The organism is Pseudomonas sp. LA5, from assembly GCF_028640825.1.
Lineage (GTDB): Bacteria > Pseudomonadota > Gammaproteobacteria > Pseudomonadales > Pseudomonadaceae > Chryseomonas > Chryseomonas aestiva.
In genome coordinates this window covers 1-110,408 of sequence record NZ_JAQYZY010000019.1, presented here as the reverse complement: position 1 = coordinate 110,408, position 110,408 = coordinate 1, and the positions used below count along the sequence as shown (strand labels likewise).

Genomic DNA, 110,408 nt, shown 5'->3' with positions numbered 1-110,408 from the left:
TCCCAGAAGTATGACCGACGGCCCGTTTCAGCCGCTCACCTGAAGTTCGCGCTCGCTCCAGCACTGGGCGAAAGCCGCTTGCCAGTCGGGTAGCGGCTCACCCAGCACCGCCGCCAGCTTTTCAGTGGACAGGCGGGAATTGATGGGGCGATGGGCCGGGGTGGGATAGGAACTGCTGGGGATGGGATTGAGGCGGGCCTTCAGCTGGCCGGTCTCGCGCAGGCGCCGGGCGATCTGCTCGGCGAACCCGAACCAGGAGGTGGTGCCGTTGGCGGTCAGGTGATAGGTACCCCAGAGTTCGTCCTGGTCGCTGTGGGCGAGCAGCCGGTCGGTGGCGGCGGCGATGGTGCGGGTCCAGGTGGGCGCGCCGATCTGGTCGTCGACGATGTTCAGTTCGTCGCGCTCGCTGAGCAGCCGCACCATGGTGCGCAGGAAATTGTTGCCCTGCCAGGAATAGACCCAGCTGGTGCGCAGGATGAGGTGGCGCTCGGCGTGTTCACGCACGGCGTTCTCGCCGGCCAGCTTGGTCCGACCATAGACATTGAGTGGGCAGGTCGGATCTTCTTCCCGGTAACGGCCTTCCTTGCTGCCATCGAAAACATAGTCGGTGGAGTAGTGGACCATCGGAATGCCGAGCTGCTGTGCGGCCCGGGCGAAGACCTCGGGCACCCGTTCGTTGATCAGGGCAGCGGTCTGGGGATCGCTCTCGGCGGCGTCCACGGCGGTGTAGGCGGCGGCATTGATGATGACGTCGGGCTTTGCGGCCAGGACGCGTTCATGGAGTGCCTCCAGCTGGGTGAAATCCACCTGGGCCCGGCCGATGACGGTTATCCGGGCCTTGGCGGCCAGCAGTTGTTGCAGCGCCTGAGAAAGTTGGCCGTGTTGACCCGCGATGAAGACGTTCATGTGACTGAGCTATTCCAGAAGGGCTGGCGCGTCCATGCCTGATTGACAGGTTGGGCGTCGCCACGACAGCCCTGAGCAAAAGCAGGCAGTCTACCCGATGACCGGCAGAGGACAAGGCTAGCCTTTGGCCTGCGTGCGGCCGCAGCTGTCGGCTCTAGCCTGCGGCCCGCCTCCCCATACGGCCTCCCGGGAGGCTCGAAAAAATTTGTTTCACGAATACTTGACAATTGTGCGACAGCTGCGGGGTGTCCGTTGGTCTTTTTTACCTAGAGTTGTGCACAAGTTGTGCTAGCGCATGTCAAGCCCTGTCTGGCCTGGAGTTTTCCCTGCCGAAAATCCTGCTTTTGAATTAAGTTGTTGATTATGTTGAACTTATTAAACTGATTAAAAAATGACCAACTTGTTTGGGGAGCCCGCAGAGCAAGGCTCCGGGTTCTTTTCCACCATGTTTTCAACAAAGTTATCAACAGAAGCTGTGGATTGTTCTGTCTCTCAGGCTTCTGACAACCTTAATCGACGCTGAACGAAAGGCCGTTCGGCGTCGTGACGTGCCGTCTGCGTGTTCCCTCAACCGGAGAGCGCCAGTTGCCGACTCAGCAAGGCGCGTAGCGAAGCCGGCTTGACCGGCTTGGGCAGGAAATCCAGTCGCGCCTGACGCACCCGGTCCAGGCATTCCGGTCGGCCATCGGCACTGATGACGATGCCGGGGATGTCCTGGCCCAGGGCCTGGCGAATCCATTCGGCGACATCCGGACCGGTGTCGGCATCGCTCAGGTGATAGTCGACGATGAGCAGTCGCGGTACCACGCCCTGGGCGAGCAGGGCAGCGCATTCCTCGCGACTGCGTGCGGTCCAGACCTGGCAGCCCCAGCGGCCCAGCAGGCTGCGCAACCCAAGCAGGATGCTGTCTTCGTTGTCGATGCACAGCACCGGATCGCCGGCCAGGGGCTGGGCGGTTTCGCTGGCGGTCGCCGCCTGGATGGCCAGCGCGGGTGCCAGGGGCACCTTGACGCTGAAGACGCTGCCATGACCCGGCCAGGAGCGCACCGAGAGTTCGTGACCCAGCACCCGGCAAAGGCGATCGGCGATCGCCAGGCCGAGCCCCAGGCCCTTTTCCGCGCGGGTCTGGTGGCTGTCCAGGCGCTTGAATTCCTCGAAGATCAGCTCCAGCTTGTCCGACGGGATGCCGGGGCCGCTGTCCCAGACCTCCAGGCTCACGCTCTGGCCCTGGCGGCGGACCCCGAGCAGCACCCGGCCATGGGCATATCTCAGGGCATTGGTGAGGAAATTCTGCAGCACCCGCCGCAGCAACTTGCTGTCGCTGTTGACCACCAGCCGACTGCTGCGGATGCGCAGGTTGGTGCCCTGGTTCTGCGCCAGAGCCTTGAATTCCACACCCAGGGCCTCGAACAGGGTGGCCAGGGAAAAGGGTGCCGGCGTGGCCAGGATGCGACCGTTCTCCAGTCGCGAGATGTCCAGCAGATCGGCGATCAGGTCTTCGCTGGATCTCAGGGCGCTGTCCATGTTGCGCACCAGTTCCTGGGCTTCCTGGGCCAGGCCGTCCTGGTGGGCGAGGGCGGCGGTGAACAGGCGGGCGGCGCTCAGCGGCTGCATGAGGTCGTGGCTGACCGCGGTGAGGAAGCGGCTCTTCGACTGGTTGGCCGCTTCCGCATGAGCCTTGGCTTCCTCCAGCGCCTGGTTGAGCTGGGACAGTTCGCGGGTGCGTTCCTCGACGCGCTGCTCCAGGCCCTCGTTGGCTTCGCGCAGAGCGCGCTCGGCCTCGCGGAAGGCGGTGATGTCGGTAAAGCTCATCACGAAGCCGCGCCCGGGCATGGGACTGCCGATCAGCTCGATCACCCGGCCATTGGGAAAGGTGCGTTCCGAGGTGTGGGGGATGCCCTGGCGCATCCGCTCCACCCGCCGGGCCACGTGCTCGTCGGGATCGCCCGGTCCGCAGAGGCCGCGCAGGGCGTTGTAGCGGATGATCTCGGCGATGGGCCGGCCGACCTGGATCATGCCGTCGGGATAGTCGAACAGCTCCAGGTAGCGCTGGTTCCAGGCCACCAGCCGCAGCGACTGGTCGACCACGCTGAGGCCCTGGGAGATGTTCTCGATGGCGCCCTGCAAGAGCGCCCGGTTGAATTCCAGCACCTCCGAGGCCTCGTCGGCGATGCGCACCACGTCGTCGACCTGCATGTCGCGGCCTTCGATGGCGGCCTTGACCACGGCGCGTGCCGAGGAGGCGCCGATCACCCCGGCCAGCAGGCGCTCGGTCTGGGCGATCCATTCGCTGTTGGCATTCATCGCGGGGTGATAGGTCAGGCCGCTTTGCTCGGCGAAGCGACTGAAGCTCAGGCGGGCGCGCTCGTCGCCGACGAAGCGGGCGGCGAGCAGCCGCAGGTCCTCCAGCTTGACCGCCAGCAGGGCGCGATTGCGCGGTCGGGGCAGGGCGTACTGGGCGATGAAGCGCCCGGCTTGCCAGTATTCCGATACCCGGGTCCGCGAGAGCAGCGACACCAGGGCGAACAGCAGGAAGTTGCCGGCCAGGGAGACCAGGGCACCGACCGTAGTTGGTTGCAGCGTCCGCTCCCCCGCGGGTTGCTCGAACCAGGCGAGGCCGGGAAAGGCGTGCAACGGCCACTGCAGACTGGTGGCCACCACCGGCAGCACCATCAGGTAGCCCCAGAGCAGGGCCCCGGCGGTGAGGCCGGCAAAGACGCCGCGGCGATTGGCGGCCTTCCAGAACAGCGCCCCGACCATGGCCGGTCCGAGCTGGGCGATGGCGGCGAAGGCGATCTGGCCGATGGTGGCCAGGCTGGCATTGGAGCCCAGCAGGCGATAGCTGCAGTAGGCCAGGACCAGGATGACCACGATGCTGGCGCGGCGCACCGTGAGCATCCAGTGGCTGAACACCGCATGGGGACTCTCCACCTGGCCCCGGCGCTTGAGTAGCCAGGGCAGGACGATGTCGTTGGAGATCATGGTGGAGAGGGCCACGCAGGCGACGATCACCATGCCGGTGGCGGCCGAGGCGCCGCCCAGGAAGGCCAGCAAGGCCAGCCAGGGACGCTCCTGGGCCAGCGGCAGGCTGATGACGAAGGAGTCGGGCAGTACGCCGCCGGGCAGGTGCAGCTGGCCGGCCAGGGCGATGGGGATGACGAACAGGGCAGCCAGCGCCAGATAGAGCGGAAACACCCAGCGCGCCAGGTTGACGTCCCGGGTATCGGTGTTTTCCACCACCGTGACATGGAACTGGCGCGGCAGGCACATCACGGCGATGAAGGCCACGCCGGTCTGGATCAGCAGGCCCGGCCAGTCCAGCGTCTCGCGCCAGTATTCCTGCAGTTGCGGCGCCTGCTGCGACCGGGTCAGCAGATCGGCGAAGCCGTCGTGCAGGCCATAGGTGACCCAGAGGCCGACGGCGATGAAGGCGGCGAGCTTGACCAGGGATTCGAAGGCGATCGCCAGCATCATGCCGCGATGGTGCTCGGTGACGTCCAGGTTGCGGGTGCCGAAGAGAATGGCGAAGACCGCCAGCACCAGGGAGACGAACAGCGCGGTGTCTTGGGCGCGGGTGCTCAGGGACTCGGCATTGATGCCGGTCAGCAGGTTGACGCCGATGACGATGCCCTTGAGCTGCAGCGCCAGGTAGGGCAGGACGCCGACCAGGCAGATGAGCGCGACGACGATGGCCAGGGTCTGCGACTTGCCGTAGCGGGAGGCGATGAAGTCGGCGATGGAGGTGATGTTTTCCTTCTTGCTGATCAGCACCATCTTCTTGACCAGTTGCGGCGCCAGCAGCAGGAACAGGATGGGCCCCAGGTAGATGGGCAGAAAGGACCAGAGCTGATCGGCGGCCTGGCCGACCGCACCGAAGAAGGTCCAGCTGGTGCAGTAGACGGCCAGCGACAGGCTGTAGACCCAGGCCCGCAGGCGCGGCTTGAGCGGTGGTCGGCGATCGCCATAGAAGGCGATGGCGAACAGCAGGGCCAGGTAGCCGAGGGTAACGGTGATGATCAGCCCGCTGGGCAGGGACATGGCGACTCCAGACATTCCAGGCGCCCATCGCGCCCGGACAAAGTGTCGCACCTTGGGCTGCCAGACGTCAGTTCCGGCACGTGGAGAGACGCCGTGGGTTGAGCCGGACGGCTGGCCCTGTTAGGTTTGCGGGCTGATTCAAGCGAGAGAGACCGCCATGTTCCAAGCGCAGCCCATTTCCCTGCAACGTGGTGCGCTGCGCCTGGACCCCCTGGCGGAAGGTGACGTGCTGGAGCTGGTCAGCCTGGCCGAGCGCAATCGCGAAGCGCTGCACTACCTGAGCGGTCCTCTGCGTCCGGACTGGTATCGCCAGGCGCTGGCCGAGCAGCGCGAGGGGCGCGCCTTGCCCTTCGCCGTGCGCATCGCCGACCGGCTGGTAGGCACTACCCGCTTCGCCGACTTCCTGCCAGCACTGCCCGCCGCCGAGATCGGCTGGACCTGGCTCGACAGCGAGCAGCATGGCAGCGGGCTCAACGGCAACATCAAGTACCTGATGCTGCGCCATGCCTTCGAGCAGTGGCAGCTGGTGCGCGTGCAGCTCAAGACGGCCGCGACCAATCTCAGATCCCAGGCGGCCATCGAGAAGTTGGGCGCGGTTCGCGAAGGCCTGCTGCGTCATCATCGCCGGCTGGCGGATGGCCGGCTCGACGACACCGTGATGTACAGCATCACCGATCGCGAATGGCCCGAGGTGAAGGCCCGGCTGGAGGCGTCCTTCAACTAGCGGTGGCGTCTGACCTACCGTTCGTCGGCAACCTCTGGCAGCAGCATGGCCAGAGGCCGTCTATGTCGCTTGTTTGGCGCCGGTAATCCAGCGCAGCAGTTTTTCATGCCAACAGTTTTCCGCGAAACGGCCGACATGCCTGCTCAATGGCAAGAATTCGCCTGTCTCCTTTTGCGGATCGCTGTATGTCTTCACTGTCGCCTTCCTCTGCGCTGCGTACGCTGCGGGTCGTCTGGCCCTTCGTCATCATCCTGTCCTGCCAGGCACTGGTCGCCATCGTCAGCCTGCAACTGCTGTCGACGGTGCGTGCCTACGTTTCCGCGGAAAGTCTGTGGAGCAAGAGCCTCGGCAACGCCATGCTGTCGCTTGGCGCCTATCTGGATGAGGGGCGCTCGGAGTCCTATCGGGATTATCTGGCGTCCATCAGCGTCAACGATCTCGACCGGGCGGCGCGGCAGGAGCTGGATACCGACGGCAATCCTGCCGAGGCAGCGCGCCTGCTGCGCCTGGCGGGCAACCACCCTGACGATATCGACGGCCTTATCGCCCTCTTTCAAATGGCTCGCCATGTGGAGCCCTTCGAAGGGGTGATCGCCCGCTGGCAGATCACCGATCCCTACATGGACGAATTCCAGGCCCTGGCACGCACCGGCTTCGAATTGATCAAGCTGCAGGGACCGGGACCGGCGCTGATTCCGCTGAAACGCCAGCTGCTGGATCTGCATGACCGGATGATGCCGGAAACGGTGGCCTTCTCGGAGCGCCTCGGGTCGGCCTCGCGCCAGTTGGTCGAGGCCTTGTTCATCGCCAACGTCCTGGTCGGCGCCCTGCTGGTGCTCCTGGCGCTCTGGCGCATGCACAGCCTGGTACAGCAGCGCTGGCGCTCCGAGCAGGCGCTGCAGGCCGAGAAGGAACATATCCAGGTCATCCTGGCTTCCCTCGGCGATGCGGTACTGGCGCTGAATGCCCAGGGGCGGCTGCTCTATCACAACCCGGCGGCAGAGCGCCTGCTGGCGCGGCCGGGGCTGGCCGCGGGCACGCCCGTCACCCACCTGTTCGACATCCAGACCGAGGATCAGCCGGCGTCGACCCGACCGCTGGCCGAGCGCTTGCGCAGCCAGGACTGGCTGGTGGGCGACGAGCCCCTGGCGCACCAGCTGGTGCGCGTCGACGGCACCCGGGTGCCGGTGGCCCTGACGGTGACCACGCTGCCGCGGGACGAATCCGGCACCGGGGTGGTGCTGGTCATGCACGACCAGACCCGCGAGCGCGCCTTCCTGCATGATCTGGCCTGGCAGGCCAGTCACGATGCCCTTACCGGGCTGCTCAATCGCCGCGAATTCGAGACCCGTCTGGAGCGCCTGCTGGCAAGCGAGGACCTGGCCTGTGCCTCGCTGCTGTTCATCGATCTGGATCAGTTCAAGATCGTTAACGACACCTCCGGCCATTTCCATGGCGATCGCCTGCTGCGCCAGCTGTGCGAATTGCTCGGCCAGCAGCTGGGCGAGGACGACTGCCTGGCGCGCCTGGGTGGCGACGAATTCGGCGTGCTGCTGGAAAATCGTACGCCGGCCCAGGCCGAGGCGGTTGCCGAGCGACTGCGCTGCTGCGTGGGTACCCTGCAATTCGAAGCGGCCGGACAGGGCTTTAGGGTCGGTCTGAGCATCGGCGTGGTGCACCTGGGGGGACAGGCCCTGGCGCCCGAGGAGGCGCTGCGCCTGGCGGACCTGGCCTGCTACGCGGCCAAGGACAAGGGCCGCAATCGCATCCAGGTGTTCGCCCCGGGCGATGTGGAGCTGGACCAGCGCCATGGCGAGATGGCCTGGGTGCAGCGGCTGCACCGGGCGCTGGCCGAGGACAGCTTCAGGCTGTATGTCCAGCCGATCCTGGGGCTGGGCCAGGAGACCGCCGCGGATCGCCACGTGGAGGTGCTGATGCGGCTGGAAGAGGGCGAGCGGCTGATCGCGCCGGGCGCCTTCATTCCGGCCGCCGAGCGCTATGGGCTGATGCCCGACCTGGATCGCTGGGTGATCGCCGCGGCGCTGGCCCGTTTCGCCGAGCTGCCCGCCGGGCTGCTCGACACCCTGGCCATCAATCTGTCCGGGCATTCCTTGGGCGAGGCGGGTCTCGCGGATTTCGTCAGGCAGCAACTGCAGCGCTGGCAGATCGCGCCGGCGCGGATCTGCTTCGAGATCACCGAGACCAGCGCCGTGGCCAATCTGGATGCGGCGCGGCTGTTCATGGACGAATTGCGCGGTCTGGGGGTGAGATTCTCTCTGGACGACTTCGGCGCCGGGATGTCGTCCTTCACCTATCTCAAGCACCTGCCGGTGGACTACCTGAAGATCGACGGCAGCTTTGTCCGCCATCTCCTGGAGGACGCCGTGGACAGCGCCATGGTCGAGGCGATCAACCAGCTCGGCCATCTCACCGGCAAGAAGACCATCGCCGAATTCGCCGAAAATGCAGCGGTGGTAGCGGCGCTGGCCACCCTGGGGGTCGACTATGCCCAGGGCTATGGCATCGCCCGGCCGCAGCCCTTCACCGAGGACACCTGCCAGGCGCTGGTCCGGCAGGTGTGGCGCGAGGCCTCAGGGACGGGCGTCATCGTCCTTGAAACGGCGGAAGAGGGTCGCCAGTAGCGCGCCGGAGATGTTGTGCCAGACGCTGAAAAGGGCGCTGGGAACCGCGGCCAGCGGCGAGAAATGCGCCGTGGCCAGGGCGGCGCCGAGTCCGGAATTCTGCATGCCCACTTCCAGCGCCAGGGACTTGCGCTGGGCCACCGGCAGCTTGCAGAACTTGCCGGTGAGATAGCCGAGCAGGAAGCCGAAGCCGTTGTGCAGGATCACCACTGCCATGATCAGCAACCCGGATTCGGCGATGCGCGCCTGGCTGGCGGCCACCACCGCGGCGACGATCACTACGATGCTCACCACCGAGGCCAGCGGCAGCACCTCGACCAGGGCGCCGACGCGCTGGCCGAGCAGGCGCTGGGCGACCAGGCCTAGGGCGATGGGCAGCAGCACCACCTGCAGGATCGACCAGAACAGCCCGCCAAAGGAGATCGGCAGCCAGGTGGAGGCCAGCAGCCAGATCAGCGCCGGGGTCAGCAAGGGGGCGAGCAGGGTGGTCACCGCGGCGATGGCGACCGACAGGGCCAGGTCGCCCTTGGCCAGCCAGGTCATGACGTTGGACGCCGTGCCGCTGGGGCAGCAGCCGACCAGGATGACGCCGACGGCGATTTCCGGCGGCAGGTGGAACAGCTGGCAGAGCGCCCAGGCCACGCCCGGCATGATGACGAAGTGGGCTACCACACCCAGCAGCACCCGCCAGGGGTGACGGCCGACCGCGGCGAAATCCTCGACCTTGAGGGTCAGGCCCATGCCGAACATGATCACCCCCAGCAGCGGCACGATGGCCACGCTCAGCGGCTTGAACACCGCGGGGGCGAAGAACGCCAGCAGGGCGGCGAGCAGCACCCAGAAGGCGAAGGTATTGCCGACGAAGCGGCTGAAGGCGGCCAGGGCACGCATGGCAAACTCCTTTTCAAAAGGGCAGAAAAAAGGCCGGTCTGCGCCGGCCTTGAAACGAGCTTAGAGCCCCTGGGGCAATTCTTCACCCCCCAGAGCCTCGATCAGCTGAGGCAGGAATTCCGCCAGGGTCATCATCATCAGCACGAAGCTGGCGTCCTGCTGGCCGAGGGCGTCTTCGCCGCCATCCTGTTCGGCCTGGTCCTGCAGCAGGTCCTCGAACTTCAGCCGCTTGATGGTGACCTTGTCGTCCAGCAGCAGGGCGAGCTTGTCCTGCCAGGCCAGGGCCAGCTTGGTGACCAGCTTGCCGGCGCCCAGGTGGTTCTGGATCTCTTCGCTGGTCAGGTCCTGACCCTTGCAGCGCACCACGCCGCCGTCTTCACCGGCATCGCGCAATTCGCACTCGTCGAGGATGTAGAGGCCATGGGTGGCGTCACCGGCCTTGACCCAGTCGGTGAAGGTGGCCATCGGCGCCTGCTTGACGCCCAGCGGCCGGACCGGCAGCGAGCCCAGGGCATCGCGCAGGGTGGAGAGCAGGTCCTCGGCGCGCTTGGCGCTGGAGGCGTCCACCAGGATCCAGCCCTGCTTGGGATCGATGGCGGCATAGGTGGTCTGGCGACGGATGAAGGCGCGCGGCAGGAAGGCCTGGACGATCTCGTCCTTGATCTGCTCCTTCTCCTTCTTGTAGACCTTGCGCATCTGCTGGCTTTCGATCTCGTCGACCTTTTCCTGCACGGCTTCCTTGACCACGCTGCTGGGCAGGATGCGTTCTTCCTTGCGCGCGGCGATCAGGAAGAAGCCCTGGCTTTCGTGCACCAGCGGCAGGTCCGGGCCCTTGCCGAAGGGCGCGACGAAGCCGTAGGTGGACAATTCCTGGCTGGCGCAGGGGCGAGCCGGCTTGGCGGCGAGCGCGGCTTCGAGGGCTTCGGTCTCGAAGGCGACTTCCTGGGTGAGACGGTAGACGAGCAGATTACGGAACCACATGGTGTCACTCCCAAAAACGAAGCGCGCATTATCCGCGTCGCCCGCCCCGGAGGCCAACCCCGGATCGCGGTGGTCGTCGGGAATGCGCGCTTTCTCCGGTTGCGCCGGGGGGCGGCGCTAAGCCTTTGGAAGTGCTGGAAAATTTTTTTTCAAAAAGGGGTTGTCAGGTCGGGAACCCCTCCGTAGAATGCGCCCCACTTCGAGAGCAAACGGGTGATTAGCTCAGCTGGGAGAGCATCTGCCTTACAAGCAGAGGGTCGGCGGTTCGATCCCGTCATCACCCACCACTCGAGGTAATGCGCAGCGGTAGTTCAGTCGGTTAGAATACCGGCCTGTCACGCCGGGGGTCGCGGGTTCGAGTCCCGTCCGCTGCGCCATTTAAGGGTTGTCTGGTCCTGAACGCCAGCAGCCATCGAGAAGCGGCCCTAGTGGCCGCTTTTTCGTTTGGGCGCGATTTTTCTGGTCGAGCTTTCTCAGGGTTTTTCCTTCTCTATGTAGCTTGCCTGGGGCGAGAGTTTTGCCTGTCGGCCTGTTCGCATGCCTGTGGAAAACGCTACTAATTAATCATGGCCGCGGTGCTCCGCCGATAGGGCTGCTTCTGCATTAGGGTTCTGATCGCGGCCATGGGCAGCTCCTACAGGCACGGGTGCCTCTGTAGGAGCGGCCGCATCGGCGGACCGCCATGGCCGCGATAGCGTGGCAGAACGCGAGGCGAGTTCAGCCCCTTACCGCATCCAACACCGCTTCCAGCGGGTGGCGCAGGCGGCGGTCGTCGATGCGCTTGACCTGGCTGCGGCAGGAGTAGCCGGTGGCCAGGGCTTCGCCCGGTACCGCCAGGGCGCGGGCCCATGACTGGTCGTAGATCACCCTGGAGGTCGCCAGGTTGCGCGCCTCGTGGCCATAGGTTCCGGACATGCCGCAGCAGCCGGTGCTTTCCGGCTTGAGGCCCAGGCCCAGGCGTTCGAACACCTGCTGCCACTGACTGACGCTGGCCGGGGCGTTGGTCTTTTCGGTGCAGTGGCCGAGCAGGCGATAGACCTTGTCACCGACTACGTGCTGCTCTTTCGGCAACACCTGCAGCAGCCACTCCTGGGGCAGCAGGACCTCGGGCATCCGGGCGATACCGGGGATCTTGGGGTATTCCTGGCGATAGACCAGGGTCATGGCCGGATCGAGACCGACCAGCGTGACGCCGAAGCCGGCCAGGCTGGCGAGCTGGGCCGCGTTGCGCCGCGCCGTGCGTTCGAAGGCGCCGAGGAAACCCTGCACCTGCAACGGCTTGCCGTTGGCGCGATAGGGCGCGAGGAACACTCGCTGGCCGAGCCGCGCGGCCAGTTCGAGGAAGGCGGCGGTGAGCGGGGTCTCGAAATAGCGGGTGAAGGCGTCCTGCACCACCACGATAGTCCTGGCGCGTTCTTCATCGCTCAGGGCCAGCAGCCGCTCGGGGGTGGCGATCTGTACCTGCCATTGATGCATGACCGGCACCAGGTCGAAACGGCTGAGCAGGGGGCTGTCGACCATGCCGATGCGCTCGGCGAACAGCCGCTGAATGGGTGTGGCGCCCATGACGGCGTTGTAGAGACCGGGGGCGCGGGCGAACAGCGGCAGGCTGAATTCCAGGGAGCCGATCAGGTAATCGCGCAGCGGGCGCAGGTAGCGACGGTGATAGAGCTCGAGGAAGCGCGAGCGAAATTCCGGCACATTGACCTTGATCGGGCACTGGCCCGCGCAGGACTTGCACGCCAGGCAGCCGGCCATGGCGTCATAGACCTCGTGGGAGAAGTCCGCCTCGGCCTGGCGGCCATTGCGCCAGCGTTGCGGCAGGGCCTTGAGCCAGTTCCGGGCACCACGCGGCGCGGGGGCCAGGACATCGATGCCGGCCTGGCCCTGCAGGCGCAGCCATTCACGGATCAGGGCGGCGCGCCCCTTGGGTGAGTGGATGCGCTGGCGGGTGGCCTTCCAGGACGGGCACATGGCGTCGTCGGGATCGTAGTTGTAGCAGGCGCCATTGCCGTTGCAGTGCATGGCGGTGCCGTAGCTCTGCCAGACGCGCTCGTCGAGGGTGCGGTCCAACTCGCCCCTGAGGGTCACGCCATCGACCTTGAGCAACTCGGCGCCGCTGGCGAGCGGGGTGGCGATCTTGCCCGGATTGAGCTGGTTGTGCGGATCGAAGGCACCCTTGAGCGCCTGTAACGATGGGTAGAGGTCGCCGAAGAAGGCCGGCGCATATTCCGAGCGCACGCCCTTGCCGTGTTCGCCCCAGAGCAGGCCACCGTATTTCTGTGTCAGCGCGGCCACCTGGTCGGAGATCGGCCGCACCAGCGCCGCCTGGCGTGGGTCCTTGAGATCCAGCGCCGGACGCACGTGCAGCACCCCGGCGTCGACATGGCCGAACATGCCGTATTGCAGGTTGTGGCCATCGAGCAGGGCGCGGAATTCGGCGATGAAGTCGGCCAGGCGCTCGGGCGGGACCGCGGTGTCTTCGACGAAGGGCTGCGGACGGATCTCGCCCTGGACGTTGCCCAGCAGGCCCACGGCGCGCTTGCGCATGGTGTAGACGCGGGTCACGGCGTTGCGGCCGATGGCCAGGGTGTGGCCGAGGCGCTCGACGGTAGTGTCCTGGCGCAGGTGGTCGAGGAAGCCCTGGACGCGGGCATCCACTTCCTCGGGATCGTCGCCGCTGAATTCCACCAGGTTGATGCCCAGGGTGGGGCGCTCCACATCTTCGGGGAAATACTCCGCCACGCTGTGCCAGACGATGTCCTGCATGGCCAGCAGGAGCACCTTGGAATCCACCGTCTCGATGGACAACGGCTTGAGTTCGATCAGGGCGCGGGCGTCGTGCAGGGCGTCCATGAAGCTGGCGTAGCGGACGTTGACCAGCACCGAATACTTGGGAATCGGCAGGACGTTGAGCTTGGCCTCGGCGATGAAGGCCAGGGAGCCTTCGGCGCCGCAGAGCACGCTGTTGAGGTTGAAGCGGCCGTCCGCCTCGATCAGGTGCGCCAGGTCATAACCGGTCAGGCAGCGATTGAGCTTGGGAAAGCGTGCCTCGATCAGTTCGGCCTGCTGCTCGGCGATGTCCCGCGCGCAGCGGTAGACGGCCCCGGTGCGATCGTCGCGGGCGCAGAGGGCGTCCAGTTCGGCGCTGTCCACCGGGCGACTTTCCAGGCGTTCACCGCCGATCAGGTAGGCGTCCAGTTCCAGCACGTGGTTGCGGGTCTTGCCGTAGGTCACGCTGCCCTGGCCGCTGGCGTCGGTGTTGATCATGCCGCCGATGGTGGCGCGGTTGGAGGTGGACAGCTCCGGGGCGAAGAACAGGCCGTGGGGGCGGAGCGCGGCATTGAGCTGGTCCTTGACCACGCCGGCCTGGACCCGCACCCAGCCCTCCGCGGCGTTGATCTCCAGGATCCTGTTCAGGTGGCGGGAGAGGTCGACCACGATGCCGTCGGTGAGGGACTGGCCGTTGGTGCCGGTGCCGCCGCCGCGCGGGGTCAGGACCACGCCCTGGAAGCGCGCCTCGCCCATCAGTCGGGCCAGGCACTGGACGTCGGCGCTGTCCTTGGGAAAGACCGCTGCCTGGGGCAGGCGCTGGTAGATGGAGTTGTCGGTGGCCATGACCGTGCGGCTGGCATGGTCCAGCGCGATCTCGCCCTGGAAGCCGCTGGCGGCGAGGGTGGTCAGGAAGTCGGTGTAGGCGGCGGCGAGGGGCGCCGAGGCCGGCAGGCGGGCGATCATGTTCATCAGGCGGGCTCTCTGGCGGCGGACGGCCGTCTCCTTCAGCGAGCGAAGGAATGGCGTCGACCTTTTCTGGCTATAGTAGGCATTCTCACCACAGCGCGGCGGCGCCACAACCGAAGATTCCGCCGCCTATGCCGGAAGATCCTGAATGAATCACCGCCGCCTGACGCCCTCCATGTCGCTGCTGCTGGCCTTCGAGGCGGCGGCGCGGCATGAGAGCTACACCCGGGCGGCCGAGGAGCTGTCGCTGACCCAGAGCGCCGTAGGGCGCCAGGTGCAGGCGCTGGAACAGTTGCTGGGGCTGACGCTGTTTCGTCGCGAGGGCCGGCAGATCGTGCTCACCGATGTGGGGCGCGCCTATAGCCGTGAGCTGGGCCTGGCCCTGGGGCAGATCCGCAGCGCCACCCTGCAGGCCATGGCCTTCGCCTCCGGGCAGGGCACGCTGCGCCTGGCGGTGCTGCCGACCTTTGGTTCCAAGTGGCTGTTGCCACGCCTAGGTGACTTCTACGCTGCCCATCCCGGCATGCTGGTGCACCTGCATTCGCGCATCCAGGCGGTGGACTTCGCCGCCAGCGAGATCGATGCGGCTATCAGCGTCGGCAGCGGTAACTGGCCTGGGCTTTGTGCTCATCCGCTGCAGGCCGAGCAGCTTGTGGTGATTGCCAGCCCGACGACGCTGGCCGAGTTGCCGGATGCGACGCCGGCGACCCTGGCTGGCCAGCTGCTGCTGGGCGTGGCCAATAATCCCCAGGCCTGGGGTGAATGGTTCCGCCACTATGAGCTGCCCCATCGGGCCATGCGCCCGGGACCGAGTTTCGAGCTGACCTCGCACCTGATCCAGGCGGTACGCGCCGGCATCGGCATCGGGCTGGTACCGCGGGTACTGGTGGAGGACGAGCTGGCCCAGGGCGAGCTGCGGGCCTGCGGTCCGGCATTGGTCAGTCGGCGCAGCTATTACCTGGTCTATCCGCCGCGCAACGAAGGGCTGCCGTCGCTACAGGCCTTTCGCCAGTGGCTGCTGGCCGAGATCAACGAAGGAGAGGGGCAGCCATGAGCAAGCCGGGACAGCGGGTGCTGGCCGCGCTGCGGCAGATGATCCTGTCCGGCGAACTGGGCGCGGGCGAACGCCTGGCGGAGCTTCCCACCGCCGAGCGCTTCGCCGTGTCGCGCATGCCGGTGCGCCTGGCCCTGCGCACCCTGGCCGAGGAAGGTCTGCTGGAGCGCAGCGGTGCCCGCGGCTATCAGGTGCGCGCGCTGACGGGCGCCGATCTGGAGGGCGCGGTGGAGGTGCGCGGGGTGCTGGAAGGCCTGGCCGCGCGCCAGGCCGCCGAACGTGGCCTGGACGCTGCCACCCGCGCCACGCTGGAAGACTGCCTGCGCCGTGGCGATCGACTGTTCGCCAAAGGGCATGTGCGGCTGGAGGACCTGGAGGACTATCACGATCTCAATCGGGCCTTTCACCAGGCCATCGTCGCGGCCAGCGGTAATCCGGCCATCGCCGTGGCCCTGGGGCGTCACGAGCACCTGCCCTTCGCCTCGGTGAGCGCCCTGGCGGTGGATGCCGAGGATCTCGACCGCGAGTACCGTCGCTTCAATTTCGCCCACCTGCAGCACCACGCGGTGTTCGACGCCCTGGTGCGCGGCCAGGGTGCCCGCGCCGAGGGCATCATGCGCGAGCACGCCCAGGCGACCCTGGGGTATGCGCGGTGGTTTGGTGGGGAAGAGGGCGAGGCGGTGGGGATGAAGGTGCTGGTGTAGAGCGGACCCTCACCCGGCCCTCTCCCAAGGGGAGAGGGGGAGGTAGGGCGGGCTCGGTTTGTCAGAGATCCAGCACCAACCGCTCGCCCTTGGCGCGCGAGCAGCAGGGGGTGAAGCGGTCGTTGGCGGCGTGCTCGGCCGCGGAGAGAAAGAGGTCGCGGTGCTCGGGTTCGCCGGCCAGCACTGGGGTCAGGCAGGTGCCGCAGAGGCCCTGGCCACAGGAGACCGGCAGGACGATTCCGAGGTCGGCCAGCACCTCGACCACGCTGCGCTCGGCCGGTACCTCGACTCGGCGTCCGCTGCGCGCCAGCTCCACCTCGAAGGGCCTTTGCTCGCCGTGGGTGGCGGGGTCGGCGGCGAAGTATTCGCGGTGGATCTGCCCGGGTTGCCAGCCCTGGGCCTGGGCGGCGTCTACCACCGCGGCCATGAAGCCGGCCGGGCCGCAGACATAGAGGTGATCGTCCGGTGCCGCCGGACCGAGCAGGTGCTGGAAGTTGGGCCGCAGCGCCGGATCGTGCTGGTCGAAGTGCACCCTGACCTGCTCGGCATAGGGCCGCGCCTTGAGCCAGGGGATGAAGGCGGCGTGTTCGCGGTCGCGTACCAGGTATCTCAGGGTGAAGTGCGCCCCCTGCTGATAGAGCTGTTCGGCCATGGCCAGGAGCGGAGTGATACCGATACCTCCGGCCAGCAGCTGGGTGCGGCGCGCGCTGGGGACCAAGGCGAACAGGTTGCGCGGCTCGCTGGCCAGCAGGCGATCGCCCACCTCCAGTTTATGCATGGCCTGGGAGCCGCCGTGGGAGTCGGGGACGAGCAGCACGGCGATGCGATAGCGGGTCGGTACCGGTTCCGGCGCGGTACAGAGCGAATAGTGGCGCACCAGGCCGTCGCCCAGGGTGATTTCCAGATGGGCGCCGGCGGCGAAGCCGGGCAGGGGGCCGCCGTCGGCGCGGGCCAGGTCGAAGGCCAGGATGGTGGGGGCCTCGCGCTGTACGGCGGTGACGATCAGATCGAGCATGAGAGGTCTCCTAGGCGATCTGCCGGACCGGGATGCCGGTGGCGGCCTGTTCGGCGGCCAGCAGGCGGTCGATGATCTGCCGCGACTGCACGCCGCCGGCATCGATGTTGAGCTTGAGCAGGCCGCGCTCCGGATAGCGCAGCAGGTTCTGCTGCTGGCGTTCGAGCATCTCCAAGTCTTCGCCGAAGATCTTGCCCTGGCCTTCGCGGATGCTGGCGGTGAGCTCGGCATCGTCCGGCTTGAAGTTGCGCGCCATGCCCCAGAAGTACCAGATGGAGGTCTCGGTCTCGGGGGTGATGAAGTCCACCACCACGCTGGCGGCCTTGACCGCCGCCGGGGCCTCGTAGCCGCCATGGCCGGCATGGGCCACGCCCACCTCGATCATCACGTGGCTGGGCGGGGTGAAGCGGCAAATCTGCCAGCGATCCACCGGGACGTCGTCGGCCAGGCCATTGCCGCGCAGGGCCATGCGCCAGAAGGGCGGGGCGGAGATGTTTTCCATGTGCCGGCTGGTGATGACCTCGTCACCGTCGACGCGGGTGGCCGGCGGCGCCTCGTCGATCTCCTTCTGGCCGATGCTGGAGGCGTGGACATAGGTCTCGTGGGTGAGATCCATGAGGTTGTCGATCATCAGCCGGTAGTCGCACTGGATGTGATAGAGGCCGCCGCCATAGGCCCAGTCGGGACTCTCGGCCCACTCCAGGTGGGGAATCAGCGCCGCATCGGCCTTGGCCTGGTCGCCCGGCCAGACCCAGATGAAGCCGTGCCGCTCGACGGCGGCATAGGGGCGCACCGCGGGAAAGACGCCGACCCGCTGCCCCGGCATGCCCAGGGTCTTGCCACCGCAGCCCATCTCCAGGCCGTGATAGCCGCAGACCAGGGTGCCGTCGCGGACGAAGCCCAGGGACAGCGGCGCACCGCGGTGCGGGCAGAAGTCTTCCAGGGCCACCACCTGGCCATTGGCGTCACGGTAGAAGACCAAGGGTTCGCCACAGATCTGGCGACCCAGGGGCTTGTCTTGGACTTCGTCGGGGGTACAGGCGACGTACCAGGCGTTCTTCGGGTACATGAGCGGGGCCTCTTGTTGTTGTCTATTGGATCCAATGGTTATGACGGTTAACGATTCCTGTCAACGGCATTCGCCGTACGAGACCGTTCTCAGGACGAATGGCGTTACGAGTGTTGCGCTCATTTCTGCTCAATTGGATCCTGTTTGCCCACACCCCCCTATCGTTCACCGGCATCATGCATGCTCAGCAAAATAGTTAATTGACTTAACTAATTCCTTGGCGTAGCTTCAGCTCCATACCCACCCAACAACAAGAGGCACACGCCATGGGCAGTTATGACGGACGCTGGCAGACGGTCAAAGTGGACATCGAGGACGGTATCGCCTGGGTGACGCTCAATCGTCCGGAAAAACGCAATGCCATGAGTCCCACCCTCAACCGCGAGATGGTCGAGGTGCTGGAGACCCTGGAGCAGGACGCCAGTGCCGGCGTGCTGGTGCTGACCGGTGCCGGCGATGCCTGGACCGCGGGCATGGATCTCAAGGAATACTTCCGCGAGACCGACGCCGGCCCCGAGATCCTGCAGGAAAAGATTCGCCGCGAAGCCTCCCAGTGGCAGTGGAAGCTGTTGCGCATGTACGCCAAGCCGACCATCGCCATGGTCAACGGCTGGTGCTTTGGCGGCGGCTTCAGCCCGCTGGTGGCCTGCGACCTGGCCATCACCGCCGACGAGGCCACCTTCGGCCTGTCCGAGATCAACTGGGGCATTCCCCCGGGCAACCTGGTGAGCAAGGCTCTGGCCGATACCGTGGGCCACCGTACCGCCCTCTACTATGTGATGACCGGCAAGACCTTCAGCGGTCCCGAAGCGGCGGCCATGGGCCTGGTCAACCAGAGCGTGCCGCGCGACCAGTTGCGCGAGGTGACCACCGCCCTGGCCCGCGAGCTGCTGGACAAGAATCCGGTGGTGCTGCGGGCCGCCAAGGTCGGTTTCAAGCGCTGCCGCGAACTCACCTGGGAGCAGAACGAGGACTACCTCTATGCCAAGCTCGACCAGTCGCGGCTGCAGGATCCGGAAGGCGGTCGCGAACAGGGCATGAAGCAGTTCCTCGACGACAAGAGCATCAAGCCCGGGCTGCAGACCTACAAGCGCTGAACCGCCACCGCCCACCCGTACAACAACAAGAGGTAGCGTCATGGTCGAGGTATCCCTGCTCATCGGCGGCGCCAGCCGCCCGGCCGGCGACGGTCGCAGCTATCAGCGTTGCCATCCGGTGACCGGCGCGGTGGTCTCCACGGTGGCCGCCGCCACCCTGGACGATGCCGACGCCGCGGTGGCCGCGGCCCAGGCCGCCTTTCCCGCCTGGGCTGCGCTACCACCGGGCGAGCGTCGTCGCCGTCTGCTGGCCGCCGCCGATGGTCTGGTCGCGCGCAGTAGTGAATTCGTCGCCCTCGCCGGAGAGACCGGGGCCATGGCCAACTGGTACGGCTTCAATGTCCACCTGGCGGCCAACATGCTGCGCGAGGCGGCGGCCATGACCACCCAGATCCAGGGCGAGGTCATACCGTCCGACGTGCCCGGCAGCTTTGCCATGGCGCTACGCCAGCCCTGTGGCGTGGTGCTGGGCATCGCGCCCTGGAACGCGCCGGTGATCCTCGGTACCCGCGCCCTGGCCATGCCGCTGGCCTGCGGCAACACCGTGGTGCTCAAGGCCTCCGAACAGAGTCCGGGCGTGCACCGGCTGATCGGCCAGGTGCTGCAGGATGCCGGCCTGGGCGACGGTGTGGTCAATGTCGTCACCAATGCTCCGGAGGATGCCCCGGCCATCGTCGAGCGGCTGATCGCCAACCCGGCGGTGCGGCGCGTCAACTTCACCGGCTCCACCCGGGTGGGTCGCATCGTTGGCGAGCTGGCGGCGCGCCATCTCAAGCCGGCCGTGCTGGAACTGGGCGGCAAGGCACCGCTGCTGGTGCTGGAGGATGCCGACCTGGATGCCGCGGTCGCCGCGGCGGCCTTTGGCGCCTATTTCAATCAGGGGCAGATCTGCATGTCCACCGAGCGCCTGCTGGTGGACAGTCGCATCGCCGACGCCTTCGTCGAGCGCCTGGCGGCCAAGGTACGCACCCTCAAGGCCGGCGATCCCGGCGCGGCCGATTCGGTGCTGGGTTCCCTGATCGACGCCGGTGCCGGCACCCGCATCAAGGCGCTGATCGACGACGCCGTGGGCAAGGGCGCCCGGTTGGTCTGCGGTGGCGAGCTGGAGGGCAGCATCCTGCAACCGACCCTGCTGGATGGCGTCACCGCCGAGATGCAGCTCTATGCCGAGGAGTCATTCGGCCCGGTGGCCGTGGTGATCCGTGCCGAGGGTGACGAGGCCCTGCTGCGCCTGGCCAACGATTCCGAATTCGGCCTCTCGTCGGCCATCTTCAGTCGCGACACCGCCCGTGCCCTGGCGCTGGCGCAGCGGGTGGAGAGCGGCATCTGCCACATCAATGGACCCACGGTGCACGACGAGGCGCAGATGCCCTTTGGCGGCGTGAAGTCCAGCGGTTACGGCAGCTTCGGCTCACGGGCCTCCATCGACCATTTCACCCAGTTGCGCTGGGTGACGCTGCAGACGGGGCCGCGCCACTACCCGATCTGATCAGCGTCCGCCGTCCCTAGGTTCTGTACGACAAATGCCTGCGCTCGGTGATGCTTCGTTGAAAAAGGCTTCGGAATGCTCATTTACCGCTCGTAAACTCCGCTTCCTCAGCCTTTTTCGCCTCGCCTGACCTTCGCTCGGCGACTTTTCGTACAGAACCTCGCTCCTGTTGCAACAACAATAAGAGGCGCCCTCGGGCGCCAGCCCAGAGGAGAATTCAAGGTGAGTCACGTCACGCATACCCGCGCGCCCGCCGATCAGCCGCTGCGCTATCGCCCGGTGACCCTGGGACAACCCGGCGTCACCGTGGAAGAGCGGGGTGGACTGCTCTACATGGCCTCCCAGGAAGCCCTGACCCCGCCGCCGCCGCGGCTGCTGGACCGGCTGCTGCACTGGGCCGCGGTGGCCCCGGACCGCACCTTCTTCGCCGCCCGGGAAGCCGGCGGCGCCTGGCGCGAATTCTCCTATGGCGAGATGCTGGAGCGGGTGCGCCAGCTGGCCGCCGCGCTGCTGGAATTCGGTCTTTCCGCCGAGCGGCCGCTGGCGATTCTCTCCGGCAACGATCCGGAGCACCTGCAGCTGGCCATGGCCGCCCTCTATGCCGGCATTCCCTTCTGCCCGGTGTCACCCGGCTACGCACTGCTGTCCCAGGACCACGCCAAGCTGCGCCATGTCTGCGACCTGCTGCAGCCGGGACTGGTGTTCGTCAGCGATGGCCCGGCGTTCCAGAAGGCGCTGGACGCCGTGCTGCCCGCCGACGTACCGGTGATCGCGACCCGCGGTCAGGTCCAGGGCCGCAATACCCTGACCTTCGCGGCGCTGCTCGCCCGTGGTGAACTGGCCGCCGCCGAGCGTGCCTTCGCCGCCACCGGGCCGGACAGCATCGCCAAGTTTCTCTTCACTTCCGGTTCCACCAAGCTGCCCAAGGCGGTGACCACTACCCAGCGCATGCTCTGCGCCAACCAGCAGATGCTGCTGCAGACCTTTCCGGTGTTTGGCGAAGAGCCGCCGGTGCTGGTGGACTGGCTGCCCTGGAACCACACCTTTGGCGGCAGCCACAACCTGGGCATCGTGCTCTACAACGGCGGCACCTTCTATCTGGACGAAGGCAAGCCGACGCCCCAGGGCTTCGGCGAGACCCTGCGCAACCTGCGCGAGGTATCGCCCACCGCCTACCTGACGGTGCCGCGCGGCTGGGAAGAGCTGGCCAATGCCCTGGAGCGCGACGCCGAGTTGCGCGAACGCTTCTTCGCCCGCATGCGGCTGTTCTTCTTTGCCGCGGCGGGGCTGTCGCAAAGCGTCTGGGATCGCCTGGATCGCATCGCCGAGGCCCACTGCGGCGAACGCATCCGCATGATGGCCGGCCTGGGCATGACCGAGGCCTCGCCCAGTTGCACCTTCACCACCGGACCGCTGTCGGTGGCCGGCTATGTCGGGGTGCCGGCGCCGGGCTGCGAACTCAAGCTGGTGCCGGTGGACGGCAAGCTGGAAGGGCGCTTCCGGGGTCCGCACATCATGCCCGGCTACTGGCGCGACACCGCCCAGACCGCCGCCTGCTTCGACGAGGAGGGTTTCTACTGCTCGGGCGATGCGCTCAAGCTGGTCGATCCGGCCAATCCGCAACTGGGCCTGATGTTCGATGGCCGCATCGCCGAGGACTTCAAGCTGTCGTCCGGGGTCTTCGTCAGCGTCGGTCCCCTGCGCAATCGCGCGGTGCTGGAGGGCACGCCGCTGGTGCAGGACGTGGTGGTGGCGGCGCCGGATCGCGAGTGTCTGGGACTGCTGGTCTTTCCGCGCCTGGCGGATTGCCGGCAACTGGCCGGGCTGGACGACGGCGTCGATGCCGCCACGGTACTGGCCAGCGCCCCGGTGCAGGACTGGTTCGCCGCCTGGCTCAAGCGCCTCAATCGCGAGTCTTCGGGCAACGCCAGCCGCCTGGAATGGATCGCCCTGCAGGAAGAACCGCCATCCGCCGACCGCGGCGAGATCACCGACAAGGGCTCGCTCAACCAGCGCAGCGTCCTGACCCATCGCGCGGAACGGCTGGAGGCCTGCTATCGCGGAACGGCGCCGTTGTTGATCAGGGCGTGAGATGTAGCGCCAGGACCAGGGTGCCCGGTGCAATGCCGGCCATCCCGGTCCTGGTGGCCCGCTTCGGCACCCCGTTGCCATCCTTGCACTCCCGACTGCAGAGGCGCCTGGCGCCCCGGAGGGCGCCGGGCATTTTCCTGTTCGTCTGTCGCGGAACCAGGCGCCAGTCGCTGGCTGCATCCCTGTCTTGCTTCCCAATAGCCGCTGACCGGACCTGGCTTTCCAGGTAGCTGGCCGCGTGCTGGCCCGTCAATCGGGGCCTTTCCAGAGTTTCGTTCTGATTCCAGAGTATGAGTCTGTAATTTCCGTAAGGAATCCAGGCTATCAGGGCTTGCATTTGGCTATTCATCCTTTATTTTGAAATAGCGTTTCATAAATACAAGGGTAACCCCCCTCCGCTAGCCGGCCTACGCCGCCGCCAAAGGTCTCTGTGCATGAGCTTCTTCACTGCGCCTCCGACGCTGGAAACTGCTGTCTTCACCCGCCTGCCCGAGCGCTATCGCCAGCCGCGGCGGACCGCCTGGGCCGATGCCAATCGCCAGGGCCGCGCCATCGATTCCTTTCTGGAAGGGCCCTCCTTCGATCGCCAGGGCAATCTCTATGTCACCGACATCCCCAACGGGCGCATCTTGCGCATCGATCCCAGGGGCGAGTGGGAGCTGGTCTGCGAATACGACGGCTGGCCCAACGGCCTGAAGATCCACCGCGACGGGCGCATCTTCATCGCCGACTACAGGCGCGGCATCCTGCAGCTCGATCCGCTGCGCGGCGAGGTGGAGACGGTGCTGGACAGCGCCGGCTCCGAAGGCTTCAAGGGCGTCAACGACCTGGTGTTCTCGCCGGCCGGTGATCTCTATTTCACCGACCAGGGGCAGACCGGTCTGCAGGACGCCAGCGGCCGGGTCTATCGTCTGGGCTCCGATGGCCAGCTCAGCTGCCTGCTGGCGACGGTGCCCAGCCCCAACGGCATCGTCTTCGATCCCCGGCTCAACCACCTGCTGGTGGCGGTGACCCGCGCCCAGCAGGTCTGGCGCATTCCTCTGGGCAACGGCCCGCTGATCGGCAAGGTCGGCGTCTTCGCCCAGTTGCATGGCGGCCTGGGCGGCCCCGATGGCCTGGCGCTGGACGAGGAGAGCAATCTCTACATCGCCCACACCGGTTTCGGCTCGGTCTGGCAGCTCTCACCGGTGGCCGAGCCGCTGGCCCGACTCAAATCCTGCGCCGGCATCAGCAACACCAACCTGGCCTTCGGCGGCCCCGAAGGGCGCAGCCTGTTCATCACCGAATCCGAGACCGGCAGCATCCTGCGCGCGGAGACTCCGGTACGCGGCCTGCCGCTGTTTTCCCATCTCTGACCGGCGCTGCGGCGTCTCGCGCTTTACCCCACAACAACTACAAGAGAGGTTACCCATGAGCCAGACCCATCCGGGCGAGCAGCCGCCCCTGACCGATGCCGAGGGCGAGCAACTCCTGCGGCGCGCCCTGTGGCGCATCCTGCCGTTCATCTTCGCCTGCTATGTGGTCAGCTACCTGGACCGCACCAATGTCGGCTTCGCCGCCATCAGCATGAACCAGGACCTGGGGCTCACCGCGACGATGTTCGGCTGGGCGGCGGGCCTGTTCTTCTTCGGCTACTTCCTCTTCGAGGTGCCGAGCAACCTGCTGTTGCAGCGCTTCGGCGCACGGGTCTGGATCGCGCGGATCATGATCAGCTGGGGCCTGATCTCCATGGCCACGGCCTTCGCCACCGGGCCGGTCAGCTTCAGCATCCTGCGCTTCCTGCTGGGAGTGGCCGAGGCCGGCTTCACCCCGGGGGTCTACCTCTACTTCACCTACTGGTTTCCCGGCAAATGGCGCGCCAAGGCCACCGCGGCCTTTCTGCTGGGCATCCCCACCGCCAACATCATTGGCTCGCCGCTGTCGGGGATGCTGCTGGACGTGCATGACTTCATGGGGCTGAGAAACTGGCAATTCCTGCTGGTGGCGGAAGCCCTGCCGGCGGTGCTGCTCGGCATTCTCTGTCTGTTCGTGCTGGTGGATACGCCGGCCAAGGCGCGCTGGCTGTCGACCCGCGAGCGCACCTGGCTGACCGAACGCCTGGCCCGCGAGCAGCGCGAGATCGGTGCCACCCATGGTTCCACGCTGCGCCACGCCTTCACCAACTCCAAGGTGTTCATGCTGGCCGCCATCAACTTCTGCGGCATCGTCGGCTCCGTGGGGATCGGCATCTGGATGCCGCAGATCATCAAGAGCCTGGGCATGCAGAACACCACCGTCGGCCTGGTGGCCACCATCCCCTATATCCTCGGCGCCGTCGCCATGACGCTCTGGGCGCGCCAGGCCAACCAGGGTGCCCAGCGGCTGCCCTATGTGGCCGGTGCCCTGGCGCTTGCCGCGCTGGGCCTGGTGGGCGCTGCGCTCTCGGCCGATCCGCTGCTGCGCATGACCTGCCTGAGTGTGGCGGTGGCAAGCATCCTGTCCTTCCAGGCGACCTTCTGGGCCATTCCCTCCACCTTCCTGACCGGTCGGGCCGCGGCGGGGGGACTGGCGCTGATCGTCTCCATCGGCAACCTGGGCGGCTTCGTCGGACCCTTCGCCATCGGCCTGGTCAAGGATGCCACCCAGAGTTTCTCCGGGCCCTTCTATGTGGTGGCCTCGGTGCTGGCGCTGGGCGTCGTGCTGATGCTCTGGCTGGGTGATCCGAGTCGGCGGGAGCCGGTGAAGCCGCTGGGCACGACGGGCCTGGAAGGGGTGGGGCGTACCTGAGGCGCAGAGGTTCGGGATGGAAAGAGGCGGCCCAGGCCGCCTCTTTCTTTGGCAGGCCGCGCCGGCAGCAACTGCGCCAGGCGCGAAGGCGGTGTGGAAGGCGTCGGGATGCCGCCGCCTGCAGTGGTCGGGAGTGCGGGAGCCATCAGCAGAGCGGTTTCGAGAGGGTGCCAACATGAAAAAAAGGCAGCCAAGAGCTGCCTTTTTTCATACCGGCAAGAGGTCGCTAGGGCAGGGCGCAGCCCTTCTTCCTGAGCGATTCCAGGACCCAGCTGCGGTCGTTGGTGCCTTCGGCGATCTGTTGCATCTGCTTTTCTTCGGCGGCGTGCTTGGCGGCGGCGCGGTCATAGACCTCGGCGACATGATCGTAGGGCACGCAGAGCAGGCCGTCGTCGTCGCCGATCACCAGGTCACCCGGCTCTATGACCATGCCGTCGATGGCGATGGGCACGTTGATCTCGCCGGGGCCGTCCTTGTACGGACCGCGATGGGAGATGCCGGCAGCGAACAGCGGGAAGTCGCCGGCGCCGATGTTGGCGGCATCGCGGATGGCGCCGTTGATGACGATGCCGGCCACGCCGCGCTTGACCGCGTAGGCCACCATCATCTCGCCGATCAGCGCATTGCTCAGGTCGCCACCGGCATCCACCACGATGACGTCACCCGGTTCGGCGATGTCCAGGGCGTGGTGCAGCATGAGGTTGTCGCCCGGACGCGCCTTGACGGTCAGGGCCGGGCCGGCGAGTACGCCCTGGCGATGCATGGGGCGCAGGCGCGAGCCGCCGGCGGTCATGCGGTGCATGGAGTCGCTGACGTTGGCGACCGGGATGTCGCGGTAGCGCGCGACCCAGTCGGCCGCGACCTTGCGTTGGGCAGTGAGCACTCTGAAGCCGATGGTCATGGGCATTTCTCTTGTGGGAATTGTCGGATGCCGCCACGTATTAGCTGGCTGATTTCAGAATTGCATTTCGTTTTCAAGGTTTCAAGTCCTTTGACCGGCCCTCTTGATCGATTACAAGATAAAATTTGCAATGGCGTTTCATTATGATAGGTTCTGAGACAGATCGCTCGCCTTAGGCGCTGTGCCCGTCCATAACAACAAGGGGTACTCCGATGACCCGCAAGATCCTGCTCACCGGTCCGGCACTGGCTCCCGAAGCCATGGCCCTGGCCGCCGCCCATGACGTCCAGGTCATCCCGACCGAGCCCTACATGCCTCATGACGACCTGCTCGCCCTGATCCGCCAGGAACAGCCGGACGCCATCATCGTCCGCCAGGGCAAGCTGACCCGGCCCATGATCGAGGCGTCGGCCAAGCTGGCGATCATCGCCAAGCACGGCGTGGGCTACGACACCATCGACCTCCAGGCCGCGGCCGACCGCGGGATTCCGGTCACCATCGCCCTGGGCGCCAATGCCCAGTCGGTGGCCGAACACGCCTTTGCCCTGATGTTCAGCGTGGCGCGGCAGACCGCCTGGCTGGATGCGCGGATGCGCGCCGGACACTGGGACAAGTCCCAGGCCAACGGCACCGAGCTGTTCGGCAAGACCCTGGGTCTGGTCGGGCTGGGCGCCATCGGCAGTGTGCTGATGGATCTGGTGGCGCCGCTGCGGATGCAGGTGCGGGTCTATGATCCCTATCTCAAGCACCTGCCCGCGCGCGATCATGTCCAGCGCGAGGAGAGCTTCGATGCCTTGCTGGCCGAGTGCGATGTCATCAGCCTGCATTGCCCCCTGACCGAGGCCAATCGCCACCTGTTCGGTGCCGCCCAGTTCGCCCGCATGCGCCCCGGCAGCCTGCTGATCAACACCGCCCGCGGCGAGCTGATCGATACCCAGGCCCTGGTCACGGCGCTGCGCGAAGGCCAGCTCGGCGGCGCCGGCCTGGACACCTTTCATCCCGAACCGCCGCCGGCGGACAGCAACCTCTGGGGAGTCGCTAACCTGGTGGCCACGCCGCACGTCGGCGCCAACACCACCGAGGCGCGCGACCGCGTCGGCCTGGTAGCGGTGCAGCAGGTGCTCGATTGCTGGCACGGCAAGACGGTGGAGTCGCGCGCGGTGGTCAATCGCCACCTGACGGCCGCCTAAGCGCGGCGGCGACGGGGTGGCCCCACGGGGCCGCCTGCCACGCGATCTCCACAACAATAAGACGGAGAGCTCTCATGACTACCCCCACGTCCCCGGTCAGCGAACTGGAACGCGCGACCATGCGCCGCGTCGCCTGGCGCATCCTGCCGTTCCTGATCGTCTGCTACCTCATCGCCATCATCGACCGCGGCAACATCGGCATGGCCTCGCTGCAGATGAACAAGGATCTGAGCCTGACGCCCGCGATCTTCGGCTTCGCCAGCAGCCTGTTTTTCTTTTCCTATTTCCTGGTGGAGGTGCCGAGCAACCTGGCATTGCAACGCTTCGGTGCGCGGATCTGGATCGCCCGGATCATGATCACCTGGGGGCTGATCTCGGCCGGTACCGCCTTCGTCCAGGGCGCCAACTCGCTGTACGTGATGCGCTTCCTGCTGGGCGCTGCGGAAGCCGGCTTCTTTCCCGGGGTGCTGCTGTATCTCACCTACTGGCTGCCGTCCAACTACCGGGCGCGCATGGTCGCCCTCTTCATGGTGGCGATACCGGGGGCGAATTTCCTCGGCTCGCCGCTCTCCGGCCTGCTGCTGAGCATGGACGGCTGGCTGGGTATCCGTGGCTGGCACTGGCTGTTCATCCTGGAAGGCATCCCCGCCGTACTGCTGGGTATCGCCTGCCTGTTCGTGCTGACCGACCGCCCGGAGCAGGCCAAATGGCTGAGCGACGAGCAGCGCAGCTGGCTGACGCTCAAGCTGGCCGAAGAGCGCGGACGCAAAACCAGCATCGGCCATATCTCCCTCTGGCAACTGCTCAAGCACAAGGATATCTGGGTGATGGCGCTGATCTATTCGGGCGCCTCGGCGGCCGGCAGCACCATGAGCGTCTGGGCGCCGCAATTGCTCAAGTCCTTTGGCCTGTCCAATCTGGAGGTCGGCCTCACCAATGCCATTCCCTATGGCCTGGCCTCCGTGGCGATGGTCCTCTGGGGCCGTAGCTCGGATCGCACCGGCGAACGTCGTTGGCACACCTCGCTCACCATGCTGCTGATCGCCGTGGGTCTGTTGGCGGGCATGTTCACCTCGTCGCTGGCCGCCACGGTGATCCTGCTGAGCCTGGTGCTGATCGGTGCCTATTCGATGAAGGGACCGTTCTGGGCGCTGGCCTCGGGCTGGCTGTCGTCCTCTACCGCCGCGGCGGGTCTGGCCGCCATCGGCGCCCTGGCCAACCTCATCGGCGGCGGGGTGATGGTCAACGTCTATGGCGCCATCCACGGTGCCACCCATAGCCATGCCCTGGCGGTACTGCCGCTGGCCACCCTGTGCGCCATCAGCGGTCTGCTGGTGCTGGTCATGGGCCGCAAGGCCATGCGCGCCAAGGCCGAAGCTCAGGCCGCAACCGCCAACGCCAGCTAGGACCTGTCACGGCCGGCCCGCTCGGGCTGGCCGGCCGCTCGAGGAATTCTTCATGACCTTCAATCGTCGGCGCTTCTTGCAAGCGAGCGCCCAGACGGGTGCCGTTCTGTGCCTGTTCAACACCCTGGGGGCCCAGGCCTCCACACCCTTTTCCAGTATCCAGACGGCGCCCCGGCTCAAGCCGCCGGCCGGCAGCGTCGACTGCCACATGCATCTCTACGACGACCGCTATCCGGCCGCGCCCGGCGCCAAGCTGCTGCCGCCCAATGCCTCCCTGGACGACTACCGCCAGCTGCAGGCGCTGCTGGGGCTGCAACGCCTGGTGATCGTCACGCCGTCCACCTATGGCACCGACAATCGCTGCCTGCTCGACGGTCTGGCCCGCAGCGGCGGCCAGGCCCGCGGGGTGGCGGTGATCGACCAAGCCATCACCGCTGCCGAGTTGCAGGAGCTGCACCAGGCCGGGGTACGCGGTATCCGCTTCAACCTGAGCTATGGGGGTGCCGACCTGGACGATCTGGAGCCCCTGGCCGCACGGGTCAACGAACTGGGCTGGAACGTCCAGGTGGTCGCTCCGGGTAATCAGCTGGTGGAGCTGGAGAGCCGTCTGCAACGCCTGCCGGCGCGACTAGTGATCGATCACCTCGGCCATGTGCCCCAGCCGGAAGGCGTGCAGTCGGCGGCCTTCGCCGTGCTGGGGCGGCTGCTGGACGGTGGTCGTACCTGGGTGAAACTATCGGGGCCCTACATCAGGTCGCGCAGTGGTCCGCCGGACTATGCCGATGTCGGCGCCGTGGCGCGGGAGCTGGTCCGCCGGCATCCCGAACGGCTGCTGTGGGGCAGCGACTGGCCGCACCCCACGGTGGCGGCCGGCCACAAGCCGGACGACGGACACATCTTCGACCTGCTGGCCGACTGGGCACCCGATGAACAGGCGCGTACCGCCATCCTGCGCGACAACCCGGTCAGTCTGTACGGTTTTTGACCGTCGAGCCGTACAGTGGCTTGCCGCCCAGGCTGCGGGTCAGTTCGTCGGCGGTGGCACCCAGTACCCCATGCAGGGCGCGAGCGCGTTCCTGGGTAAGGCGGTTGGCCGGACCGGAGATGACCAGGGCGCCCAGCAGCTCTTCCTGAGCGCCATAGATCGGCAGCGCCAGGGATGCGGCATGGGGATCGGTGACACCACAGGAGTAGTAGGGCGTCAGCCCGGCCTTGGCGACCTCATGGGAGGTCTGCAGGGCCTGGGCGCTGGCCGCCTCGTCCATGGGCCGCATGTCGCCGGGTTGCAGGTGCAGGCGCAGGCGATGCGGCGAATTCACCCGGTACTGGCAGAGGCGATAGGCGCCGTGGCGCACATAGAAGGAGGCGGTCTCGCCGCTCTCTTCGGTCAGCTGATGCAGGCGCGGCATGATGTGGCGCTCCACATCGTGGGCGTCCTGGTAGATGGCGTTCAGCCGTACCACTTCGCTGGCCAGCATGTAGCGACCGTCGGCGAGGCGGGTGACCAGGCCAAAGGTCTCCAGCGAGACCAGCAGGCGCATGATGGTGCTCTTGATCAGCCCGGTGCGGGTGGTCAGCTCGGCGAGACTCAGGGCCGAATCGCCGATGCGAAAGGCGGTGAGCACGGTCAGGACGCGGTCGGCGGAGGCGACGCCGGCAACTTCCGGGCGCGGACGAGGGGTATTCAACCTGGATGTCTCCTGAGCGGACGGGGAGCCGCATTATCCGCGAGCGGACCGGAGGCGCCTAGGGTCAGGTTGACCCTCACCCCGGCCCTCTCCCGGGGGGAGAGGGGGAAGCTGGATATAGGTCAGCTTTTCGTAGGTTGCGGTTGAGCGCAGCGAAGCCCAACAGGGCGGTGCCTCGGGCGCTGCTGGTGTACCTCACCCTGGCTCTCTCCCGGGGGAGAGGGGGAAGCTGGACATAGGTCAGCTTTTCGTAGGTTACGGTTGAGCGCAGCGAAGCCCAACAGGGCGGTGTCTCAGGCACTGCCGGTGTCCCTCACCCCGGCCCTCTCCCGGCGGGAGAGGGGGAAGCTGGACATAGGTCAGTTTTTCGTAGGTCGCGGTTGATCGCAGCGAAGCCCAACGGGGTGGTGCCTCGGGCACTGCCGGTGTCCCTCACCCCGGCCCTCTCCCGTGGGAGAGGGGGAAGCTGGACATAGGTCAGCTTTTCGTAGGTTGTGGTTGAGTGCAGCGAAGCCCAACAGGGAGGTGTCTCAGACGCTGCCGGTGTCCCTCACCCTGGCCCTCTCTCAAAGGGAGAGGGGCTAGTCATAGGAGAGGTTCGGGCTTGAAATCTATCTTTTTGGCCCACTCGTAGCTGGCCACGAGCTGAGCAGGCGGATTCGAACGGAAGGACGCTCAGGGCATGAAACGATAAACCCGGCGCTGCCACACCGGGTTTCCTGCGAACGTAGGATTGGACGCCCTGGCAGAGGCTGCTCGTTCGATCAGGTGACCTCAGTATAGGAAGCCTGCATAGCGAAAGTCACTGTCGAATTCGGCAGCCTCTGGATACTGACTACGCCACAGTTCGTTGCCACAGGATTGCAGTCGTCCTAGACGATTTTGCCGTATCTGGGCGAATACGCGACTCAAGGCGCACCTCGAAATCGACCTAGCCCAATTCCCCATTGAGCTTGCGCAGCAGACGCAACAGCTCGGCCCGCTCGGCATCCTCCAGTGGCGCGCTGGCGGCGCGATCGCTGGCGGCGGCGCGTTCCTTGAGTTCACCCACCAGGGCACGGCCCTGCTCGGTGAGGTGCAGGGCGTAGGCGCGGCGATCCTGGGTGCCCCGTACCCGCTCGGCCAGGCCCTGGCGTTCCAGCTTGTTCAGCAGCAGCACCAGTTGCGGTGGCTCGATGGCCAGGCGCCGGGCCAGGTCGGCCTGCATCAGGCCCGGTTCCTGTTCGAGGATCACCAGGGCGGTGAACTGGGCGGGGCGCAGGTCATAGGCGGCCAGGCTGTCCACCAGGTGCTGGAACATCTTCATCTGGGCGCGGCGCAGGGCATAGCCTACGGCGGTGTCCAGCCAGGGGGTGGCGGCAGGGTCCAGGGGCGTGGCGTCGTCGGGGGAACTCATCGGCGGGAAGGGCTTCCGTCGGAGATGGCGAGAGGAGGGTATCGAGGGGTCATTCTAGTCCAGATCCTGGCGCGCGCGGCGATGGCGATAGGCGAACTGGGCACGACTCAGGCCGAGCAGTCGCGCCGCGGCGGCCACGTTGCCCTGGCTGCGCGCCAGGGCTTCGTCGAGCAGCTCGGCTTCCAGCTGTCCCAGGTGCAGCGGGCGTTTGCCGTCCACGCCCAGGCGTTCCAGCCAGCTGGCTGTCTGCGGCGCCGGTTCCAGGAGGTCGGCCGGCAGCGATTCGCCGCGAAACAGGTGGGGCAGGTCGATGAGTTCGCCCGGATCGCTGGCGATCACCCCGCGCTCCACCAGATTCTGCAATTCCCGCACGTTGCCGGGAAAGTCGTAGCGCAGCAGGGCCTTGAGGGCGCGCATGGTCAGGCCCACTGGCGGACGTTCGTAGGCGGCGCAGAAGCGCCGCAGGAACAGATCCACCAGCAGCGGCACGTCGTCGCGGCGGTCCCGCAGGGGCGGGATGCCGATGGGATAGACGTTGAGGCGATAGAAGAGGTCTTCGCGGAAGTCGCCGCGGCGTACCGCGTCGCGCAGGTCCAGATTGGTGGCGGCGATCACGCGCACGTCCACCTTGAGGGTGCGGCTGCCGCCGACCCGCTCGATCTCGCGCTCCTGGAGCGCGCGCAGCAGCTTGCCCTGGCCGGGCAGACTCAGGCAGGCGATCTCGTCGAGAAACAGGGTGCCGCCCTGGGCGCGTTCGAAGCGCCCGGCGCGGGACTGGTTGGCGCCGGTGTAGGCGCCGCGCTCCACGCCGAACAATTCGGCTTCGATGAGATTCTCGGGAATGGCCGCGCAGTTGAGTGCGACGAAGGGGCCGTCGGCGCGGCGGCTGAGGCGGTGCAGGTGGCTGGCGAACAATTCCTTGCCCACCCCGGATTCGCCGGTGAGCAGCACCGTGGCCGGGGTCGGGGCGACCCGCTGCAGGGCCTGGAAGGCGCTGTTGAAGGCCGCCGAGGCGCCCACCAGCGGTTGCTGGCCGTCGGCGGCGTGGGGCAGGGGCGCGGGCAGGCGTTCCGTGGCGGCTGTCGCGGGGGCGCCGTCGCCAGCGGCATTGAGATAGCGCAGGTCTTCCGCCACATCGGGCCAGCGTTCGGCATTGCGGCCTTCGACCCGGCAGACGTGGTGGCCCATGGCGCGGCATTCCACCTCGCGAAAGATCACCAGGCGACCGAACAGGCTGCTGACATAGCCGATCGCATAGCCGATCTCCATCCAGCAGGCCGGGTCGCTGCCCTGACCGTGGGCGATCTGGTGCTCGTCGCATTCGGCCGAGTGATGCCAGAGGAATTCGCCGCCATAGCGCCCTTGGTCGACATCGAATTCGAAATGCAGCGGCTCGACCCGCACCAGACCCTCCAGGCCATGCAGGCGGGTACCGGCCGCGAAGATGGCCGCGGCGTCGGCCTGGGGCCAGCGCTTGCGCACCAGTTCGGCGTCCCTTACCCCAGAAAGATAGCCCACCCGGGTCAGCAGACCGCGGGCGCGCTCCTGACCCAGGGCGCCGATCAACTCGCGCCGCAGGGCACCAAAGGCGGAGGCGTGCACCAGCAGCATGCGCTGGTCATTGAGCCAGATGCGGCCATCGCCGGGCGAGAAGAACAGGCACTCGGCCAGTTCCGCCTGGGTCGGGCTGGCGCTGCCGTCCCAGGCGGCACTGTCGCCCCGGTGCAGGCCCGGCGCGACCTGCTGCAAGGCGTTGAGGGACAGGCGTTCGGACAGGGCCATGGCAGGACTCCCGGAGTAATTGCGCAAATGCGCAATCGAGAGAAAGGTTATACCTCATAACTTTATCTTTTGAGCAAGACGTTTGCCGGGTAGGCCGGGTGTCTTTGTCCACCTAAATCAGCAAGTCCCTGATTGAACGGCTCTTTCTCCTGCCAGCCCGGGCTGGGCACAGCCTTTGCTCCCCTGTCCTTGCCCACCGTGGCCCGATAACAACAAGGAGAAGGCTATGAGCAGACCATCCACACCGTTCCTGGACGGCGCACCCTGGCGCGAGCGGATTTTCGATGGCGACTGGATCGCCGCCCAGGGTGGCATCCTGGAGGTCGTCGAACCCGCCACTGGCCAGCCCCTGCATTGCACCGGCCTGGCCAGTGGCGCCGACATCGACCAGGCCTGCGCCAAGGCGGCCCAGGCGCAACCGGCCTGGGCCGCCTGGACAGCGCGGCAAAAGGCCGGGCTGTTCCTGGCCGCGGCCGCGCAGCTGGAAATGCAGCGCGCTGAACTGGCCCCCCTGATCGCCCGGGAGACCGGCGGCATCCTGCCCAAGGCCGAGCTGGAATTGCGCGAAGCCGGGGTCATCCTGCAGCAGGTCGCCGGCCAGTTGCTGCAGCCCCATGGCGTGGTCCTGCCCAGCGAGCGCGGGGCGCTGTCCTATGCCCGCCGCCTGCCCCATGGCGTGGTGGGGGTGATCTCGCCCTTCAACTTCCCGCTGATCCTTTCGCTGCGCGCCGTGGCACCGGCGCTGGCCTGCGGCAATGCCGTGGTGCTCAAGCCGGATCACCAGACGCCGGTGAGCGGCGGCATCCTGATCGCCCGACTGTTCGAGGCCATCGGCCTGCCCAAGGGCGTGCTGCAGGTGCTGCCCGGTCGCGCCGAGGCCGGGGCGGCGCTCTGCGCCCATCCCCAGGTGCGGATGATCGCCTTCACCGGCTCGACCCAGGCCGGGCGCCAGGTGGCGGAAAGCGCCGGGCGCCACCTGAAGAAGGTGGCCCTGGAGTTGGGCGGCAAGAATCCGCTGATCGTGCTCGACGACGCCGATCTCGACCGCGCCGTCGGCTGCGCCGCCTGGGGCAGTTTCCTGCACCAGGGCCAGATCTGCATGGCCACCGGGCTGATCCTGGTGCACCAGCGCCTCGCCGCCGCCTTCACCGAACGCCTGGTCGCCCGCGCCGCCGCCCTGCGCCTGGGTGATCCGCTGGAACCCACGACCCAGCTGGGTCCGCTGATCAACGCCCGGCAGCTGCAACGGGTACAGGGCATCGTCGCCGACAGCCTCGCCGCCGGTGCCCGGCTGGAGCAGGGCGGCCGGCACGAAGGGTTGTTCTATGCCCCGACCGTACTGAGCGGTGTCCGTCCCGGCATGCGCGCCTTCGACGAAGAGATCTTTGGTCCGGTGGCCAGCGTGGTGACCTTCGCCAGCGAGGCCGAGGCCGTCGACCTGGCCAATCGCACCCCCTACGGCCTGGCGGCCGGCGTGCTCTCCGGCTCCCTGGCCCGCGCTCGCGCCCTGGGTGAACGCCTGGAATGCGGAATGCTGCACCTCAACGACCAGACGGTGAACGACGAGGTGGTCAATCCCTTCGGCGGGCGTGGCCAGTCCGGCAATGGCGGCAGCGTCGGCGGCCTGTGCAACTGGGACGACTACAGCCAGTGGCAGTGGGTGACCGAGCATATCGAGCCGCCACGCTATCCCTTCTAGCCCGTGTTACCCAACCAATAACAACAAGAGGAAAATCCCATGACCCTGTATGGCAAGACCCTGGTCGTCACCGGCGTGGCTTCCGGCATCGGCGCTGAACTGGCGCGTCTGGCGCGCTTTCAGGGCGCCTATGTGATCGGCGTCGATCGCAATCAGCCCCAGCTCAGCCTGGACGACTTCCACCAGGCCGACCTGGGCGATCCCGACAGCATCGCCGCCCTGGTCAACCGCCTGCCGGAGCGTCTGCACGGCCTGTGCAATGTCGCCGGGGTGCCAGGCACGGCGCCCCGGGAGGCCGTGGCGCGAGTCAACTATCTCGGCCTGCGGCTGCTCAGCCAGCAACTGGTCGCGCGGCTGGGGCAGGGTGGCGCCATCGTCAACGTCGCCTCCATCCTCGGCGCCGAATGGCCACAGCGCCTGGAACAGCATCGCGCGCTGGCGCAGATCGCCGACTTCGCCCAGGCCCAGGCCTGGCTGGAAGCCCATCCGGTGGACCAGGCCACCTGCTACCAGTACTTCAAGGAGGCGCTCATCGTCTGGAGCTTCGTGCAGTCCCAGACCTGGCTCCGCGAATTCGGCGTACGGCTGAATTGCGTGGCGCCGGGGCCGGTATTCACCCCCATCCTCGGCGACTTCGTCAGCATGCTCGGCGAAGAGCGCGTCGCCCGCGACAGCCAGCGCATGCTGCGCCCGGCGCTGGCCGACGAGGTGGCCGAGGCCATTGCCTTCCTCTGCAGCGATGCCTCGCGCTGGATCAACGGCGCCAACCTGCCGGTGGATGGCGGTCTCGCCGCCAGTTACGTCTGATCCGGATCGCCGCGCCTGCCCGGGTGCGGCGATCGCGTTTTCCCACAACAAGAACAACTTTAGGACGACGTCATGCGCACACGTTTCGGATTCGGTCTGCTGGCCGCGGCCAGCCTCGCCTCCCTGCAGGTCCAGGCCTACGATCTGCCCGGTCTCAACCTCGGCTCCACCAGCTTCTACGATGGCGCGCCGGCGCCGGATGGCCCCGGCTGGTACCTGTCGGAGTACCTGATCTATGGCAAGACCAGCCGCTTCAACGACCAGGACGGGCGCAAGCTGCCCTTGCCCAAGCAGGAGCTGACCACCTTCGCCCCGGTCAGCCAGATCATCTATGTCGGCCAGCCCCTGGCCAATGGCGCCATGCCCGGCTTCACCGCCATCCTGCCCTGGCTGGCCCATGCCGATGTCGATGACGGCCTCGGCGGCCAGGCGCTGAGCGCCCGCGAAGGGGTAGGGGACCTGACCCTGGGCGCCTTCCTGCAACTGCCCACCACCACCCGCCCCGATGGCGGACCGCGCTGGGCGCAGCGTATCGAGGCCGAGATCGTCGCCCCCACCGGTCGCTACGACCGCGACCGGGCGATCAATCCGGGCAGCAACTTCTGGTCCTTCAATCCCTACTACGCCACCACCTACTGGCTGACGCCGCAGTGGTCGGTGACCGGACGCTTCTGGTACCTGTGGAACGGCAGGAACGACCAGCCGCTACGCAGCTTCGGCGATGTGTCCGATACCCGGGCCGGCCAGGCGCTGCACGCCAACTTCGCCACCCAGTACGCGCTGAACGATCGGCTCAGCGTCGGCCTGAGCGGCTACTGGCTCCGGCAGATCACCGACACCCAGGTGGACGGGCATGACGTCAGCGGGCGGCGGGAAAAGGTCTGGGCCTGGGGCCCGGGTTTCACCTACGCCTTTTCCCGGGAGAACCTGGTCACCGTCAACAGCTACTTCGAACAGGACGCCGAGAACCGCACCGAGGGGCGCAAGTTCGTCGTCAACTTCCTGCACAAGCTGTAGCGCTAGCGATCGATGGGGATGCCCCGGTTCGGCGGCGGTGGAGGCGCTGGCGGCTGGGGCTGCTGGGCCTGGGGATGGGGCACCATGTGCCAGGTCTCGTTGCGTGGGCGGCGGTCGATGTAGACCGGCACCGGCTGATAGATGATGCCGGAGCCGCGCACCTCGGTTTCCTGACGCGAGCTGGAAGAGGACGAGGAGCCGCCGACCACGGTGATGTCGTCGACCGGACGTTGGCGGCTGGAAGCGGGGGCGGGTACCACGGTGACCTCGCGCGGCGCACTGACCGGCGGAGGCGCGGCAGGCCTGGGCGGCGGCGTGAAGCCGTTGCTGTCGGGCAGACTCTGCAGCGGAATGGTAGTGATCTGACTATTCGTCGGGCAGGCGCCCTGGGTATAGGTCGTCCGGCCCTGGTCGTCCACGCACTTGTAGACATCCTGAGCGGCCACGACGCCACTGGCGAGCAGCAGGCCATAGAGCAGCGAACGCATGATGAGGCCCTCCGGGCACTCGAAGTGTCTTCCGCAGGATACAAGATGCCTGCCACGACTCCCAGTACCGGCGCGTGCTCGGGACGGAGCCGGTGACTGGACGGCTGACGTCGGCGCAAGGACCCCGCGACCTTGCCGATGGCTGCCGAAATCTTCATGTTCTTCATCTTGCGGGCATCCAGTGCCTCTGGCCCACCATCGAGTGCACTGCCAGACGCCCGGCGCTACAGGTCAGTTGACAGCCTTATCGCCTCCGCCATGCCCTCGAACAATGGTGGTTGCCTGCGGTGTGATCTGGATTCGGATGGCCCCTTCATCGATCCAGGCAGCGGTTCGACTTGACCCCGATGCGAATCGCCTTTAATACTGTATGCATATACAGATAGAGGCGATGGCCATGGACAACACCCCTGCAGGTCTGGCGGCATGAGCGGCGGCGGCGGCGCCAGCCTGGCCCGGCTGTTCGAGGAGCGGCGCCTGTGGAAGGGGCAGACCAGTCCCGAAGCCCGGCGCAGTGGTCAGCCCACCGGGGTCGCTGCCCTGGATGCCTATCTGCCTGGCGCCGGCTGGCCCGAGGCGGCCCTCACCGAATTGCTGCTCGCCGGCCCCGGCCATGGCGAATTGCGGCTGCTCTGGCCGACCCTGGCGCGCCTGAGCCAGGCCGCCGAGCGCATCGCCCTGATCGCGCCGCCGCTGTTGCCCTATCCCCTGGCCTGGCAGGCGGCCGGCGTAGCGCTGGATTCCCTGGTGGTGATCCGCGCCCAGGGCGCCGAGGTGCTCTGGGCCGCCGAGCAATGCCTGCGTTCGGGTTGCTTTGGCGCGGTGCTCTGCTGGCCCGAGCGCGCCGATGATCGCCAGTTGCGCCGCTTGCAGGTCGCCGCGGAGAGCGGTCGTACCCTGGCCTTCGCCCTGCGTCCGGCCGCTGCCCTGGACAATCCCTCGCCAGCGGCCTTGCGTCTGGAACTCCGGGCCCCCCTGGAACGGCTGCACATCCGCAAATGCCGGGGCGGGCAACCCGGCGTGCTCGATCTGGCCGGCGGCGCTTGAGCTTGCCATGCGCTGGGCCTGCATCCTCTTTCCGCAGCTGGCGCTGGATGCCGTGCTGCGCCGTCATCCGCAGCCGGAGCAGCCGCTGGTGCTGCTCTCCGGACCACCGCACCGGCGGCTGCTGCAGGCGGTCAATCCGGCCGCCCGAGCGCTGGGACTGCGCCCGGGCCTGACCCTGGCCGCCGCCCAGGCGCTGACCCGCGACTTCGAGCAGCAGGAGCACGATCCGGCGCTCATCGAGACGGCCGAGACGCTGCTGGCGGCCTGGGGCTATGGCTTCAGTTCCCAGGTCAGCCGCCACTACCCCCGGGCGCTGCTGCTGGAGGTGCAGTCCAGTCTGCCGCTGCTGGGGCCGTGGCCGCGGCTGGAACGGCGCCTGCGCCAGGAGCTCCAGGGCCTGGGTTTTCGCCATCGGCTGGCCCTGGCGCCCAATCCGGTGGCGGCGCGGGTGCTGACCAATGTCGCCGATGGTCTGGCCGCCTCCACCGAGGAGCTGCCGCGTCTGCTCGATCGACTCCCGGTGGAGCGGGCCGGTTTCGCTCCCCAGCAGGCCCAGGCGCTGGCACGCATGGGCATCCGCCGCCTGGCGCAGCTCAAGGCCCTGCCCAGGGTCGCCCTGGCCCGCCGCTTCACTCCGGAGCTCCTGCAGCAGCTGGATCTGCTGGGTGGCAGCCGCAGCCTGGCGCTGGAATTCTATCGACCCCCCGACCGTTTCGTGACGCGGGTGGAGCTCAATTTCGAGGTGGAATCCCACCAGGCCCTGCTGTTCCCGCTGCGCCGCCTTACCGCCGACCTGGCCGCCTGGCTGGCCAGTCGCGACCGTGGCGTGCAGCGCTTCCTGCTCTGGCTGGAGCATCGCCAGGGTCCGGCCACCGCCCTCACCATCGGCCTGCTGGCGCCCGAGCGCGATGCCGCCCTGCTATTCGAATTCGCCCGAGGTCGTCTTGAACAGCTGCAGGTGGTGGCGCCGGTACTGGCGCTGCGCCTGGAAAGCGAGGAATTGCCGCTCTTCGTGCCGGAGCGCCATGGCCTGTTCGACGAACGCCCGGCCCAGGCCGTGGGCTGGGAAGTATTGCGCGAGCGCCTGCGTGCCCGGCTGGGCGAAGCAGCGGTACTCGGTCTTGGCATCCAGGCGGATCACCGTCCCGAGCGCGCCCTGGTCTGGCGCCCGGAACGACGCCTGGAGACCGCGCTGCCCGGTCTGCGTCCGGGTTGGCTGCTGAGCGAACCGCGTCCCCTCGACGGTCAGCCACGCCGCGTCCTCGCGGGCCCTGAACGCATCGAAAGTGGCTGGTGGGACGGGGGCGACCAGCGCCGCGACTACTATCGCATCGAGGTGGCCGACGGACGCCAGGCCTGGGCCTTTCGCCGCTATGGCGAGGAGACGCCCTGGTGGATCCAGGGCTGGTTCGCATGAGCGGCTATGCCGAGCTGCATTGCCTGTCGAATTTCAGTTTCCAGCGCGGTGCCTCCAGCGCCCTGGAGTTGTTCGAGCGCGCCAAGGCGCTGGGCTACGCGGCGCTGGCCATCACCGACGAAGGCACCCTGAGCGGCATCGTCCGTGCCTGGCAGGCGGCGCGCCAGGTCGGGCTGCCACTCATCGTCGGCAGTGAGCTGACCCTCGACGATGGCCTGCGGCTGGTGCTGCTGGCGGAGGATCTGTCGGGTTACGAGACCCTCTGCGCCCTGATCACCCGGGCGCGCCGTCGTGCGCCCAAGGGCCGCTACCAGCTTGCTCGCGCGGATCTGCAGCCGCCACTGCCCGGGCTGCTGGCGATCTGGTTGCCGGGAGAAGAACCCGTGGCCGAGGCAGGCGCCTGGCTCAAGCAGGTCTTCGCCGAGCGCCTCTGGCTCGGCGTCGAATTGCTGCGCGGCGCCGACGATACCGCCCGACTCCTGCAGTTGCAGGCACTGGGCACCCAACTGGGCGTGCCGGCAGTGGCCTGTGGCGACGTGCACATGCACACCCGCGGGCGCCGGGCCCTGCAGGATGTGCTCACCGGCATCCGCCATCACCTGCCGGTGGCCGAGGCCGGCTATCGCCTGCATCCCAACGGCGAGCGCCATCTGCGCCCGCTGGCGGTGCTCGAAAGCCTCTATCCCGCGGCGCTGCGCGCCGAGACCCTGAGGATCGCCGCCCGCTGCCGCTTCGATCTGGGCGAGTTGCGCTATCGCTATCCCCAGGAGGTGATACCCGCCGGCGCGACGGCCGGCGCCTGGCTGGCCGAGCTGACCCGCCGTGGCCTGGCCTGGCGCTGGCCGGAAGGCGCGCCGGAAAGGGTCACCGACCAGGTGGCCCGGGAGCTGGCGCTGATCGCCGAAAAGGGCTACGAGAACTACTTCCTCACCGTGCACGACATCGTCGACTACGCCCGCCGCCAGCACATCCTCTGCCAGGGCCGCGGCTCGGCGGCCAACTCGGTGGTCTGCTATGTGCTGGGCATCACCGAGCTGAATCCGCTCACCGGCAATCTGCTGTTCGAGCGCTTCATCTCCCGCGAGCGCGACGAGCCGCCCGATATCGACGTCGATTTCGAGCACGAGCGGCGCGAAGAGGTCATCCAGTACGTCTTTCGCCGCTATGGGCGCGAGCGGGCCGCGCTCACCGCGGTGGTCAGCACCTATCACGCCGCCGGCGCCCTGCGCGATGTTGGCAAGGCCCTGGGCCTGCCGGGCGACCAGCTCGACGCCCTGTCCGGGTGCGCCGGGCGCTGGACCGACGAGATCCCCGGTCCGCAGCGTCTGCGCGAAGCGGGTTTCGACCCGGACAGCCCGCTGCTGCAGCGAGTGCTCATCCTCGCCGGCCAACTGATCGGCTTTCCCCGGCACCTCTCCCAGCATCCCGGTGGCTTCGTCATTTCCGCAGCGCCCCTGGCGACGCTGGTGCCGGTGGAAAACGCCGCCATGCCCGAACGCACCCTGATCCAGTGGGACAAGGACGACCTCGATGCCGTGGGCCTGCTCAAGGTCGACATCCTCGCCCTGGGCATGCTCAGCGCCCTGCGCCGCTGCTTCGATCTGGTCGCCGGCTGGCGCGGCCAGCGCTGGACCCTGGCCAGCCTGCCCCAGGAAGACCCGCCCACCTACGCCATGATCTCCCGCGCCGATACGGTGGGGGTGTTCCAGATCGAATCCCGCGCCCAGATGGCCATGCTGCCGCGCCTCAGGCCGCAAACCCTCTACGACCTGGTGATCGAGGTGGCCATCGTCCGTCCCGGCCCCATCCAGGGCGACATGGTGCATCCCTATCTGCGCCGCCGGAACGGGGAAGAGGAGGCCGACTATCCCCATGACGAATTGCGTCCAGCCCTGGAGCGCACCCTGGGAGTGCCGCTGTTCCAGGAACAGGTGATGCAGATCGCCATGGTCGCCGCCCAGTACACGCCCGGCGAAGCCGATCAGTTGCGCCGCTCCATGGCTGCCTGGAAGCGCCACGGCGGCCTCGAACCCCATCGCCAACGGCTGCACAGCCGCATGGTCGAGCGCGGCTATCGCCCGGAATTCGCTGCGCGCCTCTTCGAGCAGATCAAGGGCTTCGGCAGCTACGGCTTTCCCGAATCCCATGCCGCCAGCTTCGCCCTGCTGACCTATGCCAGCTCCTGGCTCAAGTGCCACGAGCCGGCCGCCTTCGCCTGTGCCCTGGTCAACAGCTGGCCGATGGGTTTCTACAGTCCGGATCAGGTGTTGCAGGACGCCCGGCGCCACGGCATCGAGGTGCGCGCGGTGACCGTGCAGGCCAGCGACTGGGATTGCCGGCTGGAGGCGAGTGCCGGCCATCAGCCGGCGATCCGCCTGGGCCTGCGCCTGGTACAGGGGCTGGCGGAAGCGGCTGGCCAGCGCCTGGTAGCGGCACGGGGTACGCAGCCCTTTCGCGACGTCGAGGACCTCTGTCGTCGGGCCGAGCTGGATGCCCGGGCGCGCGGACAGCTGGCGGAGGCCGGCGCCCTGGCGGAGCTGGCCGGGGATCGCCATCAGGCACGCTGGGCCATGGCCGGGGTGGAGCGCCAGCTGCCGCTGTTCGCGTCGGCGGACAGCGCCCTGGAGGAACGCCCGGCCTTGCTCGCACCCAGCGTCGCGGAGGACGTGCATGCCGACTACCGCATGCTGGGCACCACCCTGGGACCCCATCCGCTGAGCCTGTTGCGCGGTGAACTCCAGGCCCGGCGCTGCCGGGATTTCCGTGAGCTGGACGAGATCAGACCCGGTGCCCTGGTGCGGGTGGCCGGACTGGTACGCGGACGACAGCGACCGGGCACGGCCAGCGGGGTGATCTTCGTGACCCTGGAAGACGAGCACGGCATGCTCAATGTGGTGGTCTGGCGCGCGGTGGGCGAACAGCAGCGGCGACCGTTGTTGCAGGCACGATTGCTACAGGTCGAGGGGCATCTGGAACGGGAAGCGGGGGTGCAGCACCTGATCGCCGGTCGCTTGACCGACCTGAGTCCTTTGCTCGACGAACTCATGGTGTCGAGTCGGGATTTCCACTAGGGCTTGAGGGAGAGGTGAGGCGGGGGAGAGGCTGGTGGAGCGGGGGACTGTCTTCCGAAGCGCTCTGAAGCGCCCGGAAGACAAGAATCGACCAACGCAGTCTTAGCTGACGGCGTCTTTGAGGCCTTTGCCGGGCTTGAAGCCGGGCAGCTTGGCAGCGGCGATCTTGATGGTGGCACCGGTCTGCGGGTTGCGGCCTTCGCGAGCAGCGCGCTCTTTTACTGCGAAAGTTCCGAAACCGACCAGGCTGACGCTGTCGCCTTGCTTCAGGGCGTCGGTCACCGCAGTGGTGAAGGCGTCCAGGGCTTTGGCAGCGGTGGCCTTGGGCAGGTCGGCAGACGCGGCAATGGCGTCGATCAGCTCAGCTTTATTCATGTAAAAACTCCATGTGTGAGTATTGGCCAGGCAGTATAGCGGCAGCTTTGCCTTGCGTAGAGCCTTTGTGAGCCTCTACGTGGCCGGTTGAAGCAGCCTTGTTGTTCGGCGCTACAGGATACGCATAGCGGGCGAAAGAACGATAGGGTATTCGATCTGGCAGGGGCGTGAAAACCTGATCCGCACTGCATTTTCCACGCTTCACAGCCCAACCGTCGCCTTTTTGGGCAGCGGCAATGGCCGTTTGGTTTCCTCTAGTCGCTGAACGAAAAGTCGCCGAGCGATGGTGAGGCGAGGCGAAAAACCTTGAGGAAGCGGAGTTTACGAGTGGTAAATGAGCATTCCGACCGGGCTGGCGATCCAGAGGTTTTTCAACGAAGCATCACCGAGTGCAGGCAGTTTTCGTACAGTGCCTAAGCTACGCGGTCGGGCGAGATATGCGGCTGCAACGGTGGCGTCAGGGGCGGCAGGCCATAGGCCGCACGGGCGGCATCGCAGTGCGGATTGGCTTCGCCGTACTCCCAGGCGGCGGTGAACTCGCGGCAGGTGCTGGAACGGTTTTCATAGACGGTGCAGCGCGTGCCGCAGCCCACCTCGCCGAGCAGGGCCGCACAGCGTACCGGCTTCTGCTCGGTGCCCTGCATGGCTACCAGGTGCGGGCTGATCGCGACGGTCAGGTAGTCGGGCACCAGGCCGCCTGCCGACTGGCATTCGCCCCAATAGAAAGACACGCGAAAATGGGCGCAGCAGGCGCCACAGCTGAGGCAGGGATTCTCGGTCGACATGGACGACAGCCATCGTAGGAACCGGCAGGGCCGGCGGGACAGGCACGGATTCTAGGCAAGCCCCGTGAGGCTGCGAAGCCCCCTCCAACGACCGTTCGGCGGCGACCTACGGCAGTCTTTTCAGGTGCTCGGGCGTGACCAGATGTCGCTGCAGCCAGGCAATGAACAGCCGCACCTTGGCCGGCACCAGGCGCCGATGGGGATAGAGGGCGTGGATGGCGATGGCCTGGGTGTACCAGGGGGCGAACAGTCGCTCCAGGCGACCCGCCGCCAGGTCATCGCCCACCAGGAAATCCGGCTGGCGAATGATGCCGTGGCCGTCCAGCGCCGCCTGGTGGAGGACGCTGCCATTGTTGGCGCGCAGTGGACCGCTGACCTTGACCTGCAGGCGCTCCCCCTCACGCTGGAATTCCCAGAGATCGCCATCGCTGGCGTAGCTGTAGAGCAGGCAACGATGCTCACGCAAGGCGGTGGGATGCTCGGGGCGACCATGGCGCTGCAAATAGGCGGGTGCGGCACAGATGAACAGCTCGACCGCTCCCAGGGGCTGCGCCACCAGACTGGAGTCGCTGAGGTCGCCGATGCGCACGGCCAGATCGAAGCCTTCCTCGACCAGGCGCACCTGGCGATCGCTCAGCTCCAGATCGATGGCGACCTCGGGATATTCATGCAGGAAGCTACTCACCAGCGGCGCCAGGTGACGTACGCCAAAGGTGAGGGGCGCACTGACCCTGAGCCGCCCCTGGGGCCGCTCGTGGCCTTCCTGCAGGCGCTGCTCGAGGGCCTCCAGATCACCGAGCAGCGGGACCAGTCCTTCATGCAGCGTACGCCCGGCCTCGGTCAGGCTCAGGGTGCGGGTGGTGCGTTGCAGCAGCCGAGTGCCGTAGTGGCGCTCCAGGGCCGCCAGGTGCTTGGTAAGCGCCGAGCGCGACAGCTCCAGCCGCTCCGCCGCGGCGGTCAGGCTGCCCAGTTCGACGATCTTGATGAAGGCCTGCAAGGCTCTCAGAGTGTCCAAGGATTGTTTCCATAGCGTGCACAGTTCATTCCCAGGGTGCGCCTTTATTCGCGTGCTGGAAACAGGACAATAGCGTCATCCTTCCTCCGTTCGAGAATCAGCATGACCGACCGTACTGCATCCTATGCCCCGCTGTTGCTGCGCCTGGCCCTGGGCGCCATGTTCCTGGCCCACGGCCTGACCAAGCTGCTGGTGTTCACCCTGCCGGGCACGGCGGCTTTCTTCGCCTCGGTGGGCTTTCCCGGCTGGCTGGCCTATCCGGTCACCTTCTTCGAGCTGGGCGCGGGCGTACTCCTGATCCTCGGCGCCTGGGTGCGTCCGGTCGCGGCAGTCGCCGCCGTCCAACTGTTCGCGGCCGCGACGGTCCATTTCGGCAACGGCTGGTCCTTCTCCAATCCCCATGGCGGCTGGGAATATCCGGTCTTTCTCGCCGTGACCGCCGCCGCCCTGGCACTGCTGGGCGCTGGCCAGCTCTCCTGGGATGCCCGCAAGCGTTCCTGAACCCTGCTCAGAGGTCGCCACCATGTCGCTTCCCACCCTGTTCGTTTCTCACGGTTCGCCCATGGAGGCGCTCGACGCCGGCGCGGCGGGAACGGCCTGGCGCGACCTGGGACGGTCGCTGCCGACCCCGGCCGCCATCGTCGTGGTCTCGGCGCACTTCGATACCCGGGTTCCGCTGTTCGGCAGCGCCAAGCGGCCGGCTACCGTCCATGACTTCTATGGCTTTCCCGAGGCCCTCTACCAACTGGACTATCCCGCGCCTGGCGCTCCGGCCCTGGCCGAGCAGCTGGCGCGGGGGCTACGTGACCAGGGCTGGGAGGCCGAAACCGGCGAGCAGGGGCTGGATCATGGCGCCTGGGTGCCGCTGCGCTATCTCTATCCCGACGCTCGGATCCCCGTGGTGCCGCTGTCGATGAGCGCTGCCCGCGGACCGGACTACCACTATGCCCTGGGCCAGGCGCTGGCCAGGGTGCTACCGGCGGACACCCTGCTGATCGGCTCGGGCAGCCTGACCCACAACCTCGGTGATTTCCGCCGTGGCGGCGCCGACTCCCCCAGCTATGTGCGGGACTTCCAGCAATGGATGCAGACCCGCCTGCGCGAGCGGGACCTGGACGCCTTGCTCGATTACCGACGTCAGGCGCCGCAGGCCCGCCAGGCCCATCCCACCGACGAGCACCTGTTGCCGCTGTTCGTCGCCCTGGGCGCGGCCGACCCCGAGGGCACCTTCAGCGTCCATCACGACGGCATCGCCCATCGCATCCTGGCCATGGATCTCTACGGCTTTTCCCGTCACTAGCCGTTCGCCAACAAAAAGCCCGGAGCGGTAACGCATCCGGGCTTTTTGCTAACGGCAGTGTGACGTTCGATCAGCCGAACAGCCTGGGACCATAGCCCCACATCAGAACCGTGGTCGCCATCAGCACTTCCAGCACCAGCACCCCGATGGCCAGGGTGGAACCGGACATGATGAAGCCCTCCCGCTGGTCGATATTGAGGAAGGAGGGGATGCCCGTATAGAGCAGGTAGGCCGAATAGGCCAGGCCGACGATCCCGGCGATGGCGCACAGCCACACCAGCGGATAGAAGCCCACCAGACCGCTCAGCAGCATGGGCGTGGCCACGTAGCCGGCGAAGAGGATGCAGCGGTTGGCACTGGGTCGATCCGGATAGCGCCGCGCCAGCCAGTGGATCACATGCCCCATGGCCACGACGGCCGCCATGATCAGCGCATAGCTGATGACCGCCAGGACCACCGCCGTGGGTATGTCCAGCACATGGGCTTCACCGCCGCCGAAGCGCCAGCCGAAGGTGGTGGTCCCCACCAGGGAAGCGACGACGGGAATGGCCGCCAGGAAGGCGACATGATGGGCGAAGAAGTGCCCGACCGTTTCTCCTTCGCGACGGATCTGTTGCCACTCGCGATCGGGATGGGCCAGCAGGCCCCAGACATGATTGATCATGATCCTGCTCCTCACCCGCTGTGGTCGCCGCAAGCGGGCCTCTATGGATGGCGAACGCTGGGTAAAACGCGACTGGCGACTACCTTAGGAGTATAGAAGAGGTCTGGAATGCGTCATGCGAGCCGACGAAGGGCAGCTTGCCTGCAGACGAAGCGACCAATGGTGCACAGAGCACCAGGCTGGTGCGTTTCCTGGCCTCTGCTGTCCGGCCAGCGCCCGGAAGGCAATACCTGACCACTTGGACAGGAAATTGCTTGTTCAGGGTATCTGTTACCGCCAAACGAGGCCTGTCATGCCATCTCTCGACATCATCATCGCCGGCGCCGGCATGGGCGGTCTCACCGCCGCCCTGGCGTTGCAGCAGGCCGGGCACCGGGTCCGCCTGTTCGAGCGCTCGCAGGATCTCGCCCCCATCGGTGCGGCCATTTCCATCTGGCCCAACGGCGTCAAGGTACTCGAACACCTGGGGCTCGGGTCCGCCATCGCCGCGGTCAGCGGTGACATGCAGACCATGAGCTACCGGGACCACGAGGGACGGTTGCTTACCCAGTTCAGCCTGCTGCCTCTTTATACGGCCGTGGGCCGGCCAGCACGTCCCATCGCCCGTGCCCACCTGCAGCGACTGCTGCTGGAAGCCGTGGGCGCCGAGCGGGTGACCCTGGGTGTCGGTTGCGACGGCTTCGAGCAGGATGCGACCGGGGTGACCGTGCTCCTTGGCGACGGTCGGCGCGAACGGGCCGATCTGCTGATCGCTGCCGATGGCACCCACTCGCGCCTGCGGGAGCGGGTGGTGGGCCAGGCCATCACCCGTGAGTATTGCGGCTACGTGAACTGGAACGGGCGGGTGAGGATCGCGCCGGAGCTGGCCGAGGCCTACGACTGGGCGCAATTCGTCGGGGCGCACCAGCGGGTTTCCCTGATGCCCATGGGCGGCGACGAATTCTATTTCTTTTTCGACGTACCCCTGCCCAAGGGCACACCCAACGACCGCGGCCGTTACCGCGCGGAGCTGGCCGAGCACTTCGCCGGCTGGGCGCCGCCGGTGCAGCGCCTCATCGAACGACTGGATCCCCAGGGCGTGGCCCGCGTGGAGATCCACGATACCCGGCCGTTACCGACCCTGGTGCAGGGCCGGGTGGCGCTCCTGGGCGATTCCGCCCATGCCATGGCCCCGGACCTGGGGCAGGGCGGTTGCCAGGCCATGGAGGATGCCTGGGTGCTGGCGCGCTGCCTGGACGCCGAGACCGATCCGCGCGCGGCCCTGCAGGCCTACGAGCAGGCCCGGCTGGAACGGGTCGCCGGCATCGTCGAGCGGGCGCGCAAGCGCTGCGAGATCACCCACGGTCATGAGCCCCTGGCCACCCAGGCCTGGTACGCCGAGCTGGCCCGGGAAACCGGCGAAACGGTGATCGCCGGCCTGCGCAAGACCGCCGAGGGCGGTCCGCTGTGAAATAGCCCTGGCCCGCGGGGACGAATGGCAGTGCCGGGGGTCGAAAGGTCCACGTCCTCGTCGGAGAGTTAGCCCATGCGCCTGCGTCTCGCCCTGACCCTTGCCAGCCTTGCCATCACCCCGCTGGCCTTTGCCGCCGACGGCGGCTGTCCCTATCCGCAGACGGTGAAATTCGCCGGCCCCAACTGGGAGAGCGGCATGTTCACCACCGAGGTGCTGCGCCTGCTGGTGGAGAAGGGCTATGGCTGCCAGACCGACAGCGTGCCGGGCAACACCGTGACCCTGGAAAACGCCCTGGCGCAAAATGACATCCAGGTTACGGGCGAGCAGTGGGCCGGGCGCAGTCCGGCCTGGCGCGCGGCGGAAAAGGCCGGCAAGGTCTTTGCCGTCGGCGTGACGGTCAAGGGCGCTACCGAGGGCTGGTGGGTACCGGAATACCTGGTCAAGGGTGACCCCGCGCGGGGCATCCAGGCCAAGGCGCCGGACCTGAAGAGCGTCGCCGATCTGCCGCGCTACAAGGAGTTGTTCCGCGATCCGGAAGAGCCCGGCAAGGGTCGCTTCCTCAACTGCCCGACCGGCTGGACCTGCGAGATCGTCAACAGCCAGAAGCTCAAGGCCTACAAGCTGACCGACAGCTACACCAACTTCCGCACCGGTACCGGCCCCGCACTGGATGCGGCCATCGCTACCGCCATGCGTCGTGGCGAGCCGGTGCTCTTCTACTATTGGTCGCCGACCCCGCTGATGGGCCGCTACAAGCTGGTCCAGCTGGAAGAACCGCCGTTCAGCCAGAAGGCCTGGGATACCCTGTCGGATCCGAAGAATCCCGATCCGCTGCCGTCACGCTCCCTGCCGGCCAAGATCACCATCGGCGTCTCCCGCGACCTGCACGACAAGGCGCCGGCCCTGGTGGCGCTGTTCGAGAAGGTCGAATTCCCCCTCGACCAGTTCAACGGCATCCTCGCCGGCATGGCCGAGAAACGCGAAGACGCCCAGGTCGTGGCCAAGCGTTTCCTCAAGGAGCATCCGGAGGTCTGGACGTCCTGGCTGCCGGCGGAAAACGCCGAGCGGGTAAAGGCGGCGCTCTAGGCGCCTTGATTAGGGGATAATGGCGGTTTCCCGTGCTGGAGCCGCCCATGACCGTCGCCGCCCTCACCATGTACGTCGAGCCTGCCGAGGTGCGCGACGCCTATCGCCAGCTGGCCGAGGCCGTAGCGCTGCGCCTGGGCGAGACGCTCGACCCTGCGCCCGAGGAGCTGCCGGCGCTCTGGACGCATCCCGCGCTGCTGCTGGCCCAGACCTGCGGCTATCCCTGGGCGACCCGCCTGCGCGGCCAGGTGCGCCTGGTCGCGGCGCCGCGTTATCGCTTCGAGGGTTGCCAGGCGGCCGAGCACTGCGCCTTCATCCTGGTGCCCGAGACGCTGGAGGTGACCAGCCTGGCCGATCTGCGCGGCAAGCGTGTCGCCCTCAACGGCCTGGATTCCAATACCGGCATGAATCTGCTGCGCCACGCCGTGGCGCCCCTGGCCGAGCGTGCCCGCTTCTTCGGCGAGATGATCGTCAGCGAAAGCCACGCCAACAGCCTGGCGCTGTTGCAGCAGGGGCACGCCGATGTGGCCGCGGTGGATGCCGTGACCTATGGCTATCTGCAACGCGCCCAGCCCGCGCGGGTCGCCGGTCTGCGCCTGCTGCAACGCACTCGCACCAGCCCGGCACTGCCCTTCATCACCGCCGCCAGTCGTTCGGACGCGGAAGTGCAGGCCTTGCGCACGGCCCTGAACGACAGCCTGGCCGCCGATCCTGCGTTGGCCGACATCCTTGCGCTCGACGGTGTCACGGCCGTGGAAGAGGCGACTTATCTACCCCTGCTGGATTGGCGCCGGGAGGCGGTGGAGCAGGGTTACCCAGTGATTGCCTAGGTTGGGTTGAGACGGCTTTACCGTCGAAGCCCAACACGGGGGCTTGGCCCTGTTGGGCTTCGCTGCGCTACGGGTCCCGACCCTGGCGTAGGGTGGGTTGAGACAGCTTTATCGTCGAAGCCCAACATCGAGGAGCTCGGCCTAGGTCCTGTTGAGCTTCGCCGTGCTCAGCGCAGCCTATGCCCGCTCACCCTCCTGCAACCGCTTTAACTCCACCAGGTCATGGCTGCAGAACAGCGTCAACCCCAGGTCCTGGCGCAGGGAAAGTTCGCGCAGGCGCGCCTGGTTGTCCAGGCGGCTGGCGCGGTCGGCTTCCATCAGGCGCTGGTAGAACCTCAGGCCCGGTGTGCAGTGACGTTCGGGCTGGCGCATCTCGTCGCGATAGAAATAGGCGTCGCCAGCGTGCAGCAACCAGCCTCCGTCGTGCTGGATGGCAATACCGGCATGACCCGGGGTATGGCCGGGCAGCGGGATCATCAGAATCTCCGGCGGCAGCCCAGGCAGGTCACGCACGCTGGCGAAGCCATTCCACCGCTCGCCCTGGGGTTCATGGAAATGCCAGTGGCGAATGCCTTGCCACTGTGCCGGACGGTAGCGGCGTCGAACGATGAAGCCATGGCGCTGCCGCTGCGCATCCCACTCGCGCTGCAGGACATGGACCTAGGCCTGGGGAAAGTCGTCCAGGCCGCCGGCGTGGTCGAAATCCAGATGGGTCAGCACGATATGGCGGACGTCGCCCGGACGAAAACCCAGGCGGCGGAGCTGCGCCAGGGCGCTGAGTTCGGGATCGTACTGGATGCGATTCATCAGCCGGAAGAACGGACTCAGCCGCCGGCCGCGTTCCCTGAGATCGGCTTCGCCAAAGCCGGTATCCACCAGCACCAGGCCGTCCCGGTCGGTTTCCACCAGCAGGCAATGACAGGCGAGGTGGGCGGCAAGGCCATGGCTGAAACCGTCGTACAGTGCCCCGCCCAGGGGGCACATGCAGCCGCAGTTGAGGTGATGGATACGCATGATCGGCTCCGCGAGGGTGACCTCCGGTAGAAGAGGCGAGCGCGTGCAAAGTTCGAGCGCAGCGGTCGTCCGCGCGAGTGTCATTGCGGCGAGGGAGAGGTCGACGGGTCTGGGTGGCGCCGCTTGATCGACCAGAGCACGACGCTGTGTTCAGCGCCCGCGAGCCTCACAGGGGCGGCCCCAGGGGCTCTGGCTGAACCCTGAGCCCGCGGCGCTGACCAAGGTAGGATCGCCAGCGGAACGGCTCTGCCGCCCTGGCCCTCCCAGTGCAGACGGAGTCACCCATGCCCACAGCCTTTCCCCGCCGTTCCCTCCTGGCCGCCGGCCTCTCCCTTGGCCTGCTCGCCGCCGGCACCGCCCAGGCCGACAGCTGGTGCGCCAGCAAGCCGGTGAAGTTCGCCGGGGTGAACTGGGAGAGCGGCATGCTGCTCTCCGAATTGATGGGCTTCGTCCTGCAGCACGGCTATGACTGCAAGGTGGACAGCATCCCCGGCAACTCCATCACCCTGGAGCAGGCCCTGGGCAACAACGACATCCAGGTGTTCGCCGAGGAGTGGATAGGCCGCAGCGAGGCCTGGAACAAGGCCGCCGCCGCTGGCAAGGTGGTCGGCGTGGGCGCTCCTATAGAAGGTGCCACCGAAGGCTGGTACGTGCCACGCTATCTGGTGGAAGGCGAGGGCGCCAAGGCCCCCAACCTGAAGAGCATCGCCGACCTGGGTCAGTACGCCGAGCTGTTCCGTGATCCGGAAGAACCGGGCAAGGGCCGCTTCTACAATTGCCCGGCCGGCTGGACCTGCGAACTGGAAAACACCCAGATGCTGCAGAGCTACGGCCTGAGCGACAAATACACCAACTTCCGCCCGGGTACTGGACCGGCGCTGGATGCGGCCATCGTCTCGGCCACCCGGCGCAAGCAGCCGATCCTGACCTACTACTGGTCGCCGACGCCGCTGCTGGGCCGAGTCGACATGGTGCAGCTCAAGCCCCGTGACGGCGAAGCCAAGCGCATCCAGGTGCAGGCCGGCCTCTCCAAGCCTTTCCACGACGGCGCCCCCGAGCTGGTGGCCGTGCTGAGTCGAGTCAACGTACCCATCGAACTGCTCAACCGCACCCTGGCCGAGCAGGCCGAAGCCAAGCAGGACGCCCCCGCCGCGGCCGAGGCGCTACTCAAGGCCCATCCCGAACTGTGGCAGGCCTGGGTGACCGACGCCGCGGCGCGCAGCAAGATCCAGGCGGCGCTCTAGGATGTTTCCCGAAGGCCTGACCTTTTCCTTCGCCGACGCCGTCAATCGCGGTGTCGACTGGCTGGTGACCCGCTACGGCGACGTCTTCCGGACCATCTCCGACACCCTGCTGCAGGCCATCGTCTGGCTTGAAGGCCTGCTGCGCGGCACCCCCTGGTGGGCGCTGCTGCTGATCGTCGCGGCCCTGGCCGCCCATGCCACCCGGCGAGTGTTGCCGACCCTGCTGATCACCGGACTGCTGTTCCTGGTCGGCGCCCTGGGGCTGTGGGACAAGCTGATGCAGACCCTGGCCCTGGTGCTGGTGGCCACCGCCATCGCGGTGATCATCGGCATCCCCCTGGGCATTCTCTGCGCTCGTAGCGCCCGTCTTCGTCTGGTGCTGATGCCACTACTGGACATCATGCAGACCATGCCCAGCTTCGTGTACCTGATCCCGGTGCTGATGCTGTTCGGCCTGGGCAAGGTGCCGGCGATCTTCGCCACGGTGATCTATGCCGCGCCGCCGCTGATCCGCCTCACCGACCTGGGCATCCGCCAGGTCGATCGCGAGGTCATGGAGGCTGTCAACGCCTTTGGCGCCAGTCGCTGGCAGCAGCTGTTCGGCGTGCAGCTGCCGCTGGCGCTGCCGAGCATCATGGCCGGCATCAACCAGACCACCATGATGGCTCTGTCCATGGTGGTGATCGCCTCCATGATCGGCGCCCGGGGTCTTGGTGAAGAGGTGCTGGTGGGCATCCAGACTCTGGACGTGGGCAAGGGCCTGCAGGCGGGACTGGCCATCGTCATTCTCGCCGTGGTCATCGACCGCATCACCCAGGCCTATGGCCGCCAGCGCCACGAGGTGGAGCGATGAAGATCGTCGTCGAGCGGGTCTCCAAGATCTTCGGCAAACGCGAGCAGGCTGCCCTGGCCCTGCTCCGCGAGGGGCACGACAAGGCCGACATCCTCGCCCGCACGGGTTGCGTGGTGGGGGTGGACGATCTGTCCCTGGAAATCGCCGAAGGCGAGATCTTCGTCATCATGGGCCTCTCCGGTTCCGGCAAGTCGACCCTGGTGCGCCACTTCAATCGGCTGATCGATCCGAGCAGCGGGCGCATCCTCATCGATGGCCAGGACATCCTCCAGCTGCCGCTGCCGGCGCTGCGCGAATTGCGCCGCCAGCGCATCAGCATGGTGTTCCAGAGCTTTGGCCTGCTGCCCCATCGGCGGGTGCTGGACAACGTCGCCTACGGCCTCAAGGTGCGGGGCGAGCCCAAGGCGGTCTGTCGCGAACGGGCGCTGCACTGGCTCGAGGTGGTGGGCCTGGCCGGCTACGAGCGCAAGTGGCCGCACCAGCTCTCCGGTGGCATGCGCCAGCGGGTCGGCCTGGCCCGTGCCCTGGCGGCGGATACCGAGATCATCCTGATGGACGAGGCCTTTTCCGCCCTCGATCCGTTGATCCGCGCCGAGATGCAGGAGCAACTGCTGGAGCTGCAACAGCGCCTGCACAAGACCATCGTCTTCATCACCCATGACCTGGACGAGGCACTGCGCCTGGGTAATCGCATCGCCATCCTGCGCGACGGTCGACTGGTGCAGGTGGGTACCCCCGCGGACATCCTCGGCCAGCCGGCCGACGACTACGTGGCGCGCTTCGTCCAGCGGCGTACCGCTGCGACAGTTTGAAACAATTGCGGCAGAGGCCTTCACGAGCATTTCACAGGCGCGAGGCTCTGATGGTGAGACCTGCGGCCTGACCCTGTCAGGCCTTTCTCTTCCCACTGGAACCGTGCCGCAATGGACTATCTGCTACAACTCGCCGCCGACCCGACCGTCTGGGCTGCCCTGGCCACCCTGATCGTGATGGAGGTGGTGCTGGGCATCGACAACCTCATCTTCATCTCCATCCTGACCAACAAGCTGCCCGCTCACCAGCAGCAGAAGGGCCGTCGCATCGGCATCAGCCTGGCGCTGATCCTGCGCCTGGGTCTGCTCGGCACCGTGGCCTGGATCGTCCAGCTTACCGAACCCATCATCGAGGTGTTCGGCAAGAGCTTTTCCTGGAAGGACCTGATCCTCATCGCCGGTGGCCTGTTCCTGCTGTGGAAGGCGACCAAGGAGATCCACCACAACGTCGATCCCGAGCCCGACAGCGCCCTGACCAAGGGCGGCGAGACGGCGACCCTGGCCTTCGGCTCGGCCATTGTGCAGATCCTCTTGCTGGACCTGGTGTTCTCGGTGGACAGCATCATCACCGCCGTCGGCATGACCGAGCACCTGCCGGTGATGGTGATCGCGGTGGTGGTGGCGGTGACCGTCATGTTGCTGGCGGCCGATCCCCTGGCCAAGTTCATCGACCGCAACCCGACCGTCGTGATGCTGGCGTTGGGGTTCCTGATCATGATCGGCATGACCCTGATCGCCGAGGGTTTCGGCGCCCATGTGCCCAAGGGCTACATCTACGCGGCCATGGCCTTCTCGGCGCTGATCGAGGGCCTGAACATGCTGTCGCGGCGAGCCAAGCGTCGCCAGCAGGCTGCCGGCAAGTAAGGGCAGGGCGTGTCGGAAAAGGCCTTGTTACATTCCGGCACGCCTATTGCTAACAATAACTGGAAAGTCTAGGCACTATCGGTCAAGACCTTTGTCATAGCAGCGTCACACGTGAGGTTTACAACTGAAGTCATGAACATACAAGCCCAAGCCCAGAACGCCATGCATGCCCTCAGCGCCGCTTTCGCGCCGATGAGCTGCGTCATCGACGCCCCCAGCAAGCGAGGTTTTTCCTTCATCGTCGTCAACGAGCATGGCGTGGCCAAGCACACCCGCCGGATCTACCGCGACGAATACAGCACCCCGAGCCGCCTGCAGGCCATCATCGACAGTACCCGTCTGGCCATCGCCGGCTGAGATTCAGCCGGCTCCCGCTTTACCCCTCCCGCCTTACTTTCTGCGCCCCACCCGAGCTACGGGTGTACCGGCGGCAGATATGCCAACGTTCCCCCCAACAGCCACAGCAGCACTAGCACCAAGGGTGCATGGACCAGCAGCTGCACGAAGGAAAAGCCGACCAGGTCGCGCGCCTTCAGCCCCAGCACGCCCAGTAGCGGCAGCATGTAGAAGGGATTGATCAGATTCGGCAGTGCCTCGGCGGCGTTGTAGATCTGCACGGCCCAACCCAGGTGATATTGCAGGTCGTTGGCCACCTGCATCACATAGGGCGCCTCGATGATCCACTTGCCCCCGCCCGAGGGGATGAAGAACCCCAGCAGCGCCGAGTAGACGCCCATCAATAGGGCGTAGGTGTCGTGGGTGGCGATCTGGGTGAAGAACGCTGCGATATGGTGCGCCAGAGTCTGGCCATCGGCGCCATTGACCTTGGTCAGGATCGCGGCGATGGAGCCGTACAGCGGAAACTGGATCAGCACCCCGGTGGTGGCCGGCACGGCGCGGGCCACGGCGTCGAGGAAGTGCCGCGGCCGCCAGTGCAGCAAGGCCCCCACGCTGATGAACAGCAGGTTGTAGGTGTTCAGCCCGGAGATGGCCTCGATGGCCGGCTTGCTGGCGAATTCCTGTACCAGCCAGCCGGCGGCCAGCAAGACCAGCAGCACGATCAGGATCGGACTGTATTCGAGCCATTCGCCCGGACGGGTTGGCTTGTCTGCGGCCTTGGGCGCCGGGGTGACTTCGACACCGCAGGCGCGGGCATCGCGCGCGCTGTCCGGTCCTGGCGCGGTGACATAGGCGATCACCGCCGAGACCACCAGCAACACCAGCAGCAGGGCGCCGGATTGCCAGAGGAACAGTGTCTGGCTGAAGGGGATCACCCCGGTGATGGCCAGGATCGATGGCGGCAGACTGGCCGGATTGGCCTGCAGCTGGGCCGCCGACGACGACAGGCCCAGCGCCCAGACCGCGCCCAGGCCCAGGTAGGCCGCGGCGCCAGCGGCGCGATAGTCCATCTTGAGTTCTTCGCGGCGGGCCAGGGCACGCACCAGCAGGCCGCCGAACACCAGGCTCAGGCCCCAGTTGAGCAGGGAGGCGAGCATGGCCACCAGGGCGACCCAGCACACCGCGCCGCGGCCGGTCCGGGGCACCCGCGCCAGGCGCTCGATCAGGCGCCCGGCCGGACCGGAACTGGCCACCACATAGCCGCCGATGACCACGAAGGCCATCTGCATGGTGAAGGGGATCAGACTCCAGAAACCGTCGCCAAAGGCCTTGGCGGTCTTGGCCGCGGGGGCGCCCATGCCGAGGGCGGCCAGGGCCACCACGGCCACGGCGAGCACGGCGAACACCCAGGAATCGGGAAACCAGCGCTCGGCCCAATTGGAACAGGCCAGGGCGAAACGCGCGCTGCGCGAATCGCGGGAAGGGGTTGAGCTCATGGTGGATCCTTTTGTTGTTGTTTTTTGTGGGAATGTAGTGCGGGACGGTGATGCATTGATCGCGGCCATGGGCCGCTCCTACGGTGGTCTCCGGACCTGTAGGAGCGGCCCATGGCCGCGATAGGCTTTAACGCCGCTCCACCGCCAGGGCCACGCCCTGGCCACCGCCGATGCACAGGGTCGCCAAGCCACGCCGACCCTCCCGCCGACGCAACTCGTGCAGCAGGGTCACCAACACCCGGCAACCCGAGGCGCCGATGGGATGGCCCAGGGCGATGGCGCCGCCGTTGACGTTGACCTTCTCGTCATCCCAGCCCAGCTCCTGACCCACGGCCAGGGCCTGGGCGGCGAAGGCTTCGTTGGCCTCGATCAGGTCCAGGTCGGCCAATTGCCAGCCGGCCTTTTCCAGGGTCTTGCGGGTGGCCGAGACCGGGCCGATGCCCATGATCGCCGGGTCCACTCCGGCGCTGGCGTAGGCGGCGACATGCGCCAGCGGTGTCAGACCCAGGGCGGCCGCCCTGGCCGCGCTCATCACCAGCACCGCGGCGGCGCCGTCGTTGAGGCTGGAGGCGTTGCCGGCGGTGACGCTGCCGTCCTTGGCGAAGGCCGGACGCAGGCGCGCCAGTCCCTCGGCGGTGGTATCGGCGCGGATGCCCTCGTCGGTGTCGAACAGCAGCGGCTCGCCCTTGCGCTGGGGAATGGCCACCGGGGTGATCTCCTCGCGGAAGCGGCCGGATTCCACCGCTGCCGCGGCGCGCTGCTGGGAACGCGCGGCAAAGGCGTCCTGGGCCTCGCGGCTGAGCTGGTACTTCTGCACCAGGTTCTCCGCGGTCTGGCCCATGTGGTAGTCGTTGAAGGCATCCCACAGCCCATCGCTGAGCATGGAGTCGACCAGCTCGGCATGGCCCAGCCGCAGGCCGGTGCGTACCTTGGGCAGCACATAGGGCGCCAGGCTCATGTTCTCCATGCCGCCGGCGATGACGATCTCGGCGTCGCCGCAGCGGATCGCCTGGACCGCCAGCTGCACCGCCTTGAGGCCGGAGCCGCAGACCTTGTTCAGGGTCAGGGCCGGCACTTCGTGGGGCAGGCCGGCCTTGACCGCTGCCTGGCGCGCCGGATTTTGGCCGGCGCCGGCGGTGAGCACCTGGCCGAGGATGACTTCATCCACCTGCGCCGGGGCCACGCCGGTCTGCTCCAGCAGGGCGCGGATGACGGTGGCGCCGAGCTCCACGGCGGGCACATTGGCCAGGGAGCCCTGGAAACTGCCGACCGCGGTGCGGGTGGCGGCGACGATGACGACGTCTTGCATGGCTGGGATCTCCTCAGGCCTGGATGGGGGCGCCGGTGGCGGCGCGCAGTTCATCGAGGCTGACGCCTTCGGCCAGCTCCACCAGCCGGAGACCGCCCTCGGTCACCTCCAGCACGGCCAGATCGGTGATGATCAGGTCGACCACGCCGACCCCGGTCAGCGGCAGGTCGCAAGCCGGCAGGATCTTGTGGGCGCCCTTGGCGGTATGCTCCATCAGCACCACCACGCGCTGCACCCCAGCCACCAGGTCCATGGCGCCGCCCATGCCCTTGACCATCTTGCCGGGGATCATCCAGTTGGCCAGGTCACCCTGGGCCGACACCTGCATGGCGCCGAGGATGGCCAGGTTGACGTGACCGCCGCGGATCATGCCGAAGCTGGCGGCGCTGTCGAAATAGCTGCTGCCGGGCAGGGCGGTGACGGTCTGCTTGCCGGCGTTGATCAGGTCCGGGTCGACCGTCTCGGTGGTGGGGAAGGGGCCGATGCCGAGCAGGCCGTTCTCCGACTGCAGCCAGACGTCCATGCCGGCGGGGATGTAGTTGGCGACGAGGGTCGGCAAGCCGATGCCGAGGTTGACGTAGAAGCCGTCCTGCAGCTCCCGGGCGGCGCGTTGCGCCATCTGTTCGCGGGTCCAGGCCATCTTACTTCTCCTCGCTCAGGGTGCGTTTCTCGATGCGTTTCTCGGGATTGGCGTTGACCACCAGGCGCTGCACGAAGATGCCGGGCAGGTGGATCTGGTCGGGGTCCAGCTCGCCGACTTCCACCAGCTCTTCCACCTCGGCGACGCAGACGCGACCGGCCATGGCGCACAGCGGATTGAAGTTGCGCGCGGTCTTGTTGAATACCAGATTGCCGGCCTTGTCGGCGCGTTGCGCCTTGACCAGGGCCACGTCGGCGGTCAGTGCCAGTTCCATGACATGCGGCTGGCCATTGAAGTCGCGGACCTCCTTGCCCTCGGCCACCAGGGTGCCGTAGCCGGTGCGGGTGTAGAACGCCGGGATGCCCGCGCCACCGGCGCGCAGCTTCTCGGCCAGGGTGCCCTGGGGGGTGAATTCCAGCTCCAGTTCGCCGGCCAGATACTGACGCTCGAATTCCTTGTTCTCGCCCACGTAGGAGGAAATCATCTTGCGGATCTGCCGGGTCTCCAGCAGCTGGCCGAGGCCGAAGCCGTCCACCCCGGCGTTGTTGCTGATGGCGGTCAGTTCGCGGGCGCCGGTGTCGCGCAGGGCGGCGATCAGCGCCTCGGGAATGCCGCAGAGGCCGAAGCCGCCCACGGCCAGGGTGATGCCGTCGCCGACCAGCCCGTCGAGGGCGGCCGCGGCGTTGGGATAGAGCTTGTTCATGACGGAGATCCTCTTGTCGTTATTGAGCGGTCCAGCCGCCGTCCATGGTCCAGGCGGCGCCGCGCACCTGGGCGGCGGCGTCGCTGCACAGGAACAGCGCCAGCTCGCCCAGCTGGTCGGTGGTGACGAAATCCTGCGACGGCTGCTTTTCGCTGAGCAGGTCGCGACGTGCCTGATCCGGATCGCTGCCACGGCTGTCCAGTTGCTGCTGGATCAGCGGGGTGAGCACGAAACCTGGGCACAGTGCGTTGCAGGTGATGCCGGTGCGGGCGGTTTCCAGGGCGGTGACCTTGGTCAGACCCACCACGCCATGCTTGGCGGCGACATAGGCGGCCTTGCCGGTGGAGGCCACCAGGCCATGCACCGAGGAGATGTTGACGATGCGGCCCCAGTTGCCTTCGCGCATGCCCGGCAGCGCCAGACGGGTGGTGTGGAACACGGCCGAGAGATTGAGGGCGATCACCGCGTCCCAGCGCTCCACCGGAAAGTCCTCCACCGGCGCCACGTGCTGGATGCCGGCGTTGTTGACCAGGATGTCCACGCCGCCGAAGTCGCGTTTGGCGTAGGCGAAGAGGTCTTCGATCTCCTCCGGCCTGGACAGGTCGGCCCCGTGGAAACCCGAGCGACCGGGGAGGCTGGCCTGGGCCGCAGCGGGATCGCCGAAGCCGTTGAGGATGAGGGTGGCGCCAGCGGCGGCCAGGCGCTGGGCGATGCCCAGGCCGATGCCGCTGGTGGAGCCGGTGACCAGGGCGGTCTTGCCGGTGAGGTCCATGGTGGTCTCCTTAGACGAGGCCGGTCAGGTAGTAGAGGGCGATGACGAAGAACACCGCCACGGTCTTGATCAGGGTGATCTTGAACACGCCGCCATAGGCTTCGCGGTGGGTCAGGCCGGTCACCGCCAGCAGGGTGATCACCGCGCCGTTGTGCGGCAGGGTGTCCATGCCGCCACTGGCCATGGCCGCCACCCGGTGCAGGACTTCCAGGGGAATGCCCGCGCCATTGGCGGCGGCGATGAAGGTGTCGCTCATGGCCGCCAGGGCGATGCTCATGCCGCCCGAGGCGGAACCGGTGATGCCGGCCAGCAGGGTCACGCTCACCGCCTCGTTGATCAGCGGATCGGGGATGGCCTTGAGGCCCTGGGCGAACAGCACGAAGCCGGGCAGGGCGGCGATCACCGCGCCGAAGCCGTATTCCGACGCCGTGTTCATCCCGGCCAGCAGGGCGCCGGAGACGGCGGTCTTGCTGCCTTCCGCCAGGCGCCCGCGGATGGCGCCGAAGCCGGTCGCCAGCACCAGCAGGATGCCCGCCAGCAGCGCGCCTTCCACCGCCCAGATACCGGTCAGCTTGGCCACCTCCTGGGTCACCGGCTTGGCCATGCCGGGCAAGGCCAGGTTATGGGTAGCGCCATACCAGTCGGGAATCCAGCGGGTCAGCAGCAGGTTGAGCACGCCTACCAGCACCAGCGGCGCCAGGGCCAGCCAGGGGTTGGGCAGCGGCAGGTCGGCGGCGGTCTCGGGTTCGTTGCGCAGCGGCACGCTGGCATAGCCTTCGCCGCTGTTGCGGGCCTTGCGCCGGGCGCTGCCGAGGTAGGTCAGGCCAACGGCGATGACGAACAGCGAACCGGCCAGGCCCAGCCAGGGCGCGGCCCAGGCGGTGGTCTGGAAGAAGCTGGTGGGGATGATGTTCTGGATCTGCGGCGTGCCGGGCAGGGCATCCATGGTGAAGGAGAAGGCGCCCAGGGCGATGGTCGCCGGGATCAGCCGCTTGGGGATGTCGCTCTGGCGAAACATCTCGGCGGCGAAGGGATAGACCGCGAAGACCACCACGAACAGCGAGACGCCGCCATAGGTGAGCAGGGCGCAGACCGCGACGATCACCGGGATGGCCCGTTCGCGACCGAGCAGGCGGATGGCCGCGGCGACGATCGCGCGGGAAAAGCCCGACAGCTCGATCAGCTTGCCGAACAGGGCGCCCAGCATGAAAACCGGGAAGTAGAGTTTGAGAAAGCCCACCATCTTGTCCATGAACACCCCGGTGAAGGCGGGCGCCACGGCGGACGGATCGGTAAGCAGCACGGCGCCGAGGGCGGCGAGGGGGGCAAAGAGGATGACACTGAAACCCCGGTAGGCGGCGAACATCAGCAGCGCCAGGGCGGCGAGTGCAATCAGGACACTCATGGCTTCTCCTAGAGCTTCGCCTGGGGCGAAGCGGTTCTTGTTGTTATAAGGGCGATGCAGGAATCGCCCGAATGCAGGAGCCAGAACCGTGCCAGCTTTGTAAGTTGTTGTTTTGTATAAGATTTTATTTTGATCTCTGCCCGCTACCGATAGATTGTCTCAAAAGCTGGACCCCGTAGGTTGGGCTGAGCGAAGCGAAGCCCAACATCAGTCCACGGGCGGCAATGTTGGCCTTCGACGATAAAGCGGTTTCAAACCAGCCTACGCCGTGACTCTGTAGGAGCGGCCCATGGCCGCGACAAACGATCTATCGCGGCCATGGGCCGCTTCTACGGACTGCGTCTCTATATCTGGACATGTCTCATGTTTGAGACATCAGCCCCAGCGCCACCAGCTTCTTGTACAGCGTGGACCGCCCCAGGCCCAGGCGGCGCGCGGCTTCGTCCACCTTGCCGCCACAGGCGGCCAGGGCGTCCTGCAGCAGCTCGCGATCAAAGCGCTGGCGGGCTTCGGCGTAGGTTTCGCCGGTCCGGTAACGGATCGACTCGCCGGTTGTCGAGGGGGCGGGGGCGATGCCCAGGGCCGCCGTCAGCGCCGCGGCATCCAGCTGACTGTCGTCACCCAGCAGCACGGCGCGCTCCAGCACGTTGCGCAACTCGCGCACGTTGCCGGGCCAGGGTTGGCGCTGCAGCAGCGCCAGGCCGTCGGCGGTGAATTCGGGCATTGGCTGTCCGTTCAGCTTGCGCAGGTCAGCGAGGATGGCCTCGGCCAGCCCCCCCAGGTCGTCGAGGCGTTCTCGCAGGGGTGGAATGCGGATCGGCAGGACATTGAGCCGGTAATAGAGATCGGCGCGAAAGCGCCCCTCGGCCACGGCCGCCTCCAGGTCACGCGAGGTGGCGGCGATCATGCGCACGTCACAGGCCAGCACCTCGTTGGAGCCCAGCGGCTCGTACTCCTTTTCCTGCAGTACCCGCAGCAGCTTGGCCTGCAAGGCCAGGGGCATGTCGCCGATCTCGTCGAGAAACAGGGTGCCGCCCTGGGCGATCTGCAGCTTGCCCGGGCGGGCCCGTCGCTCGGCGCCGGTGAAGGCGCCGGGCGCGGTACCGAAGAATTCGGCTTCCAGCAGGCTTTCCGGAATGGCCGCGGCATTGATGCTGACAAAGGGCCGCCCGGCGCGTGGCGAGGCTCCGTGGATGGCGTGGGCCAGCAACTCCTTGCCGGTGCCGGTCTCGCCCAGCAGCAGCACCGCGGCCTCGCTGGCGGCGGCGCGCCGGGCGCGACGCTTGACCTCCAGGCTGGCCGGTCCGCTGCCGACGAAGTGGCCGAAGCCATACTTGGCGGTGCGTGCATGCTGCAGCGAGCGCCGGGTGGTTGCCAGCTCTTCCTGGATGCGCAGGTAGCGGGTCACCAGCGGCGCCAGTTGCTGCAGCTGGTCGAACAGGGCGAAGCCGATGGCGCCAATCAACTCGCCTTCGTCGGTATGGATCGGCAGACGCATCACCACCAGCGGTCCGTTGCGGGTCTCCAGCATGTCCAGCAGGATCGGCTGGCCATTGCGCGCCACCTCGCGCAGCAGGCTATGGGGAATGATCTGTTCCACCGGCTGACCGATTGCGGCGGCGGCATCCGGCAGGCCGAAGTGCTGGGCGTATCTCTGGTTGATCCAGACGATGCGCGCCTCGCGGTCGACGATCACCGTGCCATTGCTGGTCTGCTCGATGATCTCGAACAGCGAGCGGATCGCCCGCTGACGGATCTCGGCGTAGTCCTCCAGGTCCGGTAGGCCGGGCGAGGGGCGACTCATGGCTTCAGCGCATGGCGCAGCTGGTGCAGCCGGCGCTGGACGATACGCTCGCGCCGCGCCGCGTCCCACTCGTGAAAGCCCGCACCACTGCGCAGGCCGGTACGGCCGGCCGCCACTTGGTCTTCCAGCAGCTGCAGCGGCGCCTCGTCCCGCGCCAGGGTTGGCCAGAGGTGGCTGGCGATGTCGCGAAAGGTGTCCAGGCCGCCCATGTCCGCCGCTTCCAGCGGACCGACCATGGCATAGCGCCGGCCCAGCGAGGCGCGCATCACCCGGTCCACCGTCTCGGCATCCGCCGCGCCGCTCTGCACGATGTGCAGGGCCTCGCGCAGCAGGGCGAATTGCAGGCGGTTGCCGACGAAGCCGGGAATGGCGTGCTGCAAGACCACGACCTCCAGGTCGGCGGCCTCCAGCAGCTGGCGCACGGATTCCAGATGGGCGGGCAGGGTGGCCGTGCCGGGCACCAGCTCGACCAGCGGGATGAAGTGCGGCGGATTCCAGAAGTGGGCGATCAGCAGGCGCTCGGGATGGTGCAGGTGCGCGGCCAGCTCGTCCGGTGGCAGGCCGCTGGTATTGCTGGCGATCAGGGCATCGGGGCGCAGCACGGCTTCGAGCTGGGCATAGAGCCGGTGCTTGAGCTTCAGGCGCTCGGGCACGGCTTCGAACAGCAGGTCGCAATCGGCGAGATCGGCCAGGTCGGTGGTGGTGGTCAGGCGGGCGATCACCGCCTCGGTGTCCACCGCGATGTCGGCTTCTTCCAGCTCGGCGAGCAGGGTGCGCGCGGTGGCTGCCACCTCGGCGAGGCGGACGGGGTCGACGTCCTGCAGCCGCACGGCATGGCCGTGGCGCGCCAGATGCACGGCGATGCCGATGCCCATGAGACCGGAACCCAGGACGGCGAGGCGAGGCGTGGTCATGATCTTTTCCTTGTGAGACGGCCGCGGCAACCGTCTCACACTTGACTGCCCCCGGCCAAGGCACGGAGCGCCGCCTTGCACCAAAGGCGGGCCCTGGTAATGGATTCGTTGCGGCCCCTGGGCTCTGTCACGCCCCTTGGCCGGGGCTGGCATGGGCACTGCTACAGGACAGGCACGTCCATCCCGAGGAGTCCCTTATGAGCAACGCCGGCAACGACTATCCCCTGAGCGAAGTGCCGCCCTACGCCCGCAAGGGTCTGGCCTCCCTGGCCATGGTGCTGCTGGGCTTCACCTTCTTCACCGCCACCATGTTCGCCGGTGGCAAGCTGGGGGTGGCCTTCGGTTTCGCCGACCTGCTGCTGGTCATCGCCCTCGGCAATCTGCTGCTGGGTCTCTATGCCGCCGCCCTCGGCCATATCGCCTGTCGCAGCGGCCTCAACTCGGTGCTGATGGGGCGCTTCGCCTTTGGCGAACGCGGCAGCAAGCTGTGCGACCTCATCCTCGGCTTCACCCAGATCGGCTGGTACGCCTGGGGTACGGCCACCGCTGCGGTGGTGCTGGGCAAGTACTTCGGCCTGGAGCAGGGCGCGGTGCTGGCGCTGATGGCGGTGTTCGGCCTGGGCTTCTGCGCCACCGCCTACATCGGCTACCGGGGCCTGGAGATCCTCTCCTGGATCGCCGTGCCGGCCATGGCGCTGCTGCTGATCCTGTCCATGAGCGTGACCACCACCAAGGCCGGCGGCCTGGCCGGCCTGCTGGCGATCCAGCCCAGCAGCAGCCTGGACCTGTCCACCGCCATCACCCTGGTGTTCGGCACCTTTGTCAGTGGTGCCACCCAGGCCACCAACTGGACGCGCTTCGCCCGCTCCACCCGGGTGGCGGTACTTGCCAGCCTGATCGGCTTCTTCCTCGGCAACGGCCTGATGGTGCTGATCGGCGCCTATGGCGCCATCGTCTACCAGCAACCGGACGTAGTGGAGGTGCTGATGTTGCAGGGCTTCGCCACCGCCGCCCTGGCCATGTTGCTGCTCAACATCTGGAGCACCCAGGACAACACCATCTACAACTTCGCCGTGGCCGGCTGCAACCTGGTGCGCACCAGCCGCCGCAAGACGGTGACCCTGGCCGGCGCCCTGATCGGGACCGCCCTGGCGCTGCTGGGCATGTACGACCTGCTGGTGCCCTATCTGGTGCTGCTCGGCACGGTGATCCCGCCCATCGGCGGGGTGATCGTCGCCGACTTCTGGCTGCGCCACCGCGGCCGCTATCCGCTGCTCGCCGAGGCCCGCCTGCCGCACTACAACTGGCCGGGTCTGGCCGCCTATGGGCTGGGCACCCTGGCGGCCTTCAATTCACCCTGGGTCGCGCCCCTGGTGGGCATCGGGGTGGCGGCGCTCGGCTATGGCGTGTTCAATGGCCTGAGTCGCGGTCGTCGTACCGCCGCCCCCGCTTCGCTCTAGGAGATCGACCATGCGCATCCTCAACGCCCGCCTGCGTGACCGCGAAGGCCTCCATGACATCCGCCTGGAAGGCGGACGCATCGCCGCCATCGCCGAGCAACTGATGCCGCCCGCGGTAGGGCCGGACGACCTCGACGCCGCCGGCAACCTGGTGGTGCCGCCCTTCGTCGAGCCGCACATCCACCTCGATGCCACCCTGACCGCCGGCGAGCCGCGCTGGAACATGAGCGGCACCCTGTTCGAAGGCATCGAATGCTGGGGCGAGCGCAAGGCCACCATCACCCAGGAAGACACCAAGACCCGCGCCACGCGCACCATCCGCGCCCTGGCCGCCCACGGCATCCAGCACGTGCGCACCCATGTCGATGTCACCGATCCGTCGCTGGCCGCGCTCAAGGCCATGCTGGAGGTGCGCGAGGAAACCCGGCACCTGATCGATCTGCAGATCGTCGCCTTTCCCCAGGAGGGCATCGAGTCCTTCAAGAATGGGCGCGAGCTGATGGAGGAGTCGATCCGCCTGGGCGCCGATGTGGTCGGCGGCATCCCGCACTTCGAGTACACCCGCGACCAGGGGGTGAGCTCGGTGAAATTCCTCATGGACCTGGCCGAGCGCACCGGCTGCCTGGTGGACGTCCATTGCGACGAAACCGACGATCCCCACTCGCGCTTCCTGGAGGTGCTGGCCGAAGAGGCGCGCAGCCGCGGCATGGGTTCGCGGGTCACCGCCAGCCACACCACCGCCATGGGCTCCTACGACAACGCCTACTGCGCCAAGCTGTTCCGCCTGCTGACCCATGCCGGCATCAACTTCATCTCCTGCCCGACCGAGAGCATCCACCTGCAGGGCCGCTTCGACAGCTTTCCCAAGCGCCGCGGCGTGACCCGGGTCAACGAGCTGCTGGAGGCCGGCCTCAATGTCTGCTTCGCCCAGGATTCCATCGTCGATCCCTGGTATCCACTGGGGAACGGCAACATCCTGCGCGTGCTGGAAGCAGGGCTGCACATCTGCCACATGCTCGGCTATCGCAACCTGCAATCGGCACTGGACCTGGTCACGGTCAATAGCGCCAAGGCCCTATGCCTGGGCGATCGCTACGGCCTGGAGGAGGGGCGGCCAGCCAACCTGCTGGTGCTCTCCGCCGACAGCGACTACGAGATGGTCCGCAGCCAGGGCCTGCCGCTGTATTCCATCCGTAACGGCAGGGTGCTGATGCAGCGCCGCCCGGCGCAGGTGGAGTTGGCGGATCGGTAACGGGTGACGGTCAGGGCGGTCCGCCGATGCGGACAGGCTCATGCCAGTCGCTGGCGATTCTTCAGGACTGGCAAAGACCTGATCCTCACTCGGACAACCCCCTCTCCCTCTGGGAGAGGGCTGGGGTGAGGGCGCGCCCCATGCCGAAGTCCCAGTGGAAAAGGCTGCGCCGTTTTCCACGCTACGACGCTGGTGCTTGCGCGGACAGCCCTCTCCCTCTGGGAGAGGGTTGGGGTGAGGGCGCGCCCCACGCCGAAGTCCCCGGTGGAAAAGGCTGCGCCGTTTTCCACGCTACGGCGCTGATCGCGGCCATGGGCCGCTCCTACAGGAGAATCAAGATCTGTAGGAGCGGCCCATGGCCGCGATTAGGGGCTCCTGGCAGCAGCGGACCGTCCTGACCGCAACTGCCATTACCCATGTCGCGTTCCATCGCGTCGGCCTTCGCTGGCGCTCGACCCAACCTACGAAAACCTACCGCCCGCTTTCCGCGAAATCCCGTAGCGCCGCACCGTCCAGGCGATAGCGGACCCATTCGCCCTGCGCCTTGGCGCCCAGGCTTTCGTAGAAGTCGATGGCCGGGGTGTTCCAGTCCAACACGCTCCATTCCAGGCGGCCGCAGTCGTTGGCCACCGCCTCCCGAGCCAGTTCGCGCAGCAGCCCCTTGCCCAGGCCGGTGCCGCGGGCGCTGGGGCTCACATAGAGGTCTTCCAGGTAGATGCCGTTGCGGCCCAGCCAGGTGGAATAGCTGTAGAAATACACGGCATAGCCCACCACCGCGCCGTCGTGCTCGGCGACCAATGCCCAGGTCGGAGTATCGGCGGCGAACAGCGTGGCCTCGATCTGGGACGGGCTGGCCAGTACCTCGTGAACGGCCTTTTCATAGTCGGCCAGTTCGACGATCAGTTCATGGATGCGGGTGGCGTCTTCGCGGCGGGCGGGGCGGATCTGGGTGGTCATGGGTGCCTTGGTCTGGTCGCGGGGCGGCGCCGACCTCAGGAGGGCACCACTGCCCGATTGGCGGATCCGGCCAGCATGGCGGCGACCTGCGCGGCCAGCTGGTCCAGGGTGAAGGGCTTGGTCATCAACTCCATGTTACCACCCAGGAAGGTGTTCCTACTGAGCGCACCTTCGGCGTAGCCGGTAAGGAACAGCACCGGCAGCCGCGGCCTGAGTTGCTGGATGACCTCCGCCAGCTGGCGACCGTTGAGGCCTGGCAGGCCGACATCGGTCACCAGCAGGTCCAGCTGGGGAATCTGGTCCAGCAGGCGCAACGCGGCCTTGCCTTCGGCTGCGCTCCACACCTGATAACCCAGGGCTTCCAGGGCTTCCTGATTGACCAGCCGGACCGCGACGTCGTCCTCCACGAGGAGGATGGTCTGTCCGGCGCCCTGGGCGAACTCCGTCGGTTCGGCCCGCTGCGACTCTCGGCGCTGCTCGGCCGTCGGCAGGAAGACGCAGACCTGCGTCCCGCTGGCGTCGCTGGCGAGGGTAAGACGGCCATTGCTCTGTCGGGCGAAGCCATAGACCATCGACAGCCCCAGGCCGGTGCCCTGGCCCTGCGGCTTGGTGGTGAAGAAGGGTTCGAGCACCTTGTCCAGCAGCCGCTCCGGGATACCGGTACCGCTGTCCCGCACCTCGATGCAGACATAGTCGCCCGGGGCCAGGGCCTCGTCGTCCGTCCCCGGCTCGGTGACCGTCAGCAGCGAAGTCGCCAGGGTCACGACACCGCCATCCGGCATGGCATCGCGGGCGTTGATCACCAGGTTGAGCAGCGCATTCTCCAGCTGGTTGGCATCGGCCAGGATCCAGGGCAGGTCCTCGCCCAGCGCCAGCTCCACCGAGATCTGTTCGCTCACGGTGCGCTGCAACAACTCCTGCAGCGCCAGGATCAGCTCGTTGGCGGACATCGGCCGGGACTCCAGCGACTGCCGGCGGGAAAAGGCCAGCAACCGCTGGGTAAGGGCGGCCGCCCGGTGCGCCGAGTGCTGCGCGGCCTCCATGTACCGCTCCAGGCCGGCGAGCTGTCCCTTGTTCTTGATTTTCATCAGATCCAGGGCGCCCAGCACCCCGGTGAGCATGTTGTTGAAGTCATGGGCGATGCCGCCGGTGAGCTGGCCGACCGCTTCCATCTTCAGCGACTGGCGCAACTGCTCTTCGGCGCGATTGCGCTCGGCGGTTTCCCGCTGCAATTCGCTGAGGGTAAGCGCCAGGGTGCGGGTGCGCTCCGCGACCTGGAGTTCCAGTTCTTCATTGAAGCGACGCAGCGCCAGTTCGGCGCGCTTCTCGTCGCTGACATCGGCGATCACCGTGGTCGCCCCGATGATCTGCCGGCCGGCGTCGTGCAGCGGCACTGCGCTCACCCGCAGCCAGGATTCCTCGCCGGTTGCACTGGTGTGATAGAAATCCTGGCCCTTGACCCGCTCGCCAGCCAGCGCCCGAGCACCCGGAAAGCGCTCGGGTGGCAACAGTCGGCCACTGTCGTCGAGCGCGGTCCAGCGCGACACCTCCCCAGGCTGCCGGGAAGGAATGTGCTGACCCGGCACGTACTGCTCATAGAAGGGATTGCTGACCAGGGTCCGACCCTCGGCATCCATGAAGCACACCCCGACCGGCAGATTCTCCAGCAGCGTCTGCAGGCGCTCGCGTTCCTGGGCGAGTTCGGCGAGGCGGTCGCGCATCTCGAACTGACGCAGGCGCGACCGCCAGGCCGCCGCGACGCTGCTCAGCAGCGAGGCGCCACTCAGCGGCCGTTCGAGGATGACCAGGTTGGTGGTCGCCGCCGGCAGCTGTCGGCGCAGGAGATCGTTGCCACGCCCCGAGCGCTTGGCATCGGAAGCCAGCAATACCAGCGGGATATCCGACCAGGTGGGCTGCCGCTCCAGAGCCTCTGCCAGGGCGCTCAGGTCCTGGCGCAGGGCTTCCTCGGTAAAGACGATGATGCCGGTGTCGTCGCCCAGGGCCGCCGCGACCTCGTCGAGGCTGGTGACGTAGCGGGTGAGATAGCCCTGGGTAAAAAGCCGCTGCAGGTTGGCCGCGTCACCGCGAAGCGGGGCACAGATGATCAGTTCGCAGGCGGGCGTCTTGGACTCGGTCAATCGCGCTCTTCCATCAGGGGCTGCCTGGCACCGAAATACTCCGGGGTGCCGGTCAGCACGCCACGGAAGTCCACCAGCGGCTGACCCACCCGGATGCCCTGGGTATCGATGCGCAATTCCCGTATCGCATCCTCATGCCCGCCGCCGCGGTGCTTGAGGATGGAAATGGCCTTGCGCAGACGGCCGTGCGCTTCGAAGAAGCGCACCAGCACCACCGTATCGGCAATGTAGGAAATATCCAGATTGGAGGTCATGGAGCCGACCAGGCCATGCTGGGGATTGATAAGGAAGGTCACCACCCCGGACTGGCTCAGGTAGGAGAGCAATTCGTGCAACTGCAGAATCAGCTGCTGCTCCTGCGGCATGGCCGCCAGGTAGCCATTGAGGCTGTCCAGCACCAGCATCCGGCAGTTGTTTTCCTCGACGTCCTGCCGCACGCGCCAGGCGAATTCGCCGGGCGACAACTCGGCGGGATGAATCTGGTGAACCACCAGCAGACCTTCGTCGATATAGCGCAGCAGCGGCATCCCCATGCTTTCCGCACGCTTGAGCAGGGTGCCGATACGTTCGTCGAATTCGTATACGGCGCATCTTTCCCCGCGCGCGCAGGCCGCCATCACGAACTGCAGGGCGAGCGTCGTCTTGCCGGCCCCCGCCGGACCGGTGATCAGGGTGCTGGTACCGCGCAAGGGCCCGCCGTGCAGCAGCGCGTCCAGGTCCTGGATGTTGCTGGGGACGACGGCGCCAAGGAATTCTTCGTAGTGCCCCGCAGCGATGATCCGCGGATAGATCTCCAGCCCGCCCCGGCGGATGGTGAAGTCGTGATAGCCGGCGACGAAATCTCGGCCACGCAGCTTCTGGATCTGCAGGCGGCGGCGGGCAGCGCCGAAGTCCAGGGTCAGGCGCTCCAGGGTCAGCACCCCGTGGCAGAGGCTGTGCAGGTGGTTGTCCCGCCCGCCTGGACTGGTGGTCAGGTCGTCCACCAGCAGCACGGTGATGCCGCGCCCGGCGAAGAACTGTTTGAGCGCCAGCACCTGGCGCCGATAGCGCAGGGGATCCTGGGCCAGCAGACGCATCTCCGACAGGCTGTCGAACACTAGCCGACTCGGCTTGAGTTCATCCACCCGCGCCTGAATCAGCTCGATGGTATCGCCCAGTTCGGATTCCCAGGGGTGCAGGATGGTCTGCTCCTGAGCACCGCCCAGCACCGCATCGGCGGCGGATAGCTCGAACAGCTCCACGCCCTCCAGGCTCCAGCCATGGGACTCGGCCACGCTCTGCAACTCTTCGCTGGTTTCCGATAGCGTGATGTAGAGCACCGACTCGCCCCGGCGTACCCCTTCAAAGAGAAACTGCAGGCCCAGGGTGGTCTTGCCCGACCCCGGTGTACCCTCCAGCAGATAGAGTCGATCGCGGGGTAAGCCGCCGCGCAACACCTGGTCCAGACCGGTATTGCCTGTCGCGATAATTGACGGGCTAGGGGAATTCATGGGTGACCGGACCTCAAGGTGGCGGAAGCGAAGGGGACAGCATGGCCGCGGCCCAGCCTGAGCTCCGGGCAGGCCCGAGAATCCGGCGGCAAGGTGCGGGCAGTGATGATGTCACGCCGGGAGTCGACGGCGGAGACCAGAGCCGCACTGAATTATAGTAAGTCTAATACCCTGGCCCGCCGCCGGCCACTCCGACACAGTGCAGCCTCGCCAAGCCGTTGCGATCAGGCGATCCCGTTCGGCCCATCCAGCACCCGGCGAATCTTGCGCGCCAGATCGTTGGGGATATAGGGCTTGGAGATCACCTCGAACTCCGAGCCGCCGATATCGGTGCGCTCCAGCGAGTTTTCGGCGTAGCCGGTGGTGAGCAGGATCTTCATCCCCGGGTGCAGGCGTTTCACCTCCCGCGCCAGCATCACGCCATTCATGCCGCCCGGCATGATCAGGTCGGTGAACAGGAGGTCGAACGGCTGCTCGCTTTCGCGCAGCACCCTGAGCGCCTCGCTGGCATTGAAGGTGATCTGCGCGGTGTAGCCATAGTCTTCCATTACCAGCTTGGCCAGTTCGGCGACATCCGGGCGGTCTTCCACCACCAGGATGCGCTCCGTACCACTGCGGCGGTCCGAACGCTGCTCCGCCTGCTGATGGGTGACGAGGCTGTCATCCACCGGGAAATACAGGCGCAGCGTGGTACCGACGTCTTCTTCCGAATAAATGCGTACCGTACCGCCGGATTGCTTGGCGAAGCCATAGACCATCGACAGACCCAGCCCCGAGCCCTTGCCTTCTTCCTTGGTGGTGAAGAAGGGGTCCATCACCCGATCGCGGATGCTGGCGGGCATGCCATGACCGTTGTCGGTGATCGCCAGGCTGACATAGCGACCGGGCATCAGGCCGTCGTAGGACATGTTCGCCAGTTCGCGCACCTCGACGTTGCGCGTCTCGATGCCCACGCTGGGTTGCGGGCGATCAGCCAGGGCATCCCGGGCATTGATCAGGATATTGAGCAGCGCCACTTCGGCCTGGGTCGGATCGATGCGGCAATTCCACAGTTCGGGTTCCAGCCGGGTGCGGATTTCCACGTCGCCCAGGGTCCGCTCCGCCAACTCGTGGGAGGTGCGGATCAGGTTGTTCAGATTGAGCACCCGGCCTTCGAGCTTCTGCTTGCGCGAAAAGGCCAGCAGCTGCTGGGTGAGGGTACTGGCGCGTTCCGCCGCCGACTTGGCATGGGTGGCGCTGCGGACGATGCGCTCCTGGTCGAAGCTGGGCTTTTCCGCGGTGCGCTGGATGATGTCGATATAGCCCATCATCACCTGCAGCAGGTTGTTGAAGTCGTGGGCGATACCACCGGTGAGCTGGCCGAGCGCCTCCATCTTCTGCGCCTGGCGCAGGGCATCCTCGGCGTCGCGCCGCCGGCTGACATCCAGCTGGGACGCGAAGTAATAGGTCAGCTCGCCCGCATCGTTGTACACCGGCGAGACGAACAACGCGTTCCAGAAGGTCGAGCCGTCCTTGCGATAGTTGATGATCTCCACCGAGATCTCGCGTTCCTGCTCCACCGCCTCGCGGATCTGGGCGACCACCGAGCGATCGGTCTCCGGCCCCTGCAGGAAACGGCAATTGCGTCCCAGCAGTTCGTCCACCCCGTAACCGGTCATGTCGGTAAAGGCATTGTTGGCGAACAGGATCGGGTTGTCCGGCTGATTGGGGTCGGTGATCAGCATCGGCATCCGCGTGGTTTCCACGGCGGCGAAGAAGATGTTCTTGCCCTCGTGCGAAACATCGCTCGTCGCGGAATTGTCGACCCGCGCCTTGCGGGGTGGGTGCTTCTGGCTCACGGAGGCGGAATCCTTGGCAGGCAAAATTGGGCGTCTTGGCCCTCAGACAGCCAAGCGGCGAGAAAACTTCATCGGCACCCCTCACGAGGCGGTCTGGCATCGCCCTTTTCGGAGCTGAAAGCCAAGCGTGGCGCGGCTTTGGCGGCCATTTGCCAGTGTACCGCTCACCTGCCTCAGGTGACCGTTAGGTAGGTTTCGGGAGAACCTCTTCAGCCTTCGCTGTCTGACCTGCCATGAAGCCGAGAAGCCTTGAAATACAAAGACAAATTCTTGTTCTGGAAGATGATGCGGGCCAGCGCGAGCTGCTGACCGAAATTCTCACCGAACAGGGCTTGGATGTCGTGGCGGTCGCTTCCAGTGACGAGGCCTTGGCGCACATGGACACCCGCGGCAGCGATACCAAGATGGTCATCGCCGATGTCAACGTGCCGGGCATGCTGGATGGCCTGGCCTTCGCCCAGCTTGCCGCTGTGAGCTGGCCGACGATCCCCTTCATCATCATCTCCGGCTACATCGACCAGGATCTTGCCATCCTGCCGCGCCGGGCGGCCTTCCTGCCCAAGCCCTGGAGCGTGGCCGACCTCAGCCAACTGGTCGAGAGCCTGCTGCCGCGTCGCTAGGGGCCTGCTTCATGGGTGGCGCAACCTGTCCGAGCCGGCCTGCCGCCCTGATCTGGTCATGCCTCCTTTCGTCCCCCGAATAGACGCGCTCGTCGGCAGTGCCCCGTTTCGACTGGCCAAATGATATGACGTCCGTCGGCATGCCTGTTTTACAGGGAACCAAAAGCGCTGAACGCTATCAATGTGCCATCTATTCCCGACTGGCAAGGAGCGCTTCATGGACGCAGTCATCACCCAGATTTCTCAGATCACCGATTGGGAATTTCTCATTGCGCTGGAGCGCAGCCTGGAAAGCCGCGGTCGCCTCGACCTGGCCGCGCGCGAAGCCCTCGAACGCCAGGGCAGGCTGCTTTCGCGCCGCTACCTGATGCAGAAGGGCAAGCTCGGCAACGGCCCCTTCACCCCGGTGGAAAACGAGATCCTCGACGTCCTGGCCACGGCCACGGCCGCCCTGCGCCGCAGTCGGCGCCTGCCCCATAACATCGTCAAGACCCTGCGTGCCGGTGGCCTGATCGAGGCGGTCGAGCGCAACGTCTGCCACGCCGGCGCCCTGCAGTGCCGCACCGACTTCGAAGCCGACGGTATTCCCCGCGGGACCCTGGAGCGCATCGTCGATCGCAATCCCCAGGCCTTCGGACTGGAAGCCCGCCGCGCCGCCGCGCGCTACATCGCCGAGCAGGAACCGGCCTTCCGCGCCGCCGGCTGAGCCTCGCCATGGCCGCCTGCGGGCGGCCATGGCGGTTCGAGAGCAGGCTGATCGCCGGCCTGTCCCGTGCTACCGTTTCCAAGCCCCCAGCCGAAACGAGCCCTGTCATGGCCCTCGCCGATAACCTGCTGGCCTTCACCCTGGCCGCGTCCCTGCTTACCGTCACACCAGGCCTCGATACCGCGCTGATCCTGCGCACCGCCGCCGTCGAAGGACGCGCCCAGGCCTGGCGTGCGGCCCTGGGGATCAACGCGGGCTGCCTGCTCTGGGGCGCCGCCGTGGCCTTCGGCCTGGGCGCGCTGCTGGCGGTCTCGGAACTGGCCTATACGCTGCTGAAGTATTGTGGCGCCGCCTACCTCTGCTGGCTCGGCCTCAACCTGCTGCTGCGACCTCGTACGACCCTCACGCCAACGGCAGGCGAGGGCGGCACAGACTCGAATTGGTTTCTCAAGGGGATGCTTGGCAATATCCTCAATCCCAAGGTCGGCATCTTCTACGTGTCCTTCCTGCCCCAGTTCATTCCCCAGGGCCAACCCCTGATCGCCTGGACCTTCGGCCTGGTCGCCATCCATGTGGCGCTGGGCCTGCTCTGGTCCCTGACACTGATCGGTGCCACTCGCACCCTGGGCGAGGCCCTGCGCAAGGCCGCGGTGGTCCGCTGGCTGGATCGGATAACGGGGGTAGTCTTCCTGCTGTTCGCCGCCAAGCTGGCGCTAAGTCGGCGGTAGAGAGGGGGAGAGGCGCTTCTGAGCGGGCGCCAAAGCCAGACGCCGGAAACGACAAAGCTCGCACTTGGCGGGCCTTGGGGTGCAAGCTCGCAGGTGGATGCGCCTTCTAGCCAAGGTCCCGCCCACCTCCAGGCATCGGCGTACCAGCCAACGACTCGATGATCCTGCATTCCGCTATGGTCCCGCCGTGGCAGCACGCCAACAGCCGCTGCAATTCGCTCTCCAGGGCTTGCAGATCGGCAAGCCGCTGCCGCACCTGCCGCAGGTGTTCTGCCACGAGGCTATCCACGGCAGCGCAAGGCGCCTGCTGCCGATCCGCCAGGCCGAGTAGCTCCCGGACTTCATCCAGGCTGAAGCCCAGCATGCGGGCACGTCTGACGAAGAGCAGCCGATCCCGTTCGGTCGGGCCGTACAGCCGGTAGCCGGACGCAGAGCGCGTCGAGGACGGCAGCAAGCCTTCCTTTTCGTAGTAGCGGATGGTGACGGTCTTGGTATCCGTGGCCTTGGCCAGCTGACCGATGGTGTACGTAGGAGCGTTCATGGCCTTGACCTTATAGCGACTATAACCTTCAGCCTAGGGCAAATCCTGAGTGTTGCCGAGAGAGTGCCGTGGACAGTTGCTGCGAAGACAAGGCCAGCGAGCTGGCTCAGCTGCGAGGTCGCCAGAGTCGCGTGCTCTACAGTGTGCTGGCGATCAATGCGGTGATGTTTTTGGTGGAGTTCGCGGCCGGTTGGCTGGCCGGCTCGACGGCGCTGCTCGGGGATTCCCTGGACATGTTCGGCGATGCCTCGGTCTATGCGCTGACGCTGTTCGTGCTGCATCGAAGTGATAGAGCCCGCGCTGGTGCTGCCCTGGTGAAAGGCGGCTTCATGCTGCTGTTCGGCGTGCTGGTGATCACGGACGCCGTGCGCAAGGTGATCCTGCAGGAGTTGCCCCAGGCCGACTGGATGGGCACGGTCGGACTCGTCGCACTGCTCGCCAATACCTACTGCTTCTATCTGCTGTACAGCCATCGCGCGGACGATCTGAACATGAGGTCCACTTGGATCTGTTCACGGAACGATCTGGTCGCCAATACCAGCGTGGTGCTGGCTGCCATCCTGGTGGCTGTCACTGGCAGCCTCTGGCCAGACGTCCTGGTCGGTCTGGCCATCGCCGCGCTGTTCCTGCACTCGGCCTGGCAGGTCAGTCGTGAAGCCTACCGCGCGTGGCGTATTGCTTCGGAAGGACAGGGAGTGCCAGTGCAGGAGCTGCAAGCCGCTCCGATGCAAGCGCCGCCGGTGCCTTCCTGCTGCGGCGGTAAGACGCCAGCGGTCATCGTTGAGCCTGGCCAGCGCGCTCCGGCTGCTTCGTGCTGCGCCTCTGACAGCAAGGGGACTCTTGAAGCCGTGGAAAAGCCAGGCCGCCCATAGGCGGTCTGTCGCTGTGCAGGCAGGGGCGGACAAGGCGATCTCGTCGCCCCCTTGGGGCGCGGACAATCCACCGCCGAGACGTCCGCTTCTCGGTTTGGCATGCCGGAGAACAAGACGAGTGCCTGCCGGAGCAGTCATGCAGGAGAGAAAAGAGGCGAGCATCGCCAGAGCAAATAGCTAAACGTCAGAAACAACAAGGCCCGCACTGGGCGGGCTTTGGGGTGATCCTTGCGGATCAGATTGGTCGGAGCGACTGGATTCGAACCAGCGACCTTCTCGTCCCGAACGAGACGCGCTACCAAGCTGCGCTACGCTCCGTAATGGATGGCGCGCATTCTACCTAAAACTCATGCAAGCACAAGGGGTTAGGTAAAAAAATCGCGCCGGGCAGGAATCAGAGCTCCTTGATCGTGCGAACCTGGTCCTTGTTGATGCGGGTCGGCTTGCCGTCGAGCTGCTTGAACGTATAGAAACCCGAGTCGTCATCATACTTCGGCGTGTCGGTGGCCTGGATCTCGCGGCCATCGTTCAGGGTGATGACGCTGGGGGTGGAGCAGCCGGCGAGCAGGGCGCTGGCGACGACCAGCAGGGCGGCGGGGAGCAGGTGCTTGTTCATGTGACGGTCTCCTTTCTTGGCAACCAAGCGGGCTTAGGACCGCGGGTGCGGGGCCGAGTTCGTCCCGGAACCGCTGGGTCACGCCCTCTGGCCTAATGGTTCGCCAGGTTCAAACCCCGTTTTCCAGGGCCGCGGGATCGTTGAAGTTGGCCAGACGGACATCGTCTTCGGCGAAGTCCACGGCAGTCAGGCCCAGTGGCAGCAGGGCGCCTCGCGGACTGCGTTCGCCGTCCGCCCAAGCCTGGCGCAAGGCGGGCAACAGGCGCCGGGGCAGGGCGCTGAACAGCGGTTGCCAGTAGCCACCCTGACGCGCCATCACCGGGCCCGCGCTCGCCTGGGCCGCAGCGAGCAGCTGCAGGGCGAGGGCGGCATCTATTCGCGGTGCATCGCAGGGCAGCAGCAGCACCCAGTCATGCCGCGCCACGGCGAGTCCGGCGAGGATGCCGGCCAGGGGACCGGGAAAGTCCGGTTGCTCATCGGCCACCAGCTGGTCGGCCCAGAGGGCATAACGCGGCGCATTGCGGTTGCAGGAGATGACCAGATCATCGGTCAGTGCCCGCACCGCAGCCTGCACCTGGGCCACCAGCGGCTGGCCCTGCCATTCCACCAGGCCCTTGTCGCGCCCACCCATGCGCTGACCGCGACCGCCGGCCAGAATGAGGATGGAGGAGGGGAGCAGTGGCATGCAGGAGGCCTCGGGCTTGCGGACGCGGGAAACGGGTGGCCATCCTAGCCCGGTTTCACCGCTGGCGGCTGACCAGAGCGGGCTTTATCCGGGCGGGACGGCTGGGCTAGACTCGAGCGCGTCCCGTGCAAAGGGGCGTGCTAGACACCTTTGATCCCTGCCGCGCGGTGGCGGGGAGTCCCTGCCCAGAAGGAGTTTGCAAACGATGAAGACGATGCTGCTTTCCGCTTTGGCCCTGGCTGCCTTGCCCGCCTTTGGCACCGGCGGTGGTGAACCCCCTGCGATCAAGGTCACCTTTGGCCAGCCGACCGTCCGGCAGAAGCTGTTCTACGAGAAGCTCTACGAGAAGAAGCCCTATCCCGACGCCACCCTCTATTACTACAGCAATGGCGTCTACAAGATCATCTCGCCCGGCGAAGAGCACTATGGCGTCTACGTGGTGCACGGCAAGCTGACCGACGACAAGTACCAGGTGGATTTCATCTCCCTGCCCTCCGCGGACTGGGGCGGCAAGACGGCCCGGCATTTCCTCACGTTCGATCGCAAGGCCGGCACCTTCACCCAGCAGGCGACCTGGGAGGAAGACCCGAACATCGCCCCGCAATACGGTCGCTTCAGTCAGGATGCCAACGACATCGCCGACCCGCGTCCCATCAAGTGGGAGACTCACGCCGAAGGCGAGCAACGCCAGCGCTAGGTCACGCCAGCGGCGCCCGCTCGGTTGAAGGGGCGTCGGCTTTTCCTCTAGGCTGTGATGATGCAGCCTTTTCGGATCTTCACGTCGATCGGGGTCGACAGCCGCCCTCACTGTCGGAGCGGCCACCTTCCGGTCGCTGCCAGTCCAATGCTCACCCCCTTCGGGAAACCCGCTGCCCGTCCAGCGGTCTTCCGCTGCACCCTTTCCTTCGCACTCTTCGGAAGTCCAACCAGATGAGCCACAAAGCCGAGGCGGTTTTCGTACCGCTGAACATCGCTGTCCTGACGGTCAGCGACACCCGCACCTTCGAGACCGATACCTCGGGTCAGCTGTTCGTCGACCGCCTGGAGGCCGCCGGCCATTTCCTCGCCGACCGCGTGCTGCTCAAGGATGACCTCTACAAGATCCGCGCCCAGGTCGCCCACTGGATCGCCGAAGACCAGGTGCAGGTGGTGCTGATCACCGGCGGGACCGGCTTCACCGGGCGCGATAGCACCCCGGAGGCCGTCGCCTGCCTGCTGGACAAGCAGGTGGATGGCTTCGGCGAACTGTTCCGCCAGATCTCCGTGGCCGACATCGGCACCTCCACCGTGCAGTCCCGGGCGCTGGCCGGCCTCGCCAATGGCACCCTGGTCTGCTGCCTGCCGGGTTCGACCAACGCCTGCCGTACCGCCTGGGACGGCATCCTCGGCGAACAGCTGGACAACCGTCATCGCCCCTGCAACTTCGTGCCGCATCTCAAGCAGGCCGAGCCCTGCGGGCCACGCGGATGAGCCTGCTGGCGCTGGAAGAGGCCCTGGCCCGGCTGCTGGCCCTGGCGGCCGAAGACGGTCCCTTGCCCCATGAGCAGGTGGCCCTGGAAAACGCCGACGGGCGTATCCTGGCCGCGCCCCTGGTAGCCGACCTGGATCTCCCGCCGTGGGACAACAGTGCCATGGACGGCTATGCCCTGCGCCTGGACGACTGGCAGGGCGAGCCGCTGCGGGTCTCCCAGCGCATCTTCGCTGGCCAGGCACCGGCGCCCCTGGAGCCGGGCACCTGTGCACGCATCTTCACCGGCGCGCCCGTCCCGGCGGGTGCCGACTGCGTGGAGATGCAGGAGAACACCGAGGTGCTGGACGACGGTCGGGTACGCTTCGTCGAGCAGCTGCGGCCAGGGCGCAACATCCGTCGCCGTGGCAACGAAGTCCGGGTGGGTGACGAGGTGCTATCGGCCGGCACTGCCCTGGGTCCGGCGGAGCTGGGGGTCGCCGCGGCCCTCGGGCGTGCCCAGCTGAACGTCTTTCGCCGCCTCAAGGTCGCGGTGCTGTCCACCGGCGATGAACTCGTGGCGCCCGGACAGCCGCTCGGTCCGGGGCAGATCTACAACAGCAATCGCGTCCTGCTCATCAGCTGGCTGCGGCGGCTGGGTTGCGAGGTGTCGGACCAGGGCATCCTGCCGGATGATCTCGCCGAGACGCGCAGGCGGCTGGGCGCGCTGCAGGCCGATCTGATCCTTTCCACGGGCGGTGTCTCCGTGGGTGAGGCCGACTATCTGGGCCAGGCCCTGCGCGAAGAAGGCGAGCTGACCCTGTGGAAGCTGGCGCTCAAGCCGGGCAAGCCGCTCACCTGCGGACGCTTTCGTGGCATTCCGCTGATCGGCCTGCCGGGCAATCCGGCGTCCACCCTGGTGACCTTCGGCCTGCTGGCACGGCCCTATCTGCTGCGCCGGGCCGGCAAGATCGACGTGGCACCGCTGAGCGTCGAGGTGCCGGCGGGGTTCGACTGGCCGCGTGCCGGTGCGCGCCGCGAATACCAGCGGGCGCGGCTGGAAGATGGCCGGGCGGTACCCCATCGCAACCAGGGCTCCAATGTGCTGCAGACGGCGGCCTGGGCCCATGGCCTGGTGGAGATCCGTGAGGATCGTACCTTCGCCGCCGGTGATCCGGTGCGCTTCATCCCGTTGGCCGAATTGCTCAAGGCCTAGCCAACCGGCAGTCAGGACTGAACGTGGCCGTTGGGCCACAGTCCTAGTCTCCAGATTCGCTCGCCGGGCGCTGCCCGGTACCTGACGCGGCATCTCGCCGCGCAGAGCCAACCTTGGACGACAGACATGACGACGACAGGCACCCTGGCTGACGCAGCCCTGGTCATTCTCAATGGCAAGGAAACCGGTAACGAGGACGTTCGGGAGGCCATTCTCGAACGGCGTGCCGCCGGTCATCGCATCGATGTGCGGGTGACCTGGGAAGAAGACGATGCCGCGCGCTTCGTTGAGCAGGCGACCCGTGAAGGCTATGGCACCCTGGTGGCGGCCGGTGGCGACGGCACCCTGCGCGCCGTGGCCGAAGCCATGGCGCAGAATAACAGCCAGGCCCGCCTCGGCCTGCTGCCCTTGGGCACCGCCAACGACTTCGCCCGGGCGGCGGGTGTGCCGGTGGAGCCTGCGGCGGCCCTGGCGCTGCTGGATGGGCCGACCAGTGCCATCGACCTGATCGAGGCGGAAGGCCAGCTGTTCCTCAATATGGCCACCGGCGGCTTCGGCTCCCAGGTCACGGCCAATACCCCCGGCGAACTCAAGCGCCTGCTGGGTGGCGCGGCCTACTTCCTCACCGGCCTGACCCGCTTCGCCGAGGTGCATTCGGCCCATGGCCGCTTCCGTGGTCCCGGCTTCGAGTGGGAGGGTGAATTCCTCGCCCTGGGCATCGGCAACGGTCGCCAGGCCGGCGGTGGCCATGTGCTCTGTCCCACCGCCGTGGTCAACGATGGCCTGCTCGACGTGGGCATCCTGCCGGCGTCCCAGGACGTGCTCGGCACCCTGGGCGAATTCCTCAGCAAGGGCTTCAGCACCGAAGAGATGTTTATCCGCGCGCGCCTGCCCTGGGTGGAGCTGGAAGCCGCCGAAGGTCTGGACATGAACCTCGACGGTGAACCGGTCAAGCGAGACCGGGTGAGATTCGAGGTACGTCCGGGTATCCTGCAGGTCTGTCTACCGGTGGATTCGCCCCTGCTGGGCGCGACCGCCGGCTCCCTGGCCGAACCGGCGGCGACGTCCTAAGAAGGTGTTCACGATCTCGCGAGCTAGAGTCAAACAAGGCGAAAAGGCCTGAGGAAGCGGAGTTTACGAGTTGTAAATGAGCATTCCGATGGGGCTGGCCCTCCAGGGCCTTTTCAACGCAGTTTGGCCGACGCGCAGCAGATCGTGAGCAGCTTCTGATCAGGTGGCTGCGGAGGTTACGTTGGAAATACTGATCAATGCGGGAATCGTGCTGGCCACCGTGGCGGGCATGGAAGCCTTCGCCTGGTGGTCGCACAAGTACATCATGCACGGCTGGGGATGGGGCTGGCATGAGTCTCACCACCGCGCCCGGACGGGCTGGTTCGAGAAGAACGATCTCTATGCGGTCGTCTTCGCCGGCCTGGCCATCCTGCTGATCGCCCTGGGCAATGCCGGCTACTGGCGCCTGCAGTGGATAGGAGCCGGCATGACCCTCTACGGTCTGCTGTACTTCATCGCCCACGATGGCCTGGTGCATCAGCGCTGGCCCTTCCGCTACATCCCGCGCACCGGCTATCTGAAACGGCTCTATCAGGCGCATCGCATGCACCATGCGGTGGACGGCAAGGACGGCTGCGTGTCCTTCGGTTTCCTGTTGGCACCGACCACCCAGCAGCTCAAGCAGCAGTTGCGCGAGATACACGGCGGCGCCCTGGATTCCTCACGCGAACGCAAGGCCCGGGATCAGGCGCAGGAAGAAGTGGACTAGGCGGGAGCGGAAGCGCCTCCAGGGAGGCGCTAGACGGGATCAGGCGATAGCGGGAGTGTCGTCGTAGGCAGCGAACAGTGAATGAGCGTACTGGCTGCGCTCGCTCTCGTTGCGCAGCAGATCGATGAACTCCTTGGCCGGCGGGTTCAGGGTGCCCGCTTCGGCGGCGGTGACCACCTGGGCCTGTTCACCAGCCGCCAGTTCGGCGAAACCGGCACCTAGCCGCTCGGTGCAGTAGCTGTTCACCACGGCCAGGCCGTCACGCAGCAGATCGCGCAGATTGGCACCCTGCTGGACCTGGGCCTGCTCGTCGAAGGGATCGACGATGTTGGAACGGTCGCCGTGGGCGTAGGGGGTCAGCATGTGGCGATCGATGAATTCGGGCAGGCGGGTATCGGCCTGTTCGCTATCGGCCTGCAGGTGCGCGCAGAGGGCGACCAGGGTACGCCACTGGATGGCGTTGAAGAATTCGGGCTTGTAACCGGACTGCGCGTTAGCGGAAAGGCCAAGGGCAAGTAGTGACGAGGAGGCAGCGAAGCGATCGTTTGAAACAGCCGTTTCCGTCTTGTGCATGTGCAAATCCCATACTCGTAGGCTGACTACCGGATGCAGCGCTCTGGCTCAGGCATCCATCCATCCGCGGCCCGCGAGGGGTCGCTTTAATCCGACCCGTTTATCGCATAAAAGTTTGCTGTTGGGCATCCCCGAGATGCACGCAAATGTGACCGGGGCGCGATCACTGGCGTCAGCGCCGCGGTCGGGTCCAGAGCTCGGTCGGGCGTGGCTCGTCGCGCTGGTGACGGGAGAGCATGGCGCGCGCGGCGCCGCGGCAGACCAGGCGCAGCTTGTCGGCGGTGCTGGTGCTGACGCGCTGGTCCCAGGCATGGCTGCCCAGTTGCAGCACCTGGACGCCGATCTCGCGGTAGACGCCACGGGCGGTGGCGATGGCCCAGGCCGAGCGCAGGGGCAGGGCGGCGATGCCCTGGCGTGCCGAGTCATAGTAGGGCTCGGCCAGGCGCACCAGCCGCTCGGCCAGTTGGGCGACCGCTTCGCGATGGCGCGGCTCCGCTAGTTCACCCGCCGGCACGCCGACTTCGTCGAGCCACAGGCGTGGCAGGTAGATGCGCCCGATACGGGCGTCCTCGACGATGTCGCGGGCGATGTTGGTGAGCTGGAAGGCCATGCCCAGGTCGCAGGCGCGATCCAGGGTTTCCTCGTCTTCGGCGCCCATGATGCGCGCCATCATCACCCCGACCACCCCGGCGACGTGGTAGCAGTACTCCAGGGTGTCTTCGAGTTCCACATAGATGCGTTCCTCGACATCCATGCGAAAGCCGGCGAGGTGATCCAGCGGCAGCGCCAGGGGAATGCCATGGCGCCTGACCACCCGCTGGAAGGCGGCGAAGGCCGGATCCTGCAGCGGCTCATCGCCGTAGGCGGCGCGGGTCAGGCGTTCCAGTTCGGCCAGGCGTTCGCGCCCGGCGCGGCGATCGCCCTCGACCTGGCCATGGCCCAGTTCCTGGCCATCGATGACGTCGTCGCAATGGCGGCACCAGGCATAGAGCAGCACGGCGCTCTCGCGGGTCTCGGGAGCGAACAGCTTGGCGGCTGCGGCAAAGCTCTTGGAACCGACGGCGATGCTCTGCTCGGCGTGGTCGACGACGTCATGGGTGGCTGGCATGGCTAACCGTGCTCCTCGAGGATGACGCTGGCGGTGGCCTTGGCTGAGCCGACCACGCCCGGGACGCCGGCCCCGGGATGGGTGCCCGCGCCGACCAGGTAGAGGTTGGGGATGACACTATCGCGATTGTGCGGCCGGAACCAGGCGCTCTGGGTGAGGATGGGCTCCAGGGAGAAGGCCGAGCCAAGGTGGGCATTGAGCTCCTGGCGGAAATCGGCCGGGGTGAAGATGCGCGAGGTGACCAGATGCTCGCGCAGGCCGGGCATGTAGCGCTCTTCCAGGTAGGCGAGGATCTTGTCGCGCAGGCGCGGACCTTCCACGCTCCAGTCGACGTCGGCATTGCCCAGGTGCGGCACCGGCGCCAGCACGTAGTGAGAACTGTGCCCGGGCGGTGCCAGCGACGGATCGGTGACGCAGGGCGAGTGCAGGTAGAGCGAGAAGTCGTCCGGTACGCCCGGGCCCTTGAACAGTTCGTCGATCAGGCCGCGATAGCGCTGGCCGAAGCAGACCATGTGGTGTTCGAGCCCCACCGGCGGCTGGCTCAGGCCGAAGTGGATGACGAACAGCGACATGCTGTGTCGCTTGCGCTTGAGGCGGTTGCTCTCGACCACGCCATGGGTGTGATGACCGAGCAGCTTGCGATAGGTATGCACCACGTCGGCGTTGGAGGCCACCAGGTCCGCCTCGAGCTGGCTGCCATCGGCCAGGCAGACGCCGGTGGCCCTATTGCCTTCGGTGAGGATGCGCTCCACCGGCGTGTTCAGGCGCACTTCGCCGCCGAGGTCGGTAAAGAGCTTCAGTAGGCCCAGGACCAGCTGATGGGTGCCACCCTTGGCGAACCAGACGCCCCACTTGCGTTCCAGCGCATGGATCAGCGCATAGATCGAGGAGGTGGCGAAGGGATTGCCGCCCACCAGCAGGGTGTGGAAGGACAGCGTCTGGCGCAGCTTCTCGCTCTTCACGAAGCGCGACACCTGGGTGTAGACGCTGCGCCAGGCCGTGAGCTTGGCCAGCTTGGGACCCGCGGCGAGCATGTCGCCGACCTTGAGGAAGGGCTTGGCGCCGAGACGGATGTAGCCTTCTTCGAACACCGCCTGGGAATAGGCCAGGAAGCGCTGGTAGCCGGCCACGTCGTCTGGCTCCAGGGCACGGATCTGCTCGTCCAGCCGGGCCTGGTCGTTGACGTAGTCGAAGCGGGTGCCGTCTTCCCAGCACAGCTGGTAGAAGGGGCTGACCGGCAAGAGCTCCACATAGTCGCTCATCTGCCGGCCGCTCAGGGCGAACAGCTCTTCCAGCGCCGAGGGATCGGTGAGGACGGTGGGGCCGGCGTCGAAGGTGAAGCCCGCCTCCTCATAGACGTAGGCACGGCCGCCGGGCTTGTCGCGGCCCTCGATGAGGGTGGTGGCGATGCCGGCCGACTGCAGGCGGATCGCCAGGGCGATACCGCCGAAGCCGGCGCCGATGACGATGGCCCGCTTGGGCCCGTTACCTTGGGTCATGGTGCTTCCTTGGACTGAGGGGGACGAGCCAGCGCGGCATCCAGGGCTGGTTTCAGCGGCACCGGCGGTTTGCCGGAGAGGATGCGCAGCCGATCGAAGGCGGTGAGGCGGCCGGCGTAGAAACGCTGGATTAGCGGTTCGCCGAGGCCGTAGAACCTTTGCATGACGCGCACCCGGTGCTCGGGACGGCCAGCGAGAAACAGCATGCGATTGAGCAGGCGAAAGAAGCCCTGTTGCTGCCAGCGCCCCTGGGCGTACTGCCGCAGGGAGTCGCGCAGCCTGGCGCTGGAGGTCAAGGGTTGCGCGGCCAGGTGCTCCGCCAGGCGCACCGCCTCCGGCAGCGAGTAACCGGTGGTGGGGTGGAACAGCCCCGCGGCCAGGCCAATGGGCGCGCCGGCGGTGACGTTGTCCCAATAGCGGTCGAGATCGCCGCCCAGGATGATGGGCAGCACGCCCTGTTCTTCGCGCAGTACCTCGGCGATTTCCCAGCCCTGCTGTCGGGCATAGTCGGCCAGGTGCTGGCGCAGGCGTTCCGCGGGGAGGCTTTCGCCGTCCGCATAGTAGGTGTCTTCGATTAGCAGCCGGTCGGGCGCCAGCGGCAGGCTGTAGACGAAGCGATAGCCGTCCAGCTGATCGACGGTGGCGTCCATCACGATGGGTTCGGCCAGGCCATGGGGGCGAACCAGGCGCACCTCCTGGCCGAGGAATTTCTGATAGCCGAGCCAGAGCGCCGGATCGGGTCGCGGCCCCCGCGCGTCGATCACGGCGCCGGCGGCCAGGGTGTAGCCATCGGCGAACACCACGCCATCGTCCTGCAGGCGCAGCACCTCGCGGCCCAGCAGTAGGCGCTCGGCCGGCAGCCGGGCGCTCAATACCTCATGGAAGCGTTCGGCGCTGATGCTGGCATAGCCGCTGCCGAGGTGCCGCTGGCGCTTGGGGAAGCGCACCTCGTAGCCCGGCCAACGGTGGGCGACCAGGGGCTCGATCCAGGCATGCTGCGGCGCGGTGAGGTCCGGCTCGTGAAAGGACCAGGTGTGGTTGCCGCCCAGCCGCGGACCGGCTTCCACCAGGCGCCAGTCCAGCTCCGGGCGGGTTTCCGCCAGGCGCAGGGCGAGCAGGCCGCCGGCCAGGCCGCCGCCGACGATCAGCAGGTCAGGACGCACGTTCGAGTCCTCGCCGGGCCAGGCCATCCACCAGGCGGGCGGCAGCCGCGACACCGCCGGCCGCCTGGGTAATGGGCACGAAGCGTTCGGCCGCCCGGCGATAGGCCGGGTCGGCCAGCACGGCGCCCAGGGCCTGGGTCAGGCGGGCCTTGCTGGCCAGGCGCGGTGCCAGGCAGATGCCGGCGCCGACCCTTTCCAGGCGGCGGGCGATGCCTGGCTGGTCGAACACCATGGGCAGGGCGAGCATGGGTTTGCCAGCCGCCAGGGCGTCCAGCACGGTATTGAAACCGCCGTGGGTGATGACTGCGTCGGCGCGGGCAATGGCCGCCTCCTGGGGCGCGAAGTCGGTGACCCAGGTGGCGCCGTCGTCCAGCAGACGGCGTTCGGCACTGGCCTCCAGACGTCCGCAGTGGGCGATCAGCACCTGGACGCCGAGTTGGCGACAGGCCTGGGCGATGCGGCGGAACAGCGGTAGCCGGCCACCCTGCAGGGTGCCGAAGGAGGCGAAGACGAAGGGCTGGCGCGGATCGATCTCCAGTTCCAGCCGTTGCTCACGCACTGCCGGCGAACGCAGCGGCCCGACCTCGTGAAAGTGCGGCGGCGGGGCATGACGCGGAAAGTCGAAGCCCGGCAGGCATTGGCTCAACTGCAGATACGGCGAGAAGCAGTCGTCGAGGGTCCGTCGCTCGCCGAGGCCGAAGGCCTGGGCCTGGCGCTGGATGACCTTGCCCTGGCCGCGCATCATCAGGTCGAACACCTGGGTGGCGCCCTGGACAATCTGCCGCTCCCGCTCGGTGCCAGGATAGGCGAAGGGCAGGGTGGGCAGCGGCAGGTGGGGCTCGCGATTCATCGGCACGGCGCAGGCCAGTGATGCATAGGGCAGGCCCAGGTGGTCGCCGAGCAGTCCGCCGGCCGGTTCCATCTGGTCGGCGATCAGGCAGTCGACCCTGAGGTCACGCAAGGCGGCCGGGCCTTCGCGGCAGAACAGTTCGGTATTGCGCGCCATGTCGGCGATCACGCCGAATACCGACCAGGGCTTGTTGCTGGCGGTCCGCGCCAGCAGGGGCGCCAGGCTGCCACGTGGATGGCTGGTCGCGCCCAGGGCCTGGAACTGGATGCCTGCTGGCAGCGCCCGATCGCCCACTTCCACCTGGTGCAGCAGGGTGACCCGGTGGCCGAGCGCGACCAGCGCCTCGCCCAGCACCAGATGGGTGGACAGGTGGCTCGGCAGCGGCGGCGAGATCAGGGCGACATGCATGGCGGCGTCCGGTCGGGTGTCGGCCACTATGGGCACCGCCGCGGCGCGGCGTCCAGCAGCTCGGCCTGGCGCAAGCCGGCCAGATCCGCCGAGCCGGTACAGAAGCAGGCGATGCGCAGCTGTTCGATCACCACCTGGAAATGCGCGATCACCGCCTCGGTGGATTCAGTGGCGCCAGGCAGGGCCGCAGCGGCCTGGCCGGCCAGGTCCGCACCAAGGCGGATGGCCTTGGCCACGTCGATACCGTCGCGGATGCCGCCCGAGGCGATCACCGTCGCCCGGGGGCAGGCGGCGCGCACCTGGCGCAGGCTCTCGGCGGTGGGGATGCCCCAGTCGGTGAAGGCGCGGGCGATGGCGCGCTGCTGCTCGTCACGGGCGCGTTCGGCTTCCACCGCCGCCCAACTGGTGCCACCGGTTCCGGCGACATCCAGCACCGCCACGCCAGCCTCCAGCAGTTGCGTGGCGACCCGGCCCGACAGGCCGGCGCCGACTTCCTTGACGACCACCGGCACGGACAGTTGTGTAACCAGATTTTCCAGGGCTGCCAGAATGCCGCGCCAGCGGCGATCGCCACCGGCCTGCACGGCTTCCTGCAAGGGATTGAGATGCACGATCAGGGCGTCTGCCTCGATCATCTCCACCGCGCGCCGGGCCTCGTCGAGGCCGTAGCCGGCCACCAGCTGCGCGGCGCCGAAATTGGCCAGCAGCGGCACGTCCGGCGCCAGGCGGCGCAATTCGCCGGTCAGGCCCTGATCGCCACCCTGCTGCAGGGCGATGCGCTGGGAGCCGACTGCCAGGGCGATGCCCAGGGTCTGGGCCGCCTCGGCGAGGTGGCGATTGATCAGCGCGGCCCGCTCTGGCCCGCCGGTCATGGAGCTGATCAGCAGCGGCGCGGCCAGGGGACGACCGAACAGGCGGGTACCCAGGTCGATCTCGTCGAGATTGAGCTCGGGCAGGGCGCAGTGCGTGAAGCGATAGGCGTCGAAGCCCGTGGTGACGGCGCTACGGGCCTTGTGGGGATCCAGCACGATGTCCAGATGATCGTTCTTGCGGCTTGCCAGTTCCCAATCCACCATGTCTTCTAGAGTCCGCCCTGAATGACCTTTCGTCGGTCGTTGTGGTCTGGTAGGGGACGACGGGTTCGCTTTGCGAAGACCTAATCCACCGAGGTGCGACCGTTCGTCGGTTCCACATATGGAGTATCTCGACTCATGGCGACCGTATTAGTGCCGAACGCGACAGACAATTTTGCCGCTTCGCTGCAGTGGCAGCGTACCCGTATCGACGAGCGTCTGGCAGCACTGTTACCAGCCGGAGGCGATCCGGTCGCCGCAGCGATTCGCTGTGGGGTCATGGCACCGGGCAAGCGGCTGCGTCCGCTGCTGATGGTGCTGGCCGCCGAAGACCTGGGTCAGTCCGACGAAGCCGTCCTCGATCTGGGTTGCGCCGTGGAAATGGTCCATGCCGCCTCGTTGTTCCTCGATGACATGCCCTGCATGGACGATGCCCGTCTGCGTCGCGGTCGGCCGACACTGCACGTCGAATTCGGCGAAGACGTCGCCATGCTGGCCGCGGTGGCCCTGCTCAGCCATGCCCTGCGCCTGGTCGCGGGCCTCTCCGGCGTACTGGCGGAAACCCGTACCCAGATGGTCTGCCAACTGGCCGATGCGGTCGGCACCGCCGGTCTGGTCTGCGGCCAGTACCATGACCTGCACGGTGGTCGCCAGACGCGTCCGGCCGATGCCATCGCCCTGACCAACCAGCTCAAGACCGGTGCGCTGTTTTCCGCGGCCATGGGCATGGCCAGTGTCACCCTGGTCACCACCGCCACGCAGCGCGAAGCCTTCCAGGTGTTCGCCTGCCAGCTCGGCCTGGCCTTCCAGTTGCTTGACGATCTCGACGACGGCAAGGGCCTGGGCAAGGACGCCGGCAAGGATGGCGACAAGTCCACGCTGGTCAGCCTGCTCGGCCGCGACCATGCTCAACGCCAGTTACAAAGTCACCTCAGGCAGGCCCGCGAGGCTCTGGCCCAGGCCGATTGCGCTGAGGGCGCCCTGGCCGCCCTGCTGGATATCGTCTTTCGTCCGCGTTAGGGCGAATTACTGGGCATTCGGCCCTCTAATCTCTCGATAACCCTGTTTCCGTGCGAGGAGTCCTGAGATGTCGAAGTGGAAAATTGCTTATAGCAACGTTGACGGCAATACCTCGGTGGTCACCACCGACGCTGACCAAAAGCCGGACATGGAGCGGGTCGCCCAGATCGTCCGTGACGATGCCCTGGAAGAGTACGACGACAGTGAGGTGCCACGGGACTACGACGAACCCACGGTGGCCCTGCTGGAGCGCCACGGCATCACCATCACCGGGATCACCGAAGAAGGCTGATCTCCTGGGTATCTGGCTCTAGCGCAGGGGCCAGATACCGCCATCCCCCACCACGAAGATCCGCCGCGCCGGATCGGGTGCCAGCAGGTGCCCGCCAGTGAAATCGCCGAAGGCCGGCAGGATCAGCACCTCGTCATTTTCCAGGCAGAAGCAGGGCAGGCGCAGCGCCTGGCGCCCACGGCCGTGCAGCCGAAAGGCCGGATGGATATGCCCGGCCAACACCGGCAGTCGCGGGTGCGGATCGGGTTCGTGCTGCAACGACAGGCCATCCAGCTCCAGCGGTTCGCCCACCACGTCGATGCCTAGGGCGGTGGGCGGATCTCCCGCGCGACGATCGTGGTTACCGCGGATCAACAGCAGGCGCAGATGGGCCTGGTGTTCCCGCCAGCGCTCCAGGGTGTCCAGGGTCAGGGGCGCGCGGGATTCCGGGGCGTGCAGGAAGTCACCGAGAAAGATGATCTCCTGGCAGTCGTAGCGCGCCAGCAGGCTGTCCAGCCGGGCGATGTTGCCCGCAGTGGTGCCGTGGGGTACCGGTTGGCCCAGGGCCCGGAAGGCCGCCGCCTTGCCGAAATGGATGTCCGCCACCAGCAACGCCCGGCGTGCCGGCCAATAGATGGCCTTTTCCGCGAGCAGCCAGAGTTCGACATCGGCGAGGATAAGGGAGTGATAGGCAGGCATGGGGTCTCCGGAAAGCGCTTCCTGCTCTGATGGCGGGCAGGTGTCAGGGTTCAGCCCTGTTGCAGGGTAGGCCTGTTGGCTAGCGCCCGCTCCCTGGGTGAGAAGGTTCGGGTGAGGGCGACCCTGACCCGAATTCTTCAGTGGAAAAGGCCAGGCCGTTTTCCACGCTGCGGGATACGCACCCGCGTAGGTTGGGTTGAGCGCAGCGAAGCCCAACAGCCCAATCCGGCATCGCCAACTCTGGGCTTCGAGCCAAACACAACCTATGGCCACCATTGAGCCAGGCCAGGTGCGCCGTCGCCGGCAGCCCGGTAAACTGACGGTTCACTAGAGTCCGGAGCGACCCATGTCGACATCCTTCGCCCAGATGCTGGAAAACATCACCCCCGATATCTACGAGGGCCTGAAGCTGGCCGTGGAGATCGGCAAGTGGCCGGACGGCCGCAAGCTCAGTCGCGACCAGGTCGAGCTCTGTCTTCAGGCAGTGATCGCCTACGAGGCCAAGCACCTGCCCGAAGACCAGCGGACCGGCTACATGGGTCCCCAGGAGTGTGCCTCCAAGTCGGTGCCCATCGAGAACATCCTGTTCAAGTCCGACGCCATTCACTGACTGTCCGCGCCTTACCCCGACGAGGTGCCCTTCGGCGACGAAGAGGCACCTCGCGTCTTTTAGAGATCGAGAAATTTCTACCGTGATGACCGAACTGGGCCGTGGCGCCCTGCGCAAGATGGCCGTGACCCTGGCCGACCCCGTCAACTATGCCTTTCGCCTCGATGAGCGCGAGGTGCCGGTCAATCCGCTGATCGGCCGTCGCGTGCGGCTCGAATACCTGGGTGCCATCCATTGCACCCATTGCGGACGCAAGACCCGCAAGAGCTTCAGCCAGGGCTACTGCTATCCCTGCTTCACCGCCCTGGCCCAGTGCGACAGCTGCATCGTCAGCCCAGAGAAGTGCCACTACGAGCACGGCACCTGCCGCCAGCCGGAGTGGGGCGAGGCCCATTGCATGGTGCCCCACATCGTCTACCTGGCCAATTCCTCGGGCCTCAAGGTCGGCATCACCCGCGCCACCCAGCTGCCCACCCGCTGGATCGACCAGGGCGCCTACCAGGCGCTGCCGATCCTGAGGGTGGCCACCCGCCAGCAATCCGGTCTGGTGGAAGATGTGCTGCGCAGCCAGGTAGGGGATCGCACCAACTGGCGGGCCATGCTCAAGGGCGTGGCCGCGCCGGAAGACCTGGTCGCGGTGCGCGAGCGGATCTTCGATGCCTGCGCCCAGGGCCTGGACGATCTCCAGGGTCGCTTCGGCCTGCAGGCGATCCAGCCGGTGGTCGACATGGCGCCCATCGAGATCCATTATCCGGTCACGGTCTATCCCACCAAGGTGGTCAGCCACGACCTGGAAAAGACCCCCGTGGTGGAAGGCACGCTGCTGGGCATCAAGGGTCAATACCTGATGTTCGACACCGGCGTGATCAACATTCGCAAGTACACGGCCTATCAGCTGGCCGTGTCCGCCTCCGCAGCAGAGATGTAAGGACGTAAGCCATGCGCACCGACCAGCCCCAGACCATCTACCTGAAGGACTACCAGGCGCCCGAGTACCTCATCGAGGAAACCCGCCTCCGCTTCGAGCTGCATGACGACCAGACCCTGGTGCATGCCGAGCTGCGCCTGCAGCGCAACCCGACGCGTGGCGCGGGCTTGCCGCCGCTGGTGTTGCACGGGGAGGAACTGGAACTGCTGGCGGTGGCGCTGGACGACCAGACCCTGGCGGCTGGCGACTACCAGGTCGAGGCGGGCAGCCTGACCCTGCAGCCGCAGGGCGAGGCCTTCGCGCTCAAGACCTCGGTACGCATCCATCCGGAAAGCAATACCGCCCTCGAAGGACTGTACGTCTCCGGCACCATGTTCTGCACCCAGTGCGAGGCCGAGGGCTTCCGCAAGATCACCTACTACCTGGACCGGCCGGACGTGATGAGCGTCTTCACCACCACGGTGGAGGCCGACAGGGGCAAGTACCCGATCCTGCTCTCCAACGGCAATCCCGTGGCCAGTGGCGATGCCGAGGGCGGACGTCACTGGGCCACCTGGGAAGATCCCTTCCCCAAGCCGGCCTATCTGTTCGCCCTGGTGGCCGGTGACCTCCGGTCCGTGGAAGACAGCTATCGCACCGGCAGCGGTCGCGACGTGACCCTGCGCATCTACGTCGAACCGGAAAACATCGGCAAGCTGCAGCACGCCATGGACAGCCTGAAGAAGTCCATGCGCTGGGACGAGGAGGTCTACGGCCGCGAATACGATCTGGACATCTTCATGATCGTGGCGGTGAACGACTTCAACATGGGCGCCATGGAGAACAAGGGGCTCAACATCTTCAACTCCAGCGCCGTGCTGGCCAGTCCGCGCACCGCCACCGACGCCGCTCACCAGCGCGTCGAGGCCATCGTCGCCCACGAGTACTTCCACAACTGGTCGGGCAACCGCGTGACCTGCCGCGACTGGTTCCAGCTGTCGCTCAAGGAAGGCTTCACCGTGTTCCGCGACGCCGGCTTCAGCTCCGACATGAATTCGCCCACGGTCAAGCGCATCGAGGACGTAGCCTTCCTGCGCACCAACCAGTTCGCCGAGGACGCCGGCCCCATGGCCCACCCGGTGCGCCCGGATCACTTCATCGAGATCTCCAACTTCTACACCCTGACGGTGTACGAGAAGGGCGCCGAGGTGGTGCGGATGCTGCACACCCTGCTGGGGCCGGAGGGCTTCCGCAAGGGCACCGATCTCTACTTCGAGCGCCACGATGGCCAGGCCGTGACTTGCGACGACTTCATCAGGGCCCTGGAAGACGCCAACGGCGCCGATTTCAGCCAGTTCAAGCGCTGGTACAGCCAGTCCGGCACGCCACGCCTGGCGGTCAGCGAGCAGTACGATGCGGCGGCCAGGACCTATCGCCTGACCTTCCGCCAGAGCTGCCCGCCCACCCCGGGTCAACCGACCAAGGAACCCTTCGTCATCCCGGTCCAGCTGGGGCTGCTGGACGGCCAGGGCCGCGACCTGCCGCTGCGCCTGGAAGGCGAGAGCGCGGCCCAGGGCAGCGACCGGGTGCTGTCGGTCACCCAGGCCGAGCAGACCTTCACCTTCGTCGACGTACCCGAGCAACCGCTGCCTTCGCTGCTGCGGGGCTTCTCCGCCCCGGTCAAGCTCAGCTTCCCCTACAGTCGCGAGCAGCTGACCTTCCTCATGCAGCACGACAGCGACGGCTTCAACCGCTGGGACGCCGGCCAGCAGCTGGCCGTGCAGGTGCTGCAGGGCATGATCGCTGGCGAGCCGCTGGACACCCGACTTGTGGAGGCCCTGCGTAGCGTGGCCGCGGATGATTCCCTCGATCCGGCCATGGTCGCCGAGATGCTGTCGCTGCCGTCCGAGGCCTATCTGGTGGAGCTGGCCGAGCAGGCCGATCCGGGTGCCATCCATGGTGCTCGTCGCCAGGCGCGCCGGGCCATCGCCGAGTCCCTGCGCGACGTGCTCTGGCAGCGTTACCGCAGTGCCCGTGAAGCCTCGCGCGCCACGCCCTACCAGGCCAGCGCCGACCATATCGCCCGCCGCAGCCTGCAGAACGCCGCCCTCGGCTACCTGATGCTGCTGGAAGAGCCGGAGGCGCGCGATGCCGCCCTGGAGCAATTCGAGCACGCCGACAACATGACCGAGCGCCTGGCCGCACTGAGCGCCTTGGTCAATTCCGGCTTCGAGCAGGAAAAGGCCGAGGTGCTGGCGCGCTTCTTCGAGGAATTCAAGGCCGATCCGCTGGTGATGGACACCTGGCTCAGCGTCCAGGCCTCCAGTCCCTTGCCGGGCGGCCTGGCGCGCGTCCAGGCACTCATGCAGAACCCGGTCTTCATCCTGAAGAACCCCAACAAGGTGCGGGCGCTGATCGGTGCCTTCGCCAACGCCAACCTGGTCAACTTCCACGCCGAGGACGGCAGCGGCTATCGCTTCCTGGCCGACCAGATCATCACCCTCAACCGCCTTAATCCGCAGATCGCCTCGCGCCTGCTCACGCCCCTGACCCGCTGGAAGAAGTACGGTCCCGCGCGCCAGGCCCTCATGCGTGCCGAGCTGGAGCGGATTCTGGCCAGCGGCGAGCTGTCCAGCGACGTCTACGAGGTGGTGAGCAAGAGCCTGGCGTAGGGCCATCCACAGGTTGGGTTGAGCTCCGCGAAGCCCGACCTCGCCCGCCTCTGCAAAGCCTGACGCCCAGCGTCAGGCTTTTTTTCGCCCAGCTTTTCTCCGCAGCCAAGGCTTCTGGCTCAGCCCGCGGACCGGCAGCGCATGCCCGTGCCCGGCAACTCGTCTCCGCTCTGGCGCCGCTGGGCTGATAGAAATGCTTTAGGCTGGCAGCTGTATTCAAATCAGCTGCAGAACGAGGCACCGCCGCCGACAGGGTGGGCAGGGTGTTTCGAACGGCACCCAGGCCCTAATCACCGGAAGAGAGCGGAGCGGCAGATGAGTCATGCACAGCTGATGGATTGGGGATTCGTCCTGATAACCCTGTGCAACATCCTGCTGATCGCCCTGGTGGTGTTTCTCCTGTGGCAGCGCTATGTCGCCAGCGACGCGTCGGCCAAGGCCGAGGGTGCCAGCGAGGAGCAGCCGTTGCCGGTTCCCGAAGTGCTCGAGAGCCCGCCTGCCGATACCCCGCCGCCGCCGCTCCCCGCCAGCAGCGGCCCGGCGGTGAACCGTAACGTCGATCTCTTCGACGAGGGCCCGGAAGAGGTGTACGACGCCAACTATCCCGAGTGGAAGAAGAGCGACGACCCCTACGTCGAGGAATTGCTGTCGCACCGCGAAGCCCTGGAGCTTAAGGTGGACAACATGGTCATGCGGCTGACCCGGGCGCACAAGGTGGTGACCGGCCTGCGCGCGCAGAATCGCGAACTGCGCGCTTCGGAGGCCCACGCCCAGCGCCTGCAGGAAGAGCTGACTCGCACCCAGACCAGCCTTGCCCAGCTGCGCCAGGAGCGTGACGCCCTGCTGGCCGAGCTACAGCCCGGTCGCAAGGCGGACTCGGCGTCCCGGCATCCGACCGACACGGGCGCGCCTTCCTCGTCCTGAACGGTGGTGTGCGGCGCCTGATTCGCCAGCCATCCCCTCAACCGTCGCATCCGTCGCGCTGCGCAACCGTTGGCGTGGCGTGCCCCTAGACTGGGGCTTCTCAGCACCTTCAAGGACGATTCTATGAAACTGCTGCTCCTGCTGGCTGCCCTGGTCGCCCTCGGCCTGTTCGCGATCAGCCTCTACAACGCCCTGATCACGGCGCGCAACGCCTATCGCAACGCCTTCGCCCAGATCGATGTCCAGCTCAATCGCCGATACGACCTCATCCCCAATCTGGTGGAAGCGGTGAAGGGCTATCTGCAGCACGAGCGCGAGACACTGCAGGCGGTGATGGCGGCGCGGCAGCAGGCGCAATCCGGTCTGCACCAGGCCAAGACCCGACCGGAGGATCCCGTCGCGCGGGCCGCCTTGGAGCAGGGCGAGCAGCGCCTCGGCAGCGCCCTCGGACGGCTGTTCGCCGTCAGCGAAGCCTATCCTGAGCTCAAGGCCAACGAGACAGTCCTGCAGCTGATGGAAGAGCTGAGCTCCACGGAGAATCGCCTGGCCTATGCGCGCCAGGCCCATAACGACGCGGTGATGGACTACAACAATCGCTGCGAGACCTTTCCCGGCTCGCTGGTCGCCAGGCGCTTCGGCTTCCGCCTGGCGCAGCCGCTGGCCCTGCCGGACGCAGACGCGCGTCAGGCACCGCGGATCAGCCTGAGCTGAGCGCGTGCGTTTCCTCGAGGACCAGGCCGCGGCGCGCCGGCGCACCCGGCTTTGTCTCGTCTTGCTGGCCCTGGTGGTGCTGGTCATGGCGCTGGCCAGCGCCGGCCTGGCCCTGGTGTTCCTGCCGCGGAAGGTGATCGACTATCTGGGCGGGCGCGAGGCGACGCTGGTGAAGACCGGCCTGACGTTCACCGGCGTCATCGCCGCGGCCTCCTGCTGGAAGGTCCGGCAACTCGCCCGCCTGGGTGGACAGGCCGTGGTCAGGCGGCTGGGCGCGCTGCCCCTGGACGATCAGGCCGACCCCACGACGCGCCAGTTGCACAACGTGGTGGCAGATGGCCCTGGCCGCCGGCATCCCGGTGCCGCGCCTCTACCTGCTGCCGGACGAACCGGCCATCAATGCCTTCATCAGCGGCTACGGACCGGCCGATGCGACCCTGTGCCTGACTCGCGGCGCCCTTCACCAGCTGACCCGCGATGAATTGCAGGGGGTGGTCGCCCACGAATTCAGTCATCTGCTCAATGGCGACATGCGCCTGAATCTGCGTCTGCTGGGCTGGCTGCATGGCATCAGCCTGATCGCCGACCTGGGGCGGGAACTGTTCTTCGATCGCAGCTCGACCACCGGCCGGGGCAGTGGCAGCCCCCTGCTGGGCGGGTTGCTGGGCACCCTGCTGCTGGTGATCGGCGGCTGCGGACTGTTCTTCGCCAATCTGATCCAGGCCGCGGCGGCGCGCTCGCGCGAGCGCCTGGCGGATGCCTCCGCCGTGCAGTTCACCCGCCAGCCCCAGGGACTGGCCAATGCCCTGAAGAAGATCGCCGCCCATCCGCTGCAGGGGCGGCTCTATCACCGCCGGGCACGTAGCGTCGCCCACATGGTGCTGGGCGATTCGGGCGCCTCTTGGTTCGCCACCCATCCCCCGGTGCTGGAGCGTATCCAGCAGCTGGAACCGGACTTTGACGAGTGGCAGCTCGAGCGACTCCGGGCCGAGGCCCTGCTGCCCATGGGCGTTGCCCATGTCGCGGGCAATCCGGCATTCGCTGCGCCGCCGCCGGTGTCCGCCGCGCCCCCGCTCGCGGCGGTAGCTACCCCCGCGCCCTGGCGGGACATTCCCGAGACCCTGCAGGCTTTCGTGCGGCAACCCCGGCAGGCGGCGGAGCTGCTGCTGGCGCTGGCCGCCAGCCCGTCGGTAGCCGACGGCGGGGCAGGGCAGCGCTGGGCCGACAGCCTGCATCCGTCGCTGCGCCTGCCGGTTGCCCAGCTGACCTTTCCGGCCATCCGCCAACTGCCGCGGCCGGTCCTACGCCAGCTGCTCGTCGACCTCAAGACAGGCTTCGCCGCTACGCCTGAGCTGGATCTCTCACGCTACTGTCTGGCGCGCATCATCCAGCGCCAGCTGATCGGTAGTCTGGCGCCCGGGCGTCAGCGACTGTCGGGGCGGAGAACGCTGGCCCAGGCCCGGGTCGCGGTGCTCACCCTCTATGCGGTGGCCGCCGAACAGAATCACCGGGACGTCCAGGCCGCTCGGCGGGCCTTTCTACTGGCCGTCGCCAGCACCTTTCCCGGCCTGCATTGTGCCTATGAGCCCCCGCACCCCTGGCGTCCGGCGCTGGACGGCGCCCTGGCGCGACTTGGCCTGCTGAGCATGGCGGCGCGCACCCTGGTGCTGGAGGGCCTGCTGTGCCTGGTCAAGGCGGACGAGCGCGTCCAAACCTCCGAGCTAGAGCTGCTAAGGTTATATTGTACGGTCCTCGAATTGCCGTATCCTGCGTTGGACGAATACCTTTCAGTTACCGATGACAAACTGTCGCAAAAAGGTCGCCGTTCAGCTGATACTGGCCATGTGATATCTGATGTGTGATCCATACTGGCGCCCGAGGCGAGTCATCGCCGAGGGATAACGCGGCGTTCATAATTCAGGGATGGAACATGAAGTTCCTCGTGGTAGACGACAGTCGAGCGGTCCAGACCATCATCAAGCGGATTCTGGCGAATACCGGCTACAGGGATATCGAATTGCGCGTGGCGTCCACCGGCGAGGAAGCCGTGGCGCTGCTGGAGAGCTGGACCCCCAACCTGGTGCTCACCGACTGGCACATGCCCGGGATGACCGGTCTGGAATTGCTCCAGGCGATCCGCCAGCGGGTGGGCGCCGATATCCATGTGGGCTTTGTCACCACCGAGTCCTCGGCGCGCAACATCGAGGCGGCCTACCGCAACGGCGCGGCCTTCGTCGTGACCAAGCCCTTCGTCCAGGAGACCCTGCAGCAGGCGGTGCTCACCGTGCTGCAGGACGGCGCCAGTGCCGAACAGGCCATCGAATCCTCCGGTCGCGAGAGCCTGCCGATCCCGACCCGCTTCAATCCCGATCCACAGCGTATTCGCCAGTTGCTCGGTCTGTCCTCCATCGTCTGCCAGATCGAGCCCATGGCGCCGATCCCGGTCGATCGTCTGGCCTTGCCCTATGTCATCGGCATCTATGGCCATCCGCAGAGCAAGGCGCTGGAGGCCGTCTGCCTGCTGGACCTCAATGCGGCCTGCATTCTCGGTGGCGCTCTGGCCGGGCTCTCGCCCGCCGCCATCCATGCGGCCATCGCCAGTGCGACCCTGAGCCGCGAGATCTACGAGAACGCCACCGCCTTCCTCGCCGACCTCAGCGGCATGATCTCCACCGGCAAGGGCGGGGCGCCGCTGGTGCTGAGCACCAGTCACCTGGTGCAGAAGCCCTTCGAAAAGCTCTACAGCCTCTGGCGGCAGAACAATGGGCGCGCCGACTTCAGCCTGTCCTTTCCCGGGCTCGGCGACGGTTTCATCGCCTTCCTGTTGAGCTAGGGAATGAACGACTCGCGCTTCGTCGAATGGGGTTTCCTGCTGGTCACCCTGTCCAACGTGCTGCTCATCGCCCTGGTCCTGACGCTGCTCTGGCAGCGGCTCTTTCCGCGCCCTGAAGCGGCTGGCGAGAAAAGCGAGACTCCCGAGCCCGGTGAGCCGCAGTCGCTCACCAGCCAGGCCGAGACCGCGGCCGGCCTGATCGACGCGGCGCGGCAGGCGGATGTCGAGCCCCTGGGTCAGGCCATGAGCGACAGCCTGGACCTGGTGGGCCGTCTCGACGGGGTCGAGGGCGACGACTATCCGGACTGGAAAAAGACCAACCAGCCCTATATCGACGACCTGCTGGCCCACCGCGAGAATCTCGAATTCAAGCTGGACGATCTCAAGTCCAAACTGGACCGGGCGCACAAGTTAATCACCAATCTGCACGTGCAGAATCGCGAGATGCGCGGCGCCGAGGCGAAGCTGCAGCGCCTGAGTCTCGAGCATGACCGGGTCCAGGGCACCCTGCTGGAAATGCGTCGCGAGCGCGATCAGCTCAAGGCGACGGTCCAGCGACTCGGCGAAGACCTGCTGCGGCTGCGACAGCAGCCGACGACCCCGGCCGTTGCGGCCTCGCCGGAACTGGATGGGCACCTGCAGGAGGAGCTGGAGACCCTGCGCGAAAGCCTCGAAGCAGAACGGGCGAAGCTGTCGCGGACCCTGGTGGAAAAGGAATTCATCGAGCAGGTGTTCATCGATACCGATGCCGTGACCGACAGCTACCAGGCCCTGCAGCACGAGCATGCCGCGCTGCAGGAGCAGTTGCAGGCGCTCCAGGCCCGCCTGGAGTCCGCTCAGTCGCGGTAGAGGGCGGCGAGGATGGCCTCCGGGAAGGGCCCGCTCATGCCGGCGATCGCGGTGTTGGTCAGGATCACCACGCTGAGCTCCCGCGCCGGATCGATGAACCAGGCATTGCCGTAGACGCCGCCCCACTGCAGGGTGCCGGGCGCCTGCGGGGTCCTGGCCAGCCGGGCATCGCGCAGTACCGCCGCGCCCAGGCTGAAACCCCAGCCCGGCGCATCGTCGCGTTGCAGCCCCGGGATCTGGTCTTCCATGATCAGGCGCTGGCTGGCCGGCGTGAGCAGCCTGCCCTGGCGGAGTGCCTCCAGAAAGGCGAGATAGTCGCCCGCGCTGCCCTGCATGCCACCGCCGCCCGAGGCGAAGGCCTGCGTCGAAAGGGCGCGCGCCGGCGAATAGAGGATGCCGCCCTTGGGCATCGGCAGCAGATAGGGCTCGCTCATGGGTTCGGGGCGCGGATAGCCGTCGCGATAGGCGGTGGCCAGGCGCTCGGCGTCGCTGACGTGGAAGCTCAGGTCGTGCAGGCCCAGCGGTGCGGCCACCTGCTGCTGGACGACCTCGGGCAGGGGCTGCCCGGTCGCGGCCGCCAGCACGCCGCCCATCACGTCCAGCCCGAGGGAGTAGCGCCACTGGGTGCCCGGCTTGAAGTCCAGCGGCACACCCGCCAGGCGCCGCAGATTCTCTTCCAGGGTCAGCGGAGCCCCATCCAGGCCGTCGGATACCCCGGCGCGATGATAGGGTCCGTTCGAATCTTCGCCGAAGCCGTAGTGCAGGCCGGCGGTATGACTGAGAAGCTGCGCCAGGGTGGGTACGGCCAGGGTGCCGTCGGCCAGCTGCGGGGTGAAGTAGGGCAGGTAGCGACTGACCGGGGCCTGCAGATCCAGGCGACCCTGGTCCGCCAGACGCAAGGCCGCCACGGCTACCAGCGGCTTGGTCAGGGAGGCGAAGCGAAACAGCTGATCTTCGCGCATCGGCCGCTGGACTTCGCGATCGGCGAAACCGGCCGCGCGCTGGTACACAACCCGGCCTTGGCGGGCGACCATGACCACCGTGCCAACGATGCGCTGCTGGGCGACGGCGCGTTCCAGGATCGGATCCAGGCGGGCGGCGAGGGTGGCGTCCTCGGCCTGGGCGAGGTTTGTACTCAGGCCGAGGCCGAGTGCGCTGGCGAGCAGTAGGGAAGACATCTGGTTTAAGCTCCTGGCGAAACGCCGGCGGCTGGACCGGCCAAAGGGAGGAATCCTCGCATGATTCGTGACATTTTGAAGATGGGCGATCCGCGCCTGCTGCGGGTGGCGCCGCCGGTAGCGGCAGAGCGCTTCGGCTCGGCCGAGCTGCACGGCCTTATCCAGGATATGTTCGACACCATGGCCACCGCCGGTGGCGTGGGCCTCGCGGCGCCCCAGATCGGCGAAGATCTGCAGCTGATGGTCTTTGGCTTCGAGCGCAATGCCCGCTATCCCGAGGCGGCGCCGGTGCCGCTGCAGGTGCTGATCAATCCGCGGATCGAGGTGCTGGACGCCCACGAAGAACTCGGCTGGGAAGGCTGTCTGTCGATCCCCGGACTGCGCGGCGAGGTGCCGCGGCCACGGCGGATCCGCTACCGCGGCGTGGATGGCGATGGCCGCGCCGTCGACCAGGAAGCCGAGGGTTTTCACGCACGGGTGGTCCTGCACGAATACGATCACCTCATCGGCCGCCTCTATCCTTCGCGGATCCAGGATTTCGCCCGTTTCGGCTTTACCGAGGTGCTGTTCCCCGAGCTGACGCCGGACGCCCAGCGCTAGGCGCCGGCCGTCTCCAGCTGCGCCCTGACGGCCGCCGCCAACTGGGCGAAGGGCACCGCGCCATCCAGTGCCCGAGCCGCTTCGACGGGCGCCCCGGCGGAGCGCAGCAGCAGCGTCGGCACGGCGGTGATGCCCAGGGCTTCGGCGCGATCCTCGGCATGCAGCACCAGATCGGTGTGATCGCCACGGGCGAGACTGGCTTTCAGCGCCTCGCTGTCCAGACCCGTGCGCCGCGCCAGCTCCAGCAGCACGTCCAGCTCACCGATATCCCGACCCTCTTCGAAGAAGGCCTGGAAAACCGCCAGATGGAAGGCGTCGAAGCGATCGTGCTCGCGGGCGAATTCCGCCGCCTCTAGCGCCAGGCGACTGCGCGGTTGTACCGGCGGTAGGCGCAGCACCATGCCGTACTCCGCCGCCATGGGATAGACGGCGCGATCCCAGGTCCGGCGCAGGTAATCGCCGGCAGGATCGAGGGTAGGGGTGGGCTCGGGACGCAATTCGAAGGCATGCCACTCGATGGCCAGCTGGTCGCCGAATTCCTCCTGCAGACGCGCCAGCTGGGGCAGCTCCAGATAGCAGAAGGGGCAGACGTAATCGCTCCAGACATCCAGACGAACGCGCGGGGTGGCGGTCATGGCAGTGCTCCGGAAGGGCATGGTGTCCGTCGGACCGCACCTGGGCGCAGATGTTCGGTAAAGCTGCCGATATCCCTGGGCAATCTGGTACCCGGTCAGCTCCTGTGGTCGCGAAGAGCCGCAGCCTGCGACCGGACAGCTCTTCATATCTGGAAATGGAATTGCCACCGGTCAATTGCGTGAAGTGGGCGGCGATCCGCGCTCCAGACGCTTGCCTTGAACCTGTTTCCGACCCCAGGTTCCTATGGCGGCACCCCTTCTTTCACGCGCTAAGGACTATCACCGTGGGCTATTTCCACCGCATCCTGACATTCCTTCGGCAAACCTTCACCTACGTCGGCTGGTCGGTTTTCTGGCTGCTGCTGTGGGACATCGCCGTTACCGCTGACTATATGCTGCTGGTGGAGAAACGGGCGGAGCTGCCCAATATCCCCCTGACGCTGATCGGCTCGGCGCTGATCGTGCTGACCAGTTTCCGCAATACCAGCGCCTACCAGCGCTGGTGGGAGGCGCGCACCCTCTGGGGTGGCATGGTCAACAGCTCGCGCAGCTTCACTCGCCAGGTGCTGACGCTCATCGACGACGGTGACGAGCATTTCAATGCGATCAAGACGGTGCTCATCGAGCGCCATCTCGCCTATGTGCGCTGCCTGGCCTGCCAGCTCAGCGGCGATCCCCTACCCAAGGAGGTGCGTACCTACCTGGGCAAGGAGGAGTGGTCGATGCGCAAGGAGACCAACAACTTCGCCAATGCCATCCTCAGTGGCTCCTCCAGCCTGATCGCCCTGGAATACCGCGCCGGCCGCCTGGACAGCATCCGCCTGGAGCGACTCGAAGCCACCTTCGTCGACATGTCCAACTGGCAGGGTGGCATGGAGCGCATCGCCAATACGCCCTTGCCCTATCCCTACGTGAACTTCCCGCGGCTGTTCATCTTCCTGTTCTGCGTGCTCATGCCCATCGGTCTGGTGGAAAGCCTGCAGTGGTACACACCGCTGGCCTCCACCGTGGTGGGCTTCATCTTCCTGGCGATGGAGAAGGTCGGTACCGATCTCCAGAATCCCTTCCAGCGCAGTCGGCACCAGATCACCATGGGCACCATCTGCAACACCATCGAAGGCAATCTGCGGACCATGTTGCGCGATGCGCGCGGGGGCTACGCCTCGGTCAGCGACATCGTCCGGGATTCGCGACTGACTTCACCGGAGCGGGATTCCGTCTGAGCAGGGCCCGGTGTCTGGCGGTCGCCAGCGCCGGGCACGCGCTTCATTTGAAATCCCACTGCATCTGCGCCGGGATGCTGATGTCCCGCGAGGAATGCACGCAGACATCCAGGTAGTCGGTGAAGCGCGGCGGAGCGGCGATGCCTTCGTCGAGCAGACGCTGGTTGTCGAACAGGTAGTTCAGATCGGCGAAGCCGCCGTACAGCTTGAGCGCCCGCAGCACCAGGCGCGGATTGGCCGGGCCGATGCGCTCGTTGAAGTCGGCGGCCAGCTCCTTGAGGTCGGCGCTGTCCACCTGGCGATAGCGCTCGCCGACCGGGGCGTCGCCCATGGCGCCGGCATAGGCCTCGTCGATTTCGCCGAAGGTGCAGGCGCCGGCGTTGCCCGCGGAGATGTGGTACAGGCTGTAGTTCAGCTTGGGCTTGAGCGCCAGTTCCACCAGGGCTTCGGCGCAGTAGTCCACCGGGATGACATCGATCTGCTCATCGAGGCCGCAGGTGAAGCGTTCCAGGGCGAAGCCCATGCGGAACACCCAGAAGATGCTGCCCGACGCCTTGCAACCCGAACGGCGATGACCTACCACGATGGAGGGGCGCGCCACCACCAGCGGCAGCAGCGGCAACTCGTTGCGCAGCTTGAGTTCGATGGCGGCCTTGGAGGCGGTGTAGTCCACCAGTTGCTGGTCCGGTTCGGGGAAATCCCAGGTTTCGGCGACCGGCGATTGGCGCTGCGGGCCGCAGGCCATGGCGGTGCTGACGTGCAGGAAGCGCTTCAGGCGCCGCGACTGGGCGCACGCCTCGGCCAGGGCGAAGGTGCCTTCGACGTTGACCGGCCAGATTTTCGGATTGCGCGAGAAGGAGGCCACCGCCGCGCAGTTGATGACCTCGTCCAGGGTCTGCAGGAGCGGCTTGGCGGCGTCGATCCAGTGGGTGTCGAGCAGGTCGCCACAGAGAATCTGTTCGGGCTTGAGCAGGGCTGCCAGGCGCTCGTCGATGTCATGGACGCGCAGATTCTGCAGCAGGCGCTCCAGGCCTTCCGCCGGGGTGGCGGCACGGACCAGGAAGCTCAGCCCTTCGACATGGCCCAGCTCCAGCAGACGCAGGGTGACGGCACCGCCGAGAAAGCCGGTGGCACCGGTAACGAGGATGCGGCGCGGCGCGGCGGTGAATTGAATGGAAGAGACGGGAAGCGACATGGCAGAGGCCCTGGTTGGCGGAACGTGGGCGTACCTTAAGGCTCGTCGCTGAAGGATTTATTAAGGCAGGGGAACCCCTCAAGGCTGGCGTCTTTCTAGATACCTGAGCGTAACGACCGATAACCGCCTGGAGACCCCCATGGAACTTCCCGTTCACGATCTGACGACCCTCTTCGAGCAACTGGGCCTGGACTCCGATCCGGCTGCCATCGATGACTTCATCGCCAGCCACTCCCCGCTGCCCGACGCGGTCAAGGTATCCGAAGCCGACTTCTGGTCGCCGGCGCAGAAGGCCTTCCTCAAGGACGAGATCATGGGCGACGCCGACTGGGCACCGATCGTCGACGAGCTGAACGTCCGTCTGCACAGTCATGACTAAAGCTACAGGGCTGGAAGCATTCAGCCCTGCAGACCCTTCCCTGTCCGGAGACTTACCATGAATGCCGTCCATGCCCAACAGCAGCCCAACGATCCGCCCGTCGCCGACGATGAAGACGAGGTGAGCGAGGAACAGCTCGACGAATCCGTCGAGGAAACCTTCCCCGCAAGTGATCCCATTTCGCCCTGATGGTTTCCTGGCGCCGCTTCGGCGGCGCTGACCCTACCCCTGATCCGCCTTTCTTGCACACTCGTCGTGCCGTTTTCCGCCGTTGACCAGCCTTTCCCGCCGCGACTGCTAAGGTAATGGCGTCGCGCACGCACCGCGACCGGGGTCGCACGGGCGATCCGATGGATCGTTCAACGCAGGGAATCCCATGATCAAGACCTTCTTCGCCACCGTGGCCGGCTCACTCTTTGCCTTGGCCATGCCCCTTGCCGTGGCCGAGCCCATCGTCATCAAGTTCGCCCATGTGGTGACGGACGATACGCCCAAGGGCCGCGGAGCCCTGCAGGTGCAGAAGTTGGTGCAGGAGCGGCTGGCCGGCAAGGTCCGGATCGAGGTCTATCCCAACTCCAGCCTGGTAGGCGATGCCGACGAGCTGGAGGCCCTGCGCAGCAATCGGGTCCAGCTGCTGGCGCCCTCGGTGTCCAAGCTCAACGCCCTGGCCAAGCCGCTCAGGGTCTACGATCTGCCCTTTCTGTTCGACAACATCGAGGCGGTCAAGCGTTTCCAGCGCCGCGACAAGAGCCGCGAACTGCTGGGCAGCCTGGTCCCCCACGGCATCACCGGGCTGGCCTACTGGAACAACGGTGGCAGGCAGCTCTCGGCCACGCGGGAAATCCACATCCCCGCCGACCTCAAGGGCCTGACCTTCCGCGTCGAATCCTCCGATGTGCTGGCGGCCTACTACCAGCAACTGGGCGCCCAGGCGGTCAAGCTGCCCTTCGCCCAGGTCTACGACGCCCTGCGCACCGGCAAGGTGCAGGGCGCGGAGAATCCCTGGTCGAATCTCCTGGGGCAGAAGATCAATACCGTGCAGCCCTATATCGTCGAGGACAACCACAGCTTCCTCACCTATATGCTCATCACCAACACCACGTTCTGGAACGGCCTGCCCTTCGAGATCCGCAGCGAGCTGGAGGCCATCCTCGAAGAGGTGTCCCAAGGGGTGAATCGCGATGCCGAAGCCATCAACGCCAAGGCGCGCGAGCGGGTGGTGGCGGCCAATACCAGCAAGATCCTGGTGCCGACGGCTGCCGAGCGCGATGCCTGGCGCGCGGCGGTGGCGCCCCTGATCAAGCGGTATGAAAGCGAAGTGGGCAGCGACGTCCTGCGCGCCGCCGAGGCCGCCAATCGGCGCTGAGATTGCACGGGCGTCCACCCCGGATTTGCGGCAAACTGGCACGGCGTCATCCTGACAACAAGAGGAATAGCCGTGCAGCACGCGGTCATCAGCGGTAGTGGGCTCTATACGCCGCCCGAAAGCATTTCCAACGACGAGCTGGTTGCGTCCTTCAATCAGTGGGCTGGCCAGTGGAATGCCGAGCATGCCGACGCCATCGCCCAGGGCAGCCTGGCGCCCCAGCCGGAATCCAGCGCCGCCTTCATCGAGAAGGCCTCCGGCATCCGCAGCCGCCATGTGGTCGACAAGGCCGGTATCCTCGATCCGGCGCGCATGGTGCCGCGCATTCCCGAGCGTTCCAACGACGAGCCGTCGATCCTCTGCGAGATGGGGGTCGCCGCGGCGCGCGAGGCCCTGGAACGGGCCGGGCGGACGGCCGCCGACATCGACGGCGTCATCGTGGCCTGTTCCAACCTGCAGCGCCCCTATCCGGCGGTAGCCATCGAGATCCAGGCCGCACTGGGTATCCAGGGCTACGGGTTCGACATGAACGTCGCCTGCTCCTCGGCGACCTTCGGTCTGCAGACCGCGGCCAACGCCGTGCAACTGGGCCAGGCGCGGGCGGTACTGGTGATAGATCCGGAGATCTGCACCGGCCATTTGAATTTCCGCGACCGCGACAGCCATTTCATCTTTGGCGATGCGGCCACTGCCCTGGTGGTGGAACGCGCCGACCAGGCGACCTCGGGGCATCGCTTCGAGATCCTCGGGACCCGGCTGTTCACCCAGTTCTCCAATAACATCCGCAACAACTTCGGCTTTCTCAACCGCGCGGCGGAGGAGGGCATGACCCACCCGGACAAGCTGTTCGTCCAGGAAGGGCGCAAGGTGTTCAAGGAGGTCTGCCCGCTGGTGGCCGAGCTGATCGCCAATCACCTCGCCGAGCTGGATATTCCTGTCGAGCGGGTCTCGCGCTTCTGGCTGCACCAGGCCAACCTGGCGATGAACCACCTCATCGTCAAGCGCCTGCTGGGGCGCGAACCCGAGCCTGGCGAGGCGCCGGTCATCCTCGATACCTACGGCAACACCAGCTCGGCCGGCTCGGTCATTGCCCTGCATCTGCACCACGAGGATCTGGCCAGTGGCAGCCTGGGCGTGCTCAGCTCCTTCGGCGCCGGTTACTCCATCGGCAGCGTGGTGCTGCGCAAGGTCTGATCGACGGCAGGAGTCTTCCCGGGAGGACCGTTGTCGGACCTGGGAAGACCTCTCGAGAAAGGAAGACCCCGTGTCGCCAGGAAGCCTGCTCCGGGTGCAATTGCGCCAGCTGTGCCCCACCCAGCCCGCGATCGGCCATGACCAGGTGCTGTACAAGCTTGGCAAGTACGCCTGCGACCGGCGCAAGCTGTTCGACGACTACTGCGAAGCCAACGGCCAGCACCTGAGTGGCGGCGTCCAGCCGAGCACAAGTCTCCGCTCGGCCGGCGACGCCTTGGGCGTCAAGCCGCCCGGCACCTATCCAGACGAAATGAAGACCGTGGTCATCGGCCCGGGACAGCAGCTCTACCTCACCGATGGTCACCACACCTTTTCCGCCTTCTGGGAGCACCCCGGCGGTGGCCCCGAGACCTCGGTGTGGGTCAGGGTCACCGATGACTTCAGTGGCGCGGCGAGCATGGCCGAGTTCTGGATTCGCCTGCTCGACGAGCGCAAGGCCTGGCTCAAGGACCCCCAGGGCCGCCCAATCCTCCCCGAGCAGCTCCCGGAAACGCTGGGCCTCACCGCCATGGCCGACGATCCCTACCGCGCGCTGGTGTATTTCACCCGCCAGATCGGCTACGACAAGCCGCGTACCCCGGACGGTCGGGTGCTGCCGTCGGAATTCCTCGAGTTCTACTGGGCCGAGTGGCTGCGCATGCTGCTACCCCTGCAGGGCTACGATCTCGATGATCGCAAGAGCTACGCCAAGGCTGTGGAGCAAGCCGCCCGTCTGATGGTGGCCAATCCCGGCATGCTGATCGGCAGCTCGGGGCGTACGGCGCTGGAGATGGGTGGCTATCGCGCTTTGGACAAGAAGGTCCTGCGCAAGCTCTCTGCCAGCGACGGCAAGTTCACCTACCTGCTGGCGGCCCGCGCCCAGCGTGCTGCCCTGGCGCGGGCGATCTAGCCGTTTTCCGGCTTAAGTGTCTGTTACTAGCAGGTTTTTTTCTTATTGGTGTTGACAGGGGAGGCCGGGCCTCTTAACATGCGCCCCGTCCTGACCGACGGGGCTATAGCTCAGCTGGGAGAGCGCTTGCATGGCATGCAAGAGGTCGACGGTTCGATCCCGTCTAGCTCCACCAAATTTCGGTTTCGCCCTTGGGGGAAATCGGTAGAAGGTTTCGTCCCCTTCGTCTAGTGGCCTAGGACACCGCCCTTTCACGGCGGTAACAGGGGTTCGAGTCCCCTAGGGGACGCCATATCAGTCACGTATCCCAGACGTGGCGAATGTTGTACACGGGGCTATAGCTCAGCTGGGAGAGCGCTTGCATGGCATGCAAGAGGTC

The 110,408-nt window shown here is 66.8% G+C and carries 98 protein-coding genes, 5 tRNA genes and 1 pseudogene; 61 read left to right on the top strand and 43 right to left on the bottom strand.

Translation table 11 applies throughout. The annotated features are described in order from the left end of the window. Positions 1–27 precede the first annotated feature (27 nt). Positions 28–906 (bottom strand): dTDP-4-dehydrorhamnose reductase, encoded by an 879-nt coding sequence (gene rfbD, locus PVZ72_RS02645; RefSeq protein WP_187978894.1) that lies wholly within the window; start codon positions 904–906, stop codon positions 28–30. A 567-nt stretch (positions 907–1,473) separates the two neighbouring features. Then, positions 1,474–4,944, bottom strand: a complete 3,471-nt coding sequence (locus PVZ72_RS02640) for a hybrid sensor histidine kinase/response regulator (RefSeq protein ID WP_273861150.1) — start codon at positions 4,942–4,944, stop codon at positions 1,474–1,476. A gap of 157 nt (positions 4,945–5,101) precedes the next feature. On the opposite strand from PVZ72_RS02640, the gene PVZ72_RS02635 reads away from it, so the two are divergent. After that, positions 5,102–5,668, top strand: a complete 567-nt coding sequence (locus PVZ72_RS02635) for a GNAT family N-acetyltransferase (protein WP_133859529.1) — start codon at positions 5,102–5,104, stop codon at positions 5,666–5,668. Positions 5,669–5,853: 185 nt separating this feature from the next. Then, the gene (locus tag PVZ72_RS02630; protein WP_273861149.1) at positions 5,854–8,310 is read left to right on the top strand and encodes a putative bifunctional diguanylate cyclase/phosphodiesterase; all 2,457 of its coding nucleotides are present in this window, start codon (positions 5,854–5,856) and stop codon (positions 8,308–8,310) included. Here the strand turns inward: PVZ72_RS02630 and PVZ72_RS02625 are convergent. Both PVZ72_RS02625 and rdgC read right to left on the bottom strand, forming a co-directional pair. Beyond that, positions 8,260–9,201 carry a bile acid:sodium symporter family protein gene (locus PVZ72_RS02625; protein ID WP_027602755.1) on the bottom strand — a complete coding sequence of 314 codons (942 nt, stop codon included), beginning with the start codon at positions 9,199–9,201 and terminating at the stop codon, positions 8,260–8,262. The genes PVZ72_RS02630 and PVZ72_RS02625 overlap by 51 nt on opposite strands. Before the next feature lie 60 nt (positions 9,202–9,261). Beyond that, complete coding sequence (rdgC, locus tag PVZ72_RS02620) at positions 9,262–10,182, bottom strand: recombination-associated protein RdgC (protein WP_158893974.1); 921 nt, start codon at positions 10,180–10,182, stop codon at positions 9,262–9,264. Between the two features lie 211 nt (positions 10,183–10,393). Here rdgC and PVZ72_RS02615 point away from each other — a divergent pair. Both PVZ72_RS02615 and PVZ72_RS02610 read left to right on the top strand, forming a co-directional pair. After that, positions 10,394–10,469 (top strand) — tRNA-Val (locus PVZ72_RS02615). Positions 10,470–10,482: 13 nt separating this feature from the next. Further along, positions 10,483–10,559: transfer RNA gene (locus PVZ72_RS02610), tRNA-Asp, on the top strand. A 340-nt stretch (positions 10,560–10,899) separates the two neighbouring features. Here the strand turns inward: PVZ72_RS02610 and ydiJ are convergent. Then, positions 10,900–13,920 carry a D-2-hydroxyglutarate dehydrogenase YdiJ gene (gene ydiJ / locus PVZ72_RS02605; protein WP_273861257.1) on the bottom strand — a complete coding sequence of 1,007 codons (3,021 nt, stop codon included), beginning with the start codon at positions 13,918–13,920 and terminating at the stop codon, positions 10,900–10,902. A 151-nt stretch (positions 13,921–14,071) separates the two neighbouring features. Between ydiJ and PVZ72_RS02600 the strand changes: the two genes are divergently transcribed. Both PVZ72_RS02600 and PVZ72_RS02595 read left to right on the top strand, forming a co-directional pair. After that, positions 14,072–14,977 (top strand): LysR substrate-binding domain-containing protein, encoded by a 906-nt coding sequence (locus tag PVZ72_RS02600; protein ID WP_273861148.1) that lies wholly within the window; start codon positions 14,072–14,074, stop codon positions 14,975–14,977. Next, positions 14,974–15,681 carry a GntR family transcriptional regulator gene (locus PVZ72_RS02595; RefSeq protein ID WP_273861147.1) on the top strand — a complete coding sequence of 236 codons (708 nt, stop codon included), beginning with the start codon at positions 14,974–14,976 and terminating at the stop codon, positions 15,679–15,681. Before PVZ72_RS02600 ends, PVZ72_RS02595 begins: the two co-directional genes overlap by 4 nt. Before the next feature lie 61 nt (positions 15,682–15,742). Here the strand turns inward: PVZ72_RS02595 and PVZ72_RS02590 are convergent, their stop codons facing one another. After that, a complete protein-coding gene (locus PVZ72_RS02590) occupies positions 15,743–16,696 on the bottom strand; it encodes a PDR/VanB family oxidoreductase (RefSeq protein ID WP_187978901.1) in 954 nt (317 codons plus the stop codon). A gap of 10 nt (positions 16,697–16,706) precedes the next feature. Next, positions 16,707–17,765, bottom strand: coding sequence for an aromatic ring-hydroxylating dioxygenase subunit alpha (locus PVZ72_RS02585; RefSeq protein WP_187978902.1), 1,059 nt, complete (start codon positions 17,763–17,765; stop codon positions 16,707–16,709). Positions 17,766–18,031: 266 nt separating this feature from the next. Between PVZ72_RS02585 and PVZ72_RS02580 the strand changes: the two genes are divergently transcribed. From PVZ72_RS02580 to PVZ72_RS02560, 5 genes are all read left to right on the top strand, one after another. After that, complete coding sequence (locus PVZ72_RS02580; protein ID WP_058792502.1) at positions 18,032–18,862, top strand: p-hydroxycinnamoyl CoA hydratase/lyase; 831 nt, start codon at positions 18,032–18,034, stop codon at positions 18,860–18,862. A gap of 40 nt (positions 18,863–18,902) precedes the next feature. Continuing rightward, positions 18,903–20,351: an aldehyde dehydrogenase gene (locus tag PVZ72_RS02575; RefSeq protein ID WP_187978903.1), complete on the top strand. Its 1,449-nt coding sequence runs from the start codon at positions 18,903–18,905 to the stop codon at positions 20,349–20,351. Between the two features lie 222 nt (positions 20,352–20,573). Then, positions 20,574–22,442, top strand: a complete 1,869-nt coding sequence (locus PVZ72_RS02570; RefSeq protein ID WP_273861146.1) for a feruloyl-CoA synthase — start codon at positions 20,574–20,576, stop codon at positions 22,440–22,442. A gap of 434 nt (positions 22,443–22,876) precedes the next feature. Further along, a complete protein-coding gene (locus PVZ72_RS02565; protein WP_273861145.1) occupies positions 22,877–23,797 on the top strand; it encodes an SMP-30/gluconolactonase/LRE family protein in 921 nt (306 codons plus the stop codon). Positions 23,798–23,852: 55 nt separating this feature from the next. Further along, positions 23,853–25,208 carry an MFS transporter gene (locus PVZ72_RS02560; protein WP_273861144.1) on the top strand — a complete coding sequence of 452 codons (1,356 nt, stop codon included), beginning with the start codon at positions 23,853–23,855 and terminating at the stop codon, positions 25,206–25,208. A 226-nt stretch (positions 25,209–25,434) separates the two neighbouring features. Here the strand turns inward: PVZ72_RS02560 and PVZ72_RS02555 are convergent, their stop codons facing one another. Further along, positions 25,435–26,109: an RraA family protein gene (locus PVZ72_RS02555; RefSeq protein ID WP_187978906.1), complete on the bottom strand. Its 675-nt coding sequence runs from the start codon at positions 26,107–26,109 to the stop codon at positions 25,435–25,437. Positions 26,110–26,321: 212 nt separating this feature from the next. On the opposite strand from PVZ72_RS02555, the gene PVZ72_RS02550 reads away from it, so the two are divergent. From PVZ72_RS02550 to PVZ72_RS02540, 3 genes are all read left to right on the top strand, one after another. After that, entirely contained in the window at positions 26,322–27,299 is a 978-nt protein-coding gene (locus PVZ72_RS02550) for a hydroxyacid dehydrogenase (RefSeq protein WP_187978907.1), read from the top strand. Positions 27,300–27,373: 74 nt separating this feature from the next. Next, entirely contained in the window at positions 27,374–28,705 is a 1,332-nt protein-coding gene (locus PVZ72_RS02545) for an MFS transporter (protein WP_187978908.1), read from the top strand. A gap of 52 nt (positions 28,706–28,757) precedes the next feature. Further along, a complete protein-coding gene (locus PVZ72_RS02540) occupies positions 28,758–29,690 on the top strand; it encodes an amidohydrolase family protein (RefSeq protein ID WP_187978909.1) in 933 nt (310 codons plus the stop codon). On the opposite strand, the gene PVZ72_RS02535 is transcribed toward PVZ72_RS02540, so the two are convergent. The 3 genes from PVZ72_RS02535 to PVZ72_RS02525 all read right to left on the bottom strand — a co-directional run bounded on the left by PVZ72_RS02535 (position 29,671) and on the right by PVZ72_RS02525 (position 33,571). Next, complete coding sequence (locus PVZ72_RS02535) at positions 29,671–30,393, bottom strand: IclR family transcriptional regulator (protein WP_059314331.1); 723 nt, start codon at positions 30,391–30,393, stop codon at positions 29,671–29,673. The genes PVZ72_RS02540 and PVZ72_RS02535 overlap by 20 nt on opposite strands. Positions 30,394–31,324: 931 nt before the next feature. After that, positions 31,325–31,789 (bottom strand): MarR family winged helix-turn-helix transcriptional regulator, encoded by a 465-nt coding sequence (locus PVZ72_RS02530; protein WP_187978910.1) that lies wholly within the window; start codon positions 31,787–31,789, stop codon positions 31,325–31,327. Between the two features lie 54 nt (positions 31,790–31,843). Continuing rightward, positions 31,844–33,571, bottom strand: a complete 1,728-nt coding sequence (locus PVZ72_RS02525) for a sigma-54-dependent Fis family transcriptional regulator (RefSeq protein WP_187978911.1) — start codon at positions 33,569–33,571, stop codon at positions 31,844–31,846. Between the two features lie 226 nt (positions 33,572–33,797). Between PVZ72_RS02525 and PVZ72_RS02520 the strand changes: the two genes are divergently transcribed. The 3 genes from PVZ72_RS02520 to PVZ72_RS02510 all read left to right on the top strand — a co-directional run bounded on the left by PVZ72_RS02520 (position 33,798) and on the right by PVZ72_RS02510 (position 37,094). After that, a complete protein-coding gene (locus PVZ72_RS02520) occupies positions 33,798–35,270 on the top strand; it encodes a benzaldehyde dehydrogenase (protein ID WP_187978912.1) in 1,473 nt (490 codons plus the stop codon). Between the two features lie 39 nt (positions 35,271–35,309). Further along, entirely contained in the window at positions 35,310–36,077 is a 768-nt protein-coding gene (locus PVZ72_RS02515) for a coniferyl-alcohol dehydrogenase (RefSeq protein ID WP_187978913.1), read from the top strand. Between the two features lie 72 nt (positions 36,078–36,149). Continuing rightward, positions 36,150–37,094: a SphA family protein gene (locus tag PVZ72_RS02510; RefSeq protein WP_273861143.1), complete on the top strand. Its 945-nt coding sequence runs from the start codon at positions 36,150–36,152 to the stop codon at positions 37,092–37,094. Positions 37,095–37,096: 2 nt separating this feature from the next. Here PVZ72_RS02510 and PVZ72_RS02505 read toward each other — a convergent pair whose 3' ends face one another. After that, on the bottom strand, positions 37,097–37,582 hold the full coding sequence (locus tag PVZ72_RS02505; protein WP_273861142.1) for a DUF4124 domain-containing protein: 486 nt from the start codon (positions 37,580–37,582) through the stop codon (positions 37,097–37,099). A 426-nt stretch (positions 37,583–38,008) separates the two neighbouring features. Between PVZ72_RS02505 and imuA the strand changes: the two genes are divergently transcribed. Genes imuA through PVZ72_RS02490 form a run of 3 tightly spaced genes read left to right on the top strand, consistent with a single transcriptional unit; the run spans position 38,009 to position 43,117 of the window. Further along, a complete protein-coding gene (gene imuA / locus PVZ72_RS02500) occupies positions 38,009–38,629 on the top strand; it encodes a translesion DNA synthesis-associated protein ImuA (protein ID WP_273861141.1) in 621 nt (206 codons plus the stop codon). Between the two features lie 7 nt (positions 38,630–38,636). Beyond that, positions 38,637–40,046 (top strand): Y-family DNA polymerase, encoded by a 1,410-nt coding sequence (locus PVZ72_RS02495; protein ID WP_273861140.1) that lies wholly within the window; start codon positions 38,637–38,639, stop codon positions 40,044–40,046. Then, positions 40,043–43,117: an error-prone DNA polymerase gene (locus tag PVZ72_RS02490; RefSeq protein ID WP_273861256.1), complete on the top strand. Its 3,075-nt coding sequence runs from the start codon at positions 40,043–40,045 to the stop codon at positions 43,115–43,117. The genes PVZ72_RS02495 and PVZ72_RS02490 overlap by 4 nt, the downstream gene beginning before the upstream one ends. 102 nt (positions 43,118–43,219) lie before the next feature. Here the strand turns inward: PVZ72_RS02490 and PVZ72_RS02485 are convergent, their stop codons facing one another. The 3 genes from PVZ72_RS02485 to PVZ72_RS02475 all read right to left on the bottom strand — a co-directional run bounded on the left by PVZ72_RS02485 (position 43,220) and on the right by PVZ72_RS02475 (position 45,292). Continuing rightward, a complete protein-coding gene (locus PVZ72_RS02485) occupies positions 43,220–43,492 on the bottom strand; it encodes an HU family DNA-binding protein (RefSeq protein WP_007159052.1) in 273 nt (90 codons plus the stop codon). Between the two features lie 413 nt (positions 43,493–43,905). After that, positions 43,906–44,277, bottom strand: a complete 372-nt coding sequence (locus PVZ72_RS02480) for a YkgJ family cysteine cluster protein (RefSeq protein ID WP_273861139.1) — start codon at positions 44,275–44,277, stop codon at positions 43,906–43,908. 106 nt (positions 44,278–44,383) lie between these two features. After that, positions 44,384–45,292 (bottom strand): LysR family transcriptional regulator, encoded by a 909-nt coding sequence (locus PVZ72_RS02475; protein ID WP_187978918.1) that lies wholly within the window; start codon positions 45,290–45,292, stop codon positions 44,384–44,386. A 102-nt stretch (positions 45,293–45,394) separates the two neighbouring features. Here PVZ72_RS02475 and PVZ72_RS02470 point away from each other — a divergent pair, with 102 nt between their 5' ends. Beyond that, the gene (locus tag PVZ72_RS02470) at positions 45,395–45,793 is read left to right on the top strand and encodes a DoxX family protein (protein WP_273861138.1); all 399 of its coding nucleotides are present in this window, start codon (positions 45,395–45,397) and stop codon (positions 45,791–45,793) included. A 22-nt stretch (positions 45,794–45,815) separates the two neighbouring features. Then, complete coding sequence (locus PVZ72_RS02465; protein WP_273861137.1) at positions 45,816–46,592, top strand: DODA-type extradiol aromatic ring-opening family dioxygenase; 777 nt, start codon at positions 45,816–45,818, stop codon at positions 46,590–46,592. A gap of 70 nt (positions 46,593–46,662) precedes the next feature. On the opposite strand, the gene PVZ72_RS02460 is transcribed toward PVZ72_RS02465, so the two are convergent. Next, complete coding sequence (locus PVZ72_RS02460) at positions 46,663–47,256, bottom strand: Yip1 family protein (protein ID WP_273861136.1); 594 nt, start codon at positions 47,254–47,256, stop codon at positions 46,663–46,665. A gap of 292 nt (positions 47,257–47,548) precedes the next feature. On the opposite strand from PVZ72_RS02460, the gene hpxO reads away from it, so the two are divergent. The 3 genes from hpxO to PVZ72_RS02445 all read left to right on the top strand — a co-directional run bounded on the left by hpxO (position 47,549) and on the right by PVZ72_RS02445 (position 50,625). Continuing rightward, positions 47,549–48,706: an FAD-dependent urate hydroxylase HpxO gene (gene hpxO, locus PVZ72_RS02455; RefSeq protein ID WP_273861135.1), complete on the top strand. Its 1,158-nt coding sequence runs from the start codon at positions 47,549–47,551 to the stop codon at positions 48,704–48,706. A 75-nt stretch (positions 48,707–48,781) separates the two neighbouring features. Next, positions 48,782–49,795, top strand: a complete 1,014-nt coding sequence (locus PVZ72_RS02450; protein WP_273861134.1) for an ABC transporter substrate-binding protein — start codon at positions 48,782–48,784, stop codon at positions 49,793–49,795. Positions 49,796–49,842: 47 nt separating this feature from the next. Continuing rightward, a complete protein-coding gene (locus PVZ72_RS02445) occupies positions 49,843–50,625 on the top strand; it encodes a phosphate/phosphite/phosphonate ABC transporter substrate-binding protein (protein WP_187978923.1) in 783 nt (260 codons plus the stop codon). A 177-nt stretch (positions 50,626–50,802) separates the two neighbouring features. On the opposite strand, the pseudogene PVZ72_RS24070 reads toward PVZ72_RS02445, so the two are convergent. Then, positions 50,803–51,639 (bottom strand): annotated as a pseudogene (locus PVZ72_RS24070) (MBL fold metallo-hydrolase). 284 nt (positions 51,640–51,923) lie between these two features. On the opposite strand from PVZ72_RS24070, the gene PVZ72_RS02430 reads away from it, so the two are divergent. The 5 genes from PVZ72_RS02430 (at position 51,924) to PVZ72_RS02410 (ending at position 55,769) form a co-directional block, all read left to right on the top strand. Further along, complete coding sequence (locus tag PVZ72_RS02430) at positions 51,924–52,883, top strand: ABC transporter substrate-binding protein (RefSeq protein WP_273861131.1); 960 nt, start codon at positions 51,924–51,926, stop codon at positions 52,881–52,883. A 1-nt stretch (position 52,884) separates the two neighbouring features. Beyond that, entirely contained in the window at positions 52,885–53,736 is an 852-nt protein-coding gene (locus tag PVZ72_RS02425; RefSeq protein WP_133859486.1) for an ABC transporter permease, read from the top strand. Next, on the top strand, positions 53,733–54,548 hold the full coding sequence (locus PVZ72_RS02420; protein WP_133859485.1) for a quaternary amine ABC transporter ATP-binding protein: 816 nt from the start codon (positions 53,733–53,735) through the stop codon (positions 54,546–54,548). The genes PVZ72_RS02425 and PVZ72_RS02420 overlap by 4 nt, the downstream gene beginning before the upstream one ends. Positions 54,549–54,659: 111 nt before the next feature. Continuing rightward, positions 54,660–55,412 carry a TerC family protein gene (locus PVZ72_RS02415; RefSeq protein ID WP_158896822.1) on the top strand — a complete coding sequence of 251 codons (753 nt, stop codon included), beginning with the start codon at positions 54,660–54,662 and terminating at the stop codon, positions 55,410–55,412. A 132-nt stretch (positions 55,413–55,544) separates the two neighbouring features. Then, complete coding sequence (locus PVZ72_RS02410) at positions 55,545–55,769, top strand: hypothetical protein (RefSeq protein WP_059314350.1); 225 nt, start codon at positions 55,545–55,547, stop codon at positions 55,767–55,769. A gap of 56 nt (positions 55,770–55,825) precedes the next feature. On the opposite strand, the gene PVZ72_RS02405 is transcribed toward PVZ72_RS02410, so the two are convergent. The 8 genes from PVZ72_RS02405 to PVZ72_RS02370 all read right to left on the bottom strand — a co-directional run bounded on the left by PVZ72_RS02405 (position 55,826) and on the right by PVZ72_RS02370 (position 64,794). Beyond that, entirely contained in the window at positions 55,826–57,247 is a 1,422-nt protein-coding gene (locus PVZ72_RS02405) for a short-chain fatty acid transporter (RefSeq protein ID WP_273861130.1), read from the bottom strand. A gap of 127 nt (positions 57,248–57,374) precedes the next feature. Beyond that, positions 57,375–58,556, bottom strand: a complete 1,182-nt coding sequence (locus tag PVZ72_RS02400; protein ID WP_273861129.1) for an acetyl-CoA C-acetyltransferase — start codon at positions 58,554–58,556, stop codon at positions 57,375–57,377. A 13-nt stretch (positions 58,557–58,569) separates the two neighbouring features. Then, entirely contained in the window at positions 58,570–59,196 is a 627-nt protein-coding gene (locus tag PVZ72_RS02395) for a CoA transferase subunit B (RefSeq protein WP_187978927.1), read from the bottom strand. Between the two features lies 1 nt (position 59,197). Then, positions 59,198–59,899: a CoA transferase subunit A gene (locus PVZ72_RS02390; RefSeq protein WP_133859480.1), complete on the bottom strand. Its 702-nt coding sequence runs from the start codon at positions 59,897–59,899 to the stop codon at positions 59,198–59,200. Between the two features lie 19 nt (positions 59,900–59,918). Further along, on the bottom strand, positions 59,919–60,671 hold the full coding sequence (locus tag PVZ72_RS02385) for a 3-hydroxybutyrate dehydrogenase (RefSeq protein ID WP_059314355.1): 753 nt from the start codon (positions 60,669–60,671) through the stop codon (positions 59,919–59,921). A gap of 10 nt (positions 60,672–60,681) precedes the next feature. Further along, positions 60,682–62,076, bottom strand: a complete 1,395-nt coding sequence (locus PVZ72_RS02380) for a GntP family permease (protein WP_158896688.1) — start codon at positions 62,074–62,076, stop codon at positions 60,682–60,684. A 361-nt stretch (positions 62,077–62,437) separates the two neighbouring features. After that, the gene (locus PVZ72_RS02375; protein ID WP_273861128.1) at positions 62,438–63,880 is read right to left on the bottom strand and encodes a sigma-54 interaction domain-containing protein; all 1,443 of its coding nucleotides are present in this window, start codon (positions 63,878–63,880) and stop codon (positions 62,438–62,440) included. Further along, positions 63,877–64,794 carry a 3-hydroxyacyl-CoA dehydrogenase family protein gene (locus PVZ72_RS02370; RefSeq protein ID WP_273861127.1) on the bottom strand — a complete coding sequence of 306 codons (918 nt, stop codon included), beginning with the start codon at positions 64,792–64,794 and terminating at the stop codon, positions 63,877–63,879. The genes PVZ72_RS02375 and PVZ72_RS02370 overlap by 4 nt, the downstream gene beginning before the upstream one ends. A gap of 197 nt (positions 64,795–64,991) precedes the next feature. On the opposite strand from PVZ72_RS02370, the gene codB reads away from it, so the two are divergent. Then, positions 64,992–66,254, top strand: coding sequence for a cytosine permease (gene codB / locus PVZ72_RS02365; RefSeq protein WP_273861126.1), 1,263 nt, complete (start codon positions 64,992–64,994; stop codon positions 66,252–66,254). 10 nt (positions 66,255–66,264) lie between these two features. After that, positions 66,265–67,506 (top strand): cytosine deaminase, encoded by a 1,242-nt coding sequence (gene codA / locus PVZ72_RS02360; protein ID WP_273861125.1) that lies wholly within the window; start codon positions 66,265–66,267, stop codon positions 67,504–67,506. A 471-nt stretch (positions 67,507–67,977) separates the two neighbouring features. Here codA and PVZ72_RS02355 read toward each other — a convergent pair whose 3' ends face one another. The 4 genes from PVZ72_RS02355 to PVZ72_RS02340 form a co-directional block, all read right to left on the bottom strand. Then, positions 67,978–68,463, bottom strand: coding sequence for a GNAT family N-acetyltransferase (locus PVZ72_RS02355; RefSeq protein WP_273861124.1), 486 nt, complete (start codon positions 68,461–68,463; stop codon positions 67,978–67,980). Positions 68,464–68,498: 35 nt separating this feature from the next. Continuing rightward, complete coding sequence (locus tag PVZ72_RS02350) at positions 68,499–70,601, bottom strand: ATP-binding protein (RefSeq protein ID WP_273861123.1); 2,103 nt, start codon at positions 70,599–70,601, stop codon at positions 68,499–68,501. Beyond that, positions 70,598–72,091, bottom strand: coding sequence for an ATPase domain-containing protein (locus tag PVZ72_RS02345; RefSeq protein WP_187978935.1), 1,494 nt, complete (start codon positions 72,089–72,091; stop codon positions 70,598–70,600). Before PVZ72_RS02345 ends, PVZ72_RS02350 begins: the two co-directional genes overlap by 4 nt. A 224-nt stretch (positions 72,092–72,315) precedes the next feature. Beyond that, on the bottom strand, positions 72,316–73,929 hold the full coding sequence (locus tag PVZ72_RS02340) for a histidine kinase famiy protein (RefSeq protein WP_187978936.1): 1,614 nt from the start codon (positions 73,927–73,929) through the stop codon (positions 72,316–72,318). Positions 73,930–74,162: 233 nt separating this feature from the next. On the opposite strand from PVZ72_RS02340, the gene PVZ72_RS02335 reads away from it, so the two are divergent. The 3 genes from PVZ72_RS02335 (at position 74,163) to PVZ72_RS02325 (ending at position 75,983) form a co-directional block, all read left to right on the top strand. Next, on the top strand, positions 74,163–74,549 hold the full coding sequence (locus PVZ72_RS02335; protein WP_187978937.1) for a response regulator: 387 nt from the start codon (positions 74,163–74,165) through the stop codon (positions 74,547–74,549). A gap of 217 nt (positions 74,550–74,766) precedes the next feature. Next, entirely contained in the window at positions 74,767–75,255 is a 489-nt protein-coding gene (locus PVZ72_RS02330; protein WP_133859468.1) for a hypothetical protein, read from the top strand. A 107-nt stretch (positions 75,256–75,362) separates the two neighbouring features. Further along, a complete protein-coding gene (locus PVZ72_RS02325; RefSeq protein ID WP_273861122.1) occupies positions 75,363–75,983 on the top strand; it encodes a LysE family translocator in 621 nt (206 codons plus the stop codon). A 106-nt stretch (positions 75,984–76,089) separates the two neighbouring features. On the opposite strand, the gene PVZ72_RS02320 is transcribed toward PVZ72_RS02325, so the two are convergent. Next, entirely contained in the window at positions 76,090–76,524 is a 435-nt protein-coding gene (locus PVZ72_RS02320) for a MerR family transcriptional regulator (RefSeq protein WP_273861121.1), read from the bottom strand. A 68-nt stretch (positions 76,525–76,592) separates the two neighbouring features. Between PVZ72_RS02320 and PVZ72_RS02315 the strand changes: the two genes are divergently transcribed. Further along, a complete protein-coding gene (locus PVZ72_RS02315; protein ID WP_273861120.1) occupies positions 76,593–77,396 on the top strand; it encodes a cation transporter in 804 nt (267 codons plus the stop codon). 241 nt (positions 77,397–77,637) lie between these two features. Here PVZ72_RS02315 and PVZ72_RS02310 read toward each other — a convergent pair. The 3 genes from PVZ72_RS02310 to mobA all read right to left on the bottom strand — a co-directional run bounded on the left by PVZ72_RS02310 (position 77,638) and on the right by mobA (position 78,697). Then, positions 77,638–77,714: transfer RNA gene (locus PVZ72_RS02310), tRNA-Pro, on the bottom strand. 76 nt (positions 77,715–77,790) lie between these two features. Further along, complete coding sequence (locus PVZ72_RS02305) at positions 77,791–78,012, bottom strand: YgdI/YgdR family lipoprotein (RefSeq protein ID WP_059314378.1); 222 nt, start codon at positions 78,010–78,012, stop codon at positions 77,791–77,793. A gap of 109 nt (positions 78,013–78,121) precedes the next feature. Continuing rightward, on the bottom strand, positions 78,122–78,697 hold the full coding sequence (gene mobA, locus PVZ72_RS02300) for a molybdenum cofactor guanylyltransferase MobA (RefSeq protein WP_273861119.1): 576 nt from the start codon (positions 78,695–78,697) through the stop codon (positions 78,122–78,124). 205 nt (positions 78,698–78,902) lie between these two features. On the opposite strand from mobA, the gene PVZ72_RS02295 reads away from it, so the two are divergent. The 5 genes from PVZ72_RS02295 to PVZ72_RS02275 all read left to right on the top strand — a co-directional run bounded on the left by PVZ72_RS02295 (position 78,903) and on the right by PVZ72_RS02275 (position 83,140). Continuing rightward, positions 78,903–79,394: a hypothetical protein gene (locus tag PVZ72_RS02295; RefSeq protein WP_187978942.1), complete on the top strand. Its 492-nt coding sequence runs from the start codon at positions 78,903–78,905 to the stop codon at positions 79,392–79,394. Between the two features lie 233 nt (positions 79,395–79,627). After that, complete coding sequence (gene moaB / locus PVZ72_RS02290) at positions 79,628–80,167, top strand: molybdenum cofactor biosynthesis protein B (RefSeq protein WP_273861118.1); 540 nt, start codon at positions 79,628–79,630, stop codon at positions 80,165–80,167. Beyond that, positions 80,164–81,360 (top strand): molybdopterin molybdotransferase MoeA, encoded by a 1,197-nt coding sequence (locus tag PVZ72_RS02285; RefSeq protein ID WP_273861117.1) that lies wholly within the window; start codon positions 80,164–80,166, stop codon positions 81,358–81,360. The genes moaB and PVZ72_RS02285 overlap by 4 nt, the downstream gene beginning before the upstream one ends. A 126-nt stretch (positions 81,361–81,486) precedes the next feature. Beyond that, positions 81,487–82,431, top strand: a complete 945-nt coding sequence (yegS, locus tag PVZ72_RS02280; protein ID WP_273861116.1) for a lipid kinase YegS — start codon at positions 81,487–81,489, stop codon at positions 82,429–82,431. Between the two features lie 181 nt (positions 82,432–82,612). Then, entirely contained in the window at positions 82,613–83,140 is a 528-nt protein-coding gene (locus tag PVZ72_RS02275; RefSeq protein WP_273861115.1) for a sterol desaturase family protein, read from the top strand. A gap of 39 nt (positions 83,141–83,179) precedes the next feature. Here the strand turns inward: PVZ72_RS02275 and PVZ72_RS02270 are convergent, their stop codons facing one another. The 6 genes from PVZ72_RS02270 to fni form a co-directional block, all read right to left on the bottom strand. Next, a complete protein-coding gene (locus PVZ72_RS02270) occupies positions 83,180–83,713 on the bottom strand; it encodes a gluconate 2-dehydrogenase subunit 3 family protein (protein ID WP_273861114.1) in 534 nt (177 codons plus the stop codon). Positions 83,714–83,885: 172 nt separating this feature from the next. Then, positions 83,886–84,821 carry a phytoene/squalene synthase family protein gene (locus tag PVZ72_RS02265; protein WP_273861113.1) on the bottom strand — a complete coding sequence of 312 codons (936 nt, stop codon included), beginning with the start codon at positions 84,819–84,821 and terminating at the stop codon, positions 83,886–83,888. A gap of 2 nt (positions 84,822–84,823) precedes the next feature. Then, positions 84,824–86,320 (bottom strand): phytoene desaturase, encoded by a 1,497-nt coding sequence (locus PVZ72_RS02260; RefSeq protein WP_263258701.1) that lies wholly within the window; start codon positions 86,318–86,320, stop codon positions 84,824–84,826. Further along, positions 86,317–87,510, bottom strand: coding sequence for a lycopene beta-cyclase CrtY (gene crtY / locus PVZ72_RS02255; protein WP_273861255.1), 1,194 nt, complete (start codon positions 87,508–87,510; stop codon positions 86,317–86,319). Before crtY ends, PVZ72_RS02260 begins: the two co-directional genes overlap by 4 nt. Beyond that, positions 87,473–88,768 carry a nucleotide disphospho-sugar-binding domain-containing protein gene (locus PVZ72_RS02250; RefSeq protein ID WP_273861112.1) on the bottom strand — a complete coding sequence of 432 codons (1,296 nt, stop codon included), beginning with the start codon at positions 88,766–88,768 and terminating at the stop codon, positions 87,473–87,475. The genes crtY and PVZ72_RS02250 overlap by 38 nt, the downstream gene beginning before the upstream one ends. Next, positions 88,768–89,817, bottom strand: coding sequence for a type 2 isopentenyl-diphosphate Delta-isomerase (gene fni / locus PVZ72_RS02245; protein ID WP_273861111.1), 1,050 nt, complete (start codon positions 89,815–89,817; stop codon positions 88,768–88,770). Before fni ends, PVZ72_RS02250 begins: the two co-directional genes overlap by 1 nt. 135 nt (positions 89,818–89,952) lie before the next feature. On the opposite strand from fni, the gene PVZ72_RS02240 reads away from it, so the two are divergent. Then, positions 89,953–90,834 carry a polyprenyl synthetase family protein gene (locus tag PVZ72_RS02240; protein ID WP_273861110.1) on the top strand — a complete coding sequence of 294 codons (882 nt, stop codon included), beginning with the start codon at positions 89,953–89,955 and terminating at the stop codon, positions 90,832–90,834. Positions 90,835–90,901: 67 nt separating this feature from the next. Further along, on the top strand, positions 90,902–91,126 hold the full coding sequence (locus PVZ72_RS02235; protein ID WP_027602825.1) for a hypothetical protein: 225 nt from the start codon (positions 90,902–90,904) through the stop codon (positions 91,124–91,126). An 18-nt stretch (positions 91,127–91,144) separates the two neighbouring features. Here the strand turns inward: PVZ72_RS02235 and pdeM are convergent, their stop codons facing one another. After that, complete coding sequence (pdeM, locus tag PVZ72_RS02230; protein ID WP_273861109.1) at positions 91,145–91,804, bottom strand: ligase-associated DNA damage response endonuclease PdeM; 660 nt, start codon at positions 91,802–91,804, stop codon at positions 91,145–91,147. A gap of 346 nt (positions 91,805–92,150) precedes the next feature. On the opposite strand from pdeM, the gene PVZ72_RS02225 reads away from it, so the two are divergent. From PVZ72_RS02225 to PVZ72_RS02185, 9 genes are all read left to right on the top strand, one after another. Continuing rightward, positions 92,151–92,414, top strand: coding sequence for a YeaC family protein (locus tag PVZ72_RS02225; RefSeq protein WP_007162881.1), 264 nt, complete (start codon positions 92,151–92,153; stop codon positions 92,412–92,414). Positions 92,415–92,499: 85 nt separating this feature from the next. Beyond that, entirely contained in the window at positions 92,500–93,342 is an 843-nt protein-coding gene (locus tag PVZ72_RS02220; protein ID WP_133859983.1) for a DUF2797 domain-containing protein, read from the top strand. An 11-nt stretch (positions 93,343–93,353) separates the two neighbouring features. Continuing rightward, positions 93,354–95,993: an aminopeptidase N gene (pepN, locus tag PVZ72_RS02215; protein ID WP_187978954.1), complete on the top strand. Its 2,640-nt coding sequence runs from the start codon at positions 93,354–93,356 to the stop codon at positions 95,991–95,993. Positions 95,994–96,308: 315 nt separating this feature from the next. Then, positions 96,309–96,917 carry a hypothetical protein gene (locus PVZ72_RS02210; RefSeq protein ID WP_187978955.1) on the top strand — a complete coding sequence of 203 codons (609 nt, stop codon included), beginning with the start codon at positions 96,309–96,311 and terminating at the stop codon, positions 96,915–96,917. A 123-nt stretch (positions 96,918–97,040) separates the two neighbouring features. After that, on the top strand, positions 97,041–97,628 hold the full coding sequence (locus PVZ72_RS02205) for a LemA family protein (protein ID WP_133859448.1): 588 nt from the start codon (positions 97,041–97,043) through the stop codon (positions 97,626–97,628). 4 nt (positions 97,629–97,632) lie between these two features. Then, positions 97,633–98,109, top strand: coding sequence for a hypothetical protein (locus tag PVZ72_RS02200; RefSeq protein WP_273861108.1), 477 nt, complete (start codon positions 97,633–97,635; stop codon positions 98,107–98,109). After that, entirely contained in the window at positions 98,003–99,490 is a 1,488-nt protein-coding gene (locus PVZ72_RS02195) for a M48 family metalloprotease (protein WP_273861254.1), read from the top strand. The genes PVZ72_RS02200 and PVZ72_RS02195 overlap by 107 nt, the downstream gene beginning before the upstream one ends. 68 nt (positions 99,491–99,558) lie before the next feature. After that, positions 99,559–100,461: a response regulator gene (locus tag PVZ72_RS02190; protein WP_187978958.1), complete on the top strand. Its 903-nt coding sequence runs from the start codon at positions 99,559–99,561 to the stop codon at positions 100,459–100,461. Positions 100,462–100,464: 3 nt separating this feature from the next. After that, complete coding sequence (locus tag PVZ72_RS02185; protein WP_187978959.1) at positions 100,465–101,310, top strand: hypothetical protein; 846 nt, start codon at positions 100,465–100,467, stop codon at positions 101,308–101,310. On the opposite strand, the gene PVZ72_RS02180 is transcribed toward PVZ72_RS02185, so the two are convergent. Beyond that, a complete protein-coding gene (locus PVZ72_RS02180; RefSeq protein ID WP_273861107.1) occupies positions 101,298–102,488 on the bottom strand; it encodes a serine hydrolase domain-containing protein in 1,191 nt (396 codons plus the stop codon). The two genes, PVZ72_RS02185 and PVZ72_RS02180, sit on opposite strands and share 13 nt — an antisense overlap. 60 nt (positions 102,489–102,548) lie before the next feature. Between PVZ72_RS02180 and def the strand changes: the two genes are divergently transcribed. Beyond that, a complete protein-coding gene (gene def, locus PVZ72_RS02175; protein ID WP_273861106.1) occupies positions 102,549–103,088 on the top strand; it encodes a peptide deformylase in 540 nt (179 codons plus the stop codon). On the opposite strand, the gene PVZ72_RS02170 is transcribed toward def, so the two are convergent. After that, positions 103,085–103,723 carry a DsbA family oxidoreductase gene (locus tag PVZ72_RS02170; protein ID WP_187978961.1) on the bottom strand — a complete coding sequence of 213 codons (639 nt, stop codon included), beginning with the start codon at positions 103,721–103,723 and terminating at the stop codon, positions 103,085–103,087. The genes def and PVZ72_RS02170 overlap by 4 nt on opposite strands. Before the next feature lie 284 nt (positions 103,724–104,007). On the opposite strand from PVZ72_RS02170, the gene PVZ72_RS02165 reads away from it, so the two are divergent. Beyond that, a complete protein-coding gene (locus PVZ72_RS02165) occupies positions 104,008–104,946 on the top strand; it encodes a bestrophin family protein (protein ID WP_252977103.1) in 939 nt (312 codons plus the stop codon). Between the two features lie 43 nt (positions 104,947–104,989). On the opposite strand, the gene cprA is transcribed toward PVZ72_RS02165, so the two are convergent. Then, positions 104,990–106,141, bottom strand: coding sequence for a cationic peptide resistance protein CprA (gene cprA, locus PVZ72_RS02160; protein ID WP_133859440.1), 1,152 nt, complete (start codon positions 106,139–106,141; stop codon positions 104,990–104,992). 139 nt (positions 106,142–106,280) lie between these two features. Here cprA and PVZ72_RS02155 point away from each other — a divergent pair, with 139 nt between their 5' ends. The 7 genes from PVZ72_RS02155 (at position 106,281) to PVZ72_RS02125 (ending at position 110,321) form a co-directional block, all read left to right on the top strand. Beyond that, on the top strand, positions 106,281–106,520 hold the full coding sequence (locus tag PVZ72_RS02155; RefSeq protein WP_133859439.1) for a DUF2789 domain-containing protein: 240 nt from the start codon (positions 106,281–106,283) through the stop codon (positions 106,518–106,520). A gap of 57 nt (positions 106,521–106,577) precedes the next feature. Next, positions 106,578–106,709, top strand: a complete 132-nt coding sequence (locus PVZ72_RS02150; RefSeq protein ID WP_007162893.1) for a hypothetical protein — start codon at positions 106,578–106,580, stop codon at positions 106,707–106,709. 187 nt (positions 106,710–106,896) lie between these two features. Beyond that, entirely contained in the window at positions 106,897–107,886 is a 990-nt protein-coding gene (locus PVZ72_RS02145) for a DctP family TRAP transporter solute-binding subunit (protein WP_187978962.1), read from the top strand. Between the two features lie 72 nt (positions 107,887–107,958). Then, positions 107,959–109,080, top strand: a complete 1,122-nt coding sequence (locus PVZ72_RS02140) for a beta-ketoacyl-ACP synthase III (RefSeq protein WP_187978963.1) — start codon at positions 107,959–107,961, stop codon at positions 109,078–109,080. Between the two features lie 70 nt (positions 109,081–109,150). Further along, the gene (locus PVZ72_RS02135) at positions 109,151–110,029 is read left to right on the top strand and encodes a ParB/Srx family N-terminal domain-containing protein (protein ID WP_187978964.1); all 879 of its coding nucleotides are present in this window, start codon (positions 109,151–109,153) and stop codon (positions 110,027–110,029) included. A gap of 99 nt (positions 110,030–110,128) precedes the next feature. Further along, positions 110,129–110,204, top strand: a tRNA-Ala gene (locus tag PVZ72_RS02130). A gap of 41 nt (positions 110,205–110,245) precedes the next feature. Then, positions 110,246–110,321 (top strand) — tRNA-Glu (locus PVZ72_RS02125). Positions 110,322–110,408: the final 87 nt, after the last annotated feature.

What these genes read in the sequence shown, in the direction of transcription:
- rfbD (WP_187978894.1), bottom strand. Translation starts at nt 906, where the DNA reads ATGAACGTCTTCATCGCGGGTCAACACGGCCAACTTTCTCAGGCGCTG.
- PVZ72_RS02640 (WP_273861150.1), bottom strand. Translation starts at nt 4,944, where the DNA reads ATGTCCCTGCCCAGCGGGCTGATCATCACCGTTACCCTCGGCTACCTG.
- PVZ72_RS02635 (WP_133859529.1), top strand. Translation starts at nt 5,102, where the DNA reads ATGTTCCAAGCGCAGCCCATTTCCCTGCAACGTGGTGCGCTGCGCCTG.
- PVZ72_RS02630 (WP_273861149.1), top strand. Translation starts at nt 5,854, where the DNA reads ATGTCTTCACTGTCGCCTTCCTCTGCGCTGCGTACGCTGCGGGTCGTC.
- PVZ72_RS02625 (WP_027602755.1), bottom strand. Translation starts at nt 9,201, where the DNA reads ATGCGTGCCCTGGCCGCCTTCAGCCGCTTCGTCGGCAATACCTTCGCC.
- rdgC (WP_158893974.1), bottom strand. Translation starts at nt 10,182, where the DNA reads ATGTGGTTCCGTAATCTGCTCGTCTACCGTCTCACCCAGGAAGTCGCC.
- ydiJ (WP_273861257.1), bottom strand. Translation starts at nt 13,920, where the DNA reads ATGATCGCCCGCCTGCCGGCCTCGGCGCCCCTCGCCGCCGCCTACACC.
- PVZ72_RS02600 (WP_273861148.1), top strand. Translation starts at nt 14,072, where the DNA reads ATGAATCACCGCCGCCTGACGCCCTCCATGTCGCTGCTGCTGGCCTTC.
- PVZ72_RS02595 (WP_273861147.1), top strand. Translation starts at nt 14,974, where the DNA reads ATGAGCAAGCCGGGACAGCGGGTGCTGGCCGCGCTGCGGCAGATGATC.
- PVZ72_RS02590 (WP_187978901.1), bottom strand. Translation starts at nt 16,696, where the DNA reads ATGCTCGATCTGATCGTCACCGCCGTACAGCGCGAGGCCCCCACCATC.
- PVZ72_RS02585 (WP_187978902.1), bottom strand. Translation starts at nt 17,765, where the DNA reads ATGTACCCGAAGAACGCCTGGTACGTCGCCTGTACCCCCGACGAAGTC.
- PVZ72_RS02580 (WP_058792502.1), top strand. Translation starts at nt 18,032, where the DNA reads ATGGGCAGTTATGACGGACGCTGGCAGACGGTCAAAGTGGACATCGAG.
- PVZ72_RS02575 (WP_187978903.1), top strand. Translation starts at nt 18,903, where the DNA reads ATGGTCGAGGTATCCCTGCTCATCGGCGGCGCCAGCCGCCCGGCCGGC.
- PVZ72_RS02565 (WP_273861145.1), top strand. Translation starts at nt 22,877, where the DNA reads ATGAGCTTCTTCACTGCGCCTCCGACGCTGGAAACTGCTGTCTTCACC.
- PVZ72_RS02560 (WP_273861144.1), top strand. Translation starts at nt 23,853, where the DNA reads ATGAGCCAGACCCATCCGGGCGAGCAGCCGCCCCTGACCGATGCCGAG.
- PVZ72_RS02555 (WP_187978906.1), bottom strand. Translation starts at nt 26,109, where the DNA reads ATGACCATCGGCTTCAGAGTGCTCACTGCCCAACGCAAGGTCGCGGCC.
- PVZ72_RS02550 (WP_187978907.1), top strand. Translation starts at nt 26,322, where the DNA reads ATGACCCGCAAGATCCTGCTCACCGGTCCGGCACTGGCTCCCGAAGCC.
- PVZ72_RS02545 (WP_187978908.1), top strand. Translation starts at nt 27,374, where the DNA reads ATGACTACCCCCACGTCCCCGGTCAGCGAACTGGAACGCGCGACCATG.
- PVZ72_RS02540 (WP_187978909.1), top strand. Translation starts at nt 28,758, where the DNA reads ATGACCTTCAATCGTCGGCGCTTCTTGCAAGCGAGCGCCCAGACGGGT.
- PVZ72_RS02530 (WP_187978910.1), bottom strand. Translation starts at nt 31,789, where the DNA reads ATGAGTTCCCCCGACGACGCCACGCCCCTGGACCCTGCCGCCACCCCC.
- PVZ72_RS02525 (WP_187978911.1), bottom strand. Translation starts at nt 33,571, where the DNA reads ATGGCCCTGTCCGAACGCCTGTCCCTCAACGCCTTGCAGCAGGTCGCG.
- PVZ72_RS02520 (WP_187978912.1), top strand. Translation starts at nt 33,798, where the DNA reads ATGAGCAGACCATCCACACCGTTCCTGGACGGCGCACCCTGGCGCGAG.
- PVZ72_RS02515 (WP_187978913.1), top strand. Translation starts at nt 35,310, where the DNA reads ATGACCCTGTATGGCAAGACCCTGGTCGTCACCGGCGTGGCTTCCGGC.
- PVZ72_RS02510 (WP_273861143.1), top strand. Translation starts at nt 36,150, where the DNA reads ATGCGCACACGTTTCGGATTCGGTCTGCTGGCCGCGGCCAGCCTCGCC.
- PVZ72_RS02505 (WP_273861142.1), bottom strand. Translation starts at nt 37,582, where the DNA reads ATGCGTTCGCTGCTCTATGGCCTGCTGCTCGCCAGTGGCGTCGTGGCC.
- imuA (WP_273861141.1), top strand. Translation starts at nt 38,009, where the DNA reads ATGAGCGGCGGCGGCGGCGCCAGCCTGGCCCGGCTGTTCGAGGAGCGG.
- PVZ72_RS02495 (WP_273861140.1), top strand. Translation starts at nt 38,637, where the DNA reads ATGCGCTGGGCCTGCATCCTCTTTCCGCAGCTGGCGCTGGATGCCGTG.
- PVZ72_RS02490 (WP_273861256.1), top strand. Translation starts at nt 40,043, where the DNA reads ATGAGCGGCTATGCCGAGCTGCATTGCCTGTCGAATTTCAGTTTCCAG.
- PVZ72_RS02485 (WP_007159052.1), bottom strand. Translation starts at nt 43,492, where the DNA reads ATGAATAAAGCTGAGCTGATCGACGCCATTGCCGCGTCTGCCGACCTG.
- PVZ72_RS02480 (WP_273861139.1), bottom strand. Translation starts at nt 44,277, where the DNA reads ATGTCGACCGAGAATCCCTGCCTCAGCTGTGGCGCCTGCTGCGCCCAT.
- PVZ72_RS02470 (WP_273861138.1), top strand. Translation starts at nt 45,395, where the DNA reads ATGACCGACCGTACTGCATCCTATGCCCCGCTGTTGCTGCGCCTGGCC.
- PVZ72_RS02465 (WP_273861137.1), top strand. Translation starts at nt 45,816, where the DNA reads ATGTCGCTTCCCACCCTGTTCGTTTCTCACGGTTCGCCCATGGAGGCG.
- PVZ72_RS02460 (WP_273861136.1), bottom strand. Translation starts at nt 47,256, where the DNA reads ATGATCAATCATGTCTGGGGCCTGCTGGCCCATCCCGATCGCGAGTGG.
- hpxO (WP_273861135.1), top strand. Translation starts at nt 47,549, where the DNA reads ATGCCATCTCTCGACATCATCATCGCCGGCGCCGGCATGGGCGGTCTC.
- PVZ72_RS02450 (WP_273861134.1), top strand. Translation starts at nt 48,782, where the DNA reads ATGCGCCTGCGTCTCGCCCTGACCCTTGCCAGCCTTGCCATCACCCCG.
- PVZ72_RS02445 (WP_187978923.1), top strand. Translation starts at nt 49,843, where the DNA reads ATGACCGTCGCCGCCCTCACCATGTACGTCGAGCCTGCCGAGGTGCGC.
- PVZ72_RS02430 (WP_273861131.1), top strand. Translation starts at nt 51,924, where the DNA reads ATGCCCACAGCCTTTCCCCGCCGTTCCCTCCTGGCCGCCGGCCTCTCC.
- PVZ72_RS02425 (WP_133859486.1), top strand. Translation starts at nt 52,885, where the DNA reads ATGTTTCCCGAAGGCCTGACCTTTTCCTTCGCCGACGCCGTCAATCGC.
- PVZ72_RS02420 (WP_133859485.1), top strand. Translation starts at nt 53,733, where the DNA reads ATGAAGATCGTCGTCGAGCGGGTCTCCAAGATCTTCGGCAAACGCGAG.
- PVZ72_RS02415 (WP_158896822.1), top strand. Translation starts at nt 54,660, where the DNA reads ATGGACTATCTGCTACAACTCGCCGCCGACCCGACCGTCTGGGCTGCC.
- PVZ72_RS02410 (WP_059314350.1), top strand. Translation starts at nt 55,545, where the DNA reads ATGAACATACAAGCCCAAGCCCAGAACGCCATGCATGCCCTCAGCGCC.
- PVZ72_RS02405 (WP_273861130.1), bottom strand. Translation starts at nt 57,247, where the DNA reads ATGAGCTCAACCCCTTCCCGCGATTCGCGCAGCGCGCGTTTCGCCCTG.
- PVZ72_RS02400 (WP_273861129.1), bottom strand. Translation starts at nt 58,556, where the DNA reads ATGCAAGACGTCGTCATCGTCGCCGCCACCCGCACCGCGGTCGGCAGT.
- PVZ72_RS02395 (WP_187978927.1), bottom strand. Translation starts at nt 59,196, where the DNA reads ATGGCCTGGACCCGCGAACAGATGGCGCAACGCGCCGCCCGGGAGCTG.
- PVZ72_RS02390 (WP_133859480.1), bottom strand. Translation starts at nt 59,899, where the DNA reads ATGAACAAGCTCTATCCCAACGCCGCGGCCGCCCTCGACGGGCTGGTC.
- PVZ72_RS02385 (WP_059314355.1), bottom strand. Translation starts at nt 60,671, where the DNA reads ATGGACCTCACCGGCAAGACCGCCCTGGTCACCGGCTCCACCAGCGGC.
- PVZ72_RS02380 (WP_158896688.1), bottom strand. Translation starts at nt 62,076, where the DNA reads ATGAGTGTCCTGATTGCACTCGCCGCCCTGGCGCTGCTGATGTTCGCC.
- PVZ72_RS02375 (WP_273861128.1), bottom strand. Translation starts at nt 63,880, where the DNA reads ATGAGTCGCCCCTCGCCCGGCCTACCGGACCTGGAGGACTACGCCGAG.
- PVZ72_RS02370 (WP_273861127.1), bottom strand. Translation starts at nt 64,794, where the DNA reads ATGACCACGCCTCGCCTCGCCGTCCTGGGTTCCGGTCTCATGGGCATC.
- codB (WP_273861126.1), top strand. Translation starts at nt 64,992, where the DNA reads ATGAGCAACGCCGGCAACGACTATCCCCTGAGCGAAGTGCCGCCCTAC.
- codA (WP_273861125.1), top strand. Translation starts at nt 66,265, where the DNA reads ATGCGCATCCTCAACGCCCGCCTGCGTGACCGCGAAGGCCTCCATGAC.
- PVZ72_RS02355 (WP_273861124.1), bottom strand. Translation starts at nt 68,463, where the DNA reads ATGACCACCCAGATCCGCCCCGCCCGCCGCGAAGACGCCACCCGCATC.
- PVZ72_RS02345 (WP_187978935.1), bottom strand. Translation starts at nt 72,091, where the DNA reads ATGAATTCCCCTAGCCCGTCAATTATCGCGACAGGCAATACCGGTCTG.
- PVZ72_RS02335 (WP_187978937.1), top strand. Translation starts at nt 74,163, where the DNA reads ATGAAGCCGAGAAGCCTTGAAATACAAAGACAAATTCTTGTTCTGGAA.
- PVZ72_RS02330 (WP_133859468.1), top strand. Translation starts at nt 74,767, where the DNA reads ATGGACGCAGTCATCACCCAGATTTCTCAGATCACCGATTGGGAATTT.
- PVZ72_RS02325 (WP_273861122.1), top strand. Translation starts at nt 75,363, where the DNA reads ATGGCCCTCGCCGATAACCTGCTGGCCTTCACCCTGGCCGCGTCCCTG.
- PVZ72_RS02320 (WP_273861121.1), bottom strand. Translation starts at nt 76,524, where the DNA reads ATGAACGCTCCTACGTACACCATCGGTCAGCTGGCCAAGGCCACGGAT.
- PVZ72_RS02305 (WP_059314378.1), bottom strand. Translation starts at nt 78,012, where the DNA reads ATGAACAAGCACCTGCTCCCCGCCGCCCTGCTGGTCGTCGCCAGCGCC.
- mobA (WP_273861119.1), bottom strand. Translation starts at nt 78,697, where the DNA reads ATGCCACTGCTCCCCTCCTCCATCCTCATTCTGGCCGGCGGTCGCGGT.
- PVZ72_RS02295 (WP_187978942.1), top strand. Translation starts at nt 78,903, where the DNA reads ATGAAGACGATGCTGCTTTCCGCTTTGGCCCTGGCTGCCTTGCCCGCC.
- moaB (WP_273861118.1), top strand. Translation starts at nt 79,628, where the DNA reads ATGAGCCACAAAGCCGAGGCGGTTTTCGTACCGCTGAACATCGCTGTC.
- PVZ72_RS02285 (WP_273861117.1), top strand. Translation starts at nt 80,164, where the DNA reads ATGAGCCTGCTGGCGCTGGAAGAGGCCCTGGCCCGGCTGCTGGCCCTG.
- yegS (WP_273861116.1), top strand. Translation starts at nt 81,487, where the DNA reads ATGACGACGACAGGCACCCTGGCTGACGCAGCCCTGGTCATTCTCAAT.
- PVZ72_RS02270 (WP_273861114.1), bottom strand. Translation starts at nt 83,713, where the DNA reads ATGCACAAGACGGAAACGGCTGTTTCAAACGATCGCTTCGCTGCCTCC.
- PVZ72_RS02265 (WP_273861113.1), bottom strand. Translation starts at nt 84,821, where the DNA reads ATGCCAGCCACCCATGACGTCGTCGACCACGCCGAGCAGAGCATCGCC.
- PVZ72_RS02260 (WP_263258701.1), bottom strand. Translation starts at nt 86,320, where the DNA reads ATGACCCAAGGTAACGGGCCCAAGCGGGCCATCGTCATCGGCGCCGGC.
- crtY (WP_273861255.1), bottom strand. Translation starts at nt 87,510, where the DNA reads ATGGCCTGGCCCGGCGAGGACTCGAACGTGCGTCCTGACCTGCTGATC.
- fni (WP_273861111.1), bottom strand. Translation starts at nt 89,817, where the DNA reads ATGGTGGATTGGGAACTGGCAAGCCGCAAGAACGATCATCTGGACATC.
- PVZ72_RS02240 (WP_273861110.1), top strand. Translation starts at nt 89,953, where the DNA reads ATGGCGACCGTATTAGTGCCGAACGCGACAGACAATTTTGCCGCTTCG.
- PVZ72_RS02235 (WP_027602825.1), top strand. Translation starts at nt 90,902, where the DNA reads ATGTCGAAGTGGAAAATTGCTTATAGCAACGTTGACGGCAATACCTCG.
- pdeM (WP_273861109.1), bottom strand. Translation starts at nt 91,804, where the DNA reads ATGCCTGCCTATCACTCCCTTATCCTCGCCGATGTCGAACTCTGGCTG.
- PVZ72_RS02225 (WP_007162881.1), top strand. Translation starts at nt 92,151, where the DNA reads ATGTCGACATCCTTCGCCCAGATGCTGGAAAACATCACCCCCGATATC.
- PVZ72_RS02220 (WP_133859983.1), top strand. Translation starts at nt 92,500, where the DNA reads ATGACCGAACTGGGCCGTGGCGCCCTGCGCAAGATGGCCGTGACCCTG.
- pepN (WP_187978954.1), top strand. Translation starts at nt 93,354, where the DNA reads ATGCGCACCGACCAGCCCCAGACCATCTACCTGAAGGACTACCAGGCG.
- PVZ72_RS02210 (WP_187978955.1), top strand. Translation starts at nt 96,309, where the DNA reads ATGAGTCATGCACAGCTGATGGATTGGGGATTCGTCCTGATAACCCTG.
- PVZ72_RS02205 (WP_133859448.1), top strand. Translation starts at nt 97,041, where the DNA reads ATGAAACTGCTGCTCCTGCTGGCTGCCCTGGTCGCCCTCGGCCTGTTC.
- PVZ72_RS02190 (WP_187978958.1), top strand. Translation starts at nt 99,559, where the DNA reads ATGAAGTTCCTCGTGGTAGACGACAGTCGAGCGGTCCAGACCATCATC.
- PVZ72_RS02185 (WP_187978959.1), top strand. Translation starts at nt 100,465, where the DNA reads ATGAACGACTCGCGCTTCGTCGAATGGGGTTTCCTGCTGGTCACCCTG.
- PVZ72_RS02180 (WP_273861107.1), bottom strand. Translation starts at nt 102,488, where the DNA reads ATGTCTTCCCTACTGCTCGCCAGCGCACTCGGCCTCGGCCTGAGTACA.
- def (WP_273861106.1), top strand. Translation starts at nt 102,549, where the DNA reads ATGATTCGTGACATTTTGAAGATGGGCGATCCGCGCCTGCTGCGGGTG.
- PVZ72_RS02170 (WP_187978961.1), bottom strand. Translation starts at nt 103,723, where the DNA reads ATGACCGCCACCCCGCGCGTTCGTCTGGATGTCTGGAGCGATTACGTC.
- cprA (WP_133859440.1), bottom strand. Translation starts at nt 106,141, where the DNA reads ATGTCGCTTCCCGTCTCTTCCATTCAATTCACCGCCGCGCCGCGCCGC.
- PVZ72_RS02155 (WP_133859439.1), top strand. Translation starts at nt 106,281, where the DNA reads ATGGAACTTCCCGTTCACGATCTGACGACCCTCTTCGAGCAACTGGGC.
- PVZ72_RS02150 (WP_007162893.1), top strand. Translation starts at nt 106,578, where the DNA reads ATGAATGCCGTCCATGCCCAACAGCAGCCCAACGATCCGCCCGTCGCC.
- PVZ72_RS02145 (WP_187978962.1), top strand. Translation starts at nt 106,897, where the DNA reads ATGATCAAGACCTTCTTCGCCACCGTGGCCGGCTCACTCTTTGCCTTG.